Source organism: Yersinia kristensenii (assembly GCF_900460525.1).
In the GTDB taxonomy this organism is placed as follows: domain Bacteria; phylum Pseudomonadota; class Gammaproteobacteria; order Enterobacterales; family Enterobacteriaceae; genus Yersinia; species Yersinia kristensenii.
The window spans coordinates 3,573,840-3,689,182 of record NZ_UHIY01000001.1 but is presented as its reverse complement, the minus strand read 5'-3'; the positions used below and the strand labels follow the sequence as shown (position 1 = coordinate 3,689,182).

Here is a 115,343-nt window from a genome sequence, read left to right as displayed (position 1 = left end):
CAATTAAATATTCCCCAGGCCGTTCTATTTTCATGGGCCTGGGTTGGATGGTGTAACACTATTATTGTAGGTCATTATCATTCGTTAATATTGTATGTTTTTTTAGCATGCCGCGCAATTGATGGTAAGTTAATCCTAACAGGCTGGCGGCCTTCCGCTGATTAAACCTCGCTTGTTCCAAGGCCTGTTTGAGCAGGTGATATTCGCTGTTATGTAGCCACTGTTTAAGATTAAGGGGCAGGGTAGGTAATTCGTCGGTGGGGGTGCCAGCATCATTGCTCTTAATATTTTCATCTTCTATGCTCTGCCGACGAGCAAAGGGGTCAATGATAATATGATCCAATGCCTCATTATTGTCGCCATGGCGATATACCGAGCGCTCGACCACATTTTTCAGTTCACGGACATTTCCCGGCCAACGATATCCCAGTAATTGCTGTTTAGCTTGAGGCGTAAAACCGGGGAACAGTGGCAAACCTAATTCCCGGCACATCTGAATGGCAAAATGCTCTGCCAATAGCATGATATCTTGTTGGCGCTCACGTAAGGGCGGCAGTTGCACCACATCAAATGCCAGGCGGTCGAGCAAGTCAGCGCGGAATTTCCCGGCGGCGGCGAGCGCGGGCAAGTTATCATTGGTTGCGCACACTAAACGCACATCCACCTGTAAAGGTTGGCTCCCACCCACACGCTCCAGATGACCATATTCAATTACCCTTAATAGTTTTTCCTGTACTAACATAGGCGCAGTGGCCAGTTCATCTAAAAATAGTGTCCCCCCGTCGGCGCGTTCAAAGCGGCCAAGATGACGTTTCTGCGCACCGGTAAACGCCCCCGCTTCATGCCCGAACAACTCTGAATCGAGTAAGTTTTCATTCAGAGCGGCGCAGTTAAGTGAAATGAACGGCCCTTGCCAACGGTCTGATAAATAATGCAAACGATGCGCTATCAGCTCCTTGCCGGTTCCCCGCTCACCAATCACCAATACCGGCTTATTCAGTTTTGCCAGCCCGGAAACTTGCTCCAGCACCTCAACAAAAGAGTTTGCTTCGCCTAACAGGTTTTCTATTTGCTCGCTCATGATGAAATTCGCCAATAGTTGGTTAAAATAATCACTCTACCTTTTATTCTAAAACAATCAAAAATATTTTTTTGTTATTTTTCAACTTATTAACTTTCGCCAAAAGTTGGCACGACTCTTGATATATCACTATCGAGATGATGTGAATCGGCGCAACCAAACGCCAATAAATTAAAAGAGCCAATAAGTTAAAAGAGGATGTAATTATGGGTATTTTTTCTCGTTTTGCCGATATTGTGAATGCCAACATCAATACATTACTGGATAAAGCCGAAGATCCGCAGAAGTTAGTGCGGCTGATGATTCAGGAAATGGAAGATACATTGGTGGAAATTCGCTCAACATCTGCCCGTGCACTGGCGGAGAAAAAACAACTGCTGCGTCGTATTGATCACAGTGAAAGTCAACAACAAGAGTGGCAGGATAAAGCCGAACTGGCTTTGCGCAAAGATAAAGAAGATTTGGCCCGCGCCGCCCTGATTGAAAAGCAAAAAGTGGCGGCGTTGATTGATACGCTGACACGTGAAGTGGCGACCGTTGACGAAACGCTCAACCGGATGAAGCACGAAATCACCGAGCTGGAAAGTAAACTGACTGAAACTCGGGCCAGACAGCAAGCTCTGACATTGCGCCACCAAGCCGCGGCATCTTCTCGCGATGTTCGCCGTCAGTTAGACAGTGGCAAGCTGGATGAGGCGATGGCACGTTTTGAACAGTTTGAGCGCCGTATTGACCATATGGAAGCGGAGGCTGAAACTGTAGGTGTGGGCAAACAAAAATCACTGGAAAGCCAATTTGCTGAACTGAAAGCGGATGACGAAATCAGCAACCAGCTGGCGGCGCTGAAAGCAAAAATGAATTCAGCGGAATAAGTTGGCACTCAAATGCAGCAAAATACTATACCAGGCCGTCGGGAGAAAGGCGGCCTGTCATAACGACAATGCGGATATCCGCGAGCATAAATTTAAGGGGAATGAATGAGTATCCTGTTTCTTGCTATACCGCTGACAATTTTTGTGCTGTTTGTTGCGCCGATTTGGCTATGGCTGCATTACAGCAATCGCCAGCAAAGTGGGGCTCAACTCAGCCATCAGGATATGCAACGGTTATCGCAGTTAACTGACGATGCCCGTCGGATGCGTGAACGCATTCAAGCTTTGGAAGAAATTCTTGATGCACAGCATCCGAACTGGAGGCAATAATGGGCGATATTTTTAAAAACAATGTGTTAAGTAAAAGAAAACTCTATCGCGTGCCAGAAGAGGGCATGGTCAAAGGCGTTTGTGCTGGGTTGGCGCACTATTTTGATATTCCGGTACGATTAATTCGCGTGATGGTGGTGTTGTCGCTGTTCTTTGGCCTGTTTGTTTTCACTATTGCCGCTTATATCGTGCTGACTTTTATGCTGGAACCGGCACCTGCGTCTAGTTTCAGTGCGCATCATGAAACGACACCGCGCCAGCTTCTTGACCAGCTAGAATATGAACTGGGAGCCGGGGAGCAACGCCTGCGCCAGGTCGAACGCTATGTGACCTCCGAAACCTTCGGGGTTCAGAGCCGTTTTCGTCAGTTGTAATGTGACTCATTCAATTCACAGTAAAGCCTGCCGGAGGGCATAAATATGAACAATAACTCTGTCCGTACCCGCGCAGGTGGTGTATTAAGCACACTGCTTAAAATAATGTTTAGTCTCGCGTTGGTCTATGGTCCAGCGGGTGCGGCAGGCTTTATCGTCAAGAATGTTAGCCGTAAACCCTTGCGCTGGTTGTTGCTGATGATGCTGGAACCTATGCTTAAACGTGCTATGGGAGCAGTGGCGGGTCAATTTGCTAAGGAGAAGCATGAAACGACTACAAAATGAGATTACATCATTGGTCAACCGCGGGATGGATAGACATCTGCGGCTGGCTGTAACCGGCCTGAGCCGCAGTGGGAAAACCGCTTTTATCACTTCTTTAGTCAACCAATTACTTCATGTTCACAGCGGCGCACGTTTGCCGCTGTTTTCTGCTGTGCGCGAAGAGCGCCTACTCGGCGTGAAACGGGTGCCGCAGCGAGATCTGGGTATTCAGCGCTTTAGGTATGACGAAGGCCTGGCCTCTTTATATGGTACACCGCCAAATTGGCCGACTCCGACCCGTGGTGTCAGTGAGATTCGTTTGGCGCTGCGTTTTCGTTCCAGTGATTCTCTTTTGCGCCATTTTAAAGAGACCTCGACCTTGTATCTGGAAATTGTCGATTATCCGGGTGAATGGTTGCTGGATTTACCCATGCTGGAACAAGATTATTTAAGTTGGTCGCACCAGATGGCGGGCTTATTACAAGGTTCCCGTGCTGAGTGGGCTAAACCCTGGCTGACGTTGTGTCAGCAGTGTGATCCGCTGGCACCTGCCGATGAAAATCAACTGGCGGCGATTGCTCAGGCTTATACTGATTATCTAATTCGTTGCAAAAATGAAGGGCTACATTTCATTCAGCCAGGGCGCTTTGTGCTGCCGGGTGATATGGCGGGCGCACCTGCATTGCAGTTCTTCCCATGGCCGGATGTGAGTGACCTTGGCGAATCACGTTTGGCCCAGGCCGATAAACACTCCAACTTGGGGATGTTACGCACCCGTTTTAACTATTATTGCAACTCAGTCGTAAAAGGTTTCTACAAAGAGCACTTTGTGCGTTTTGATCGGCAAATTGTGCTGGTGGATTGCTTGCAACCTTTGAATAGCGGGCCGCAGGCGTTTAACGATATGCGCTTGGCTTTGACGCAATTGATGCAGAGTTTCCATTACGGAAAGCGCACATTATTCCGCCGCTTATTCTCTCCGTGTATTGATAAGTTGATGTTTGCCGCCACCAAAGCCGATCATGTGACGGCAGATCAACACGCTAATTTGGTTTCCTTGTTGCAACAATTGGTACAGGAAGCTTGGCAAAATGCGGCATTTGAAGGGATCAGCATGGATTGTGTCGGGCTGGCCTCGGTGCAGGCAACGGAAAGTGGAATTGTTGATCATCAGGGGCAAAAAATTCCCGCATTACGCGGTCATCGACTGGGCGATGGTCTGCCGCTGACGGTCTTCCCCGGTGATGTTCCCGCGCGTTTACCCGGCCCCGCTTTTTGGCAGCAGCAAGGGTTCCATTTTGATGAGTTTCGCCCACAAACCGTACATATTGACAGCCCATTACCTCATATTCGCCTCGACGCAGTAATGGAATTCTTATTGGGAGATAAATTGCGATGAGCGAACCTTTAAAACCACGGATTGATTTCGAGCAGCCGTTGCAACCCATAGATGAGCCCGTATTGAAAGCTGCACAGGCTTTTGACCAACATGCCGCTGAGAATTTCTATCCTGCGGCCCCTGAACTAGACGCAGAAAATGAAGAAGGTCGGGTCGAGGGGCTGGTGAATGCTGCATTGAAACCCAAGCGCAGCTTGTGGCGCAAAATGGTCACGGCGGGGCTGGCACTCTTTGGCGTCAGTGTGATTGCTCAATCAGTGCAATGGGTCAATCAGGCCTGGCAACAGCAGGATTGGATTGCGCTGGGAGCCACTACGGCTGGAGGGCTTATCGTACTGGCGGGGGTTGGCTCGGTGGTGACGGAGTGGCGGCGGTTATATCGCCTACGCCAACGGGCAGAAGAGCGTGATATTGCACGAGAACTTCTGGTGAGTCACGGAATCGGCCAGGGGCGGGTATTTTGTGAAAAGCTGGCGCGTCAGGCGGGGCTGGATCAAGGGCATCCGGCACTTCAGCGCTGGCATGCTTCGCTACATGAAACTCATAATGATCGAGAAGTTGTTGAATTGTATGCCAAACTGGTGCAGCCTTCACTTGATAATCTGGCGCGGGCTGAAATCAGCCGCTATGCTGCTGAGTCGGCATTAATGATTGCCGTCAGCCCGTTGGCATTGGTCGATATGGCATTTATCGCATGGCGAAATATTCGTCTAATTAATCGTATTGCTGCTTTGTATGGTATTGAGTTGGGATATTTCAGCCGCCTGCGTTTGTTCCGTTTGGTGTTGCTCAATATTGCCTTTGCTGGTGCCTCTGAATTAGTGCGAGAGGTCGGCATGGATTGGTTATCGCAAGATTTAGCCGCGCGTTTGTCGGCACGGGCCGCGCAAGGTATTGGGGCGGGGCTGTTAACGGCTCGACTGGGTATTAAAGCGATGGAGTTGTGTCGGCCATTGCCGTGGTTAGGGGATGATAAACCCAAATTGGGGGATTTTCGCCGACAGTTGATCAGCCAGCTGAAAAATACATTACCAAAGAAAGATAAACCGGCTCCGCAATAAATATTATTTCAGCCGTGGGTCAAAGGCAAAAGAGAGTGGTTTAATACTGTTTAAGCAAGCTTGAAAATCTTTATGCCGAGGGTTAAGCAGTAGATTGTTTTCTGACGGCACCAGAGTGGATGGAACCAGTAATGCGAGTGATAACTCCTGTTCCAACCATTCGGTGCCAATATCCATTGTGGTTGCCGGTGCAGGATCGTTGCGCCAGTCAGCAGGCCAATCCTGCGGCTGAAGTAACAGAATATGGTTATCTTCGATTTCAATCTGGAATAACTCGAATTCACCTAGTGTTGAGCTGTCTTGGATATGCACCAATGTTTCCAGCATCGCCAACGACACACTGCTGGCTAAGTAGATGGCGGCATGCCCCTTATGATTCCAGCGGCCACCATAGATTTCGGCGCCATAACCGGTCCAGGTTGACGCCAGATAACGGCGCATCACAATACGGTAGAACTTCATAAGTGTCGGCCTATTGGGTCTTTATTCATAATCTACAGATCCTTATAGTTCACTTTCCTTTTGACCTATTCCTTGCGCCACCCAATTATGAAAATACGCCGTGCTCCAAACGCCCAATTAAATCACAGACTTCCAGTGCACCAGTTTCCGTTTCCAGCAAGGAGTCTGGGCTGCGGTGACCGAGACCTTTAATCGGGGTCGACATCCAGGTGATAGCTTTGCCCTTATCACCGCCAAACAGATCAACTGCAGCATCCATTACCCGGACGAAACGCGCAATTCGCTCACTTTCTTCAGGGGTAAAACGGCCATCATGTGTGCGTCTGCGGGTCAGACTGCGGCTGGGAATGCCCGTGGCCCGCAATATTTCAGCTTTAGGGATAGAAGCCCATAAATGGATGCCGTCAATGACATCAACTGAAAAACCCATTTTGATACTATCGACCAATACAGTGCCGCGGCTGGCGGGCAAACCAATCTCGCGCCATAGCGCCCCAGTTTTGGTCGCAGGGGTGGGGTGATATGCTCTCATGTAACCTCCTCGGTCAATTGGCTACCTATACTATAGCCAGATGGCCGATATAAAGCAAAGTGTCACCTGTTCTTGACGAGGGTGTTGACGCTACTTATCATTATATTATTCTAACTTATTGGTATAAAAAATAATAACTCGCTACATATAGTGGTTATATGGGTTGATCCTCTCATCTTAGTGAGATTAATTGGATAAAAAAAGCAGAGAAAAGCCGACTCCTGTCAACTTTTGCTGACAGACTGCTTCATCAGCAAGGGGGGACAGGGTATTATCATGGGCAGATAATCCGCACCTGCCATATATAAGGGCGATACTGATGCGCTTGGAAGTTTTTTGCGAAGACCGAATCGGTCTCACGAGAGAGTTACTTGATCTCTTGGTTTTACGCGGTATTGATTTACGCGGGATCGAAATTGATCCGATTGGCCGTATTTATCTGAATTTCTCACAACTGGATTTCAGTGTATTTAGTGCATTAATGATGGATATCCGGCGTATTGATGGTGTAACAGATGTCCGCACCGTCTCCTTTATGCCATCAGAACGGGAGCACCGTTCACTGCGCGCACTGCTTGAATCTATGCCAGAGCCGGTATTTTCTATCGATTTAAAAGGCAATCTTGAGTTAGCGAATCCCGCTGCCCGTGATTTGTTTTCCCTCAATGAGGAGAAAATTCGTCATAAAACAGCAGGTAGCCTACTGGGGGGGTATAACTTTGCTCGTTGGTTTGAGGGGGGAGAAACCGCGCCTCATACCGAACGTGTGCTGATCAATAATCAGGATTACCTGTTGGAGATCACCCCGATTCAGCTAGAAGACGAAAATCAGCAGAATCAAACGGTGGGCGCGGTGGTCATGTTAAAATCCACTGCGCGCATGGGGCAACAACTGCAAACTTTATCGGTAAACGATGATACTGAATTTAAACAGATAGTTGCCACCAGCGTTAAAATGCGCCAAGTTCTTGACCAAGCACGTAAATTAGCCATGCTGGACGCGCCGTTACTGTTAGTCGGTGATACCGGTACTGGCAAAGATCTGTTGGCTCGTGCTTGCCATTTACGCAGCCCGCGCGGGAAGATGCCTTTCCTCGGCCTTAACTGCGCTTCTTTACCAGACGATGTGGTAGAAAGTGAACTATTTGGCTATGCCGCTGGGGCTTATCCCAATGCTGTAGAGGGTAAAAAAGGGTTCTTTGAACAGGCAAACGGCGGTTCAGTTCTCTTAGATGAAATTGGCGAAATGTCGCCTCGTATGCAAATCAAACTGTTACGCTTCCTCAATGATGGAACTTTCCGCCGCGTCGGGGAAGAGCATGAGGTGCATGTCGATGTGCGGGTTATCTGTGCCACCCAAAAGAATTTAGTGGAATTAGTGCAACGCGGTGAGTTTCGCGAGGATCTCTATTACCGCCTCAATGTGTTGACCATCACTCTGCCACCGTTGCGTGAGCGACAAGCGGATATCATGCCTCTGACGGCGCTGTTTGTTGCCCGTTTCTCTGATGAGCAAGGTGTACCGCGGCCAAAGTTGGCGCCTGAACTGAGCAGTTTCCTGACAAATTATGGTTGGCCAGGCAATGTACGCCAACTGAAAAATGCTATCTATCGTGCTTTGACGCAATTGGATGGAGCCGAGCTGCGGCCACAGGATATCGTCTTACCGGAGTTTGAAGTTGAAACGGTGCTAGGGGATGAAGTGCTTGATGGTTCGCTCGACGATATTAGCAAACGGTTCGAACGTTCTGTTTTAACTCGCCTTTATCGCAATTACCCGAGCACACGTAAACTTGCCAAACGGCTAGGGGTTTCTCACACCGCGATTGCCAATAAACTACGTGAATACGGTTTAAGTAGTAAACGACCTGCCAGTGATGAAAGCGACGAAGAATAAAGCGTGGCATAAGCAGCTATAAAGACACAGATTGTTATAAAAAACGGCTGTACCCAGATGGGCCAGCCGTTTGTATTATAATTAGATTTTTTTAAAACCAGACTTTATTAAAACTAAAGCAGAAAACGTTACTTCAGTGCTGCCAATGCGGCATCATAGTCTGGTTCAGTGGTGATTTCGTTAACTAACTCACTGTAGATGACCTTGTCTTGACCATCCAGAACCACGACAGCACGTGCGGTCAAACCTGCCAATGGGCCTTCAGTAATCGCTACACCGTAAGCTTGTTTGAAATCGGCACCACGCAAAGTTGACAATGTGGTGACGTTGCTTAGGCCTTCAGCACCGCAAAAACGGGATTGGGCAAATGGTAGGTCGGAGGAGATACAAAGAACAACAGTGTTCTCAAGTTCGCCAGCCAATTGATTGAATTTGCGTACGGATGCGGCACAAACACCGGTATCAATACTTGGAAAGATATTCAGGACTTTACGTTTACCCGCGAAGCTGCTCAGGGCAACATCGGATAAATCTTTCGCGACCAAAGTAAAATCTTTGGCTTTATCGCCGGGTTGCGGCAGTTGACCTGCAACGGTCACTGGATTGCCTTGGAAATGTACTGTCTGTGTCATTATTTGATCCCTTTTACAGATGTGTAACATGACGTTCAGTTTAAGGTAACAATGGCAGCTTGGATATGAGATTTTTGCTAAATAATTCAGATTTTACTGACGTTAGGTTCTAATACTGAATGTCCGTGCCCGAATTTTTCTGAGGAGTCATAATGAGAACCATGCGTTGCTATCCAGAATCCTGGCCTCTCCATTCTGCGTTTGTTATTTCCCGTGGAAGCCGCAATGAAGCAAAAGTTGTGGTTGTCGAGATTGAGGAAGCGGGCATTCGCGCTGTTGGTGAATGTACCCCATACCCACATTATGGAGAAAGTGAATTTTCGGTAATGGCGCAGTTGGCCTTGGTGCTAGGAGCAATCGAACAGGGTGTTTCGCGGGAGACCTTACAACAGCTATTGCCCGCGGGTGCTGCCAGGAATGCGGTAGATTGCGCATTATGGCAGTTAGAATGCTTACAAAGTCAGCAAAGTTTATGGCACATGACTGAAACGGCCCCCATCCTCCATCTCTCTATGGCCCAGACGGTCAGTATTGGTACCCCGGAAGCCATGGCATACAGTGCGAGTGCGTTGGCGAATTTGGGAGCCAACCTGTTGAAAATAAAACTGGATGATCATCTTATTGCTGAGCGTTTGGTGGCCATTCGTAGCGCTGCACCTGACGCGATATTGATTGTGGATGCCAATGAGTCCTGGCGTCCCGAGGGCTTGGCTGCACGTTGCCAATTATTGGCCGATTTAGGTGTGGCCATGCTGGAGCAACCTCTGCCCGCAGGACAGGATGATTCGTTGCAGAATTTTATTCACCCATTGCCTATTTGTGCTGATGAAAGTTGCCATACGCGTGCTGATTTGGCGGGGCTGGTGGGCCGTTATGAGATGGTCAACATTAAGCTGGATAAAAGCGGCGGGTTAACAGAAGCATTGCTGTTAGCCGAACAAGCAAAATCGCTCGGATTTGCCATTATGCTCGGCTGTATGCTGTGCACTTCTCGGGCTATTCGTGCTGCATTGCCCCTAGCCCCAGGTGCTCGTTTTGTTGATCTCGATGGCCCTACATGGCTGCAACGCGATGTCGATGATGGGTTACATTTCTCGACCGGCGCTATCGATCTATCGGCTTAGTCTGCCAGGGTCAGTAAGTCAATCAGCGCCGCCAGATAACACTCACTGGCGGCATCGGCAGAAATGGGTGGCAATTCTGCGGTAATACAGGGTAAGTGAATGTCTGCACACCAACTGCCGAATGACCCCGGCGTGGCGTACCCTACATTGGTGACAAGAGGCAATTCGAAATTCGCCGCTAGCCGCTCACCTAGCGTTGAGCTGTCGGGATCTTCAATGCAGGCCAATGGCTCGTGAAAGGAAACCACCCAGCGCGGGGCCAGTTGGTTTATCAATGCGCACAAAGCTTGGGTTTCGGGTTCAGAACCTGAACATTCGCCGGTTGATAGCACCACATCTCGCGCATCCGCTGCACTATTCCACCGGTATACCGTTTCGCCCGTCTGCCAGTTTTTCGCCGGAAAGTTACGATTAAGATCCACACCATTGGCATTAGCCCGCAACCCCAATTGGCACCCATCAGGATTCACTGCCAGGATGACATGGTGGCGCTGTTGTTCCGGTGAAATACTGCGTAGTGCACAGGAGAGCGCGACAATTGCTGCACTTTCATCGCCATGTGTTCCGGCAATAATCAGCCCAGTTTGTGCTGATGGAGTAGGGGTCGGGAAATAAAACAGCGGCGCGCCCAAACGGGATGTGCCGTAGCGTTGCCCTAAAGTCACCAGGTTTCCCCGTGCGGTACGGGGGCGATATTGGCTCATAATATTCTCTGTTATTCCGAATATGTGCGTATTGCATTTAACATAGCATTTAATATTATTACTTTGAATCAATAAGTTATTTTGCGATGAGTAAACTAAGACGCCTAATTAATGATGCCTACTGCGTTTGGCTTCTAATGGCAGAATGACATTCTATGGCTCGATTGGAGACAGTATTTTTATTTTACCGTCGTCATTATGGCCCCTAATCTGCTAGTTTATGTTGATTAGATATTGTTACTACTTTCGCTGAAATGGATCGACAACGAAAAGGTTATTAATTATGAGCTATTTCCGTTATGCATTGTGCGCCGCATTAGTTGGCGCAACGCTGGGCGCGGCAAATGCTGCTGATGTCCCGGCAGGCACCGTACTGGCTGAAAAACAAGAACTTGTTCGTCATATTAAAGACGAGCCTGCATCCCTGGACCCGATGAAAGCCGTGGGATTAATCGAGGCACAGGTTGCCCGTGATTTGTTTGAAGGATTGGTTAATCAAGATGCGCATGGTCAGATAATTCCCGGTGTTGCGACAAACTGGAAAACGGCAGATAACCAAACCTATATATTCACGTTACGCAAAGATGCTAAATGGTCGAATGGTCAACCTGTGACTGCGCAGGATTTTGTTTATAGCTGGCGCCGTTTGGTTGACCCTAAAAGTTTATCTCCTTTCGCCTGGTTTGCCGAACTGGCTGGAATGGAAAATGCACAACAGATTATTGCGGGGAAAATGCCGCCAGAAGCACTTGGGGTCAGTGCAGTTAATGATTACACTCTTAAAGTTAAACTCAGTAAACCAGTACCTTATTTCCCCAGCCTGACTGCAAACTTCAGTTTATTCCCAGTTCCTGCCACCGTGGTTGAAAAATATGGCAATGACTGGACTAAAGTGGGGAATTTGGTGGGGAATGGCGCATTTAAATTACAAGATAGAGTTGTGAATGAGAAATTAGTTTTGGTGCCCAACGACTATTATTGGGATCATGCTCATACTGTTCTAACGAAAGTGACGTTCATTCCTATCAATCAGGAAGCTAATGCCACTAAGCGCTATCAAGCTGGTGATATTGATATTACCGAGTCCTTCCCCAAAAATTTGTATCAGAAACTCTTAAAAGATATTCCTGACCAAGTTTATACGCCGGATCAGTTAGGCACTTATTATTACGCATTCAATACCCAACGCGCGCCAACCAATGATGTTCGGGTGCGCAAAGCATTATCTTATGCTATCGACCGCAAAATTATTGCTGAAAAAGTCTTGGGTACGGGGGAAAAACCTGCGTATCACTTTACTCCTGATGTCACTGCTGGCTACCATCCGGTAGTCAATTTATTACAGCAGCAAGACCAGGAAGAACTCAATGCACAAGCTAAAGCACTGCTGCACGCGGCGGGTTACGGGCCGGATAAACCACTGAAACTATCTCTGCTGTATAATACCTCGGATAATAATCAGAAGTTAGCCATTGCTATTGCTTCAATGTGGAAGAAGACATTGGGCGTGGATGTTCAAATGATTAACCAAGAGTGGAAGACTTATATTGATAGCCGCAATACCGGTAATTTTGATGTTGTCCGCGCATCATGGGTCGGGGATTATAATGAGCCTTCCACTTTCCTGTCATTACTGACCTCCACCCATAGTGGGAATATTGCTAAGTTCGCAAGTGCAGATTATGACCGTTTACTGAGCGAAGCTGGTAAGCAAACTAATCCTAAAGCACTTAGTGATGATTATAACAAAGCCGAGCAGATTATTGCCGAACAAGTCCCAATAGCCCCCATATATCAATTTACTAATGGGCGCTTAATTAAACCTTGGGTGAAAGGTTACCCGATAACTAATCCTGAAGATGTGGCATATAGCCACATGATTTATATCATCAAGCACTAATCGCTATTGTTTGATGGTTACTGTTTGATAGTTAATTTTGATGTGAAACATAATCCGCCAGCATTAGTGGCGGGTTATGTTTTTATGATGATAGTCTATAGAATAACAAGGCTATTTACGGCTGCGCCGCTTAGGAACAATGGCCGATATAGAGATCATAAATCCGGTTAGTGATGCGACTATTAGTGGGAATATAAATGCATCAGATGTTCTTAGTGGGTTATTTATATCTAAAATCATCACAAATAAGAATATACTCGTGGCAAATGTTGACGATGAATATAGTTCATTAAGTTTATATTGTAAGTTTTCCAAGGAAAATGGCGGTGTTTTTTTGGAAATACAATCCCATGCTATATGCACTAACATGTAAGAAACACAAATAATACAATAGAATTTCGTCAACTCATCAGTGGTTTGCGGTGAGTACCAGTGGGTAGATAGTGACTCCAATTTCGTTCACCAAACTTTGCTTAGATAAATACCTGCAATTAATACGCTCCCAATGGCCGAAAATGTAAATGCAAGGGACGTGGTCACTGTCAATGCGGGCACTAAAAAAGACAAGCCACCGGTAAATGCAAATCCCGCGCCTGCGCCACCAATGAGTGCTTTCATTAATGTAATGAAGTTGGTTTCCATAATCAATATCCCTTGAATATATCATGTTGATAATTAGCAAGAATTGTACATCAAAGCTGTGCACGGACCTTGTGCCTTTATCATTATGTCTCCTTAATTCCGCTGTTAAAGATATAAGTTCTGTTGTTCCAAAACTCACAGTGAATGTATCTGGCATTGTTGCTATTGATGATTCACAGATAACGGATTGATAATTAAAAGACCAACGGCCATGATTATTTTATGGAACAGTAAGTTATCCTGATACATCATCTTTAAAGATTGAGTGGCGGGCGCTACACTGAGCCTATTGCATGATAAATGCTGAAATAGAGGAAATTGTCGTGGATGTAGTCGAAGGAAAAGCACTTCAGGTTTCTGATGCCGTTTATGCCTATCAACTCGATGGTAAAGGGGGCGTGACATCCATTAATACTGATGCCATCGCCACGGCAGAGCAGCCTTGCTGGCTGCATCTGGATTACACACACCCAGAAAGTGCTGCCTGGCTGCAAAATACGCCGTTACTTCCGGAGGTTGTTCGGGATGGTCTTGCCGGTGAAAGTGTTCGCCCGAAAGTGACTCGCATGGGCGATGGCACGATGATAACACTGCGGGGCATCAATTTTAATAATGACGCTCGCCCAGACCAATTAGTCGCCATCCGGGTTTATATCACCGATAAATTGATTGTCTCGACCCGACATCGCAAAGTTTACTCTATAGATGATGTATTGAATGATTTACAAAGTGGCACCGGCCCGACTAACAGCGGGAACTGGCTGGTGGAGATTGCTGATGGTGTGACCGACCATACCAATGAGTTTATTGAAGATTTACACGATAAAATTATCGATCTTGAAGATGATTTGCTGGAACAAAAAATCCCACAACGTGGACAAATGGCTTTGCTTCGTAAGCAGTTGATTGTATTGCGCCGATATATGGCACCACAGCGCGATGTTTTCTCCCGGTTGGCCAGTGAGCGCTTGCCGTGGATGGATGATGACGATCGACGTCGTATGCAGGAAATCTCAGAACGTTTGGGGCGGGGTTTAGAGGATTTAGACTCTAGCATCGCGCGTACTGCGGTGTTATCCGATGAGATTAGCTCATTAATGGCCGATGCGATGAACCGGCGCACCTATACCATGTCACTGTTGGCTATGGTGTTTTTACCGACCACTTTTTTGACGGGGCTATTTGGCGTCAACCTCGGAGGCATTCCTGGGAATACCTATTCTTTTGGTTTTGCGACATTCTGTATGATGTTAGTGATGCTGGTGCTGGGTGTTGCCTGGTGGTTAAAGCGCAGTAAATGGCTCTGATGAGTTACCGACGGCCGAGTAAAAGAGTGTGCCAAATAGGGAGCTAATCACTGTAAAATTGAGCCATATCAACATTTGGCAGTGATGACTGAGGCATTATCATTTTGCAGGTGAATGCAACGTCAAGCGATGGGCGTTGCGCTCCATATTTGTAATACTTTTATTTTGAATTACTGCATAGCACATAATTGTTACGATGCCGATGTTATCTCAACATCGGCATTTTTTTTTGCATTTTTTAGTGAAAACAATGAAATAGGACAGAACGACAGGATTGCCTCTCAACTCTTATTGTCGAGAGGCGATATCAGTAAGGGCTTTATTTTATTTCTAGCACGTCGAGACGAACCAGTGGTTGTTTTTCACGGTCTTCATCATCTTCTGGTTGCCAACCAACAGGTTGCAGTGGCAACTCTTCACGGTCAAAAGCTAAATCTCCGCCGTCAACAATCTCACTGTTATGTGTAATACTTTTAAAATCAAATAGCTGGTGATCGTTTAAATGTGACGGCACGACATTTTGCATCGCGCTGAACATAGTTTCAATCCGCCCTGGATACTGTTTATCCCAGTCACGTAGCATATCTTTGATAACCTGACGTTGCAGGTTGGGCTGCGAGCCACATAAGTTACAAGGAATTATTGGATATTCTCTGGCAATAGCGAAACGCTCAATATCTTTTTCACGGCAGTAGGCCAGTGGGCGGATAACCACATGTTTGCCATCGTCGCTCATTAATTTTGGTGGCATACCTTTTAGCTTCCCACCATAAAACATATTCAGGAACAGCGTTTGCAGAATATCATCGCGATGATGACCTAATGCGATTTTGGTTGCCCCTAGCTCAGTCGCAGTGCGGTATAAAATCCCTCGGCGCAGGCGCGAGCAGAGTGAGCAGGTGGTTTTCCCTTCCGGAATAATGTCTTTCACAATCCCGTAAGTGTTCTCTTCGACAATCTTGTATTCAACACCTTGCTTGTCCAGATAGGCAGGCAGGATATCTTCGGGGAAGCCCGGCTGTTTCTGATCCAAATTAACGGCGATGAGGGTGAAGTTAATCGGCGCGCTTTTTTGCAGGTTTTGCAAAATATCCAACATGGTATAGCTGTCTTTGCCTCCTGACAGACAAACCATTACGCGGTCACCTTCTTCAATCATGTTGAAATCAGCAATCGCCTGGCCCACATTGCGGCGCAGGCGTTTGTGTAACTTGTTCAAATCGTAATGTTCTTTTTTATTAACTATTTGTTTATCTTGCATTTGTTCGTGACTCATATCCAGTTAGGGGCATGACAGGGCATTGGTGCTATGACGCAAGTTTATCATCCAATAAGCGTATATATTAGTGTTTTAATTTATCAATGAGTCATTTTTAAGGATGGTCAGAATGATGGCTTATACGAAAACATTTGAATTCACCACTGTTTTAATAATCGCCCCCCCCTGAATATCAACAAAATCGGCAACGATAATCCCCATTATTTGCTTTTCTCGATATTGTTTGCAGAACCAAACGTTCATTCCATCTATTAAATGATGACCTTGCGCACCGGAATAGGGTGTTAACAAACCAGATATACTGATGAAGTTAATATATATATCTTGGGCGCGTTTTTTTTGTGCATTTCTGAGTAAAATCTCAATAAATTTTCTTTTAAAGTGGAGGCTTAATGCGGTATAACCATCATAATTATCTTGGACGTGGATATTAAAGCCTTTATTTTTAATTTCAAATGTGGCGTCGTCTTGCCAGTGAGAGGCATCAATGCCCACTTTATCGCCAGAATAACGCCGTAATAATATTATCTTTCCTCTTATTTCCCTAACACTAGGTATTTTATTTTCCAGATAAAATAATTTATTATTCGGTTCGATATATCTCTCCCGCATAATTTTATTAAATCCTTTAGTGCTATTTTCGGTGGTATGTTCTTGTTTAACTGATAAAATAATGAACTCTGTCGGGTTGCGTTTTATAAAATCAATGCAGGCGGTGAGAAGGTCACCAAATTGTTGTTTTAAAAAAATAGCTCCGTGGTGTAGGGTGAATACATCATTAATCAGGCGACATCGGGCATCTAAAAATCGGATGCCGTGATCAAGTTGCTCTCTTATATTCCATGTTTGGGTTTGCGTAAATCCAGCACCTAATACATTGGAGAGAAATGAAGCGGAATCATGAGTTCCAGGAATGGAAATTTGGCTTAATAACTGTGAATCACTTATACGGGACATCCAATTGTTCATATTCATAATATCTTCCTTGTCATTGAGAGTTGAAAGTAACCCAGTGAGTGAATCTGTGGATATTCCAAATTTAGACGCAGGAGCAATAGAAATCATCACCCAATAAAAAGCCAGTCAGTAGAAAACTGACTGGCTTTGGGGCTTGGAAAATTAATGCCGAAAATTACTCTGTCGGTGCTTTTTCCGTTTTCCCGGCTAACAGGCTAAGGAAGTCATAGCGTTTTTTCAGATCTTTTTCAGCCGCAGCATACAATTGCGCCGCCACTTCAGGTTCTTGTGTATTGAGCCGCCGGAAGCGCTGCTCATTGAGTAACGTGGTGGTCAAATCGCTGCTCGGTGGGCGCGAATCTAACGCCAGGGCCACTTTGCCCTCATCGGTGCGGCGTGGATCAAAGCGATACAGTGGCCAGAAACCTGTGGCGGTTAATTGCTTCATTTGATCATGGCTGTAGGCCAAGTCATAACCATGTTCTTCACAAGGGCTGTAGGCGATAATCAATGATGGGCCGGGGTAGGTTTCGGCTTCCTGAATAGCTTTAACTGTTTGATTAAGCTGCGCTCCTAACGAAATTTGCGCGACATAGACATGGCCGTACATCATCATGCTGACACCCAAATCTTTGCGCGCCTTACGTTTGCCGTGTTCGCCAAACTTAGTCACGGCTCCCAGCGGGGTGGCTTTGGATTGTTGACCCCCAGTATTGGAGTAGCATTGAGTATCCAGTACCAGCACATTGACGTTTTCGGTCAAGCTGAGCACATGATCCAGACCGCCGAAGCCAATGTCATAGGCCCAGCCGTCACCGCCAATCAGCCAAATAGATTTATCAACCAGATAATCTGCATCCGTCGCTAATTGTTGGGCATCATGACCCGGAATATCTTTTAATAGCTGGCGCAGTTGGGTGACTTGCTCACGGCGGACTTCAGGTGTCGCATCCTCATTAAGCAATTGCCCGACCAAATCTTGCGGCAACTGTGGAGCCAACTGATTTATTAAGCGAGTGACGCGTTGGCGATGTTGGTCAACAGTCAGACGGAAGCCCAGACCAAACTCGGCGTTATCCTCGAACAATGAGTTAGCCCAAGCCGGGCCTCGGCCATCGGCATTCGTGGTATATGGCGTTGTCGGCAGGTTGCCACCATAGATTGAGGAGCAACCGGTCGCGTTAGCAATCAACAGACGATCACCATACAACTGAGTCAGCAATTTAATATACGGCGTTTCTCCACACCCGGAGCAAGCACCGGAATACTCAAACAGCGGCGAAATCAGCTGTGAAGTCCGAATATCAATACGCTCCATTTGCGTCTTATCGATTTCCGGCAATTTGAGGAAGAAGTCATAGTGCGCTTTTTCTTCCACCAGATGTGCCAGCCGCGGCTGCATATTGATGGCTTTAATTTCTGGGTTCTGCCGATCTTTCGCCGGGCAGACTTCATAGCAAAGATTACATCCGGTGCAATCTTCAGGGGCAACTTGCAATACATATTTCTGCCCCCGCATATCGCGGGCTTTGACATCCAGCGATTGTAAGCTCTCTGGTGCACCCAACATGGCATTCGGTTGTACCACTTTAGCGCGAATTGCCGAGTGCGGGCAGGCCGCGACACAGTGGTTACACTGGGTACACAGGTCCGGCTGCCAGATAGGAATATCTTCAGCAATATTGCGTTTTTCCCATTGAGTGGTCCCTACCGGCCAAGTGCCATCGGGGGGGAAAGCGGAAACGGGCAGGGCATCACCCAAACCGGCCAGCATGGTGGCGGTGACCGTTTTAACGAAATCGGGTGCCTGATCAGAGACGATCGGTGGGCGCATTGGGCTATTTTCATCAATCGGTTGCAGTGGGATCTCGATTAATGCATCAAGAGTGGCATCCAGCGCCTGCCAGTTGCGGGTGACAATTTCCGGCCCTTTGTTACTGTAGCTGCGGTCAATTGCCGCTCGCAATTGTTCCTGTGCCATGGCGGTGGGCAAAATTTGTGTCAGATGGAAGAACGCCATCTGCATCACGGTATTAATACGGGCACCCAGCTTGCATTCACGGGCAATCTTTGCCGCATTAATCACAAACAAGCGGGCATTGCGCTGGTGCAGCACCGCCTGAACTTCTTGGGGTAGGCGCTGCCACATTTCATCCGCGCTGAACGGAGTATTAATCAGGAAAATACCCCCTGGTTTTAAGCGCTCAGCCATTTGATAAGTATCAATAAACTGTAACTGGTGGCAGCCGACAAAATCGGCCTGGCTGACCAGATAGGCTGAATTGATGGGTGTTTTACTGACTCGCAAGTGAGAGACGGTCAAGCCACCGGCCTTTTTCGAGTCATAAACAAAATAGCCTTGCGCGTACAGCGAGGTGCTGTTGCCGATAATCTTAATATTGTTTTTGGTCGCAGAGACCGAGCCGTCACTGCCAAGGCCGTAGAACAGCGCCTCCAATGTGGCGCGCTGCGCGATTTTCTCATCGGTGAGAAGCAAAGATAGGCCCGTCACATCATCAAAAATACCTACGGTAAAACGCGGTCGCGGCAGTTCAAGAGATAATTCTTTGAACACCGCCAGCGCACAATCGGGGCCAAATTCTTTGGAAGACAACCCATAGCGGCCGCCAATCACTTTTGGCAATGTTGCCCGCTCACCTCGGCTATAGGCTTCCGCCAGCGCTGTCATGACATCGAGGTAAAGTGGCTCAGCCAGTGCACCGGGTTCTTTGGTGCGGTCCAGCACGGCAATTTTAGTCACGGATTGCGGCAAAATACTGAGCAGATGTTCAGCAGAGAAAGGGCGGAATAGCCGCACTTTTAGTACGCCGACTTTCTCGCCACGCGTGAGCAAACTATCAATCACTTCTTCACAGGTACCTATCGCTGAACCCATCAGAATAATCACGCGTTCTGCTTGCGGGTGGCCGTAATATTCAAATGGCTTATATTCGCGCCCGGTGGCCTCGGCAAAAGCTTGCATGGCATCAGCAACATGTTGATAAGTATTGTTATACCAAGGATTGGTGGCTTCACGAGATTGAAAATAGGTATCCGGGTTAGCGGAGGTACCGCGCACCACCGGATGATCCGGCGAAAGTGCCCGGCTGCGGTGGCCATCTATGCCTTTCTGCGGCAACAATTGGCGTAAAGTGTCATCGCTAAGCGGCACAATTTTATTGATTTCGTGTGAGGTGCGGAATCCATCAAAGAAATGAATAAATGGAATGCGGCTATTGAGTGTTGCCACTTGAGAAATTAGCGCGAAATCCTGCGCTTCCTGCACACTGCTGGCACATAGCATCGCACAGCCGGTTTGGCGCACCGCCATCACATCGGAATGGTCACCAAAGATAGACAGCGCATGGGTTGCGATGGTGCGGGCCGCGACATGAAGGACAAAAGGTGTCAGCTCGCCCGCCAGTTTGTAGAGTGTGGGGATCATCAACAGCAATCCCTGCGAGGAGGTAAACGAGGTCGACAATGCGCCGGTTTGCAGTGCGCCATGTACCGTGGCAATGGCCCCACCTTCAGATTGCATCTCAATTACGCGGGGAACATCCCCCCAGATATTGACTTTGCCATCACCAGACCAGGCGTCAGCTTGTTCGGCCATGGTGGAGCTTGGCGTAATAGGGTAGATAGCAATAACTTCACTGGCGCGATAGGCCACAGAAGCTACTGCGCTGTTACCGTCAGTAGTAATCATTAATTTATACCTTCACATTGCTTATCATGCAGAGAACAAAAGTGTTAATGGGGGGGTCTCTGACGCCTATTTGGCTATTTGAACTAATAACCAAATTCTAGCAGAGAGTATTTTTGTCAGTTATCGCATTTGTGTGGCGGCGAGGCTGCCAGGTTATGTCGAGAATAAGGTGAATAGTGGGGTTAGCGGTATATTGAGGCTTTTAGATAATAATTATTACAATTAGAAAACTATTTATAATAACCATCAGATTTCATTTATTACGGGCAGCGCAATAATTGCGCTGCAATTTGGCTTATTTGTGAAATATTTGTGAAGTACAAATCGATTTAATGAACATTTAATCGCAGACGGGCATAATGTCGGCCAAATACTGCAAAGAGAGATCGATAATGAGTGGTTTCATGTATTTAATGATGGCGATTATTGCTGAAGTTGTGGCAACCACGATGTTAAAAGCCTCGGATGGTTTTACCCGTCTGGTTCCCTCTATCGTGGTTGTGATAGGTTATGGCATTGCCTTCTGGGGGTTATCACAGGTGGTAAAAACCATGCCACTGGGCATCGCTTATGCCATTTGGTCAGGATTGGGTATTGTCTTAGTATCAGTTGCAGCGGTATTTATGTACCAACAGAAGTTGGATTGGGCTGCTATGACGGGCATGAGTTTGATTATTGCCGGTGTATTAGTGATTAATCTATTGTCTAAGACTTCGATGCATTAATCATATCCCCATCATACTTCAAGCTGCATGCACGGGGATAACTGTGATTTTTATCGCCGTGCATGCAGTCAAACTACTTAATATCCAACTGATGTACTCCCTCGACGGCTAACAATGTTTCATACACCTGATCCAGAGTTTTTTTCGGTGACAATGTCACTTCCAAGGTGAGTTCACAGTCGGGCTCATTTTTCTCTGGTTTGTGGGTGACAGACAGGTTCATCGGGCGAAGCTGCAATTTTTGCATAGCAACCAAAATACGTGGCACGCTGTCTGGCAGTAGTTTTATCGCGACAAAATGATGCTCTCCAATCAAGCGATTACTTAACTGGCGGAAGATTTCCAGCACAATTAACGTCACCATCGTGCCATAAATACCAATTTCATACAGGCCACTCCCAATCACCAGACCAATAGCTGCCGTGACCCACATTCCTGCCGCAGTGGTAAGCCCTTTAACCATCTGCTTTTGGATCATGATAGTCCCAGCACCGAGGAAGCCCATGCCACTCACCACCTGTGCCGCAACTCGGCTGGGGTCAAAACTGACGTGTTCTAATGTCAGTAAATCCTCAAAACCGTATTTTGAAACGATCATAAACATGGCGCTGCCGATACCGACCAAAATATGTGTGCGTAATCCCGCGTCTTTTGCCCGCAATTGGCGCTCTAGCCCAATTAACCCCCCTAATGCCCCCGCTAAAGTAATTCTTAGTAGTAAATCAGTGATCATAATGGCTCCCATTTTATTTTTTACCCACTGTAGGTGTTTGATTTTTTCTCTGATTATTATATCAGTATTGCTCGACACGAAATTAAATTAGCGAATTCTGTTTATTTATGTTGTGTTTTAATTATAACAGTTATTATATGAACCTATTATAGCGCTATATATTATTCATGCCGGAGCAAAAGAATGAATGCATTACCTTGGTTTGTGGGCGGAGCTGTGTTCTTTTTAGCCGCTTGCAGCAGCAATGACCCAACAGATACAGTTTCAACCTCTCGATTTTTAAACAGTAGCGAGACCAATGAGCCGGTGCAACAAGCCACCAGTGCCAATGTTCATCATAATCTGAATATGTCTAATCCTGCGGCGGTTAACTGTGCTAATGCGGGCGGTATATTGACGGTGGCTAAGCAACTCAATGGCGGCAGTGTAGGTATGTGTCAGTTACCGGATGGTAAACGTTGTGAAGAATCCGCATTAATGCGCGGTGCTTGCCCGGCTCGCTAACTGACGGCAGTATGAAAAGTGTTGAATACTGCCGCATGAGAATAAACCGCTGGGGTCAGTTAACCCAATCTTTCAGTTGGTAAAGCAAAGTGTGATCGTTATTACTGAGCGTCAGTTGACCTTTATTTAAAGTCACTTTAGCGCCGCTATTGAGTACCTGACTGATTAAAGCATCCCATTGATTTAGCTGCTTCTCACTGCACAACATCCGAGTGCTGGCTAACCCTTTTACTGTTAATACTCCATTTTTCAGCTCACCCTGGCCCATAAAGCGATTACACATAGCACCGGAAATATGCATATTCTCGCCAAACTCAATACTTGGCCCCGGTGTTTTTACCGGCGATTGACCATCGACACTGATCAGAACAAAGTTATGATGTAGCAGGTCGTTTTCTGACACCATGCTGGTGGCCTTGTTATAGGATTGATTCGCACCACATCCGGCTAAAAAAGCCGCGGCAATGACCAATGGAATTATTTTCTTCATGTTATTTCCTGCTAAACGGAGAGGGTGTATGAATGACCACCCTCTCTTTGATGCGCTAAAGGATAATTAGGCAGTAATAATATTCGGGCAAGGCTCGCCGTTTTTCAATTGGGCAATATTCTGCATAGTAGTGGCAGAAATACTGGTCAGCGCTTCTTCTGTCAGGAAAGCTTGATGCCCAGTAAATAATACATTATGGCAAGAAGACAGACGGCGGAAAACATCATCCTGAATCACGTCGTTGGATTTGTCTTCAAAGAATAAGTCGCGTTCATTTTCATAGACATCCATGCCGAGTGAGCCGATTTTCTGTTGCTTCAGTGCATCAATCGCCGCTGTCGAGTCAATCAGGCCACCGCGGCTGGTATTGATGATCATCACGCCATTTTTCATTTGTTCAAAGGATTGTTTATTGAGCAAATGATGGTTTTCTGGGGTCATCGGGCAATGGAGCGAAATAACATCAGATTCGGCATACAAGGTTTTGAGGTCAACATATTCCGCCCCCAAATCCAGAGCAGCCTGGCTTGGGTAAGGGTCATAGGCTAACAACCGCATACCAAAGCCTTTTAAGATGCGCATGGTGGCAACACCAATTTTACCGGTACCAATAATCCCCGCCGTGCGGCCATGCATATTGAAGCCTATCAGACCTTCCAACGAGAAGTTGGCATCACGGGTGCGCTGATAAGCACGGTGAATACGGCGGTTTAGGCTCATCATCATTCCGACTGCATGTTCAGCCACGGCTTCAGGAGAATAGGCGGGCACGCGAACCACCTGGATACCCAGTTCTTTTGCCGCGACCAAATCCACATTGTTGAAGCCCGCACAGCGCAAAGCCAGAATCTTAACACCGGCGTCTTTTAATTCTTCTAATGTTGTGCGACAAGCATCATCGTTGACGAAAAGACAAACCGCGTCACAGCCCGCCGCCATCTTCGCTGTTTTGGGGGATAACAGAAAATCGAAAAACTCTAATTCAAAGCCAAAATCTTTGTTGACCAATTCGAGGTATTTGCGGTCATACTGTTTAGTACTGTAAACGGCTAATTTCATCGTGATTTCTCCGCCAAAATATTGTGATCAATTTAACAGATTTGAATAAATCATACAATTTGCCACAATAATAAGTTAAATAGAGAGTATGTAACTTTCTCATATCCATTAAGTCAGGTTTTTATTCCAACTTTCAATGGCGACAGTTCTGTTGGAGCTACACGGGCACAATTATCTATTATCTTATCTTGCAGTAAAGTGATTGCAGTAGATTGATTAAAGCACACTGGACGTCTGGTGAGTGATAAAACAAGGTAAGTCATGACTAAATGCGCAAAAATAGTGGGTTGGTTGTTGTTAATCAGCGCAATTTCTTTAGGGATATTATGGAAAACTTTGCCGCAGTGGCTGCCGAAAGTTGCACAATACTGGTTGCCTGCCGGTAGCCAACTGGCCTTGGCTAGCCCGCCGGTCTGGCATGATGGCGCATTGCGTCTTTCACAACTGAGCTACCGGATACAGGCTTGTACTCTGGCTAATATTGGGCAATTGCGTGTGGGATATCACCAAGGTCGTTGGCAGCTAGGGGCCAACACCGTCGCCGTGGATACCGCTTGCTTGAGCCAATTACCGGGCAGTGGCGACAGCGCGCCACAAGATTTGGCTTATTGGCAGCAGCAGCTCTCTGTACTTGACTTGAATATCAACAAGTTACAGATTACGCCGTGGCAGCAGTATGCCGGTAAACTGACATTTTCCGGTAAACAGTCTCTTACATCGCCCGCCAATAAAAAACTCACTCAAGAGTTGCGTTATCAGGGCCAACAATTGAGTTTCGTCGCTACATTGGATGAAAAACAGCAACTGAGTCTGCATCAATTCTCTATTGCCGTTCCCGGCACCCCGCAACCTTTCGAACTGAGTGGTAAAATTAAAATTCCACTGTCGCTGGATGATTGGCCAGATCAAGGTGCGCTCGACGGAGTATTGACGACGGGCTATCTGTCTAAACCATTATTACTGAATCTGAGTTGGCAACAGCAACAGGGTGTTTTAACCCTGACTGAACGCGGTGACGATACCCCACTGGCGCGGTTGCCATGGCGCTTATCCCCGAACAAAATTCAGATAACTAACGGCCAATGGCAATGGCCCTATGCGCAGCAACCCCTCAGCGGGGGGATGAATCTGACATTGTATGACTGGGATCAGGGGTTGGACCAAACCGCTATTGAGGCGCGTATTAATGTCATCACGGCGGGGGAAAGTGGCAAAGGCAATGCCGTTCTGACCCTTGGCCCTGGCAACTTGAGTCTCGTCAACAGTGACTTGAAATTCCAACTCAGTGGGCAAGCTAATCTGGAAAAAATGGTCTTGAATGCCACTATTCCCGGCCTACTCAGTGGCTCCATATTGAACCCGACTTGGGTACTGCACCCCGGGGCTTTACTGCGTGCTCACGGTAACCTCACGCCGGAATTGCGTATAAAAGATGCGCGTTGGCCACTGGCGGGCGTTAAGGTGACTGCCGCCGGTGTGACGGGCCGGTTACAGGCAATTGTGAATGCGCAGGACAGTTTTTGGGGCAACTTTAATCTGCATCTGGATGGTCAGGCGCAAGAATTTTGGCCCGACAAGGGCAATTGGCAGTGGCGCTACTGGGGCAACGGCCGCCTGCCACCGCTGGCTGCGCGTTGGGATATGAGTGGCAAGGGGCGTTGGCAGGGAACACTAATAACTGTCGATAAACTCTCAACCGGTTTTGATCGGCTGCAATATGGATTAGTTAAAGTCGAGGCTCCACGGCTGACCTTAGCCAAACCTCTGACCTGGCAGCGGGATAATCATCATCCTGCTTTTATTGCCGGGTTCGAGTTGGGCGCTAAAAAAGTGGCATTTAGTGATGGCGGTGGTTACTTGCCTCCTGCGGTGTTATCGCTACAACTTAATGGCCGCGCCCCCGATGATTTTCTGTGGCAAGGGAATTTACAAGCGCAAGCCATTGGGCCGATTGCGCTAGGTGGTCGTTGGGATGGCGAGCGGTTACGCGGCGAGGGCTGGTGGCCAAAGCAATCGCTGAAGGTATTCCAACCGCTGCTATCCGAAGAGTTAGGGATTAAATTGCGGGATGGCGAACTTTATGCGCAGGCGGCTTTTTCCGCAGCCCGGGAGCAAGGTTTTACCGCCGGTGGACATTGGGTGGTGAAGAATGGCGGGATGTGGCTGGCAGACGGTGAGCTGAGCGGGTTAGATTTTGTTATGTCTTATCGTTTAGAAAATCACCACTGGCAGTTAGGGCCGAAGGAGCCCGTCATGCTGCGCATCGCCTCGATAACTAACTTATTTGAAATGCAGAATATCACCGCTGACTTGCAAGGAACTTATCCCTATTCAGAAAAAGCCCCATTGACCTTGAGTCATGTTGGCATGGATATTCTGAAAGGGCATCTGAGTTTGTCTGCTTTGCGTTTACCCCAACATGACGCGGCAGTGCTAAAATTAAAAGGCATTGATTTAAGTGAACTATTTACCGTGCTGAAACCGAAGCAGCTGGCTATGTCGGGTAAAGTCAATGGCGAATTGCCGCTTTATCTTAATAATCCACAGTGGTTGGTGCGCAATGGTTGGATAGCGAATGACGGCGCGGTGACTCTGCGCCTTGACCCAGAGCTGACAAACTCAATCAGTGAGAGTAATTTTGTGGCGGGGGTGGCGGTTGATTGGTTGCGTTACATGGAGATTTACCAATCTTATGCCACTGTCAGTCTCGACAACTTGGGCCAATTGACGTTGCGTTCAAAGATTCATGGTGTTAATACACAGAAAAACTCCAAACGAGAGATAGTGCTGAACTATCAGCATGAGGAAAATATATTCCAACTCTGGCGCAGCCTACGTTTTGGTGACAATTTACAAGAGTGGTTGCAGCAAAATATTTCGTTGCGACCAGCAGCATCCATACCGGCGAGGGCGAAGGAATGAAGATTTTGACATGGGAACGTATGACAATAGCGCTGGGTATTTTTATGCTTAGCGGCTGTTTGCGCCTGGAAGTGGCAACCCCAGAAAAACCTATCACTATCAATATGAATGTCAAAATTGAGCATGAAATCCAGATTAGAGTGGATAAAGACGTGGAAAATCTGCTTAAAAATCAATCCAATCTATTCTAAGAGGCCATTATGAACAAGCAAACGTCCGGCTGGATTGGTGATATGCAAAAGTTACTTCGCGTGATATTGGGCTGCCTGGTGTTAAGCGGCAGTTTACTGTTTAGCACCGGGGCTTTTGCACTGACGTTGGAGCAGGCAAAGCAGCAAGGTCGGGTGGGTGAAACTCTCAGTGGATATTTGGCACCGGTGAAGAAAGATGCTGAAACACTGGCGCTGGTGGAGCAAATTAATATCGCCAGAACCCAGAAATATCAGGAAGTAGCGCAGAAGAATCATATTTCAACCGAGGATGTTGCCAAACTGGCGGGGCAAAAATTGGTCAACCGTGCGGCGGCGGGGGAATATGTGCGCGGTATTAATGGCCAGTGGATGCAGCGCTAGGTTATAACCCAGGGTATAAAAAAACGCCCGTTACGATCAGGGCGTTTTTTGATGAGTGTTATTTTGTATTAGATTTAGAAAACAGTTAGTTAGCGCTCAGCCTGCAAACTGGCGGCAGCAGGAAGGCCGCTGATACTATTGAGCGACTCTTTGCGGTAATAAGTATCTACATGTCCCGGCTGTTCTACTTTGACAATGAACGTTAGCACCGCGGCAATCAGGTACAACGCGGTATAAACCCAGACCACGCCAACAATGTCAAAGAACGGCAATACCAGCGAGGCGATGGCTGGCGCCACAAAATTACTCAAACCCGCGGACAAGTTATAAATCGAAATAGCCGCGCCTTTATGTTCAGGTTCCAATACCGGGAAGACGGCGGTCATCGGCACAAAAGCTGCCACGGTTATTCCCAACATCACCGCCGGGATAAGCGCCGCCCAGAAATTATGGCCGAAGTGAATCGGAATATAGTAAAACGCCAGGCTGGAAAGCGCGCAGCCGATGCAACCAAACCAGCGTACCTGCCGCATCCAACCGATTTTCTCGCCTAAAATCCCCCACATAATATTGGTGAAAATGGTCACGAAGAAGAATACCGCCCAGATTTGTAGCCACTCGGACATGCTAAAGCCCAACCGGCCAACAAACAGCAATGGCATGATGACGGCAAAACCAAATAGGGACAGCGTGTTAATGATGCGAATCAGGCAGCACAGGAAAATATTTTTATTGGTAAATAAAATGGTGACCGCGCGCGATAACTCTTTGATTTTCTCTTTATTGGAGAGGGAGGCTTTGGGGCTGGCGGTGCCAACATTACGCAGCAGTACCAGCGCCATCATGCCACCGACGGCGACCCAAACAATGGCAAACCACAAGGTTCCGGTTTCACCTATCATCGGAATGGTAAAGCTCGGTAAATAGCTGCCTATTACGCCGATACCAACGGAGTACATTGCCCAGAACCAGCCCATCGCCGAAGAGAGTTGCTGTTTAGGCACGTTTTGGACAATAAGCATAACAAACGAATAGATAAATAAAGGATAAGCCAGGCCACGGATCCCGTAGAACACCAGCATCAGTGAGTAACTTTTAAGGCCTAAGCCGAATACCATAAACAGGCAATGCATCACCACCCACAGGATAAAACCGATACGCATGGCGCGTTGCGGGGTGATGATTTCCGCCACCACGCCTGAGCTCCAGGCAGCAATAGCAGCTGCCAATCCATAAAGTGTAAATACAAAGGCCGATTGTGCCGGTGAAAAACCCATATCCGTGATGTGCTTGGATAAGAAGGCCATTTCAAACCCGTCGCCGCTCATAAAAATGGCAATGGCAATATAGCCCCAGAGTAAATTCATCGGCAAGCCAAACCAATGAGTCGATTTTTTTTGCATGCTTTGTTCCTTTGGCGTCTGAGCGCCAGTTGCCTGTTTGTAGGGACAGAAAGTTTGTCGGATAGCAAGTTTGTAGCATTCGAGAATAAAAGGGCGATCTGCTCGCCCGGGCGTATAAGTGTCTTGGTTTTATCGCGCTAACTGTTGGCGTAGCTGCCGCTGTTGTTGATAGAGCAAGCGGTAGCGTTCAAGGCGGGCAAATAAAGCATCTTGCCGGTTAACATCAGGGATAAAACGCTGGTCGATGGGCGGTTTCGCACACACCAACTGCTCATCACCCCCCGTTGCCAGCCAACCCAAACGCGCTGCACCTAAAGCACCGCCAGCCTCACCACCACAGTGGGTCACTATCGGCAAATTCAGTGCATCCGCCATCAGTTGCCCCCACCATGCACTACGTGCGCCGCCGCCAATTAGAGATGACTGGCTCAGTTGAGTACCCGCCTGTTCCAATACCGTCAGGCCATCAGCGATACCAAAAGTGACACCTTCCAGCACCGCATAACCCAATGCCGCACGGTCAGTCGCATGGGTCATCCCATGGAAAGCGCCGGTGGCCAGCGGATCGTTATGGGGGGTGCGCTCACCGGAAAGATACGGCAAGAAAATAGGGGCTAGCCGTTGTTCAGCGCGGCTGAGCTGAGCTACTTCGGATAACAATGTTGTTTCATTGGTACCTAATAGTTGGCAGAGCCAGCGCAGCGCACTGGCGGCGGTAAGCATCACACTCATTTGGTGCCAACGATGTGGCAAGGCATGGCAAAAGGCGTGCACTGCCGATTGTGGGTTCGGTCTATAGCAATCATTGACGGCGAACAATACACCAGATGTACCAAGCGAGATAAAACCATCACCAGGGTTGATGGCTCCAATTCCAACCGCGCTAGCGGCATTGTCCCCGCCACCTCCGGCAATCACCACTTTATCGGACAGCCCCCATTCACGGGCAATATCTGCTTTGAGATAGCCGCTCGCCTCATTGCCTTCAATCAGCCGTGGCATCATATCGCGCGATAATCCACAGGCTGCCAGCAGAGCGTCTGACCAATCCCGCTTCGCCACATCCAACCACAGGGTGCCGGCGGAGTCAGACATATCACTGACCTTATCGCCACTCATCATCCAACGCAGATAGTCTTTGGGCAGCAGCACGGTCGCTAGCTGTGAGAATATTTCCGGCTCATGACGCGCCACCCACAGCAATTTGGGTGCGGTGAATCCGGGCATTGCCAGATTACCGGCAATCTGATGTAACTGCGGTGCATTGCGCGTCAGCTCTTCACACTCCTCGGCACAGCGCGCGTCATTCCATAAAATAGCCGGGCGCAAGATGCGGTCTTCGCGGTTTAGCAACACCGCACCGTGCATTTGCCCCGACAGGCCGATGGCGCGGATTTCACCCCAACGTTGCGGTATTTTATGGCGCAGACGGCCGATAACACGTTGCGTCGCCTGCCACCAGTCAGTCGGGTTTTGCTCTGACCACAGTGGATGTGGGCGTTGCACGGTGAGCGGTTCGCCTTCACTGGCCAGGATCTGCCCGTGGTCATCAATCACCATGGCTTTAATTTCTGAAGTGCCTAAATCGAGTCCAAGATACATAGCCATTCCTTGTCGATGATTAACGGTTAGCCATCACCCAGGCATTTACCCGGTCAATGGATTGACGTAATAACTGTTCAAACTGATTGTCACTGGCCAGTGCGCCAAACAGTTTATTGTCGCGGGCAAACAGACCCACGGGGTCAGCCGACTGGAACATGGCATGGACGGCAGCCGCATCTAAAATGCCATCCTGGTATTCATATGGCAGGGTGCCTTGGTGCCAGCTTTCCATAAAGACAAAGAATAGGGCGGGCAACATGGCGGTTGCAGTAGGCGTTGCGCCGCGCTGATAACACTCCATCAGGGTCGGTGTAATAAAACCGGGGATTTTGGAGAAACCATCAGCGGCGACGCGCTGATTGGTGTCGCGGATAAACGGGTTACTGAAGCGGTCTAAAACCACATCACGATAATTGGCCAAATCTAATGGGCTGGGGGACAGTGACGGAATGACATCCTGAGTCACATAGTCATAAGCCATTTGGCGAATAGAATCTGTTTGAGTACTTTCGTGAATGTAACTCTGTCCAATCAAGGTGCCCGCCCAGGCAATACAACTGTGACTGGCATTGAGGATACGAATCTTTGCTTCCTCATACGGCAGCACTGATTCGACCATTTCTACCCCGACATTCTCCAGCGCTGGCCGCCCGGCAATAAAGTCATCTTCAATCACCCACTGAATAAATGACTCGCCCATCACGGGGGCCTGGTCGGCAAAACCGGTTTGTTCCAGCACGCGTGGCGCAATGTCGTCTGATGGGCGGGGCGTAATGCGGTCAACCATGGTATTGGGGCTGCGAGTTTGATTTGTCGCCCAATTCAGCAAGCTTTGTTGGTCGCGCAGAGCAAGAAACTGCAACAGACCGTGGCGGAAACGCTCACCGTTGTGACGCAAATTATCACAGTTCAGCAGCGTCACCGGGCCACTGCGCAACTGTTGGCGTTGCAGCAAAATACGGCTAATTGCGCCGTAAATAGTTCGCCAATCCCCGCTGATATCCGCCTGAATATCGGCGTTATCCTGTTGAAGATTAAACTGATTGTCCAGATAGTAACCGCCCTCCGTGACGGTAAAGGAGATCACGCGCGTTTCCGGCTGGCTACCTTGCTCAACCAACTGGCTCAGCTCTTTATCCCACGGAATGATTTTGCGCAGTGAAGTGATTTTTTCATACTGGCGCTCACCGGCAGGAGTGACGGTTTCCAGCACATACTCCCCATTCTGGGCGGCTAAAGTGGCCAGCAGCGGGGCGGCATCATCACGGATATTCGCCAGCGCAATTGACCAGCGATTATCACCTGCTGCCCGCAGACGGTGCAGGTACCAGGCCTGATGGGCGCGGTGGAAGGAGCCAGCACCAATATGTAGCCACACAGCAGGGGTAGAGTTCAGCTCAGTGTTCATTATGTTCTCCACAATCACAGTCAAGGTTAAGATAATTCTTTGGGCATAAGCCCACTGTTGGGGCATTTGCTCTAATGGCGTTAGATTAGTGTAACTTTTGCTCTTTAGTTGGGCTTTAGCTCACATAAATGAGTGCGGAGATAAAAATCTGCCAAACAGCGGCGTAAAATGTTTAACATGGCTTCTTCACCACTAGCGCGTAGAAAACTCATGCAGAAGAGTGACAAAAAGTTAGATCAGGCGGCCAGAGCGGCCTGGATGTATTACGTGGCTGGACAGACGCAGCATGAAATTGCTGATGCGCTGGGAGTTTCCCGCCAGGTTGCCCAGCGGCTGGTGGCCTGTGCCATCGATAACGGGTTAGTGAGTGTCAGCATCACCCACCCGGTGGGGCGCTGCATGGAACTGGCTTCCCAGCTACAAAAACACTACGGATTGCATCAATGCCAAGTGGTACCCAGCTTGGGGATGGACAACGCAGGTGTGCAACGGGCTATCGCCGTGGTTGGCGCGGAGGTGATGGCGCAGTTTTTACGTCAGGAGCAACCGCTGATTATTGGGGTGGGTTCAGGGCGCAGCTTAAAAGCGGCTATCGACGAATTACCTGACTTGGAGCGCCCTCAACACAGCTGTGTTTCTCTTATCGGGGCAATAGCCGCGGATGGTTCTTGTACGCGCTATGACGTGCCGTTATGGATGGCCGAGAAAACTCAGGGGCGCTATTTTATTTTACCCGCACCACTGTTTGCGGATAGCGCAGCAGATCGTGACCTGTGGTGTAATCACCGTATTTACCGCACGGTGACAGATAAAGCGGCGCAAGCTGATGTGACTTTTATTGGTATTGGTTCAATGGGCTATCACTGTCCGCTGCACAAAGATGGTTTTATTTCCGAGCAAGATGTTGCGGCACTGATGGCCTCTAATGTGGTGGCAGAAATGCTGGGTAATTTCATTGATATCAATGGCCAGCGGGTGAGCTATGCGCTGGATCAGCGCTTAACCAGTGCCAGCCTGCACATCCAGCCGCAAAAACCGGTGATTGCTATTGCTGGGGGGGCAGAGAAACATCAAGCTATCAAAGCCGCTCTCAGAGGTCATTGGGTGAATGGATTGGTCACGGATGAAGAGAGCGCCATCGCGCTGTTGGCGCAAGAATGACGTGTCAGTGAATAAATAGCGTGTCAGAGCATAAAAAAGCGCGCCTAAAGGCGCGCAATGATGAAATTCACTACTGGGCAAAACGAGGGTAATACAAGATCATTTCTGTCGTGCATTAACCTAGACACCTGTCTCTGCACGAAAGTTCTTCATTAAGCGCTAGCAACCTGAGTCAGTAACTCTTTGGCATCAGCTTGTGCTTTGGTTGCTACTTCAGGGCCATAAGCAATACCCTCTGCAAACACGAATTCGACATCGGTAATCCCGATAAAGCCGAGGAACAGGCGCAGGTAAGGAACAACCAGGTCAGTCGGGGTGTCTTTATGGATACCACCGCGGCTGGTCAGGATAATAGCGCGTTTGCCGGTAATCAGGCCTTCAGGGCCTTTTTCGGTGTAGCGGAAAGTCACACCAGCACGGGCAATCAGGTCAAAATAGTTCTTCAACTGAGTCGGGATGTTGAAGTTGTACATTGGCGCAGCCATCACGATGACGTCATGCGCTTGCAATTCGGCAATCAGCTCATCCGACAGCGCCAGAGCTTCTTGTTGACGTGGTGTCAGCGCTGCATCAGAAGGGCGCAAAGCCCCCACCAACTCGCCATCTAATACCGGAATCGGCTGAGCAGCCAGATCACGCACGGTGATTTCATCGCCCGCATGAGCGGTTTTCCATTGTTCAACAAAGAAGTCAGCCAGTTGGTTAGACTGTGAATAGGTTGCCAGAATGCTTGATTTCAGAACCAGTACTTTGCTCATCATAATTCCTTAACAGGTAACAGTGACTTATATCCGTCCTATTTCGAGCCGCATGTGCCTTGGCTGATTTCGTTTACCCGAATCACTTACCTGAGTAAGCTCATCGAGATTTGCTCAATTGCCGTCTTCCTGCAACTCGAATTATTTTGGGTATAGGCGATACGCCTTTTCAATGAGATACACTTTATTCAAGTTTTTCTTATAGTGATAGCGCAATATTTTGCGTTCTTTGTTCGATTTTATTGAATGATGATAATCTGAGAAATAGACAGTCAGATCTTCGCGCGGTTACAGCGCCAACTCGGGCTGTGTTACAATATACGACAAGGGTTTATATCATTAAAAGCTCGGGGTGACTCACACCAAGTTAGCGGATTAAAAATTGACATTAATGAATAAAAACATCAGCTAACCACATTCAGAGCATAAAATAATTGGGCTGATACTGTGAGTTTCAGCTGCATCGTAACAAGGAATATTGAACGTGAAATCTTCGCTCGCAGCATTATCCTCCCAACTCGGGGAGTTGATGCTCCGTGACCAACAGCGCATGCGGCGTCGGCTACAAGGCGCACGAAAAGTCCATAATCCCGAGGCCGTAGAGGCGATTACCCGTGAAATAGAGGCCGAATTTGCCACAGCGCTGCAGCGGGTTACCCGCCGTCGGGCGGCTTGCCCGGCCATCACTTATCCTGAAAATTTGCCGGTCAGTCAGAAGAAACAGGATATTTATAATGCGATCCGCGACCATCAGGTGGTTATTGTCGCCGGTGAAACCGGTTCCGGTAAAACCACGCAGTTGCCGAAAATCTGCCTGGAATTGGGGCGCGGTGTCAAAGGGGTTATCGGCCATACTCAGCCGCGTCGCCTTGCTGCCCGTACTGTGGCGAACCGTATTGCCGATGAACTAGACACCTCCCTTGGCGGTTGTGTCGGTTATAAAGTGCGGTTTAATGATCAAGTGGGTGAAAATACGCTGGTTAAGTTAATGACCGACGGTATTTTATTAGCTGAGATTCAGCAAGACCGCCTGCTGATGCAATATGACACCTTGATTATTGATGAGGCCCATGAACGTAGCCTGAACATTGATTTCATCTTGGGCTATTTGCGTGAGTTATTACCAAAACGCCCTGATCTGAAAGTGATTATCACCTCGGCGACTATTGATCCGCAGCGCTTTTCCCATCATTTCAATAATGCGCCGATTATTGAGGTCTCTGGCCGCACCTATCCGGTGGAAGTGCGCTATCGGCCTATAGTGGATGACGCCGATGATGTTGATCGCGATCAGCTACAGGCTATTTTTGATGCCGTGGATGAACTGGGGCGCGAAAGCCCTGGCGATATTCTGATCTTTATGAGTGGCGAACGAGAAATCCGTGATACTGCTGATGCGCTGATGAAACAGAATTTGCCCCATACGGAGGTGCTGCCGCTGTATGCGCGTTTATCAAATAGCGAGCAGAATAGGGTGTTTCAGTCTCATCATGGGCGGCGTATTGTGCTGGCGACCAACGTGGCCGAAACCTCACTGACCGTGCCCGGTATTAAGTATGTTATTGACCCCGGCACCGCGCGTATCAGCCGTTACAGCTTCCGTACCAAAGTACAGCGATTGCCGATTGAGCCGGTTTCTCAAGCCTCTGCTAATCAGCGTAAAGGCCGCTGTGGCCGCGTGTCAGACGGTATCTGTATTCGTCTTTATTCCGAGCAGGATTTCCTCTCGCGCCCTGAATTCACCGATCCGGAAATTCTACGCACCAATTTGGCGTCCGTTATCCTGCAAATGACCTCATTGGGGCTAGGGGATATCGCGGCTTTCCCCTTTGTGGAAGCGCCGGATAAACGTAATATTCAAGATGGCGTGCGGCTGCTGGAAGAACTGGGGGCGATCCAAACTGCCAGTAACGGGCATCAGCAATTAACTCCATTAGGCCGCCAATTGGCTCAATTACCGGTCGATCCGCGCCTGGCTCGCATGGTACTGGAGGCGCAGAAAAGCGGCAGTGTGCGCGAATTGATGATTATCACCTCGGCGTTATCTATCCAAGATCCGCGTGAGCGCCCGATGGATAAACAACAGGCCTCCGATGAAAAACACCGGCGTTTTGCTGATAAAGACTCTGATTTCCTTGCATTTGTTAATCTGTGGGATTATCTAAAAGAGCAGCAAAAAGAGCTGTCATCGGCGCAATTCCGTAAATTATGCCGCAGCGATTTCCTGAATTATCTGCGGGTGCGTGAATGGCAGGATATCTATACTCAACTGCGTCAGGTCGTGAAAGAGCTGGGGATCCCGGTCAACAGTGTTGCCGCGGATTATCGCAGTGTCCATACGGCTATTCTGACGGGATTATTATCACATATCGGCCAGAAAGACGTTGAAAAGCAAGAGTATACCGGCGCACGTAATGCGCGTTTTGCCATCTTCCCCGGTTCCGGTTTATTCAAAAAACCGCCCAAATGGAGCATGGTTGCAGAGTTAGTCGAGACCAGCCGGTTATGGGGCCGTATTGCTGCTCGCATTGAGCCCGAGTGGATTGAACCTTTAGCGCAACATTTGGTTAAACACCATTATAGCGACCCGCATTGGGAGAAAGCGCAAGGGGCGGTGATGGCTAGCGAGAAAGTGACCTTATTCGGGTTGCCTATCGTGACTGAGCGCAAAATAAACTATGGCCCCATTGACCCGCCACTGTGCCGCGAGCTGTTCATCCGTCACGGTTTGGTTGAAGGGGATTGGCAAACGCGCCATGCCTTCTTCCGGGCTAATTTAAAGTTACTGGCTGAAGTTGAAGAACTGGAGCACAAATCTCGCCGCCGCGACATTTTGGTTGATGATGAGACACTGTTTAACTTCTATGATCAACGCATTGGTCGCGATGTTATTTCTGCGCGCCATTTTGATAGCTGGTGGAAGAAAACCAGCCAGACACAGCCCGAGCTGCTCAACTTTGAAAAAACCATGCTTATCAAGGATGGGGCGAACAAAGTTAACCCGCTGGATTACCCTAATTTTTGGTATCAAGGGTCGCTCAAATTGCGGCTTTCTTATCAATTTGAGCCGGGCACTGACGCCGATGGGGTCACTGTCCACATTCCGCTCCCGATCCTGAATCAAGTTAAGGAGGAAGGGTTTGATTGGCAGATTCCGGGGATTCGTCGCGAGCTGGTAGTGGCGCTTATCAAGTCATTACCTAAGCCGGTTCGCCGTAACTTTGTCCCGGCACCTAATTATGCTGAGGCTTTTTTGGCCCGAGCCACTCCGCTGGAAACCAGTTTGTTGGAAGCATTAGAGCGCGAGTTACGTCGCATGACGGGTGTGACAGTGTCACGTGAAAGTTGGCAGTGGGAACAAGTTCCCGACCATCTGAAAATGACGTTTCGCGTGCTGGATGATAAAAATCGGACTCTACGTGAGGGCAAAGATCTTGCGGCTTTGAAGCTACAACTTCAAGAGAAAGTGCAAGAGACCCTTTCTGCTGTAGCGGATGATGGTATTGAACAAAATGGCTTACATATCTGGAGTTTTGGCTCACTTCCTGTGTGCTATGAACAGCGCCGTGGGGGATACGAAGTCAAAGCTTATCCCGCACTGGTGGATGAAAAAGACAGTGTTGCAATCCGCTTATTTGATACGGAATCTCAACAACAGCAAGCAATGTGGCAAGGTACACGGCGGTTATTGTTGCTAAATATTCCTTCTCCCATTAAGTATTTACATGAAAAACTGCCGAACAAATCCAAACTCGGCCTTTATTTCAATACTTATGGCAAAGTGATGGATCTGATTGATGATTGCATTGCTTGTGGGGTGGATAAACTGGTGGCGCAATATGGCGGCCCGGTTTGGCAAGAGGCTGATTTTGCTCGCTTACAAGAAAAAGTGCGTGCCGAGTTAAATGAAACAGTCGTGGATATTGCCAAGCAAGTTGAGCAGATCCTAACTACGGCGTTTAGTATTAATAAGCGCCTAAAAGGCCGAGTCGATATTTCGCAAGCATTGGCGCTTTCAGACATTAAAGCACAGCTTGGCGGCCTGATTTACCGGGGTTTTGTCACTAATAATGGTTGGAAACGTTTACCCGATACTTTGCGCTATTTACACGCGATTGAGCGCCGTTTGGAGAAGTTAGCTGTCGATCCTCATCGTGATCGTGCCCAAATGTTGCGCATAGAACATGTACAGCAAATGTGGCAGCAATGGCTCAATAAGTTACCGCCTAAACGCCAACAAGATGAAGAGGTTAAAGAAGTCCGTTGGATGATTGAAGAACTGCGGGTGAGCTTATTCGCCCAGCAATTAGGCACATCATATCCCATTTCGGACAAACGTATTTTGCAAACTATCGAACAACTCTCTGCTTAATCGTTAATTAATATCACTCCGCGCCTGGCCAAATGGTTTTTGGCGTGGAGTTTTTCTCCCACTGCCAACCTCAGTGTCTATATAATTCAAGCATTCTCATTTTCATCTTAAATATGTAATTGATGAAAGCTGTTAATTTTCCTGCGAAGCCCCTCGAAAACTCTTAATTAAGTCCCTGATTGGACATCTACGTTATTGCCTCTGACCTTTAACTACGGCTATATCTGCTTTGGCAATGAGGCAGCTTGTTCAAAGTTTGTCTGATTGTGGGTCACCATGTTTGATTACATCCGGTGAGTTTGATAGAGTTTTTCGGGAGCAAGGATTGCTTATGTATATGATTAATTTATTGGGGTTGGCACAGAGGGAGTTGTTTAAATTACCGCCAGGAATACAGGCGGCTCTGATCAAAGCTTTGGATGAGTTAGAGGCTTATGGTCACGAGTTACGGGAGCCTGTGGTGAGGGATTTAGGAAAGGGGTTGAAAGAACTGAGGGTCAGCGCGAAAGAGGGTGCAGGGCGTGGTTTTTTCTTTTACCAAGCTGATCAGCAGGTTTATATCATTCATATTTTGCAGAAGAAAACGCAAAAGACTCCCAGACGGACACTGATGTTGGCTTATCAGCGTATGAAGGAACTCAAACGGAGATTACAGCCATGAAAAAACAAGATGATTTTGACATTATTCCTTTTTCTGAGGTGAAAGCCGCGGCTTTACATCATCCTCAGGTAAATGAAGCTTATTCAGACTTACAAATTAGACAAACAATGATGACGGAGCTTAAGGCTGCCCGTCAGCAATGTAAACTGACTCAACAAGAGGTTGCTCAAAGAGCGGGCTTGAGGAAACAGAACATTAGCCGGATGGAGAAAGGTATTATCTCGCCTAACCTGACAACGTTAAGTCGATATGCCGCAGCATTAGGGGGGACTTTTGTATTCAAATTTAATCAAAAGCCCCATCGTGCAGATAAGAAATAATGGGCCATAAAGTCCCTCTATTACCCCATTAATCTATTTTGCAGAAATAACCTGTATTATTTGGCTGCTTTATTTGCGAGTGTTTTTAACCGATCTTTTATGGCAGTGACTGCCAAAGCTCGGTTATCCGCGAGATAACGGTCTTTAGCGGCGGGAGCGGAACTTTGAATCGCAATCAAAGACCACTTTTCGCCATTTTTCAGCAGTAGAGGCGAGCCACTGTCACCGGGTAATGTATCACATTGATGAGAAAGCACGCCTTGCTGTGCCCAACCTGTAATAAGGCAATCTTCATGACGATAAAGTGTATCCAGATGATCGAGGGGATAACCGGCTTGAGTTATTTTACGATCAACTTGTTTAAGTGATTGGGTTAATTCGCTCGCTGTTCCATCCCACAGAGGCAATGGTTTGATTGGGATGGTTTTTTTACTCGTTAATCGAATAAGTGCATAGTCATAAGCTGCAGCGGCGGGTGGAACTATCCAACCATCACCATCAGGCTTGAGTTTTTTGCCCAATTTAGCATCAACCAGTGTTTCCAAATTGGTAGTCTGGTACTTCCAATGACCATCTTGGGAAACAAATCGTAAAGCCACGGCACGGTCAATTTTACCCGGAGGAGCCAATACACAATGCCCCGCTGTTAGTGCCAGGCGAGGGGAAATTAATGTTGCAGTACAAAGGTTACCGCTTGCCGTTTCAACTTGCCCAATGGCTTGCCACGGCCATTCGAGGCTATCGGTTACCGCTGTACGGTCATCTTTACCGAAGAACAGAGTTGTTTGATCTGCAATACTGGCGTCATCATTTTGCGTGTCTGTCGGTGGGTGGGCTAGAGCCGCAGAAAGAGGCAACAGACTGAATAGTAATAATGAAGATAAACGCATAAATAGTTAGCCTGCCTTATTATTCCCAAGAGGGTTATCTATTCACAAACCTGAGTTAGACTGATTTAAACTGCTCATCACGAGTTTCCCTACCGCTAACTATAGACATAATTAGTGATATGTTATGTTGTCAGCATTTGATTTTTCAATAATTTTAGGACGCCATAGGCTATTGTTGTTATAAATAAAAAAACAATGTAATCAGTCCACAAATAATTAATGTAGCCAGAGTGATTTCAAATAAATAACGGCGCAGCATTATCAGCACTCCCGATAAAAAAACACCCGGAAAACCGGGTGTTGAGTGAATTCAGCTGTTGCAGACTAATTATGGATAGCTGACTTCAGCTTTTTCGGATGCTATTTTACGGCCGGGACTGCGACTGGGGCAGCCTTAGTCTGTGCCGCTTTTTTGTGGTGTTTTTTAGCTGCTTGCGCTTTTTGCACTGGGGCGGTTTTATCCGCTTTCTTCACCGATTTTTTAGCTTTTTTGTGATGCATAGTTTTAGCTGGAGCACTATGGGCAACAGGCGGTGCAACGGTGTCAGCGGCGAATGCTATAGAAGACATACCCAAAGTTGCAGCAACAATCAGAGCTAATACTGTTTTCATGATTTATTCCTCAGTGTTCTGTTTGTATATCGGCCCCGTTGGGTCGTTGTAATGAGAATAGAGGAAATGGTTAACGGCTTCCGTGAGTCATTGGTTTCGGCTTGTAACCGATTGTACAGGGCTGATTGTTATGACGAATAAACAACGCAGTATGCCATTTATCATGCGCGTCTGAGCACAGTCCATTGTGTATAGAGTAGATAAATCAAAAGGAATGAAACCTACAAAGAAAACATCCAATCTTCCTGTTTTAGTTACAACATACATATGATGAATAGAAAAAACAGCGCTCTATGAATCTATCTGCAAATTTGAAACTAACCTGAACTTTATGTCTGGCAGGGAGAACAGCCTCTCAGGGGAGAGGCTGTTAAAAAGGTGCAATCTGGCTCTGAAGGGGATTATAAATAGCGGCGCTCTAAATGCTCGCGGAAAAAGCGAGGATTAAGGGGTTCACCTGTCGCTTTGGTGATCAGCTCTGCAGTTGAATAACGGCTACCCTGTTGCCAGATATTTTGTTGCAGCCAATTAAACAGGGCGCTAAGGTCGCCATTGGCAATGTTCTTATCTAACCCAGGAATAGCACTTCGCGCCGTTTGGAAAAGCTGGGCAGCATACATAGCACCCAGTGTATATGTCGGGAAGTAACCAAAGGCACCATCAGTCCAGTGTATGTCTTGCATACAGCCATTACGGTAATTACCTTCAGTGTTAATTCCCAGATATTGCTGCATTTTTTCATTCCACAAGGCCGGAATATCATCTACCTCGATTTCACCGCTAATCAAGGCTTTCTCGATCTCGTAGCGCAAAATGACATGGGCAGGGTAGCTGACTTCATCAGCATCAACCCGGATGAAACCGGTTTTAACACGTTGATTCAATGCAATAAAATTTTGTTCCGCCAATGCAGGTTGTTCACCAAATTGCTGTATGACCAATGGGCGAATGACTTGCAAGAATTCTTTGCTGCGGGCTAATTGCATTTCAAACAGTAGGCTTTGAGATTCATGAATTGCTGTCGAGCGTGCATGTGATATTGGTTGGCCCAGCCATTCGCGTGGCAGATTTTGCTCATAACGTGCATGACCTGTTTCATGAATAATACCCATTAATGCACTGAGAAATTCTTTTTCATTATAACGTGTAGTAATGCGAACATCTTGCGGTACACCACCGCAGAATGGATGGACACTGACATCGACTCGGCCACCATCAAAGTCGAAACCGAGCACTTTCATCACATTGAGTCCAAGTTGGCGCTGGTTTCCCAGGTCAAATGGCCCCTGCGGTATCAAGCAGGACTCATCCGCTTGCTTAGCTGTCACTTTTTGTAAGAGATTGGGTAACCATTGTTTAAGGTCGCCAAATATACGGTCCAAATCGGCACTATTGGTTCCCGGCTCATATAAATTCAGCAATGCGTCATAGCGCGATGTTCCGGCGGCTTGAGCACGAATTGACGCCTCTTCGCGGCTGAGGCTGACCACTTCACGTAGATTTTCTGCAAAACCATTCCAGTCATTCGCGATGCGCTGCTGTCGCCATGCATGCTCGCAGCGAGCGCCCGCCAGTGATTTCGCTTCAACCAATGCTTCCGGCAACAACACGGCATTATTGTAGTGTCGGCGCATCTCACGCAAATTTGCTTGCTCGACATCATCCAGAGTTTCTTGTTCCGCTTGCTTCAACCATTCCCCAACATCTTTGGCCGTTAGTATTTGATGTTGCAATACATTCAGCTCCGCCATCGCCTCTGAGCGGGCAAGATTACCTTTTAGCGGCATCATAGTTTGCATATCCCATCCGGCAATGGCTGATAAGTGCTCAAAGCGGGAAAGGCGTGTGAACGTAGTGCGCAGGTGTTGATAAGCAGTGGTCATAAAATACTCCATAAAAGCTATTATTTAGGGCTGTCTGGGGTGGCAGTGAGTGAGTAAAGCTCTTTCACTGGCCAGCAAAATCGGAAGCTGGCACCGCCTAACGAACTGGCATCAACGGAAATGCTGCCCTGATAAGCCAATGCAATGGAGTGAACAATTGCCAGGCCCAATCCACAACCCCCGGTTGCGCGATCCCGGCTTGGGTCCAGCCGGACAAAGGGTTCAAATACTCGGGCGCGTTCTTCTAATGGAATCCCCGGCCCGTCATCTTCAACTTGTAAGCAGGCATTATCGCCATCAAACCACAGCCCAATTCGCAGCCGCTGAGTAGAGTAGCGCAGGGCATTATTGACCAAATTATCTAATACTCGCTCCATCAGGCGTAAATCAACTGCGCCGAAATCGCCACGATGAGGAATATCGAGTTCTATTTCGCGCTCACTATGAATCAAGCGCATATCCATTACTTTTGCCGTGAGCCAGGCCGGTAAATCGATAGGTTCCAGATTGAGTGAAACTTGCGGGCGGTCCAGCCGAGCATAAGTCAGCAGCTCGTCAATCAATGCTTCCAACTGGCCAATATCATGATTTAAAGCCAGTTGCTCACTTTCAGTCAGGTTATCACTCATGGCTAATCGATAACGCAAACGAACCAGTGGAGTACGTAACTCGTGAGCAATTCCATCAATAAGCAGTTTCTTGCTGACAATCAAAGTGCTGATGTTGTCAGCCATTTGGTTAAATGCGACACCTAAGCGGCTTAAACTTGACGTAGGGTCAAAATGCGTTCGCTCATCCAAATGGCCCGATCCCAACCGCTGGGCGGCATTCTCTAATTTAAGCAAATCTTTCCAGTGGGGGCGCATCCAAAGAAATACCGGTAGAGCCAACGATAGGCCAATCAGGATAAGTAAGGCTAAATCAAGTAGCCGCATTTGATGCAAATAAAATAAATACGGAACCGGGCCAACAGCAAGGACATAGTGGCTGCGGGGGATCCGTTGCAGGAAAGTATATTCATCATCCAAAGCAATGATTTCACCTGCACGCAGGCGCTTATTCAAGCGCTCACCAAGATCCCGTTTGTCGAGAGGTTCGATATGTAATTGAAATGAGAGGTTTAAATCTAAAGTGGCAATGGTTTTATTCCAATCTTTCAGTGGGATTTCCCGCAACTCACTGCGCATCAATGAAAGCGAGCTTTTCATCAAATCATCTAATGATTGGCGGCCAGCGCGTTCAGCCGTTACTTTATAAACCAGCCCAACCAACATCGCCATCACCATAAAGCAGACGAACAGCAATAAGAAAAACTGAATAAATAGCTTCCTCATTGCTGCACCGACTCCCAGGCATTAGGGGCGAATAGATAACCTTTATTGCGGACGGTTTTGATTCTAAAAGGTTCGAGAGCATTGTCGTAGAGTTTGCGCCGTAAGCGCGATATCGCAACATCGATGCTGCGATCCATCCCGTCATAACTGACGCCACGCAAATTTTTCAATAATGCTTCCCGGTCCATGATAATCCCGGCATGGGTTGCCAGCTCCCACAGCAAGTCAAAATCTGAAGTTGATAAAGTAATTTCTTCATCACTGAGATTAACTTGTCGATTAACAGGATCAATACAGAGCAAACCGAAGTGAATAGCATTATACCCGGTGAGCGGTGGGCTGATGGTTTCTTTGGTTTGTTGTTGATTATGTTGACGTAAATGCAAACGCAACCGCGCCAACAACACCGCAGGGGGGGTTGTTTTCAGGATATAGTCATTCGCCCCCATTTCCAGGGAGAGGATATGGTTCATATCACTGTCAAGCGAAGTCAGCAGCACAATAGGGCCTTCATAGCTTGGTCGCAGATCACGGCACAGCGTCATCCCATCTTTCCCCGGCAGCATGATATCGAGCAACACCAGGTCAGGTTGTTGTTGTTCAATAACGGCTTGTGCAGTATCGCCCCGCGGTTCAACAAACACATCAATGTCATGTTTGCCAAGGTAGGCTGCAATCAGTTTTCCGACCTCCGGGTCGTCTTCTACAAAAACAATTTTGGTCATGTTTTTCAGTTTATAAAAGTGCCGGAATTCAGCATAGCGCGCTGTTGGCAGCAATACTATGCACGTTACTTGATTATTAATACCAATGCCGATGACTGATGGGTAGACAACGGGTAAAGCATTTCATTATATTAATGAAAGTGATTATATCGTCATCTCTATTTAGTTGCGCCTATCGTTTATATATCAATACTTATGATTAATGAATAGCTGTATCAATCAGCTAAGGACTGAGGGATGAGTGGCGAACACATTGGTGTGCCAGCGCACAGTGAAAAAGTCTGCTTCGATTACACGGAATTTCTAGCGGTTTCTTGCAAAAAACGGTGGAGTTTTATTGATGCTATTTATGGCGTCATGCCGATTTTTGGTATGGTGGTAAAATCGCAAACGGAATTAGAGAAAACGCCTCAGGAGCGGCTGACGGCTTTAGCGCTACAGGTATTATCGACCCAACTTAGTGATGAAACTAATATTATCAGATTGATTCATCTCGCTGAGCAACAGGGGATAACCGTATTGGATATCCAATTACCTTATCCTCTAGAAACCTCGCAACTCGGTGAGATCATACAAAAATTCCCGCTTTCGATGCGACTAAGTCAGAAGGGCGAGTGTTTATCGGTGGATATATCGGGAATCGAGAATAAATCGTCTTTGTAAATGGTGAGTTTATCCACAACAAATACTCAAATGGACAGCCAGTTTAACTGGCGTGCCCATTGATTTTATGGATGTTATTCGACTTAATGCATCATCACCCAGGTTGCTGGAATGGTCGCAATCAACACAAGGCAAATTGCTATACGCTCCACGGTATTGAGTAACCGAAGACCTTCATGCCCTTTACGTGCATAAATAAACACCAATAAACCGGGGGCATATAACAGGGCGGATAACAGCAGATACAGCAAGCCCGCTGCATAAATAAGCCACAAACCATACAAACAGGCGCCACTGGCGGCAATAATCAATCGCCAATCCTGCCGTTTCAAGGCCACTTTAAATAAGAATGCCCCCACCAGGAAGTAGGGCACCAAAATCATCTCTGATGCAATGGTCAGTAAGGTGTTGTAGTTACTGCCCGTCAACCAGATAAGAATCAACGCCACTTGCACGGCACAGTTAGTTAGCCATAGTGATTTAGCCGGTGCATTGTGTTTATTCTGATGTCGGAACATTTTAGGAAATGCCCCATGTTTAGCGGCCACCATAGGGACTTCTGCGGCCATAATGGTCCAACTAAGATAAGCACCACACACCGAAATAATCAGTCCGGCGGCAATAATCACTTCCCCCCAAGGTCCGATCATCTCCACCATAATGCCCGCCATGGATGGGTTCCGCATACCGGCTAATTCGGCGCGCGGCACCACCCCAAGAGACAATAACGTTATTAGCAGATAGACACATAAAGCGGAGATAACCGCCAGCATCGTCGCCCGGCCAACATCTTTTTTATTGCGCGCTCTGGCGGAAACAACAACGGCACCTTCTACCCCAATAAAGACCCATAACGTGATTAGCATGGTGTCTTTCACTTGTTGCCAAACCGGGGTGTGTAGGGCGATGCCAGTAAAATCAACGCTAAATGTATCGAGGCTGAAGGCGAGGCCGGCTAAAATGATGAAGCCGCCGATAGGCAACAGTTTTGCCAGTGTCGCGGCCAAATTGATACTGGCCGCAGTTTGGACACCACGCAATACCAATGCATGGACTAGCCACAACAGGAAAGATGCGCCCACTAGCGCCTGCCAGGTATTCCCCTCACCAAAGACAATGCTGCCAGACTTATCGGTAAAAAAACTCAATGCAGCAAAAACAATCACCAGATAAGAGACATTGGCAATGACGGCGCACAACCAGTAACCCCAAGCGGAGAAAAAGCCGATAAGGTCACCAAAACCTTCTTTGGCATAGGTGAATATTCCGCCATCCAGATCAGGGCGCAGGCGTGTCAACAGCAGCATGGCAAAGGCCAAAAAAATGATTCCTACGCCGGTAATACCCCAGCCAATAAGCAAGGCCGCCGGGCTGGCAACTTCAGCCATATTTTGTGGCAAGCTGAAGACACCTGCACCCAGCATTGAACTGAGAACCAGCGCAGTGAGCGCCGTCAGGCCGAGTTTTCTTTCCAATTATAAATCCTGGTTTTTAGAGTATTAATGAGTAGTTAATGGCTTGTAAGTAGCATTATATGAGGCAAACTTATCGATAGTTGACAGATAATGGCCCTATAATTTTCGGGCGATTTTACGGAGTGGGAGGCGATCATGCAATGATTGGTTATGCGATTTGGGTAAAAAGTTATTCAGCCGGAACTCATCAGGTTAATCGCTACCGCGGCAGATAAAAAAAGGACAGCCAATGGCTGCCCTTTGATTGCGATCGAAGCAAACTTATTTAAACAAGTCAGCGCTGATACTCAGGTTACCACCACTTTGGTTCTGCCACTGGCGAGTAACATGATAATACTTCGCCCCTTTAGCCGCCGCACGCTTAGCCACTTCATGGGAAACGTCGGTCATGCTGTTGTAGTGACCACTAAAGGTAATAGAGTCAAACGGCACCATCTGCGCGGCAGTAGTGTTGTTTAGTTCCTGAATTTGGGTGCCATCATTCAGCGTGACAGTGTAACGCTTACCTGTGGAGGATTGCGTTTCAAAGAAACGGCCCACATCAGCACTTGGTGTACCTGAAGAGGCGACGCCTGGAATTTCTACATTCGCAGCCGCAGCACCACCAGCAGCCAGTGCTGCGCGGCCAGCATCTGAATCCGCAGGAATCACATCAGGGCTTTGCACTGTACGTTTGGCCGCATCTTCTTTATAAACATACGCCGTCACGAACTGGTTGCCACCTTGGTTAGCATCAACCTGGCGCACGATGAAGAAGGAGTAAGCGCCTTTCTCTTTTGCTGCTTTGGAAATAGCATCGTTAATATCAGGCTGGCTACGGAAGAAACCACTGACAGAGACGGTGTCATAAGGTTGCAAAATGTAGGCTTCTGTTTTTGGTAATTCTTTGATGCCATTAAAAATACGATACTGAGTCTCTTTGCTCACTTCCTCAGCATCTTTATGATAAACATCGGCCGTTACACGCCAGTTGCCACCATTGCCGTTGCTGTTGAGATCTTGAATATAGAACGAATCAGCGCCCAATTTATCAGCACGACGGGATACTGCATCGGCGGCTTCATTGATTGCATTAAATCTGCCGGTAATAGTAATACGATCAAATGGCTTAATGGCGGCTGCTTGCTCTGGTGTGAGCTCTTTTGCCGCATGTGCAGCAGAAAGCGCCGAGAGTGATAGCAATGCCGATGCGATGATCGTGTATTTCAGCTTCATAAAAAATCCTTTCGCCTTGCGCATTAACGGTGATACATGCGGAACAATTGATGTGTAACAGAATAGCAGATGATTATTACATGTAATAATGGCGGGTGTCTCCGCAATTTATATGACTAAATAAATGAATTCCGAAGTTAGGCCTGTTAGCACTTTACATGAAGAATTGAGATAAGCTTTACGAATAATGGTTTTAACGTCATAAGCACGGATTATTTACATTTTTCCAACCTAATGCCGCGCCATCACTGGGCTGCCTTATTATACTAATGCTTATTATTTTGGCTCAAACTTGCAGGACAAGCCGCTAGTAAATATTATTTTTATAGTGAATTATACAGAGTTCTTTCCGCCTGCCAGTTTTAGTGCAAAAACTGCTTCAGAACTGCATACAGATATGGATCATCAGTCACATTTTCAGTAGGTTATAGGGAGCCGTAACTAAGCAGGTTTGTCAGTAACCAAAAGAACTGAGCATATCCGGATTAATTGGCGTTACAGGTAGGCAGCTCCCGATGTGCTGACATGAGTCAGTGATTTGAGTCAATGAGCGCCGCTAACCCCATAACTTCAATTAAGAAGGGTATGGCAATCTTCATCATTAAAGATAGGTAAAGGGAACATTATGCGTATTGGTGTACCAAGAGAGCGGTTGGCCAATGAAGCCCGTGTTGCAGCAACGCCGAAAACGGTAGAACAATTGCTGAAATTAGGTTTCACCGTGGCGATTGAAAGCGGAGCTGGCCATTTAGCCAGTTTTGACGATGCGGCGTACCAGGATGCGGGTGCCACCATTACGGATACCACCGATGTGTGGCAATCCGACCTTATTCTCAAAGTGAATGCCCCATTTGAGGAAGAAATTGCCCTGATGCGTGCGGGGAGCACTTTGGTCAGCTTTATCTGGCCAGCTCAGAACCCGGAATTACTGCAAAAATTAGCAGAGCGTCAGGTCACGGTATTGGCGATGGATTCTGTGCCGCGTATCTCGCGCGCGCAATCCATGGATGCCCTAAGCTCAATGGCTAACATTGCGGGCTATCGCGCAATCGTCGAAGCTGCGCATGAATTTGGCCGTTTCTTCACCGGACAAATCACCGCGGCGGGTAAAGTCCCCCCAGCGAAAGTGATGATTATCGGGGCCGGTGTTGCAGGGTTAGCTGCCATTGGCGCGGCAGGGAGCTTAGGCGCTATCGTCCGGGCTTTTGACACCCGTCCGGAAGTCAAAGAACAAGTCCAAAGTATGGGCGCTGAATTCCTCGAACTCGATTTTGAAGAAGAGGCCGGCAGTGGTGATGGTTACGCGAAAGTTATGTCTGAAGCGTTTATCAAAGCCGAGATGGCGCTATTTGCTGCCCAAGCGGCTGAAGTGGATATCATTGTGACCACGGCATTGATTCCAGGGAAACCTGCGCCACTCTTGATAACCAAAGAAATGGTTGCGTCGATGAAGTCCGGCAGCGTGATTGTCGATTTGGCCGCACAGACCGGCGGTAACTGTGAATTAACTGTGGCTGATAAAGTGACGGTGACGGAAAATGGCGTGAAAATCATCGGTTATACCGATTTGCCAAGCCGTTTACCGACGCAGTCATCCCAGCTCTATGGCACTAACCTGGTTAACTTGCTGAAATTACTCTGTAAAGAGAAAAATGGTGAAATCGATATTGATTTCGAAGATACCGTTATTCGCGGTGTTACCGTGGTGAAAACCGGTGAAGTTACCTGGCCGGCTCCACCAATTCAAGTTTCAGCTCAGCCTCAGGCCGCTAAAGCGGCTCCGATTGTTAAAGAAGACGCTAAACCTTCATCGCCTTGGCCTAAGTACATCATGATGGCGCTGGCTATCGTGTTGTTTGGTTGGTTGGCAAACGTGGCACCGAAAGAGTTTTTATCTCACTTTACGGTCTTTGCTCTGGCGTGTGTGGTTGGCTATTACGTGGTGTGGAACGTCAGCCATGCGCTACATACCCCACTGATGTCAGTCACTAACGCCATTTCCGGCATTATTGTGGTAGGCGCATTGTTGCAGATTGGTCATGGCGGCTGGGTAAGTTTCTTATCCTTTATTGCCGTATTGATTGCCAGCATCAATATTTTTGGTGGCTTTACCGTCACCCAGCGCATGCTGAAAATGTTCCGTAAAAACTAGTTTTTCCTGTGAAAACTCAGTTGGTATAACACCATGACTTATAAGAATGAAGGGGTAACTGATGTCTAGTGGTCTCGTTACAGCTGCGTACATAGTTGCTGCGATTTTATTTATTTTCAGTTTGGCTGGGCTGTCGCGCCACGAAACATCCAAACAAGGGAACACTTTCGGTGTGACCGGTATGGCCATCGCGCTTATCGCCACCATTCTGGGGCCAGATTCAGGGAATGTTGCCTGGATTATCATTGCCATGGTAATTGGTGGAGCGATTGGTATTTATCTGGCGAAGAAAGTCGAAATGACCGAAATGCCGGAGTTGGTTGCTATCCTGCACAGTTTCGTGGGGTTGGCGGCAGTTCTGGTTGGCTTTAACAGCTATCTGGATCATGGCCCAGTGGTCATGGATGCGGTGATGGTGAATATCCATCTGACCGAAGTATTCCTCGGTATCTTTATCGGTGCGGTGACATTTACTGGTTCTATTGTTGCCTTCGGTAAATTACGTGGGATTATCTCATCCAAACCGTTGATGCTGCCACAACGTCATAAGTTAAATTTAGTGGCGCTGGTTGTTTCATTCCTGCTGATGATTATGTTCGTCAAAACAGATAGCGTAGCCCTGCAAGTGGTCGCACTGTTATTGATGACCGTGATTGCTTTGGCCTTCGGCTGGCATCTGGTGGCATCCATTGGTGGTGCTGATATGCCGGTTGTGGTGTCGATGCTGAACTCCTACTCCGGTTGGGCCGCGGCGGCCGCAGGTTTCATGCTCAGCAACGACTTACTGATCGTGACCGGTGCGTTAGTGGGTTCTTCCGGCGCCATCCTGTCGTACATCATGTGTAAAGCGATGAACCGTTCGTTCATCAGCGTGATTGCCGGTGGCTTTGGTACCGATGGTTCTTCTACTGGTGATGCTGAAGAGATGGGTGAGTACCGTGAAACTAACGCGGAAGAAGTGGCCGAACTGCTGAAAAATGCCAGCTCTGTCATCATCACTCCTGGGTATGGTATGGCGGTGGCACAGGCACAATATCCGGTGGCTGACATTACAGCAAAACTGCAGGCTCGCGGGATCAAAGTGCGTTTTGGTATTCACCCAGTAGCAGGGCGCTTACCAGGCCATATGAACGTGTTATTGGCTGAAGCCAAAGTGCCTTATGATGTGGTGCTGGAAATGGATGAAATCAATGATGATTTCCCAAGCACTGACGTCGTACTGGTTATTGGTGCTAACGACACGGTAAACCCAGCTGCACTTGAAGATCCTCGCAGCCCGATTGCAGGTATGCCAGTGCTGGAAGTGTGGAAAGCGCAAAATGTTATTGCCTTTAAACGCTCAATGAACACCGGCTATGCTGGCGTCCAAAACCCATTGTTCTTCAAAGACAATACTCAGATGTTATTTGGCGATGCCAAAGACAGCGTAGAAGCTATTTTACGCGCGTTGTAATGGCGTTGTAGTCTTTGATTAAGGGCCACCTCGGTGGCCCTTTTCTTTGGATTTAATCAGAATAGCGCGCGAGAAAAAGGTTATTCGATATCTTCTTGATCTTCATTATTTTCCACAGGGCAAGTAAAGCCTTCTGGTTTAATCGCTAACAAATCACATTTAAGATGATCGATTACATGCTCTGTTGTATTCCCAATAAAGGCGGCAGAGAGCCCTGTACGGCCCAAAGTCCCCAAAACCACCACCCCAGCCCGTAAATGTTCAGCAAGATCAGGAATAACCTCTTCGGGCAAACCTTTTTCTACATGAGTGAATTTTTCATCAATACTAAACTGCTGGCGCAGTGCTTTCATCGCGACCAAATGCTGACCGCGAATCGCATCGTTATAGACACTTGGATCAAAATCAGGTAATTCGATGGCGATATTAATCGGAGTGACCGGGTAGGCACTAATCAAGTGCACCTGAGTTTGATTGAGATTTTCAGCAAGTTCTCGGGTTTCTTTCACTAAACGTAGATTGAGCGGGTCATGAAGTGGGTCTTCGCTTGAGAGGTTGACAGCTACCAATGCCGTACCACCTTCTGGCCAAGGTTGATCTTTTACCATCCACACTGGACATGGGCATTTGCGCAATAAATGCCAGTCAGTTGGGGTGAAGATAATCGACTCCAGGCGATCATGCTGATGTGCCATTTTTAGCAATAAATCGTGTTTAAATTTCAGGACTTCCTGAATAATGGCTTCGTAGGGACGATTGTGCCATACCACTTTGATTTCAATTGGTATCCCTTCATCGAGATAAAACCGGCACTGCTCGTTTATCCAAGCTGAGCGTTGGCTGATAACCCCTTTGCGCATAGCAGTGCGCTCATCGGGTGATAGCAGGGTGGTCATATCATAAGACAAGTCATAAATGGCTAAAAACGCTTTTATTGTGCCGCCGTTACGTCGCACAAGATAGACTGCACGTCTTAATGCAGGTTGATCATCCTGATTGGGGTCAATAGCCACCAGAATATTCTGATACTTTGCCATAGAGTCTCCTTACAACCGTGAATTAACAGTATGTTAGTTAAAGAGTAAACCATGAAAGTGAAAGAGGATAGGCGAGAGAACGAGCCAGAGCAATAATATATCCGTCACCGTTAAAGTTGCAGGTGTATTGGTTGCCCTTAATCCTCCGAATCACTTACGGGAATCAGCTCACCGAGATTTATGAGCCTCATCCATGAGACTCACTTTGCAGATTGATATCTAGTGGGTATGCTTGAAATTAAAGACTCGGTCTTGGGTTCCCCGCCAATTTAGCCAATGCTTCGGTATTCTCGATAGTGATATATTTACCTTTCACACTCAGAATATCGCTTTTCTGGAAACGGCCCAACAAGCGGCTGATAGTTTCTACCGTCAAACCTAAATAATTGCCGATATCGCCACGAGTCATGGTGAGACGGAATTCACGTGGTGAGAAACCACGCTGAGCAAAACGTCGGGAGAGATTATAAATAAAGGCCGCCAGACGCTCTTCTGCATTCTTTTTAGAAAGCAGTAAAATCATGTCTTGATCACCTTTAATCTCACCACTCATTAGGCGCATCATCTGTTGGCGCAGATTTGGCATTTTGCCGGATAGATCATCCAGAGTGTCAAACGGGATTTCGCAAACCATTGATGTTTCGAGGGCTTGCGCAAAGCTTGGATGCTGCAGGTTACTGATTGCATCAAAACCGACTAAATCGCCCGCTAAATGGAAACCGGTAATTTGCTCATCACCTTCTTCGGTAATGGTGTAACTTTTGATGGTCCCGGAACGGATGGCATACAATGATTTAAGCTCATCACCTGCTTTAAACAGCGCCTGTCCTTTCTGAATAGGTTTTTTCCTTTCAATGATATTGTCGAGCTGATCCAGCTCGTTCTCATTCAAAGTAAAAGGAATACAGAGCTGGCTGATACTGCAATCCTGACAATGGATTGCACAACCACCAGACTGAATACGTCGGATTACGCGTTTTTCCGGGATCATAGGGTATTCCCAATAATATTGATATGCGTCAATTTTAACATCTTTTCTTGCGTCTGATAAGAGCAAGAATAGTTAGCGTGCTAAAAGATAGCCCTCATGCATTAATAGCCAGCGTTTTCGCTCCACACCACCGGCATAGCCAGTCAATGCACCTTGCTGCCCAATGACCCTATGACAAGGGACAACAATTGAAATAGGATTCAAGCCATTAGCCATCCCTACAGCCCGGGAAGCGGTGGGGCGATTAATGCGTTTTGCTAATTCACCATAAGTAATGGTTTCACCACAGGGGATTTTACGCAGTTGTTCCCACACCTGGCGCTGGAAGTCAGTGCCAGCTGTTTTCACAGGTAAATTATCGATAATACTTAGCTCACCGGCAAAATAGCGCTGCATACTGTCACTTAACCCTCCGGGATTGCGTTTTTCTACGAGGGTAAAGGTATTGGTGCCGTAATGATTGCGTAGCAACTTCATCAGGCGTTCATAATGATCCGTCCAATCAATGGCGCGTAGCCGGTTTTCTTCGTCTGCAATTAACAACAGTTCACCCTGTGGGGTTGCCATCCGATCAATTAAAAACGTTTCCATAGTTCTCCGCGACTTTGCTGCGACTGGTTAAGCACAAATGATGGGATTAAAGATTTGCCAGAGATTATTACATGAAAAATAACATCAATAGATGACTATCGGGAATGAAAAGTAAAAACCTGCGGTTATTGCGGCACTTATCGCATAAACCATACAGTTTAGGTATAAGGACGGGGTGGGCGAAGTGAGCATAAGTCGCTAGGATAAAAGCCTGTTATTGACGAAATCCATTCATATCAGGTATTCAATTCATGTCCAATGTCACTTTAGTTCCTTTATTACGTGATGGCGAACCTCCGGCAGCTGCCATTGAACGCCCAGAGAGCCGTTCACCTTTTATCTTGCTGGCAGATCATGCAGGGCAGCGTATCCCCGCCCAACTTGGCGATTTGGGATTACCCTCTGGGGAAATTGACCGCCATATTGGCTGGGATATCGGTTCATTGGCTACCGCGCAATTACTCAGTCAATATTTGGATGCAACATTGATTCATCAGCGTTACTCGCGCTTAGTGATTGATTGTAACCGCACGCCTGGTATCGCCAGTTCTATTCCTGAAATTTCGGAAAATACGCGAATCCCACGCAATATTGGCGTTACGGAGAAAGAGGCACAAGCCCGCCGAACTGAGATATTCCAGCCTTATCATGACTTAATTACACAGACACTTAATCTGCGCCAGGATAACGGCCAAACCAGCGTCATCATTTCCATGCACAGCTTTACCCCGTCGTTTAAAAACATTTCACGCCCGTGGCAAGTTGGGACTTTATTTAACCGTAATCCCGAGTTTTCTCTGCAGTTGATAGCATTTTTACAGCAAGAAGGCGCATTAAATGTCGGAGTTAACCAACCTTACGCCATGACAGATGCAACCGATTTCACTTTGCCATTTCATGCAGAACAGCGCCATTTACCTTATGTAGGCATAGAAATTCGCCAGGATCTTATTACCCAACCCGATGGACAGGAACAGTGGGCAAAGCGATTGGCGAGATTGTTACCGCAAGTCTTATCTGCCTATAAGCATTCAAAATAAGTCACAATCTATTTATTAACCCAAGAAATATCTGTTTTGCGTTAATTATTTTTCTGAGTTTATGACTGGCCACTATTAATTAGTTATTATCGGTGGCTATAGTTATTTTTAATTCATCACTAATTCATTTATCACACAATATTAAGGTTGAAAATCTCGTGGAATCTAAACCTGCGCGTATCCTGATCAGTGCCTGCTTGATGGGGAAACCTGTTCGTTATAACGGCAGCGCTCTGTCTGTCCATGATGAAATTATTCAGCGCTGGCAGGATGAAGGGCGGCTGGTACTGGTTTGTCCAGAACTGGCCGCAGGAATGCCGGTGCCACGCCCACCAGCAGAAATTCAGCAAGGTAATGGCGAGGCGGTATTACAGGGGCAAGCGCGGGTGATTGAACAATGGGGTAATGATGTCAGCCGAGAATTTCTGCAAGGGGCTTATCAGGCCTTGGAATTGGCTCAAAAACATCAGTGCACATTGGCCATCCTGACTGAAGGTAGCCCATCTTGTGGCAGTAGCCGTATCTATGATGGCCATTTTAATGGCACTCAACGCGCAGGACAGGGAGTGACAACCGCTTTACTGCGCCGCCACGGGATCACGGTATTCAGTCATCTTCAACTGGAACAAGCTGATGATTTTTTGCGAAGCAGTTCGCAAATCGAGGTTGAAAATTAATCAAATGTCATAAAACCTCGCTATACTGTACGAATGTACAGTAGTGGTGTGGGATCGTATCTTTAGCCACTTAATTTTTATTAAAACCATTGAGTCGAGGTCGCGATATGACATTCAAGATAGTCGAAAAAGAATCAAAAAAGATTGTGGGAATCCGAGTTGTCGGGCCTTATCACGAGACCATTCCGAAAGGATTTGACCAACTATTATCACTTTATACCCAGCACCAAATTCCAGGAAAAGAGTGGTTAGCACTTTACTGGGATAACCCAGAAACCAATCCACCGGCTGAATTACGGGCTGATGTGTCTTTATCCGTCGCTGATGATTATGTCTTGCCAGTAGAACTTAGCGGTCAGCTAGAGTTACAGGTGATCCCTTCGGGTTTATATGCGATATATCACACCCGAGTCACGGATGATGATTACGCCAAAGCGTGGGGGGAATTATATCACCAACATCTGCCACAAAGTGGCTATCGCCCAGCCGAGGGCGCTTGTTATGAGGTTTACCTCAATGACGGCCGGAGCGACGGCTATTTTGATATCGATATCTATCAATCCGTTGAAAAAGACCAATAAACTGAGGTTTTTCAGCCGGGCTAGCTCGCTCGGCTGTTGATGGTGTCAGCGACATCGTATTTCAAGGCTCTATTATTGTCAGGAATATATTGTCAGGAACCTGCTGTCAGGAATACTTGGCTTAGCCAGTCACTGAAAATACGCACCCGTGGTGACAATTGTCGATTGCGTGGATACAGAAAAGAAACCGGCATTGGGGGCGGGGCATATTCAGGGAGAATCTCAATCAGTGTTCCGGCACGTAAATCTGACTCAATATGATAACGTGGCACCTGAATGATTCCTAATGCTAGCCGTGCGGCAGCCACAAAACTTTCCGCGCCACTAACGGATAGAATAGCCGGTAATTTCACGTTTTGCACTTCCACATCTTGAATTTCAGCTGATGAATAGGGTGGTGAACGTTGATAGGAGTGCTCTTTTTGGGCGGAGGGCTGACATTGTGTTCCGATACAAAATTCTAATGGCATCAGTCCGCCGGTCGCACTAGAACGAAATCCTATCATCTGATGCCCGGCTAACTCATTGAGAGTGAGTGGTGCTCCATGTTGTTGCAAATAGCGCGGTGCAGCACAAGTTACCTGTGGTAGCAGTGCCACGCGGCGGGCGACCATGTCACTGTCTTGCAAATTGCCGACACGCAATACACCGTCAAAGCCTTCACGGATCAAATCAACTAGCCTATCTCCTTCGCTGATAAATAATTCAATATCGGGATATTGTGCTATAAAATCAGGTAGTTGAGGTAATACAAAATGGCGAGCCAAGGTACCTTGTACATCTATCCTCAGTAAACCTCGTGGTTTAGCATTGGCAAACGCCATTTCAGCATCTTCTATATCAGCAATAATTTTCAGGCAGCGCTGGTAGTAAGCTTCCCCATCCAGTGTCGGGCTGACATGCCGAGTGGTGCGTTGCAATAAGCGGATATTCAATCGTTTTTCAAGCTGTTTAACTGCATCCGTCACACTAGAGCGCGGTAAATTTAAGTCTTGTGCGGTTTGGGTAAAACTGCGCTGTTCCACTACTCTGATAAACACGCGCATTGCATCAATTCTGTCCATGCTATTGTTCGACTTTTTCGGATAGTGTTAACGAATAATAGGTGATTATCCGAATGAGTAAAAGTGGCATGCTCTCTGTATCGGTTTCAGTGGGGCAGCTTTTGAAAACATGGCTTGAGAACGGCCCATAAACTCGTACAAATAATGAAACACACATTCAGGAGAATATTATGACGAATACCACTCAGCAGGTCGCTATTGTCACAGGCGCATCACGGGGTATTGGTGCAGCAATAGCCGAGCGTTTAGCCCAAGACGGTTATACCGTTCTGATCAATTATTCTCGGGCTGATGAGGAGGCCGAAGCCTTAGTGCGTAAAATTCAACAAGCGGGTGGAAATGCATTGAGTGCCCAAGGGGATATCAGTGATCCCGCCGCTGTAGCCCAATTATTTGCCAAAGCAGAAACCGCTTTTGGTGGCGTAGATGTCTTGGTCAATAATGCTGGAATCATGTCACTCAGCGCGATTGCCGATAGTGATGATGAACACTTTGACCGTCAGATTGCAATTAACCTGAAAGGGAGCTTTAACGGGATGCGGGAAGCCGCAAAACGCCTTAGAACGGGGGGGCGAATTGTTAATTTCTCAACCAGTGTCGTGGGGTTAAAGTTGGAAAAATATGCTGTTTATGCGGCTACCAAAGCCGCGGTTGAAACAATGACGGCAATCTTGGCAAAAGAATTGCGGGGCCGCAATATTACCGTCAATGCAGTGGCGCCAGGGCCCACCGCAACTGACCTTTTTCTTAATGGAAAATCAGCGGAGCTCATTGAAAAAATGGCAAAAATGGCACCATTGGAAAGATTGGGTACACCAGAAGATATTGCCGCAGCAGTGGCATTTTTGGTGAGCAAAGACGGTGGCTGGATCAATGGACAAGTGCTGCGTGCTAACGGTGGCTTGATTTAGCCCCATTCTGTGAAATGACGGCGAGAGGTCAGGGGGATAGCTCTGAAAGATAAGGGATAACAATTAATCGCGCTTGGCATAAAAGCGTTGATTGTCATAAAAGCGTCATTTGTCTGTTCTAGTATCCGTTGTAACCAATCAATACAAATTGTATTACTGTTTTACAACAAGGAACTCTACTGATGCAGAATCGCGTATCCACTTTGTCCGGCATAGCGCTATCTACCCTGATGCTGAGCAGCTCTCTGTTCGCACCCAATGCTGTTGCGGCAGCCACCGGTTTATATGACCGCAGCGCCCATGGTGATATCACCCAATTTGGTGGCGCTCGCCGTTTGACAGAAGATCAAACTCAGGCTCTTCGTGATTCGCTGTCCAACAAAACGGTAAAAAATGTCATTTTACTGATTGGCGATGGGATGGGGGACTCTGAGATTACTTCAGCGCGTAACTATGCCATGGGCGCGGGCGGTTTCTTTAAAGGAATAGATGCATTGCCACTGACCGGGCAGTACACCCACTACTCATTAGATAAAAAAACACAGAAACCTGATTATGTGACTGACTCAGCAGCTTCAGCTACCGCGTGGTCTTCAGGTGTGAAAACCTATAATGGCGCACTGGGTGTAGATGTGTTTGGGAAAGATCATGTCACCTTATTGGAATTGGCTAAAAAAGCAGGTAAAGCCACCGGTAACGTTTCAACGGCTGAATTGCAAGATGCGACTCCTGCGGCACAATTTGCTCATGTCACCGGTCGTAAATGTTATGGCCCGGAAGAAACTAGCGAAAAATGCAGCACCAATGCGCTGGAGAATGGCGGGCGCGGCTCCATCACCGAGCAAATGATTGAAGGACGCGCTGATGTTACATTGGGCGGTGGTTCTAAATCATTCAGTCAGCTCGCTAAAGCGGGTGAATGGAAAGACAAATCTTTGCGTGATCAAGCCCTGGCTCGCGGCTATGTGATTGTTGAAAATCTTGATGATCTGAATGCAATTAAACAGGCTGACCAACAGAAACCTCTATTGGGGCTATTCAGCCCTGGTAATATGCCCGTCCGCTGGCAGGGGCCAAAAGCCTCTTATCACGGCAATATAGATAAACCGCCGGTGGTGTGTGAAAACAATGCTGAGCGAACTAAAGATACGCCAACGTTGGCCGTGATGACGGAAAAGGCCATCGACTTGCTGAAAACCAATAAAAATGGCTTCTTCTTACAAGTTGAAGGGGCATCTATTGATAAACAAGATCATGCGGCTAATCCTTGTGGCCAGTTTGGCGAAACCGTTGATCTAGATGAAGCAGTTCAAAAAGCCTTGGAGTTTGCCCGTGCTGATGGCAATACACTGGTCATCGTGACCGCAGACCATGCCCATTCCAGCCAAATTATTGAGGCTGATGCCAAAGCTCCGGGTCTGACACAGGCATTAACCACCAAAGACGGTGCGGTAATGGCAATCAGCTATGGCAATTCTGAAGATGATTCTCAAGGCCATACCGGCACGCAATTACGCATAGCCGCTTACGGCCCACATGCGGCAAATGTTGTTGGTCTAACAGATCAAACAGATTTGTTCTTTACCATGCGCGATGCGATGGCTATTAAATAAATACCGGCCTACTTGTTGTAGATCCCAGCGCAGTAATGGCTGGGATTTTTCGTTTCTGTTATCTGCTCATCGTGTTTTCAACTCGTTTTTCAACCGCTATTGTAGTCTGGCGTTTATCAACAGAGATTGATGTGGGTTGATTAAAAAAGAAACAATGAGAATTTAATTCCATTATCTGAACACAAATTATCCACCACCCAATCTTATTATTTAATTTATTCTAATCAGACACGAAACCAGCCGAAAACATGGAGTTTATCCTGTGGTTGCAGAGTCTTTACTAGCTGATTGCATAATGAACTGGCATAATTGATTTAGTGAAGGTTTTGTCATTCTGTTCCGCCAGGTAAGCTGTTATTAACATAAAATACTGATTTATTATTTAATCTATAAATTCGACTTAAGTTAAATTTATAGATTTTATCTATGGTTTTTGGGTGTAAAAAGAATTTTTTATTAAAAATTGCCATTAAAGGCAGAATAAAAATTATTATTTTAGGATAGGGGCATATAAATCATCGTGGCGAAGAGAAAGTCTACCGGTACCGGCTGGGTTATCCTACTGATAGTTGTTTTGGGGCTGATCACCGGTATCCCGAGGGAGGTGTGGATTGCACTGAGTGCAGCTATCTTATGTCTGTATTTTGTCTGGCAAAATATCCGCAAGACTAAGATGCATACAGGCCACCCCGTTAAACCTAATAGGCAAGAGACTGCGGTGATACCGGACCTGGGTAATTATCAAATGGCCCCATCACAGTTGGAACCTGAACAAACTACTGCACCAGAAGAGGTGAATAAGAATCCTTCTGCTGGACCTAAAGGAAAACAACCCGATATCTCACGAGGTTCTCTAGCCCGTGCATCGTGGCTGCGCCCTGGTGAACTGGCCGTGGTTGCGGGAATAAACTTACCTGATGGGATGGTTTACATTGGTAATAAATACAAAAGCAACCGTACTGGCGCAGAGCCCGCCTTTATTAATCCATCAATGGATGTTGCGCCAGAAGAAATAGATATCTCATTGCCACTGATTGATAATACACCTGATTATTCGACCTGCTCACCAGAGGCGCGGAAAGGGTATTTACAATGGTTATCTGATGGACGTAAATCACCTAACGCAGATATTAGTTATGTTTTCTTATTTTTCTATGGCTTAGAACATAGAATACTCATTGATGCAGCCATAGATCCGATAGCAAAAAAAGAACTGCCTATTCTTGAATCTGAAATTAATCGCCTGCTAAATATTTACGGGAAAAATAACGCATTTAATCATTATGCGCAAAACTTATTAGTTTATATCACTAGGGTAAATATAGATGAGAAACTCTATCTTTCTTCCCCCCCGGCAACCCGCGAAGCTTCAACTGAACTCCCACTGGCATTATTAGTTGGATTAGGACAATTAGCTCTTGACCAGAAACCCTTGCCGGTTGAGTGGGCGCTCGCGTGGGGGGAAGCCGACCCTGCGATTAACCAAAATATCTCAATGGCACATTGTGCAGATGTTTTTGCCACATTATTTCGCCAGCGTTACCAAGAACAGTATGGGGATGGATTTTTATTACCCGTTAATAAAACAAAATTACAAATATTCTATCGTCCAGCATCTGCGGGCTTAATGGGACAAGAATTCTTACAGCAAATTACTGATCTACCCAATGTTGCTGTGTGCAAAACTCATCGCGATAAACTGCGAGCAATATTTGAAGTATGTCAGCAGGAACTTGATATTTACAATCGTTTTGCCAGTATCAACCCGAAGAAAAAAATGTCACTGGAAGGGCAGTTATTAATGCCGGTAGCATTGTGGTCTGTGGCATTAAAAACCGAATTAGAAACGATCAAAACCCGAGTGGGTTATGGTTTGCTAATGGTCACGTTAGGTGAATTGTTTCTTCAGCTCAGCACGGCCTGTGGTACCAAACCCTTAGAGCGTTTATCGCGCAGCCATGTAATGGCATTAACCTATGCACTAGCTTCTTTGCAAGTGGGTATCGAACCTGATGTCAGAGCGGATAATCGCACACCGGTATTGCAAGACACAGTTGCACTGTTTCCTATTGAATCGCTGGTTGCAGAGTCGGCTACCTTTGATGCTTACCGTGTCACTATGCTTACCGTCGAACTGGCTTGTGCTGCGGTGATGTTTGATGGGCGTATTGGTGAGCCTGAATCTATAATATTGACCCGGCACATTGATGCATGGGGCTTTCTTAGCCCCGGTCAACGTATGCGCTTAAAAGCTTACCTGCAACCAGGTATACGAAAAAATAATACATTGTTGGCACTGAAGAATAATCTGGAGCCACTCTCGCTAGAGAATCGTCGTGTTATTGCGCGTTTCCTCGCACACTTGCTGCAAGTTGAAGGGACCATTACACCTCAAGAAGTGAAGTTTCTTGAGCGGGTGTATAAACGTTTTGCTCTGGACAGTAAATGGGTTTATGCCGATTTGGATAGCCGTGCAACACCAATGACACTGAGTTTACCGTCGGCGACGGTTGAAGTAGTGACAGATACCGACCGTGTGAGCTTGCTGAAAAAAGAAAGCCAAGAATTAGCTAAATTACTGGAAAATTTGTTTATTGCGGCAACTGTCGCGACAACAACTACACCAGATATTAATCCTCAATCTCTGGTAGCCATCACAGCTCATTTGCCTGATAGCATTGTGACATTTTTGAAATTACTGATTTCCCGTGATTCTTGGGATCGTGAGAAATTAGTGGATATCACTGCAGATATGGAAGTTAAACTTGATGACGCTTTGATTGAAATTAACCGGAAAATATTAGCCGCGTTTGATGCCCCGTTAATCACCGGTGATGCCACTATCACCATCAACCGTGAAATATCAGCGGCACTCCTTATTTGAAAAAAGGATGCGCGGGGATGGAGGGCGTAACTTGAGCTGGGCCACAATACTCGCTACCATAGCGCGCCTAATAATGTCAGAGAGATAATCGTGATGAAATACCAATGGATACTGTTCGATGCGGATGAAACTCTATTTCACTTTGATGCATATCAAGGATTAAAGCTCATGTTCTCCCGCTTTAATGTAGATTTTTCCGCACAAGATTTCGACCATTATCAGTTGGTTAATAAACCTCTTTGGGTTGATTATCAAGACGGAAAAATATCAGCGGCCGAATTACAAAGCACCCGTTTTGAAATGTGGGCCGAGAAACTGGGCGTGACAGCTAATCGCCTGAACAGTGAGTTTTTAATTGCTATGGCAGATATCTGTTCATTGTTACCTGGCGCCCGCGAGTTAGTCGATGCTTTAAGTGGTAAAGTGAATATGGGCATCATTACGAATGGTTTCACTGAATTGCAGACTATCCGATTGGAACGCACCGGGTTAAAAAATGTCTTTTCTCCGCTGATTATCTCGGAGCAAGTGGGGGCAGCTAAGCCCGATGTGGCGATATTTGAGCATGCTTTCACTTTAATGAATAACCCGGCGAAAGAAGATATTTTGATGGTGGGAGATAACCTCCATTCGGATATTCAAGGTGGTATCAATGCAGGTATTGATACTTGCTGGCTTAATATTCATGGTGCTGTGGCGGATGAAAATATTGCGCCGCGTTATCAAGTCAGTTCACTGGGCGAGTTACAGAAGTTATTACTGGCGTAATTGAGTTATATCCATGAAATAAGGGCTGTTAACGATATAGTATTCGATAACAGCCCTAAAATACATTATTCATCCCATCGGATAATGAGTATCAATCTACTACCCCTGATGCGGCATTAATGAGGGGGTGCCGGTCACTGCGGGCTTATTGCTTTGTAGGGCTTGTTCATCCTGGCTGATACTTCCACTATTGGCCGCCCAGACACCTTCTCGTGTTTTCGTCACGGCTTGGTGTTGAGTATTCAAGTCTTGCCCAACGGCGGCAATATGAGTGGTTTCTGTTCCACCGCTGTTGTCAGCCCAGGGGATTTGCGGATCAGCTGCGCGTGCAATATTACTGCTGGCTAAAGTCATGATGGCAATAGCGAATACATATTTGATTTGAGTGTTCATAATATACCTGCTTATTGATTAGCAAATACGTTGGCTGCCTTGTGGCAGAACCCTCTCACTCAGGCGAATAATTGTCGGGGGAGATACCAGTCAAGCTTATGCTTATGTACTGCGCCGGATTTAGCAATGGATGCGATATGTTGCGTTTTCGTATATTAAAATGTAACTGATATTGACGTTGCGTAATATTATGTGTGAAGCAGCGGCTTAATTAAGCCGCCAGCTAGATTTATTTTCCCCCTGACACGTATTGCTCTTTACCGACACTGCCACTTAATCGCGGCAGCGCCGATATAAAAGAGCATGGCCCGGTTACCGCTGATTGGCGACTAAGTCTTCAACCTGATCAAAAATCGGCATTTCAGAATCAAAGCGGCAAACCTGAAGCACATCTTCGAGTTTTTCTAGCTGGCTTATCATTTGTTGCAAGCGCTGATCGTCTAAGACCTGCAACCAAATACGGCTCTCTTCTCCACCGGCCAGCGGCATACATAATATTCCATCGACGTTAAATGCGCGGCGGGCGAATAACCCACAAATATGAGACATGACTCCAGGATGGTTGCGCACGGTGAGTAGTAGCGTGACGCGCGCAGAAATGACTTGCTGCGGGGCTATTGGTTGAGTTGTCATATTATTCACCTCCAATCATATCGATATTTGCCGCGCCAGGGGGCACCATTGGGTACACTTTTTCATCCACATCAATCAGTGCGTGAATCAGTACCGGGCCAGGGCGGTTTAAAGCCTCATGTAAAGCAGCATATGGATCGCTGGCGGTATTGAGGTCACACGTCGAGAAGCCAAACCCCTCCGCAATATGAATAAAATTAGTACGATAAGGGTAATCAGCGGCAAAAATTCGTTTACCGAAGAATAGATCTTGCTGTTGATGGACTAAACCTAATGACTGGTTGTTCATCAAAATAACCTTAACGTTCAGCTGTTGCTCTGCTGCTGTCGCCATTTCTTGAATATTCATCATCAGGCTTCCATCACCCGAAAAACACACTACTTTTGCTTGCGGTTTGGCCAGCGCGGCACCAATTGCGGCAGGCAGCCCAAACCCCATGGTGCCCAGCCCTCCGGAGGTTAACCACTGGCGAGGGCGATGAAGAGGGTATACCTGCGCTACCCACATCTGATGCTGGCCAACATCAGTGGTAATAATAGTGTCGTCATCAAGCGCTTCGGCGGCCGCCCGAATCAAACCATAGTGACACAATGGATTACAACTATTGGGCTGATTGAATGGGAATTCACGCTGTATATCGCTGACCAGACGGCGCCATTCATGGCGTATTTGCCTTTCAACCAAGGGTAACAAGTGGGTTAATACCTGTTTGATATCCGCATTCATTGCCAGATGTGGACGGCGAATCTTGCCCAGTTCCGCAGGGTCAATATCAATATGAATGATACTGGCATCAGGGCAGAACTGTTCAGCTTTACCGATAGCACGATCATCAAATCGTGCCCCTAGCACAATCAATAAATCGGCTTGTTGCATGATGAGATTGGTTGAGCGCGCGGCGTGCATACCTAACATACCCAAAGATAATGGGTGATCAACCGGCATCGTGCCCAATGCCATTAATGTCATTGTGGTAGGTAAACCTGCTTGTTCGGCCAACTGTATTGCCTGCTCATGAGCTTCAGAACTGACTATTCCTCCCCCCAGATAGAGTACCGGCCGCACAGCGCGGTTGATCATTTGGGCGACTTGTTCAATTGCCGCCAGATCTATCTGGCAATGTTCATCAGCAATGCCAGGTTCTGGCAGGCTATCAAGCTCGATTTCCGCCGTTTGAACATCTTTAGGAATATCAATCCAGACGGGGCCAGGACGACCCGACTGCGCAATGCGAAATGCGGCGGGGATCACCCGTGTCAGTTCATTGATATCGCGAACCAAATAATTATGTTTGGTGATAGGAATCGACATCCCATAGGTATCGACTTCTTGAAAAGCATCGGTGCCAATCATTGACGATGAAACTTGTCCAGTAATACACACCAATGGAATGGAATCGAGTTTGGCATCGGCGATTGCCGTGACCAGATTAGTTGCGCCTGGCCCACTAGATGCTAAACAGACCGCTGTTTGTCCTGTAGCCCGGGCCATACCTTGTGCCATAAAGCCCGCGCCTTGTTCATGTCGTGCCAGCACATGGCGAATAATACGACTTTGCCCCAGAGCATCATACAGCGGTAGCGCGGCTCCGCCTGGAATGCCCGCAACAGTGGTAATGCCTTGCTGTTCCAGCAAACGAACTATCAATTGGGCGCCTGTATAACGCATGGTTATATCCTTCATCAGGGCCGGTAGCTAACAGAGGGGGGCTAAAAAGAAACCCCGCTCGGCTGGCGCCGGCGGGGTTTGGGAATCTTTCTGGATTCGGTACCCGTTACGGCGCGCTGCCGACCACCACCACGCGCACGACCACGACTGCGTCAACATGCGCAGCATTGAGTAGGTCGATGTTTAGTCGGGCTAAATTGGCAGTGGAATAGTTCACGGGGTATCTCATCAATAAATGTAATAAGCCTTAAAAGATAAACACGATTGATAAAAAGGCACAAGAGCGCGAGATGAAAAGAATGCAAAAATCCAAGATTGATCACAAAGTGACTCGAACCGAGGCTAAAAGTAGAATTATTTAATCAATTGAAAAATAATAATTTATTTGCATTTTTATGGTGATTGTTGTGGCAGGGGAATTCTCAAAAAAAACGCCGACGACGAGAGGGCCACGATGAACCTATTCCATTGAATGAAGTTTTGTTGATTCCTTGTTTAAATTTCAAACAGTAAGGTGACAGTTCTTAGCTTGTATGGAATGACTGGATAATATGTAAAAGGGACTTATGTATAAATCACTATCTTTAGCATTAATTGTAGCTTTAGCGGGCTGTGGCGCGAAAAATAGCCCCCATGATCAAGTTGATATTGATAATTACACGGCTAATCGCATTACTTCCATTATAGAAACACAAGTCAAAACAACCGATAACCACCAACCCGCCGGGGAAGTGATTAATAAAGTCTCTGCTGATTTTCTGGGAACTCCCTATAAGGCGGATATGCTTATTGGCTCACCCACAAAACCTGAAGAATTAGTTATTGATTTCAGAGGACTGGATTGTTTTACTTATCTTGATTATGTTAACTCACTGCGTAAATCTAAAGATACAGCGGATTTTGTTCAGCAGCTTATTGCTACTCGCTATATTGATAGTGATGTCAGCTATAAAAATCGAAAGCATTTCTTCACTGATTGGTCTCATCAGCAACCATTAAATGCACAAGATGTTACTGCAAGAATAAGTTCTCATGCGGTTACCGTCACTAAGTTTTTGAATCAAAAAAAGGACGGTGGGGAGTTTATTCCGACATTGGGCACGGTTAAGCGCGATGTTATTTATATTCCTGCTGAGTTTATTAATGATGCCGTTGTTAGCCAGTTAAAGACCGGCGATTATATTGGTATTTATACAAAAATCAATGGATTAGACGTAACGCATACGGGGATTTTCATCATGACACCTGATGGGCCGATGCTACGTAATGCGTCTTCACTTAAAAGTAATATGAAAGTTGTTGATTCACCTTTTATTCAATATGTTAAAGATAAACCTGGGATCATCGTCCTCAGGGCATTATAACGTTGGTATTAACTGTATATGGATGAAAAGAGTAAATAGGATTAATTGATATATATTGACTGAAATTAAAATTACAAGGAGTTTAATATGTATATGATTGACTATAATAATTTCCGTGCTATCAAATCATTTAATTCCCGTGTGCGATTCTTAGTTTTGCACTACACCGCGGAGGATTTTGAAAACTCCATGAAATCCCTAACGGGTAATAACGTGAGTGTCCATTATTTAGTGCCCGACCTTGATGATGAGAGTTATAAAAAAGCCGGGTTTAATGACATGCGGATATTTAACCTGGTAGATGAAAATGCGCGGGCATGGCATGCGGGGGTCAGTAGTTGGGCAGGGCGAACTAATCTCAATGACACCTCTATTGGGATTGAAATTGTCAATTTAGCCACTGAACATGGCGGTATTTTTAACTTCCCTCCTTATCCGGAAAATCAAATTGCAGCAGTAAAACAATTGGCGGCGAATATTTTACAACGTTACCCTGATATTTCTCCGGTAAATGTTGTTGCTCACTCTGACATTGCCCCTACTCGCAAGAGTGACCCAGGGCCAAAATTTCCTTGGCAAGAGTTATATCACGACGGTATTGGTGCCTGGTATGACCCGGATACGAAAGAAAAATTCACTCAACAATTTACCCAGCACGGGCTACCAGCTAAAACTGACATACTGAGTCACTTTAGTACTTATGGTTACGATATTTCTATTGCCAACAATGATGATGGCTATCAGCATCTGATACGCGCATTTCAATTGCACTTTAGGCCTGATAATTATCAAGGCAATATTGATATTGAAACAGCCGCGATTTTATATGCTTTAGTCGAGAAGTATTTTCCAACGTCTCAATAGTCGGTATTTAACGAGTTAATTACTGTGTCCGCCCTCCGCTGACTATCTGGAGGGCGGCTATTCTAGTGATGGTGATAAGCTTCTATCACCATGGGGCTAATTAATGCTGGTTTTGTTTGACCAATATAAAGATAGCCGCCAACTGTTCACGATGCAGATCACTGATTTCACTGCTGGCAGAGTAACCCTCATTGCGAATAATCATTTCACCTAAGCCAACCAACCAATCATAAATATAAAATGCGGTATTATTGGTCGGTGTAAGAGCTAATTTAGTCAGCCTTTGTGATGCACCCAACGGTGATGCTGATGGAGGGGATTGAGCAAAAATCTTATAGCCTCGATTAATGCGGCTATCTGGTCGCAGGGCTTCGTTGATTTGTAAAAAACCCAGCCAGGCGACGAAATCACCTAATACCGTAAGGGCACGTGATACCTGGCGATCTGCCTTAGTGTCACGATGTAAGCCAACTTGTTCATTATCAGCCAGTATCTTGACCAATTGTCCGGTGATATCCAATCGAATACTGGTCGTTATTAGCTCTGCAACCAGCAGCTCCACAGTCGGTTTGGCGATACCTAATAACTCAATGAGTGGGGCATTATCTGGCAACTTCCTCAGGTGATTTATCCAGTAACGTTGTACATTTTTGGCATATTCTGTCTCATAACCTCCGCTTGATTGCGTTGTCACTGACGTCGGCAGTTCAGGTGATAAAGATGGGTCGCTGAATAAATCGAGGTCAATGCCAATACTGAATGGCTCGTGATTACTGGCGGCTGGGGTGATTAGCTCAACAGCACGATTCTGTTGTTGCAGATATAGGGCGCGCAACTCATCACGCGAAGGCAATAACCGCTCCAGTAACTCACCATGTAAACCCGTACGGGTTTGTAGTGCTTTAAGTAATGTTTCGGCAATTCGCTGTTTTTGTTGTGATTCGCTGGTTGCAGATTGGAACCAACCGACCAATAAATTCTCTGTCAGCTCTCGCTGGAGTTCATGGAGTTGTTCAGTAATGCGTTCGGCTTTAATGTCACTACGAATTTCTTGTGCCAGATAAGTCACCATTCGTTCAATACCGCGGGTATCCAATGCAAGCATAGTTCCCCAACTATCACCGGGATTACCGACATAGCGTTGTACTGCTTCGTCATGGTTTTTCGCGCTAGCCGAGGCAATGCGTTGATCAAAAGGCGTCAGTGCCCAGATAAGCCCCGGATTTCTACGCGAACGAACGTGTTTATTTTCGCCCTGTGACTGTTTAACCCAATAATCCAGCGCCTTACCTACAACTTGTACTTCAGTACGGTTGCTCGCGGTATTACAGGCCAATAACAGGTTTATTTGTTGTTTGTCTGTATAGCGCTCAAGCAGATAGGTGTTTTTAGCCAGTGATAGCGAAGCGGCCAGCGGATAGAGTGTATGTTCAACATACGTTGGAACATCGAATACGTCGCTATAATCAGGGAACTCCAATAAGTCGACGGATTCGAACACCTTATCTGAATTAAATACATGACCAGTCTCGGAACTGCGGAGCGGGATCTGTAACTCAACTGACAGTAGAGTTAGCTCCGCAAGTGACACTGTCACGGGAACTTTAGCCATATTATCTTTCAGTGGCAGAACATGAATATCAGTGTCAGCGGGGGTGTTCAGGTAGTTGAGTGCAGCGACATTCATGATGCCGTTGGCGGGTAACAATGTTTCGTCCACTAACACACTGAGCGGGGCCAGTAATTGTGGTGCGCCCCCCAAGTGCTGCAAAGTATAGGCAAAATGGCGATAAGCATCAGTTAGTGGCGGTGATTCGGCCCACAGCAATGAGAATAAAATAGCCCGATCATCAATACTTAAATAAGGTGCCAATTCCATCGCGACGGGCCAGAAATGGCTGTCTAATGCCTTCTGGCGTACTGCATCATGGCGAATCAAATAATCCCAAAGACTAATGACTTCATCACTGGTGATACCCGCGATGGTTAATGGTTGCCTACGCATCATCAATTGTTGTAGATGATCGCTAATATGTTGTTCATCCAGTGAATACATGCGCATTTCTTGCTGTTTATCCCGCAGAAATGCACTTGCTACTATTTTGGCAATATCCATTTCATTGAGTAATGAAAGGTGCACCGGATAGTTTTCATGATTTTTTATTGATTGATTATTAACTGAATCATGGACAGATGAATGACTAAAGCGCGTCACCAATCCACTAGATTGATATCCGGGTTTAATTTGTTGCCAAAAGTTGAGAGTTTTCCCCGCGAGTGTCGTCTCCAACTGGCCATTTTTACCCGCAATCAATGCAGAAATGAGGTGCTGTTTCCCGGCAGTAGATTGTCCGAAAAAGCCAATGCTCATAGGGGTTAGCGCTACTTCAGACAGATAGTGTGCTTTGTTACGGTGGCGGCGTAATTTAACCACCAGTTGATCAGCTTCTATGTCCAGACGGATGGCATGTTGGCGCGTATTGTTAACCCAATCAATCGTCTGATCAATGCCTTGAGTCACCTGCTTAAGCTGGCTATTGAGCTGTCGGTTATTTAATGATTTCATTTTTTAAATACGCTCCCACTATCAATCCAATAATGGGTTGATGCTGAACCCTTACTGGCGAGTGTGTTTAGTTTGAGACGTAGATGATGCAATGGGACACGGCTACCATCTTGCAGTACGGCGTCAGCTATCTCAAAACGTTCTGGGCCGCCATTTCTGTCAGTGCTTGCTTTATTAATGACTGTTTTATCAATAAATGGTTTATCACCTTTAGTGAGTTTCAATCTGACATGCAGTACGCTGTCACCGGCGACTTTGCGGGCCAGTTCTTGATCCACAATTGACAAAGTATAGAGGGGGGATGGCGGCCAACGGTCATTATCAAGCTGACGGAATCCAAGGCACAATGTGCCTCTGACCTGAAAACGAGTGTCGGCTGGCAGGGTAAAATCAGCGCTATCCAGATCGATATCACGATAGTAAACATTTTCATCCGTCAGGGTATCGCTACTGCCCAGCATGCCAAGGTAGCGAATGGTCGAATAAGGTTGGAAATCGCCTGCTTTAAAGTAAAAACCGGCAAGACGCAAGTCGAGTGCCAGCAAACACAGCATCGCACCCACTGCAGCAGTGGATTTCGGGTTATCGATTCGGCCCCGTTTGTTAAACGGATACCAATCGCTGGTATGGTATCCATCCAGCGAAAGAATACGATTATTGGGGAGCGGCTGTAGATGGCGGAATAAAGCCTGAATACCAGGGAAGCGCGAAGGGCGGCCAGTTAATAGCAGCACGTCACAACTGTAGAGCGACACCACTTCGGACAGCGAACGCAGGTTTTGTGTCATGCTCATCCGGTTAGATAAAAACTCACCGTGCAATTTACTTAATTTCAATACCAGCGGTACGTGCAAAATATCAAATTCCCCAGCATCGGCGGGAAATTCGCGCTGAACTTCACTGTTAATGTATTCCAATACTTTCGATGTCGGGTACTGGGATAATAACTCACCAAAACTGGCGTCAATTTCTGCATTAGTATCCAGTGGGTCAAAGCTTTCATAAACTTCGAGAATTGCTCGTCCTACTGGCATAAATATTTGTAACGTGGCTTGCTGGCGCAGTGCCGATTGCCCATCCATCCGACCATCATTACCGAACAATTTATCCATCAGGACATCAGTATTAATAACAGCTGCTTTCTTAAGCCGAGCTTGAAGTGCCGGTAAAATATACAGCTGAATAACATCCAGCAAAATATCGTCGCCAGCGACTTTAAAACCTTCACGGAACAGCAGACGTGGGCTGATTTTAACATTCTGACCTATGCCATCGTCCAGCCAGTATTGTGTGATGGCCAAATCTGTGGTGCCGCCACCAATATCAATTGAGGCGATGCGTAAGGTTTTCCCCGCAGTTTCTCCGGCTTCAAGTTGCTTGTCTGGCCGTGCCATACTGGCAAAAAAGGCGGCAGTCCGGCCACCGAAGTTAACTTGGGTTTCGTTATACAGATAAACCATCTGGCCACAGGTGGCTTCATCCCACTCCATCTGCACAGTCGGTACCGGGACTTGGCTTTTAGCGCGGTCTTGCTCGGAGACAAAATTCTCATCTGCCGGATGCCAACCCATAGATTTCCAGACCAAAGCAATAGCTTCATTCATCCGACGGCGGAAAATTTCTCGTTCAGGCTTAGGCATGGCTGACGGTAACGTCAGAATAATAGCGCGTAACTGCCGTGGGGCGTTGGCATGAGTCATTTTCAAACGTTGGGCTGCACTATTAATTTGCATCAACGCCTGTGCTAGCAATTCCGATAACATAAAGGCCATCAATGAACTGCGACTATAATGTGGCGAGAATACTGGCAGCCGGTCATCCATCGGCATGTTATACAGGGGTTGGCCATCATCATTAACCAGATTCATCAGCGGCAGTGCAGTCGCCAGTGGTTCATGTATTTGTGCAGCCTGATTTTGTGCTGCGGATGTTTCATTAAATCGCCAGCCTGGGGTATAGGTCTCTTCATCCCACAGATAGCGGCGCGGGCTGGAAATACCGGTAGAACCCTCGGAGCCCAAGCGCTGTAGTGCCATGCGACTGGCTTCGCTGCCAACACGGATAATCGACGGCCAGATAAAGGCATCATCACGGCCACTTTCCACTGAAAAGTTTTGCTTGCCGAATTTCGCTGGTGCAAATTCCACACGACTTTCAAACAATTCGTTATATAGATGGTGAGGCTCGCTCAAATCACGGATTTGCAATTCATAGGTTTGTTTCAAACCATGGCTTTCGTCGCTATTCTCTTCCACTAAAATACCGCAGGTATGCGAATTGCCGACATCAAGAATAAGGTCAACGTTCACGGCGGGTTCTTGCAGGGTACTGGAATTGATTTTAATTTCTGGTACACCGACCTGGCTGCCCAGTAACTCCAATAAATTAAGGTAGTGAGCTTGATATTCAAACTCGCGCAATGATGCACTAATATGGCGAGCGCTGCGTTCTTCCTGCTCAGAGGCTTGCTGAATAAAGACTTCTCGCAACCAACCATCAACCCAGGTCAAATCAAGGAATTCGGCTAATTCCTCATTATGGTAAGCCAGCGCAAAACTCAATCCTGTTTTGATGTCGTTTTCGTTGGGTGCCAGATATTCGTTGGCATGGCCTTCAGGATAAACTTTGGTATCAAAGGCCATCGTGATCCGTAGTGTATTACCATCCTGATCCGGGCTATCCAACACTAAAATTTGCACTCTGGCCCAATTATCCGGCCCACTGACAAAAGCGCGCGGAGGATTAAAGCGCATGAAAGGCAGGGGGAGCCAAATTTTATTCAGCAGCTTCAAGGATTGTTCTAGCGGGAAACTAAACTCGGGTTTAACAATTTCAGGGGCCGAGCCCGGCACCATCAGCGAATATTTGCCATTATGCTCATGATAATTCAGGCGTAACAGCGGGCCATTGGCACTTTTACGCACAAATTTATTCGGCAGTTCGCTATTACATTCAGGTTTTAAGGCGAAGTCCAAAAACTGGATACCACTATTCTGAATCAGCGAGATTTTCTGTTTATAGTCAGTGATCGTTGCCAGCATAATATTATTTAGTCTCGCGCTTCATCGTCATTGGAAGTGTGGTATTGGCATCATAGCGGCCTTTGCAATCGGCAATGCCGGTAACGCCTTGCTTACAGACAATCTCCGGGATTTGATATTTTGAACCATCACTACACTGCGCCCTATAGCGGCTGTTGATCACTAAATTGCCCGATTTCATTAACCCGGCGGTAATATTAGCCTGGCAGGTGACATTATCACCGTGGGTAATTCTTACCGTGCCTTTGCCATTTTTAATCTGATATCTCAGGCTGGGCGCTTTACCGGTCTGGGCTGCTTTAATATCAGGGCTGACGCGCCAATTACCATTAAGGAATGCCGTTGAGCCGACTTTGACCGCCTCGAAGGGGAGTATCAACGCACTTTTGCTTTGTGCTGCGGTTAATTCCGGCAGCACGACAGGCTCTGCTACCACAGGTTGTGGGGGAACAATGGTGGCATTATCCAGCGGGAGTTGCGGCTCAAGAGTTGGCTGGATAATCTTGATGACCGGGGCGTTGACCTCGAGTGCGCTCTTATCCGCCGCCGTTTTATCTGCAACAATATTATCCTCGACCACTACAGGCGCTGGCGAAGTACCCTCTGGCATACCGCCGCTAAATTGCACAATTAATGCAATGATTAAGGCCAGCACGGGCAATATCCAACTGAACCGCAGCCAATGAGTGAACTTTTTCTCTGGTGTGGATAGCGGTGTGGGCTCTACTACCGGGGCCGGTTGTATCACGGGAGCAATATCGGTTTGCGGAAGTAATTCGGTCGCGGCGACCGGTGGCATTATAGGAGCAGGGGGCGCAGCGCTTAGGGGGATGATAACTGGCTCAATGGTTTCAGCTGTTTGCCGTAAGCAATCAAGTGGGTCAGTCCGCATTTTCTGCTCCCGGCTGACAAAGCCCCAGAAGGTCAGCACCGGCTTGCCTGCAACCAGGTAAACATGATTCTGATCAGGGAATTGCATGGTTTTCGCCAGCAACACTCCGAACAATCGGTGAGCAGCTTTATCTGATTGTTGTGCGCGCTGGCATAAATCATTAGCGCCAGACAGACAGGCTGACAATTGCTTTATGGCGGATTTTCGCTCAGTGGTACTGGCGGCAATCCATGAAGTGACTTTACCTTCAATAGGGGCATACCAATCAATGCGGTCCCCTTGTTCATTAAGCTGAGGAATTGCCAGGCAATCAGTAATATATTGCTGTTTTTTAAGGCGTAATGCCTCTCTAATCTGAAACGCAGAAGCATAAACTGGTTGTCCATTTTCGCCCAAGGGCAGAATATCGTCCAAACTACCACTGCGTAAAAATGATTTCGCCACGCAAAAGAGACCTTTTCAAAGCAGAAAATAAAGTGTTATCTGCGACAGTAACTATTTTAAGGTAAAAGAGGGGGAATCAAACGCAGGAATAAGTGGCAAAATGGGTCGTTGTTTATAAGAAAAGCGGTTCCCGGCAATCAGCCCGCCGTAGGCACCGCTTATGATTTCAATTAACCAGAATGATTCAATCTCTCGACCCGCCAGGCTGACAACATCCTATAAATCATTACCTTTATGCTGTACATCTCACTCTCAACTATATCAGCCGAAAGTTAAGTTTATGTTGCAATAGCCTGCTGTAAAACGGCAAAACCAGCGCACTTAAAGCACAGAGAATCAATAAGCGGCGCAAACTTTGTAATGTCATTCCGTCCGCCGGTAATAGAATGGAGGACAAAAAGAAGGCGAGGGTCGTCGTCAAATACATTAGAGCTGTTTGTAATGAGCCATATCCTGCGCGATGTTTATCTTCCGGAAATTGAATTGTCAGGGCCGAACTGGCGACCAGACGACTATATGACGAGCCCAAAAAAAGAATCATAAATAGCCAGGATAAGGGGGGCTCACCCACAAATGGGATTAACAGGCTGAGCACAAAAACAAGGGTAGAAATTGAAATAATAAAGGTGGCGGAATAGCGCGACATTAATGTGCCAGTTATTTTCGTGACCCAATAGCCGCTGATGCCACCAATAAAAAATAGCCACGGCAACATTTTGTTCGATACCTGCAATTGCTGCGTCAGGACGGGGACTAAAATGGGGATAATTAACATTGGACTAAACTGTATCAGCGCATTTCCTGAAGCAAACAGTAAAACATCACGATTAAGTGGAAGATGCGGCTGACCAGCGCGGGCAGGGCGTGAGTCATTGGGAATACCCCACTTAATAGTTAATACCGCCAGCAGACACAGTATAAAAATAAGCCATAAAGCAGAGTGCCAGCCATAATGTTCACAAAGAAACAATATGCCCGGCATCCCGACAATACTGACGATGGAAAATGACGCAATAACTATTGCCAGCATTTTACTGCGCAATGCCGTCGGGGTCGCGTTGATCAGTAAACTGATCCCCACCCCCATGGTGGTACCCCCCATAAGGCCAGCTAAAAAACGTAATAATAACAGTAAGTAGAATTGATTAACTTGCGTAATTAGGAGGGTTAATACCCCCAACATGGCCATATTAATGAGTAGAATAAACTTTTTATTGAACCTGTCGATATAGAAGAAAGCGACCCCGCCAGAGATCACCGCGGCTAAGGTGTAAATGCCCGTGACATAACCTGCAAAAGTGACAGAAACGCCGAAATCTTTGGCCATAAATATGAATATTGGATTGAACATCATATATTCGAGTGCATTAGTGAACTGAATAAAGGAGGTGATAAGCGCGATTCGGATAAGGTTTTTATCATTAACTTGATCAACAACTGACATAGCATATTCCCGCTAAATAATAATGAGGAAGAGAGCTTAGCGCCTATACTTTTTGGTGATTAGAGGGTAAAAATGATATGGATTATTATCAATAGTAGGATAATTGATGCGCGCTAATATGGATCTCAACACCCTGAGAGTTTTCACGGCGGTGGCAGAAAAGGGCAGTTTTGTCGGGGGCGCCAAAGCACTTGAAATGCCCACTTCTAATGTGAGTCGCTGTATTTCACAGTTAGAAGAACGGCTTAACCTTCAGCTCATCGAGCGCAGCACCCGACACATGAAACTCACGCCCGCCGGCCAATTGCTCTACACCCGGGTAAAACCTTTATTGGAATCCCTGGAGCAAACTGAGGCCGAATTAACTTCGCAGCAGATTCAAATCAAAGGCCCACTGCGTATTTGCATCCCCAATGAAATCGGCCCAGCCTTATTCGGCACACTCATTGCCGAGTTCGCATTGCAACACCCGGAGATTGAAATCAGTTGCGTGACGAATTTATCCGGCCTCGAATCGTTACGGGATGACCTTGATTTAGCGATTATTATTACCCGTGGGCAACTGGATGACAGTGATTATATTGCTCGCCATTTGGCAACGTTCCCGTGCAGCGTCGTTGCCGCCCCCGCAGTGCTGGCGCGCTTTGGCAAACCGACTCGCATCGAACAATTTGCCACATTACCCTGCATTACCACCGTTAGCGCGTTGAAAGGGCTACCCTGGCAATTTATTAAGAAAAAGGGCGGCTTTAAAACGGTGGCGGTGAATGGGCATTACCGCGTCAATAGTGGTGAAATGGCCTTACGTGCGGCTGTAGCGGGGATCGGTTTTGCTATTTTATCGACTCAAGCTTGTCAGCCGTGGATTGCTGATGGGCGCTTATGCGAAGTGGCATTGGAACAACCCGCCGCACCGCTACAATTATTCGCGATCTATTCCAACCGCCGCTATTTACCGGCTAAAACGCGGGTTCTTATTGACCTTATGCAACAAAGGCTGGGTAACATGACAGAAATTACTGGGTAGAATTGATACAGTCACTCTATCAATCTTCATATTTCTATTTCTGCCCGTATTTATTGAGTAAGCTAAACACCGCCTTTACGCGTATTGAAAGGAGATACCTTGAATCAATCACAAGCTACAACTCATCTCTCGGCCGTTGCGGCAATAGAGAGACTGGAGACGTTATACGAGGCGGCGCTGAGCGCATTACGTGATGCTATCAGTGCATATATTCGTGATGGGGCATTGCCGGATGTTGGTGACCGGGCGAAGGGCCTATTTTCGTATCCGCAGCTCAGTGTCAGTTGGGATGGCCGGTTCCGTGACCATCAGCGCACCCGGGCTTACGGGCGTTTCTCGCGCACTGGGCAATACAGCACCACAATAACTCGGCCAGCTTTATTCAGAGAATATCTGACTGAGCAACTGACATTGCTGGAAACTGAGTATGGCGCGGTATTCGAAGTGACACCGTCACAACAAGAAATGCCCTATCCCTTTGTTATTGATGGTTCTGACCTTATTCTCGACCGCTCGATGACGGCCGGGCTGGCTCAGCACTTCCCAACCACGGATCTGGCTAAAATCGGCGATGCCATCACTGATGGTATTGATATTGCTGGCGCTGATTTCCCGCTATCGCATTTTGATGCGCTGCGCACCGATTTTTCACTGGCGCGGCTCAAACACTATACCGGCACACCGGCAGAACATATTCAGCCCTATATTCTGTTTACCAATTACAGCCGCTATGTTGATGAATTTGTCAGTTGGGCTTGTGAGCAAATTCTTGATCCCGCCAGCCCCTATAAAGCCTTATCCTGCGCCGGAGGGAGCTATATAACCGCCGAAAATGCGGATCCGGAGAAGACAACCTCCGATCTGGCGTGGAAAAAATATCAAATGCCTGCCTATCATTTAATCGCTGAAAGCGGGCATGGCATCACGTTGGTGAATATTGGCGTTGGCCCATCCAACGCCAAAACCATTTGCGACCATCTGGCAGTGATGCGGCCACACGCGTGGCTGATGATTGGGCATTGTGGTGGTTTGCGTGAAAGTCAGGCGATTGGCGATTATGTCTTGGCCCATGCTTATTTGCGCGACGACCATGTGTTAGATGCGGTATTGCCTCCGGATATTCCGATCCCCAGCATTGCTGAAGTTCAACGGGCATTATATGACGCCACCAAAGCGGTGAGTGGCATGCCGGGCGTTGAAGTTAAACAACGGCTGCGCACCGGAACTGTGGTCACTTCCGACGATCGCAACTGGGAACTGCGTTTTTCTGCCTCTGCTTTGCGTTTTAACCTCAGTCGCGCAGTGGCGGTGGATATGGAAAGTGCCACTATCGCCGCACAAGGTTATCGCTTCAGGGTACCTTACGGCACCTTACTGTGTGTTTCAGACAAACCTTTGCATGGTGAAATCAAGCTACCGGGGCAGGCTAATCATTTTTATGAAGGCGCTATTTCCGAACACTTGCAGATTGGTATTCGCGCGATAGATTTACTGCGGGCGGAGGGTGACCAACTGCATTCGCGCAAGTTGCGCACCTTTAACGAGCCGCCGTTCCGTTAATATCCCGTGTGATCGCGGGCAAGATATGGATTGTCAGCTGTTGGATGGGGAGATGCGGCGTTAGGGGGGGCAGCCCTTGGACTGGCCGTTCTTGATATGAAACTGAATCAGCGATAAATGACCGGGTAAACCCATAGATTTACCACCGCAGGGGGCGGGAACTCCGTCTACCGGCTAACCCCGGTACCAATACTGATACTGGATATGCCGCCCGAACCGCCACTCACTCCCACATGCCCGGTATTGGCGCAGGCCACTAATAAAAGAGTCAGCATCACGAGGGTTAATTTTTTCATTTGACGCACCTGGTTTATCAATTAGTTCGCAATCATAACATTCAGTATATAACTAAAGCTTCTGGCGACCGACGCTTCTGTCATCAGTGACAGCGGAATAGGTCGCCTTGCCAATAATATACAGCGCAAATGGTGAGTTGCACCAAGCTTATTCAACCCGATTGGTGACGGTATCTGTTTAATAATCAGATCATTGTTTTGCACCTAATCGAGAGAATCGCTTATGCACTTTACTCAAGCTATTGCCAGACTCCCTGCTGATACCTGTGGTCACGGCCAGACAACCTCCAAATTGGGCGCGCCGGATGTTGCCGTCACCGGTCAACAATTTCTGGCTTATGTCGATACTTTGCTGCGACTGGGCCTGAAAGTGACCATCTTACCGGCGGCACCGGCCTTCCCAGATGCCCACTTTGTCGAAGATACCGCGGTGGTGATGCCGGAGCTGGCGGTGATAACTCACCCCGGTGCACCCAGTCGCCAGGGCGAAGTGGATACCATTGAGCCACTGTTTACTGACCGCTCCGTTTTTCGCATGAGTCACCATGGGCACCTTGATGGCGGTGATGTGTTATTGGTGGATAAACAGTTTTTCATCGGGCTGACATCACGCACTGATGAAGCGGGCATTAGCGAATTTACTGCGGCGGTGGGGCGTTATGGTTATCGGGTGACCGCCATTGCCGTGAGTGCCGGGTTGCACCTGAAATCCATTGTTAACTACGTGGGCCGCAATACCTTATTGCTGACCGAAGATTATCAGCACCATCCTGCTTTTGCCGACTTCAATACGATTGTTATCCCCGAAGCGGAGTCTTACGCCGGTAATACCTTATGGATCAATGATACGCTGATTACACCGCGAGGGTATCCTTATACCTTGGCGCAAATTGAAAAACTGGGGATGCCCATTGTGCAACTCGATACCAGTGAATTTAAAAAAATGGATGGCGGCTTAACCTGTCTTTCGCTTCGTTTCTAACCATTTGTCAATATTGGGGTTCATTACCATGAAAAAAACCATCGTGGCATTACTGACTGGCTTGATACTTTCCGCGCCGGTGGCGGCTCAGACGATAGAAACGATCAGTTTTGGGGTGGATGGCGGTTATCCTCCCTTTGACGTTTTGGCCCCCAGCGGTGAGATCACCGGTTTTGATATTGATATCGCCAATGCATTGTGTGACAACTTGCATGCCAAATGTGTTTTCGTCAAACAGCCCTTTGAAAGCATGATTGCGGCCCTTAATGCGCGCAAATTTGATGCCATTATTGCCTCGCTAAGTATTACCGATGAACGCAAAAAAGAAGTCGATTTCACTGATCGCTATTACCGTAGTGCAGCACAATTAGTCGCGCGCAAAGGCAGCCCATTGTTACCTGATGTTGCCAGCTTAAAAGGGAAAACTGTCGGGGTTCAGACCGGCTCTATCCATGAAACTTACGCGAAAAAACATTGGGGCGGGCAAGGGGTGAAGATTGTCTCTTACGCCAATCAGGACAATGTCTATCTCGATCTGCTGTCAGGGCGGATCAACGCCTCGTTACAAGATAATATTCAGGCTGCCAGCAGCTTTATCGACACTCCACGCGGGCAGAAATTTGCTTTTGCTGGGCCAGTTATTCAAGACGAAACCATCTCCTCTGATGTCGGCATCGCGGTAGGTAAAGATAATCCGGCCTTGCGTGATGCGCTGAATGGGGCCATAAAGGCGATTCGTGCTGATGGCACCTATGATGCCATTCAGAAAAAGTATTTTAGTTTCGATATTTACGGCGAGTAATTTTTTGCCGTGACTGTTGTGAGCTCCGGGCAATAACACACATGCCCGGTTGCTGTTGGCTAGCCTCGGGAGGTCGATAATGGTCGCAGACTATTTGCCGTTACTGGCGCAAGGGGCGGGGTTATCACTGTGTGTGATGCTGTTATCACTGGCTGTCGCACTGGTACTCGGCTTGATCAATGCGGTTATCAAACTTTTTGGCCCGCGTTGGTTACGTTGGATTTCCACCGGCTACACCACCTTAGTACGCGGTATTCCTGAACTGGTGATTATGCTGCTGCTATTTTTTGGTGGCGAAATGCTGGTGAATGGTTTTCTTGGTCTGTTGGGCTTGGGGCCGGTTCGCTTCAATACTTTTATTTCCGGTGTGCTGGCGATTGGCATTGTATTTGGTGCGTATTATACAGAAACCTTCCGTGGCGCTTTTCAAACCGTCGATCGTGGTCAGTTGGAAGCCGCCATGGCTTACGGCATGCGCCCCAGTCAGGTGTTCCGGCGCATTATGCTGCCGCAAATGCTCAGTTTTGCTATTCCCGGCATCAATAATAACTGGCTCGGTTTGATGAAAGCCTCGGCCTTGATATCCATTCTGGGATTGGAAGATATGGTGTGGCTGGCCGAGCAGGCAGGGCGCGCGACACAAAAACCTTTCCTGTTCTACTTCCTGGTGGCGATGATTTATATGGTCATTACTGCGTTGTCCAGTTGGGGCTTTAGTCTGTTGGCGCGGCGTTATGCGCTGTCGACATCAACTGCGGCGAGGGCGCGTTCATGAACCTGCAAACGATACTGGAAGCCGTGCCAACATTTCTCTACAGCGATGGCTCTGATATGACTGGCCTGGCGGTGACCGCCAAACTGTTTTTACTCTCGGTGGTACCCGGTTTATTGCTGGCGCTAGTGATGGCTATCGGGCAAGCATTCGGCCCACGCCCACTGGCGTGGCTGATCCGCAGTGTGACTTATTTCTTTCGTAGCACGCCGCTCTACCTGCAACTCATGCTTATCTACTATGGCCTGTCGCAATTTGACATTGTGCAGTTGGGCTGGCAGGACGACCAACCCTTTTGGCTGCTATTTCGGGACGCCACTTTCTGCGCCACACTGGCCTTGGTGCTCAATACCAGTGCTTATGTCGCCGAGTTATTAGCGGGCATGATGGTGACTTTTCCACGCCAAGAGTGGGTGGCTGGCGAAGCGTTCGGCATGAGTCAGTGGCAAATTATTCGCCGTTTGGTGTTACCGGCGACATTACGGCGTGGTATTCCGGCGTTGAATAATGAAATGGTGTTTTTGCTGCATGCCACCTCGCTGGCCAGCACCGTCACTTTACTCGATATTACCGGTGTGGCACGGGCTTTCTATGCCGCCACTTACTCGCCCTTTATCCCATTTCTGATGGCGGCCGCGCTTTATTTGCTGTGTACCTTTATCTTGATTTTCTTGTTTTCGCGGGCGGAGCGGCGCTGGTTAGCCTTTGCCCGCCACGATTGAATCAGGCGGGTCATGTGGCTTTAAGCGCGCTTAATAGCTTGTAACTCAGTAATGGTGACGATTTTATCGACACGGAATTTTTTACTGGTGAGCCAGGTGTCGGCCAGTAGTCGGTAGTGCTCCATATTGCGGCAGCCTATGCGCAGCAGGAAATCAAAGCTACCGCCGACTAACCAGCAATCCAGCACTTCGGGCGTTTTACGCACTTCTTGTTCGAAGGCCGCCTGTGAATGTCCATGGTCGGCCAAAGCAATTTGTGCTTGGATAACAAAGGCATGCTCGGGTTCTGGCAGCTCAATAATAGCGCTGTAGCCGCGGATAATACCAGCGCGCTCCAACAGTCGAACCCGCTCCAGACAGGGGCGGGCGGTTAAATTAACCTGCTCGGATAGTTTCTGATAAGAGATACGGCCATCCTGGCTCAGGATTTCAAGGATTTTTTTGTCAATTCGGTCAAGCCGGGGTTTCTTTTCCACAGATAGGACGTCCAATGAAAATCAATAACCATAAGTTACCTGAACATGCCCTGAGTGGGCAGCGTCAATTAACCAGTTTTCATTTCGGCCAGCCGGGTGTGGGCGAGAAAATCTACTTACAGGCGGGCCTACATGCCGATGAACTGCCCGGAATGCTGGTATTGCATTATCTTAAAAGATTGCTGAGTCAGGCGGAACGGCGCGGAGAAATTCAGAGTGAAATAGTGATTGTGCCAATAGCTAACCCTGTCGGTATGGCACAAGTGCTGCTAAACAGTGGAATAGGCCGTTTTGATTTAGTGAGCGGGCGTAACTTTAATCGTGATTTTCCCAATCTGGCCCAATTGGCGCAGCAGCGTCTGGCGGCGAACGGATTAAGCGAAAAAGAGCGTCTACAGCAACAAATACGCCGAGCTATGGTGGCGGCATTGCACGATTTACCCGCGATTAGCGAAGTAGATGCTTTGCGCCAACACTTGCTGATGCTGGCCTGTGATGCCGATTTGGTGTTGGATTTGCATTGTGACGATAGCGCTATTCTGCATCTGTATGCTGACCCGGCTTGGCGCGAATCGGTGGATATTCTCGCACGTTTTCTGCATATCGATACCGTACTGCTGTCACAAGATAGCGGCGGCGGTTCCTTTGATGAGGCCTGTGGCTTGCCGTGGCACCGTCTCGCAGCACATTATCCTGAGCTTGCTCCAGCCTGTATGGCCGTGACAGTGGAGTTGCGCGGGCAACAAGATGTCAGTCATCCGCTGGCCAGTGCTGATGCCGAACGTATTTATCAATATTTACAACATCGTGGTGCGATTGTCGGCGAACAGCCAGAGATCCCACAGCGTGAAGTGGTCATGTTGCCGTTCTCTGCGGGAGAGATAGTCAATGCCCCAGCCAGTGGCTTGCTGTTGCTATTGCGCCAGCCGGGTGAGTGGGTCACTAAAGATGAAGTGGTCGCTGAAATCATCGACCCGATTACGGATACGGTTAAAGCAGTACGGGCAAAAGCGGGCGGAATAATCTATGCCAGCAGACGCGCGCCGTTTGTGACTTTGGGGGCTGAGGTGATGAAAATTGCTGGGAAAACCCCTTACGCAGGGGGTGGGGGATTGGCGTCCTGAATGTATCCTCGAAGAACTAAAGAGAAGAAGAGTGTTCCTCCTCCTGCCAGCCAGTATTTATCAGGAACTCTTCCCACGTCCGGCTCTACTGCAATTCCCTGTTTTCATTGAAGTAACCGTATCTGGCTGCATATTCCGCCATCCCCGTAATCTCATCAATCAGCCCATCTAATCACCCTCAAACCCAGTGAAATTAGGGCTTGAGGGTGATTCTATCGATTAAGCCAAGTCAATTATAAGTGGTCGAAGTCAGATGCATCATGGCGTTCAGCCAACTGTTCTTCTGGTGCGCCCCAGGTTTTATTGACAATGCGGCCGCGCTGCACCGCAGGGCGTTTAGCAATAGTTTCAGTCCAACGTATCAAATGGGTATAGGATTTTACATCCAGGAATTCACCCGCTTCATATTGCAGGCCCAACACCAGGTTGCCATACCATGGCCAGATCGCAATATCGGCAATAGAGTACTCATCACCGGCGATATATTCATGAGTTGCGAGCTGTGTATTGAGCAAATCAAGCTGACGTTTGGCTTCCATGGTGAAACGGTCGATGGCGTATTCGATTTTTACCGGTGCATAGTGATAAAAATGACCAAACCCGCCGCCCAAATAGGGGGCTGCGCCCTGTAACCAGAACAGCCAATTGAGTGCTTCTGTTCTTGCCCCAAGGGATTTTGGTAAGAAATGAGCAAACTTATCCGCTAAATAAAGCAAAATGGCACCAGATTCAAATACCCTGATCGGCGGGGTGGTTGAATGGTCCATCAAGGCCGGGATCTTTGAATTTGGATTGACGGCAACAAAACCACTCGAGAACTGATCACCTTCACCGATACGAATCAAATGGGCATCATATTCCGCCCCTTTTTCACCCAAAGCCAACAACTCCTCCAGCAGAATCGTGACCTTCTGACCATTCGGTGTCCCCATGGAATATAGCTGCAATGGGTGTTTACCTATGGGCAGGGTAGCTTCATGTCTGGCACCCGCCGTCGGGCGATTGATCTTCGACCATACTCCGCCGCTGGCGTTATTTTCTGTCCAGACTTTCGGTGGTTGATATTCGTTATCTTTCATCATGAATGACCTTTTTGCGAATGAATACGAAATTAATAATACTCATAGTGATTATGCCTCAATCATAAAGAATAACAGGGATAATATTTCTGTCACTCCAGCACCCTATAGTGAAATTGCTTTTTACCTTTGGGCAATAAAAATAATTAGGGAACTTAACATGCACATAAAAAAATTCAGGTTAGCACTGCTGGTCAGTAGTATCGCGTTCAGTAGCTCTTTATGGGCGCAGGCTGTCGAGGTGTCAGCGGCCCTTGCCGGTCATGCCATTCTGCCAGCGAAAACGACGGTTGCAGCCCCAGCGGATGCGCCGACTGATTTACAACAAAGTGGTAAATACACCAGTGGTCAACGCGTTACTACATTGGGCGCAGTAGCCGGTAAATCGGCTGATCGTCCAACAGGTATTGGGTTGCCGATCACCGGACAGCCACTGCAAGGGCATTCGGGTATCAAACACATGCCGGATGGCACCTATTGGGTGCTGACCGACAATGGATTTGGTAGCAAAGCCAACTCGCCGGATGCCGTGTTGTATCTCAATCACTATAATATTGATTTTAAAAATGGCAGCGTAACACCGCTACAGACTGTGTTTCTGCACGATCCAGATCAAAAAGTCCCCTTTCACATTACCAATGAAAGCACTGAAAAACGCTATTTGACCGGTAGCGACTTTGACCCCGAAAGCTTCCAGTTTGCCGATGATGCACTATGGGTGGGCGATGAATTTGGTCCCTATCTGATTAAAGCCGACTTGAACGGTAAAGTGCTGGCCGTGTTTGAAACTCAGGTTGACGGCAAGGTGGTAAAATCGCCTGATAATCCAACATTGACGTTACCTGGTGCGCCTGATGGTAAACAGAATTTTCAGGTAGCGCGCTCAAAAGGATTTGAAGGAATGGCGGTGTCACCCGATGGCAGCAAACTGTATCCCATGCTCGAAGGGGCGCTGTGGGATGGTGAGCAATTTGAAAATATAGAGGGTAAACGTTACCTGCGGGTGCTGGAATTTGATGTTAAAAATCAAGCATGGACAGGGCGTAGCTGGCAATATGTTCTCGAAGATAACCAGAATGCTATTGGTGATTTCAATATGATTGATGCGAAGCATGGATTGGTTATTGAACGCGACAACGGCGAAGGGACAGCGGATAAAGCCTGTGCCGCAGGGGCGGCAACAGATAAGTGCTTCAGTGACATAGCCAAGTTCAAACGTGTCTACAAAATCGCATTCTCTGATAATAATGTCGGCAAACCGGTAGAAAAAATATCTTATATTGATTTGCTAAATATTAAAGATCCGCAGAATTTAGCGCGTAAACCGCTAAATAATGGTGTGCTGACATTCCCGTTCTTTACCATTGAGAACGTTGATGTGGTGGATGCCAACCATATCATTGTCGGTAATGATAATAACTTCCCATTCTCCTCCAGTCGCCAGCCTAATGAGGCGGACGATAACGAGTTTATCTTACTGGATGTGAAACAGTTATTGAGTCAATAGCTGGCCCCATTATTACCGAGAAGCCCGTGTAGCGCGGGCTTTTACTCTTTAATACTCGGCTTCATACCGCACTTTTGATGCTTCTTTTACCTGCCGTTCAAGAAGGTTAAGCGTCGTGGATAATACATTCTCTTGTTCTCTGAACCACTTATCTTTATCGGGTAAAGAGGTCGCCAGCCGCCATGACTCTTCGTCCTCCAATGTGTTCAATTCATGCAATATCGCGTCAATTTGTTTTCTAACATCATTAATTTTTCTGCGAAGCTGTTGGAGGTCATCAATAAGGTCACTGGCCATCAGTGGCTCCAGTCCTTGCTTTAAACTCACCAGCAAAGCATGAATTGTCGGGAAATCCCCTTTTTGACGAGCTTGATTGAGCTGAACCATCAGTTGATGGGCTTTCTCTTTAAACTCATCCGCCACTAAATCTGGATGGCACAGCCGGCTAGCTTGTCGCCACAACCGTTTGAGTTCCTGACGTTGTTCAGAAGAGAGTTTCTTATCGTTATTGAGCCGATTCTCGGCATCGGTTTGTTTTTCTTGATAACTTTCGTATTTCTCTTTGGCTTCTTCACGGGCTTTGCGCGTTGACTCGGTATTGCGGGTGCAGAAACTATTTTCCAATTCTTTGATCTCCGCCAGCAAGGCGGTAATCAACTCGGCTTGCTGCTGAATCCGGTTGCGAATCTCAATGGTTTCGTTCGAAATGGTGGCGAGGGACAGCCAGCGCTGTTTTAGCGCAGCAAGTTCATCTATAGCTTGAGAAATATACTGTTGGCAGTTGCGATAATCGCGTTCTCTGCGACGGGCTTCCGCCTCGGCTTTACGCAAGGTACTTTCCGCCAATTGTTTGCGCAAATTGAGGATTTGCCTCATCAATGGGCCAAGGCGCACCAGGTAAAGGTCATTAAAATCATCTAGTAACTGAATACGTTCATTACGTTTATCAATTAAATCGCTTAACTGCTTCTCCAGCGCTTTCAGCTCTAGCTTGCAAGCTGACAATTCGATATCTTGCCACTGTGTGACTCCTTGCTTACTTCCCAGCCACGCTGAAATAGCTTCCAGCGCATGGGTGAATTTTCCCTGTTCGATCGCCATGACGATAAAAACCAGCACCGCGTCCTGAGTCTCACTCTTAATATAAGGGAGTTGATTGCGAATAATGTCGTCATCTTCAAGCTCAATACCGCTTTTAATGATCTCCAGCCGTTTAATGAGTTTTTTCATAAATATAGAATTTGCTGATAGCGTTGACAAGATACCTACATACTAAACAACGGCTTCGCATTGTTCCAGATGAATGAGGAGTGATCCGCTCAGGATGGTCATATAGTTAAGCTGGCATGTGCGATGAATCACATTCACCGCGTCGCTGGAAAAATCAATGTGAATGCAAAGGGCAGGGAGAGACAATTTCCAAGACTGCTACGTGAATTCTGCATCATTATGGTACTGCAACAAATACAGAATTCGCGTAGCGCGATCGATTGATTATTATTGTTTAATTTCAAAAAGTTAATAGGGAGTCAATCAAATCAACCTGATTAAACGCTGAATAGGGTGGCAGTATCGCAACATATTGAAATAGCGTTTTAAAAAACGTAAGATCCATCGATACCTTAACTACCCTGCATCGCCACAACAAGTTGCCAAAATGAATAAACCACCGGAATCTGCTAGCGCGGCGACTAAAAATACCTTTCCAAATCGAGAAAGTATCGATATCAGCGCGGAGAGAAAGGAGTGAATGCTGATACCGTAGTCTCATCTTCCCGACATGTGTTTCACTATGCGCCGTTTAGAAACTTATTTTTTGCCCGACTTCTCACGGTATTAGGCAATGGCATTGCACCTATCGCCTTGGCTTTTGCTGTGCTGGATATTGGCGGTTCCGCTACTGACTTAGGTTTGGTGGTTGCCGCGCGATCTATTTTCAATGTGGCTTTCTTATTAATTGGTGGGGTACTTGCCGATCGTTATTCCCGCAGCATGGTATTGCTCTCTTCATCCACCCTTGCCGCCGTATCTCAAGGCGTTGTTGCCTGGTTGGTGCTGGATGGAACAGCAACCATCATGGGGCTGGCTGTACTTGGAACTATTAATGGCGCAGCTGCGGGTATCGCGCTGCCTGCTTCTTCGGCTATGGTTCCACAAACCGTACCCGCATATAACCTCAGGGCGGCAAATGCTTTTATTCAAGTGGGTGTCTATGCAGGAACAGTGATTGGAGCTTCATTGGGCGGCATTCTGACCAGCGCTATTGGGCCAGGGTGGGGCTTAGCTGTCGATGCTTTAGGATTTGCGGCCTCCGCACCACTCTATTTCTTTATTCGTACTAATCCAGCATTGGCTCTGTCATCCAACACCAATATTTTGCAGGATCTGCGGGATGGGTGGAAAGAATTCATTGCTCGCACGTGGGTTTGGGCTATTGTTGCTCAGTTCACGATTATTAATGCCGCTTTCAGCGGTGTCGTGATGATCCTTGGCCCTATTATCGCTGATGATTCATTTGGGCGGGCAAGTTGGGGCATGATAGTGGCAGCAGAAAGTGTTGGCCTGATTATTGGCTCATTCATAGCTCTGCGCTGGCGTCTACGACGCGACCTGTTTATTGGTGTGATTCTGGTTTCGTTTTGCGCTATCCCGATTATTCTCCTCAGTATGGTCTCTTCAACATTAATTCTGATGACGGGATTTTTTATTGCCGGGATCGGTTTTGGTCAATTCGGTGTGGTTTGGGCGAATGCGCTACAAACACATATTCCCCCCAATAAACTCGCTCGTGTTTATGCCTATGATGCAATGGGCTCATTTGTGGCGATCCCCGTGGGGGAACTTGCGGCAGGCCCACTGAGCATGCACTATGGTAGTTCCGCAATTTTATTGGCCGCCGCAGTAGCTGTGGTGATTGCCACCATCGCAACCAGTTTTACCCCGGCGATTAGACAACTTGATAACGGGCGAAAGTAGCACCCAAAAAGCATCATATTTAACGAGTTGGCGGCAATATCTGGCGGAGTTAAAGGGCAGGGAGCGAATATTTTCCAACACTGCTACATAATTTGTTGATATTATTTATTTTTAATATCAGATTAACTCTGAACGCAAGGTTTTATAAACTTAGGCGGAATATATAAATCTAACCCTATGTGACCACAATATTCTCTAAACATATTGATAGAACCGACACCGGCTTTTTCATAAATTAGCCTTAATTTATTTTCGATGGTTCTATGTGATAAAGAAAGTCTTCTGGCAACCATTTTAGATGTCATGGGTTGTAATATGAAAAAAATTATCTCAAGTTCTTTCTCATTGAACAGATCTGTGGGTGGGGTCAGGGTTAATACTGAGGGTGTGCAGTGGTCTACATATTGGGAAAGAGAAATAAAATTTAATTTGCTGGCATTGGTTAATGTTCCTATACATTCACCGATTTTATTGTAAATCGGAAATCTAGGTAAATAATAGGGTTCCAATATTTTGTCTCGCCCATAAAAATTGGTTGAAATAATGGCCACACGTTTGCCACTTTTCTCTGCTTTCCTGTCATTTTCTTGATATTGCTCAGCAAACTCTGCCCAATCTGCAGGGCATTCATTATCTAATCTGCCCTCAATATCAAAATCAGCGGGTAAACTTAAAAAGTCCAGACCAGCTTGATTTACATACACATAACGGGATTCGCAATCTCTTACAACCCAAGGCTCATTGCTGTATTCCATAATAGAAATCAGCGGCAGTGAATTCAGAGATTCTACAATTAATTTATTTGCATTCAGTGACTTCTTTTTTTCATCCATGACTAACTCAGCCTCTCAAGTTTTGCTTTACCAAAATAAATGTGAATTCTACGATTGAGTGTAACTAATTAAAGCCTACGCCACGGAACTCAGCACTTCAAGATGGTTTTATTTATTAATCCTTTTTGGGGTTTATTTTTCTGCCTCAGTATTCTTTGTAATAATAATATTATATTCAATGTTTTAATTATTATATGAAACTTAATTTTGCTTCGTCAGAGCATTCTTGACGGTGAGATAGATATCGCCAAGAGAATGTTGAAAACACTGACTAAGGCCACATGGGTTAATCCGACCATTTATGATGACGCAGCTGCAACTCAAAAGTTATTATAAGAACGTTGACCAGATATTAATCTCAGCATTAAGCGTTTATCAGTTTCATCAATGCAGCAGAGCGATATTTATAGCAATCCGCATAATCCGATGTAAACAGCAGGCCCACATAGTGCGAGCGGTTTAGTAAAATCTGACGGACAATCATGCTGCCAGTTCGACAGATTTCACGTAGCGTCACCGGACAAGAATGAGGGAAGGGGCTTTACGTTGTAGTTTTGGTTATTTACAGTTGAAATATAGATCTCATGAAATGGTAATCTGTTCAACGGGTTACAGTACAGATGGGGCTGACTTCAATCCTTAATCCTTGGCGCATATGGTTTTCTATGCCCAATAGACAATTTAACATAATATACATTATGCGCACCAAGATAGACATAGGCAGGATCTAAGGTTTAACTAGCAATCTTCCTCATAGATGGCCAGTTACTCATGTTCAATAGGTTTATCTAACGACACTTTTCTCCAGATTTGCGCATGCGCCAAGCTCGGCATGATGCATCATGTTCGTCATCTGGTTGCTTCATGCTAGATCTTCTTTAAACTGTAAATATCAGGCCTGACAATCTGCCAGACATAATTCTCTCGATTTAACGGCGCGTAGCCTAATTTTTCATAAAGCCACGGCGCTGTTGATGTGACTAACATAATGCGCCTGAGTCGTTGTAATGACGGATGAGACTGGCAGCACTCCATCAACCAGTTACCCAGTTTCATGTTTTGATATTCTTCAAGAACATAGACATCACAGACATAACCAAATGTTGCATTATCAGTTACCACGCGAGCAAAACCAATCTGGTCACTCTCGTGGAATAAACCAAAGTTGAGGCTGTGCTCAATCGATTCTCTCACTGTATCTCTATCAATACCTTGTGCCCATGATGAGCGCGTGAGATAAGCATGGATAGCATTAATGTCCATCTCTGTTTTATTGGTTGTGACTCTATAAACGCCCTTTTCCCAGCGGGAATCCACACTCATTTTTTGATCCTGAAAGTTTCTGGCCAAGAAACAACTCTACCGAACAATCCAGTCTGATTAAACGAGATTCTTGGATGAACTCTGGATTTATTTAGCTTTTTCGCCCCAACTTTGCTATATCGTCTTTCTCTAATATCGTCTTGGGATAACCAAAACGGACGGCATTCAACATTGCTTTTCCGATATCTTCGGTGGTCACTATGGCATGAGGGAATAACAATCGTGCCACTGGAAGAAATGGTTTCGTTAATAGATAATTTTGTGGGGCGTACACTATGAGCCAATCTGCATTACGCAGCTCCGCTCTGCCTTGCTGGTCAATGGGTTATTAAATGCAGTCGCTATCTTTGCCTGTGCGCTGATCACGCCAGAAACGCCGCACATTTTGATTATATTACTGCTTTTTATCAGCGGGTTAACGCGGTCAATGCAATTTACGGCACTCAATACATTAGCATACTCGGAAATTCCGGGGCCTCAAATGGGGGGCGCGAATACTTTTCCAATATGATTCAACAGCTAGCTATGGGGCTGGGAATTGCTATCGGGGCGCTAGCACTGCGGGTTGCGGAGTGGTTCCATCCTTATCGTGCTGGTGTAATCCCGTTGGAAAATTTCCAGATAGCATTTGTGGTTATTGGTGTGGTCGCATTACTATCGATAGTGGATATATTAACACTCAGCCGTAATGCGGGTGATGAAGTGCGTAAGAGGCCGTCCAGGTTGAAATGAATGATAATACGGCAATGGCGTCCTGCTGTACTTAAGAGTATGTTAATCATATCAATTATATTATTAGCACCGAAAATAAGGAATGCACATGATCGTTTTCGTCACAGGCGCGACCTCCGGATTTGGTGAGGCTATCACTCGCAAATTCATCAGTCACGGTCATCAGGTTATTGCCACCGGCCGACGTCAGGAACGGTTGGAAGAATTAAAGGCTGAGTTAGGTGAACCACTGCATATTGTGCAGTTAGATGTGCGCAATCGCGCGGCTATTCAACATGTTATCGATGAACTCCCGGCTAATCTGAAGGATATTGATGTGCTGGTGAATAATGCCGGTTTGGCATTGGGACTGGAGCCCGCTCACAAAGCCAATGTTGAAGATTGGGACACGATGATTGACACCAATACCAAAGGTTTGGTGAATATGACTCGAGCTTTGCTTCCTGCAATGGTGACGCGCGATGTCGGTCACATTATTAACATTGGTTCAACCGCGGCTAACTGGCCTTATGCCGGGGGTAACGTGTATGGCGCGACCAAAGCTTTTGTTAAGCAGTTTAGTCTGGGGCTGCGCGCTGATTTGCATGGTACCCATATTCGTGTAACGGATATTGAGCCAGGAATGGTCGGTGGCACTGAATTCTCGGCAGTTCGTTTTAAAGGCGACGGAGATAAGGTTAATAAAACCTACGATGGCGCTAACCCATTGATACCTGAAGATATTGCTGAAGCGGTGTATTGGGTGGCGACATTGCCTGCTCGCGTGAATATCAACACACTGGAAATGATGCCGGTTAGCCAATCTTTTGCCGGATTAAGTATTCACCGCGAAAGTTAATAGATAAATAAAGTGTTTGGGGCGTTGATCGCCCCACTCTTAATTAACCCGCCAGCCGGCAACAATAATCAACATACCTGCCAGCGCTACTGCCGCTCCAACCCAATCGAATAGTGATAGTTTCACACCATCAACAACACGTAACCAAATTAATGCAGTTGCAACATAAACGCCGCCGTATGCGGCATAGACTCGCCCACTGGCAGCAGGATGCAGAGTTAATAACCAAACGAACAAGGCCAAACTGGCGACTGCCGGCAGCAATAACCAAATGGTTCCACCTTTGCGCAGCCACAAATAAGGTAAGAAACAACCAATAATCTCGGCCAATGCGGTCACAAAAAACAGTAGGGATGTTTTTAACACGTCCAGATCTCTTTTATTGTCAGCAGTGGGGTATCCCCCAAATAATCATAGAAATTAACATTAGGTTACTCTACAGATTATCAACAAACCTGTCGCTAACTAGTCTATCTGCTGTGAGCAATGGTATAATTTTCTATCTGCTGATAATGGCCTGATGAATTAATATCACCGACTCATAAAGGACTTAAGACGATGAAAATAAGTAGCCTGCCACGCCTGATGCGCGCTTTCCTCCCCTTAGCCGTGCTGGCTTTGCCGCTGACGTGGCAAACTCCTGCGTTGGCGCAATCGGCCACTTGTACTCAAGGTAGCACCTGTGTTTCTGTTGGCGGGAATAATGACCCAATGTCAAAAGAACAAGCACGCCAGAGCCAACAACAGTGGGATGAAACCCATCGCCTGCGTAATAAAGTGAATAACCGGGTAGAAAAGAATTTCGATAAAGATGACCGTGCTGAAGATGCGAAAGATAATTGCGAAAGCAGCGAAAATCTCAATGCTTATTGGGAACCTAACACCCAACGCTGTCTGGATCGTTTGTCCGGTCGTAAGATTAATCCATAATAGATGATATTGGCTCAGATTAACTTGAGGTTATGTGAACCAGAGCTATCCTTACGTTAGGCAAGTGATTCATCCACATAAGGATTTCATGATGAAAAAAACTTTTATTATCAGCACATTGCTATTGTCTCTAGCCCCTTTGGCTGCTTTGGCATCGTGTGAAAGTGTCAAAGCAGATATCACGCAAAAGATTATCAGTAATGGTGTGCCTGAATCTGGTTTTAAACTGGATATCGTTCCTAACGATCAGGTACAACAAGCGGGTGGCCAAGTAGTTGGGCATTGTGAAAATGATACCCAGAAGATTGTTTACACCCGTATCAGTGACGGCGAGTAACGTTTTGATTTTAGGGTGCACTTCGGTGCGCCCTTTTCTTCTATTTAAAGGTAGAGAAGATTATATCGTCGAGTTCTGTCTGCTGAATCAATTGTAGATTCTCGGTATGCAATGATAATTTGTATAAAATTAATTTGTTTAATTACCTGATTTACAAATCCCTCACTCTCTAGTCGGTTTAATTAGTTCAGTTCATTTATCTACATAGATGATAGAAAAGATATTTTATTACTGCTCGGTAAAGAAGATGATGTGGACGAAAGGCTATCCTCTTACGGAATTTAATATTTCCAAGAGGATATTAAACTACTATGTATATTGGCTCTACCCCAAAATTTACTGGTCATTAGCGTGATGACCAGTAACAATCTATCTGTATACCTACCTCTTTATGATAAAAATATGGGGCCAACCACGATATGTTAGTCAGTTTTTTGCTATGAAACGGCCGGCTTATTGGTATTACTACCGCGCAATGCTGCGCCGACTGATGATTGCAATCATGCTGGGCATCATGTCTGCGGTGATTGTTTGGTTATTTCACCAGGCAATGTTGGGTCTTGAGTGGGTATTATTTGCTCGGACGGATGGTAGTCTGGTCGCAGCGGCTTCTTCTATTAATGGCTGGCGGCGTGCAGTAACCCCCGCTTTAGGTGGGTTGGCCGCAGGCTTATTATTATGGGTGTATCAGCGTTATCGGCATCAAAAGCCCGGCGCCCCTACCGACTATATGGAAGCCATTGAAATTGGTGATGGTCGATTAGATGTTTCTGCCAGTTTGGTCAAATCTTTGGCCTCATTATTAGTGGTTTCCAGTGGCAGTGCTATTGGTCGTGAAGGTGCCATGGTGCTTCTGGCGGCATTGTTTGCTTCTGTTTTCGCGCAGCGTTATGCCAAACCAAAAGAATGGAAATTATGGGTTGCTTGTGGTGCCGCTGCTGGTATGGCCAGCGCCTATCATGCACCACTGGCTGGTAGCCTATTTATTGCAGAGATTCTGTTCGGTACCTTAATACTGGCTTCTCTTGGGCCGGTGGTTATTGCTGCTGTCAGTGCATTGCTCACCACCAATTTGCTACACGGCGGTCAAGAAACTCTGTATCAAGTACAAGCACTGCCATCTCCCTGGCCGATACAATATCTCCTAATGGCATTATTAGGATTATTAGCCGGTTTTTGTGGGCCACTATTCCTCAAAGGGATGACGGCCAGCGGACATGCTTTTCGGTCGTTGAACTTATCACCGCCACTACAATTGGCATTGGGCGGGATGATTGTCGGGTTATTATCGCTAATTTTTCCGGAAGTCTGGGGCAATGGTTATAGCGTGGTGCAATCATTATTAACCACTCCACCGGGGATTTTGTTAATTGGAGGAATACTGATTTGTAAATTGTTGGCGGTATTGGCCAGTAGTGGTTCGGGGGCTCCTGGCGGAGTATTTACACCTACTCTATTTGTTGGTGCGGCGCTAGGGATGTTATGTGGGCAGATGTTTGCCTGGTGGCCATGGTTTGGTGGCAATATGTTTGGTGACAATATTGCGTTATTAATGGCATTGACAGGTATGGCAACACTGCTGGCTGCCACCACGCACGCGCCCATTATGGCCGCGCTGATGGTGTGTGAAATGACCGGTGAATACACCCTATTGCCAGGGCTACTACTATCCTGTGTTATTTCGACAACAATAGCCCGTTGGTTACGCCCTATTTCTGTCTATCATTCACGCTAAAATATGTCGATAATGATGTCAATTAGAGACGATTATTAATTTGACCAATAACACTATCTCACTAATAACAAGTAACCCAAATATATTCTAAATAATCCGCATTGCAGAGACGGCTGCAACTGAGTGAGTTCCGATGAGCTGACTCAGATAAGTGATTCGGTTGAACGAAAGCAACCAATACACAATTTAAAGTATAACGGGTATAAATCTATTATTTAACCATTGCCGTTAGATCTAAATACTTTGCCAGTGGCTTTTGCTCCGGGTGTGGCAGATAAGGTAATTGCCCTAATTGTGGTGCAGGTAAACGTTCGCGTAACATTGCAATTGTTTCAGCATAATGGGCAAGTCCTGGATTAATACGATTAGCAACCCACCCTAATAAGGGTAAGCCATCATTAATAATAGCCTGAGCCGTTAATAAGGCATGATTAATACAGCCTAATTTAATTCCGACGACTAAAATAACCGGTAACTGCTCTTGTACTACCCAATCAGAATAAAAACGCTGATCGTTCATCATCACTTTCCAGCCGCCGCAACCTTCGACGACTACAGTATCGGCTTTAGCAGATAATTGCTGCAATCCTTCCGTCATTTTACTGTAGTTAATGAGGATACCCGAGCAGGCATGGATAACATCTCCAGCCAGTGGGTATGGATTAACTTCCTGATAATTCACTTCAATCGAGGATGAAGCTTGTAAAATCAGTGCATCTTGGTTACGCAATCCATCCGGAGTTTCTTGACTCTCTGTCGCTACTGGCTTATAGCCCACAGCTGTTCTGCCATTTTGGCTTAAGGCCTGAAGTAAGGCCCGTGACACGACGGTTTTACCAACAGCTGTGTCGGTACCCGTCACAAAAACACGCGTTAACATAACAATACTCCGCAATCGGCCACGTCGACTTAAGTCTTTCCGCCTAATATTAGCGAAATTGATAACATAGATAAAAGTCTAGGCGATGCCGACAACAGACAGCTTGCGTTAGCGCAATGTTTTGCTGAACTGGGAGATATTTTTAACGGATAACCCCCAATAATATGGGGAATACGCCCTGTATACCCACTAATAATTAACTCTTAATTATTAGTGGCACCCTATCCTTGGAGTAATTTCACCAATAATGAACCATTATATAATGCTTCTTTTACCAGTGCGGCTCCGGGCATTGTTCCCTGATTAAAAAATGCGGTCGGTTCAACCAGAATATTCTCACTGTAAGCCGGTAGCGCTTGCTGGCGGATGCAAGATGCAATGGCGGGATGAAGAATAGAGGCCGCTTTATTTAATGGCGAACCGACCAGAATTTTTTCCGGATTAAATAAATTGACCATAATGGCAATAATTCGTCCGACGCTGTGGCCAACACCTAAGATAATATCTTTAGCTAATTGATCGCCAGCTAAAGCCGCATCACATAAAGATTCCACTGTCAGTGGTGAGCCATGTAATAAAGAACTCATTGAGCCATTTAATCGTTGTTGGGCAATTTCCAGCATATTCTCAATACTGGCAACGGTTTCAAGGCAACCGTGATTACCGCAATAACAACGTTTACCGTAAGGATCAACTTGAGTATGACCAATTTCAATGACACTACGACTACCCGCATGTAATACCCGGCCAGCAGTAATTACCCCAGCACCAACATTATGATCAATCACGACTTGAATAATATTCTGACAGCCGCGCGAAGCCCCATACAGAGCTTCAGCCATCGTCCAGGCGCAAATATCATGTTGCAGATAAACCGGTAACCCCGTTAACTCTTCTAACGCCGAGCCCAGCAGCATCTCATTAACATCATAAAACGGCATTTTATGCACAATACCCGCTGGTGCATCAATAATGCCTGGCATGGTAATGGCGATGGCAGTCAGCCTTTCAAGTTTTTCCTGATGCCGGATAAAAAACTGTTCGACTTCGCTGAGAATGCGATTGAGTAGAGGTTCTGGGTGGCTATCCGGTAATGGAATTTGGTCTTCAACGACCAGTTTACTGCTGAGGTCGCGCAGTGCGAGAGTAATAAAACCTCGGCTGATTCGCCCGGAGACATAGTGCCAAGCTTCTGTATCAAGCACCAAACCAATTGCTGGCCGCCCACGGCTGCCCACATCTTGATATTCGGTCTCTTTCACCAGATGGGCTTCAACCAATTCCCGCACAATTTTAGTGATACTGGCGGGGGCCAGTTGTGCCCTTTTAGACAGTTCAATACGGGATATAGGGCCGAACAAATCAATCAGCCGATAAACGGCCCCTGCATTGGTTTGTTTGATTTGATCAATATGCCCAGGCTGTCCATCCGTTATCACTAAACCGGCTCCTTCTCTGTCACCGAGTATTTTTCGCGCTTCTAAATAAAGATTATGGGCTATGTTGGGGCTTTTAGTATATGGCGTCAACTATTTGATTAGTTATGTGATTTACTGCACATAATCACCCATACCCTTTGACTCTGTGCTGGTTATTTACACGAAACAAGATTAAAAAGTAGCCATTACCATTTATTGACTTTCGGCAACCTAAACGTTTTTATGCTTTGCTAAGGGGATATCCGCGACCATCAAATTAATCAATGCTTGCGCTGGTGCGGTCACTGGGCGATGTTTATGATTAACCAGCCACACCTCAGTGGTGGCACTGGCTTCGGCTAATGGCAGATATTTTACCCCATCCACTTTTACCCGTGTAAATGACGCGGGTAAAATAGAAACACCTAAACCTGAAGAAACCAGACCGACAATCGTCATCGCTTCCCCAACTTCTTGCGTAATATAAGGAGTGATACCGGCACGGGCTAACAATGCAAGAATCTCGTCGTAAAGTGCGGTGCCAACCTCCCGCGAAAAGAACACAAAAGGTTGTTCAGCCAAGGCGCTAAATTTAACGCTGCCCTGGGGTAAGGCGGCTAATGGGCTTTCTTCGTGCACCACTGCAACTAAAGGTTCACGTAACAGCAGACGGTATTGCAGTGCATCTGGCAAGCGAGTGTTGCGCATCACACCAAGATCAAGTCGCCCGTCCAATAACGGTTCAATTTGCTGTTTGCTATTGATTTCACGCATTTTAAGATGGACTTGCGGATGTAATTGGCGAAAAGCCCGTAAATTTTTGGACACGGTGCTAATAAAAGGGGCGGATGAGGTAAAACCGATGGTCAGTTCCCCGGACTCTCCACGATGCAGCCGCGCTGCTTTCTCAGATGCCGAATTGACCTGCGCCAGAATTTGATAAGCTTCTTTTAAAAATAGTTCGCCAGCTTGAGTCAGACTAACATTGCGGTTATTGCGGGCAAATAATCGCGCCCCGATTTGTTCTTCCAGAATGTGAATTTGTTGACTTAATGGCGGTTGAGAAATACGCAAACGCTCTGCAGCTCGTCCGAAATGCAACTCTTCTGCCACCGCAATGAAATAACGTAAGTGCCTGAGTTCAATGCTCATTCAACCTCATTGATACTTTTAAAGTATTATTGCCAATGATTAATATATTAGACAAAAAACTCCGCTATTCCTATGATTTTGTTATTAGCTGGCCCCTTGCTCCCGCAGCACATGTATTATTAATAAGGAAATACCGTGACTCCCTCTTTGCGTACTCCGACGACGGATACCGCAGTGCCGCCCCCCTCAGTAAATGATGCTACCACACGCTTAAGTGCGGCGCGAAAACGCCCTTATATTCAACGCGGTACGCCAGAATTTATGCGAGTTACACTGGCCTTCTTTTCTGCTGGTTTAGCCACCTTTGCCCTGCTTTATTGCATGCAACCCATACTACCGCTGTTATCGCAGGATTTTTCTATCTCCCCGGCAAGCAGCAGTTTATCGCTTTCATCTGCGACTGGAATGCTGGCTTTGGGGCTGATGTTTACCGGCCCATTATCGGATGCGATTGGTCGTAAGTCAGTCATGGTAGTCGCGCTGATGTTGGCGGCTACCTGCACGTTAATCTGTTCCTTTATGACCAGCTGGCATGGGATTTTGCTCATGCGGGCATTGATTGGCTTATCCCTTAGCGGGGTTGCTTCTGTGGCCATGACCTACCTCAGTGAAGAAATCCACCCCAGTTTTGTCGCTCTCTCTATGGGGTTGTATATCAGCGGGAACTCGATTGGCGGGATGAGTGGCCGCTTGGTCACCGGGGTGTTGAGTGATTTCTTTTCCTGGCGTATTGCATTGGCGGTGATTGGTTTATTTGCTTTGGCTGCTGCTTGTATGTTCTGGCGTATTCTTCCAGCCTCTAAACATTTCCGCCCAACCCGGCTACGGCCACGAACGCTCGTGATCAATTTCAAACTACACTGGCGTGATTCGGGCTTACCTCTGCTGTTCGCCGAGGGGTTCTTAATTATGGGCAGCTTTGTCACTTTATTTAATTACATCGGCTATCGTTTATTGGCGCAGCCTTATTATCTCAGTCAGGCTATCGTGGGTTTATTATCGATAGTTTATCTTACAGGCTCTTATAGCTCACCCAAAGCCGGTGCTTTGACCAGCCGTTATGGCCGGGGGCCGGTGTTAATGGCGTCAATAAGCATGATGTTGATGGGGGTTATTATCACCGCTTGCTCTCCTGTGATGATAATATTTATCGGCATGATGATATTTACTGCCGGTTTCTTTGCCGCACATTCTGTCGCCAGCAGTTGGATTGGCCGCCGAGCTCGCCGAGCTAAAGCACAGGCTTCTTCACTTTATCTATTTTGTTATTATGCTGGGTCAAGTGTTGCGGGAACATTAGGCGGTATTTTCTGGCTTAATTTAGGTTGGACCGGAGTTGTTTCATTTATCGCTACCCTTTTGTTGCTTGCTCTGTATGTCGGTCAGAGATTACGAAAATTACCTGAAGTCGCCAGAATTTAATCTAAAATCAGATAAAATCTATGTGACGTCAAATAACAATTTGACGTCCTCTCTGCTATGTACCTATGATTAAGACGAACCTAACGACTTTAGGTGACTGTTGCTTGAAATATAAATTAAGTCTCTAATGTATTAAGGGATTTTATGACGAGATGCTTCCTTAATTTATTTAATGTCAGGAGAAAACATGACAACTCACTTTCTTACGCTTTGGGACATACTGGCGACAACATTTTCAATTTTCTTTTTCATCGCATACTTGCTGATTCTGTTCCAGGTCATTTCTGATCTCTTCAGGGACCATGAGCTTGGTGGATTTTATAAAGCAATTTGGATCTTGTTCTTGCTATTTATCCCGTTACTAACCTCTCTCGTGTATCTTATCACCCGCGGTAAAGGTATGGCGCAACGCTATCGGGCCTCGGTGCAAAAATCAGTTTCTGAGACTAATGAGTATATCCGGCACGTTGCGGGTAAATCACCAGCAGAACAGATTGCTGATGCTAAAAAATTATTAGATGAAGGGACTATCAATGAAAGCGAATACCAGCAGCTAAAAGCTAAAGCGCTATCCTGATATCCTGCTTTTTACTAAAGGCTAACGGGCACTCATCTGCCATTTAGCCTTTTTTTATTCCTAGGATTAAATGGATAAAAACAATCGACAGTGTTTCTGAGTGGCCTCTGGCTTGCTGAGGGCCAGGTAAGTTCTGGCGAATGATGTGTGATTGTGAGTATCTTGACGTCTTTTGAAAATCGAAAGGATATTTGGCGTAATCAGCCCACTCCCTTGGTGATGCTGATAATGTTGTTCTATTCTGCATATATCAATTTATTAATAGCGAACACCGGGCTTTCAGAGGTGTCTTTTAACTGATATAACATAATGTATGTTGTAACTAAAATGACCTTGTCAGAAATAAAGATGAATAAATATGATTTGATAGATCGACTAAATAACCGCTTTACCTCATTGGAAATCGGACTACAGGACCTCCACCAGCAGCTTGAGGATTTACCTTTACTTGCCGCTCGGGTGTTTTCCTTGCCCGAAATAGAGAAAGGGACTGAGCATCAACCAATAAATCATATTCCCGTGAGCGTAACAGTTGGTACTCAAGCACGAGAACTGGCTTTACAACATTATCAGCGGTTGTTTATTCACCATCAAGGCCAGAATATCAGCAGCAAAGCCGCCTTCCGCCTACCTGGAGTACTCTGTTTTTCAGTGAGAGAAAGTCAATTGGCGGCTTGCCAACAGAGCATCCAATACATTAATCAGTTAAAAATAGAGCTGGAACATATCATTACCGTTGAATCCGGCTTGCCGAGTGAACAGCGCTTCGAGTTTGTTCACACCCACTTGCATGGGTTGATAACATTAAATACTTACCGCACCATTACTCCGCTAATAAATCCCAGTTCAGTGCGTTTTGGCTGGGCCAACAAACACATTATTAAGAATGTAACACGCGAAGAAATTCTGACTCAACTAAACAAAAGCTTGAATGCAGGCCGTGCTGTTCCACCATTTACCCGTGAGCAATGGGCTGAATGGGTTAACAAAGAAATGAATGATGTTAGGCAACTGCCAGAAAAAGCTCGCTTAAAGATTAAACGGCCGGTAAAAGTGCAACCTATTGCCCGCATCTGGTATCAGGAACAACAAAAACAAGTCCAGCACCCCTGCCCTATGCCACTGATTGCATTTTGCCATGTTCAATCAGAGATTGAATTGCCTAAATTAGGGGAGTTAACCGACTACGATGTCACTCAAATTAAACATAAATATAAACCTGATGCCAAGCCTTTGCGTTTGTTGCTGCCAAGGTTGCATTTATATGTCGAAATAGAGGAGTAAAGTATAAGTTAATCATTATACCTTCCATAAAAATTAAACTTCATGCTTTTCTTCTGGTGATTATTGCAGCTTAATTACCAGAAGAAATTAACCCCTTCACGTAGCACTTTCTTAGGAACATAGTGACTCAAACCTGACGCATGGCAATATTCAATTAAATCTTTTAAAGAGTGACATCCCGCTTTCTCATAAATAAATCTAAGCCTATTTTCAATAGTTCTATTTGATAGGAATAATTTCTTTGCTATTTCTTTGGCTGTCATTTTTTGAATGGCATAAAAGATGATATCAAGTTCTTTTTCTGAAAAGTCATCTACCGGAGGAGTCAGTGTAATAACGGCGGGTTTTAAACTTTTAAAAAAATCACAGACAGAAATGAAGTTAAACTTTTTACCAAAAAAAACAGTTCCTAGCACATCCCCATTGGCGTTATAGATAGGAAATTTAGGGAAGTACCACGGTGAAAGAACTTTTTCCCGCCCAAAAGGTGAAGTCACAATGATCTCCGCCCCCTCTCTGCTTTGCTCTGCCTTTCTATCGTGAGCCTTGAAGTCGTCACTATACTCAGACCATTGGCATGGCATCTCTTCATCTAAACGCCCTTCAAAATCAAATCCCGGCTGAAGATCAAACAAATCAAGACAAGATTCATTTAAATAAACGAATTTAGATTTATTATCTTTTATCGCCCAAGGAATGCTGGCTTTCTCCATGATAGCAATAAGCGATATTTTGCTGAGTGAATCAACGGTTAAACTAGATATATCGGGCTGACTACTTTTTCTTTTTTTATCTTCCATAAAATAAACTCCTGCTGAGTTAAAATATCACTTTAACAAATGCAAACCACCCTAACTATTGCCACCTGATGGCTCACGTAAAAAACTAATCAATGACATTATTCACGAAAACAAATAATCGATCATTTTAAAATACATTGTGGAAATATATCACGCAAAGAGAAGCAAATAACATTCTAAGTTAAAAACGGAAAAAAACACTACCTAAATAAGATGATTTTTTATTTTTAACCTATTACCTGACATTGTTTTAATTATCACACTTATTACACATCCTAATAATATAATGTCGTTGGGCTCTCCCTAACAACGCCGGAAAGAGATCCCGGCGTGACAGGAAAAACAACAATGGTGACTATTTCATACTTCCAACCATATTTTCTGGTTTGACCCATTCATCAAACTGCTCATCAGTAACATAGCCAAGTTTCAACGCAGCAGCTTTGAGTGTCAGCCCCTCTTTATGAGCTTTCTTGGCAATCTCAGCCGCTTTGTCATAGCCAATATGAGTATTCAGCGCGGTAACCAACATCAGCGATTCATTGAGCAACTGAGTAATTCGGTCGCGATTAGGTTCAATACCCACCGCACAATGCTCATTAAAACCGCGTATACCATCAGCCAACAGGCGAATAGATTGCAGGAAGTTATGAATCACTAACGGGCGGAAGACGTTTAATTCAAAGTTACCGGACGCCCCGCCAATATTGATGGCAACATCGTTACCCATCACTTGCGCGCATAACATAGTCATGGCTTCACATTGGGTCGGATTTACTTTACCCGGCATGATAGAACTGCCCGGCTCATTCTCAGGAATAGAAATCTCACCAATACCACAGCGAGGGCCGGAGGACAGCCAACGCACATCATTGGCAATTTTCATCAGCGAGGCCGCTAAACCTTTCAATGCCCCGTGGCCATGAACTAATGCGTCGCACGCTGCCAATGCTTCGAATTTATTCGGCGCAGTGATAAAGGGTTGATGAGCCAAGGCGGCAATTTCATTGGCGACACGCACCGCATATTCGGGATGGGTATTCAAGCCGGTTCCGACGGCGGTGCCACCTAGCGCCAACTCGCAAAGGTGAGGAATAGTGGCTTCAATATGGTGTACGCTGTGATCCAGCATTGCCACCCAGCCCGAAATCTCCTGCCCCAACGTTAATGGCGTAGCGTCTTGCAAATGCGTCCGGCCAATTTTCACAATATCGCGATAAGCTTCAGCTTTCTTAGCCAAAGTCCCCTGCAATACTTTTAACTCTGGCAATAAATGTTCTCTTAACCCAATAACGGCAGCGACATGCATTGCGGTTGGGAATACATCATTTGAACTTTGGCTTTTATTAACATCATCATTAGGATGAACCAAACGATGATTACCCCGCTCCCCCCCTAACAATTCACTCGCACGATTAGCCAGTACCTCATTCATGTTCATATTAGTTTGGGTGCCGGATCCTGTTTGCCAAATAGAAAGCGGAAACTCGCCAGCATGGTCGCCATTCAACACTTCGTCAGCCGCCGCCATGATAGCTTTAGCTCGATTAGCGGGTAACAAGCCCAACGCCATATTGACCTGTGCTGCCGCCCGTTTGGTCAGCGCCAGCGCATGAATCAGTTCGGTCGGCATTTTCTCTTGCGAAATATGGAAATGTTCCAGTGAACGCTGGGTTTGTGCGCCCCATAATTGACTAGCTGGCACATCGATAGAGCCCATTGAGTCATTTTCACTGCGAGTGGTCACCATCACTGTCTCCTTAGCATATAGAACAAAAAGTTGAGGTCGGACGGGTATATCATGGCATATTTATCACCATCATTATGCGACTGATTCGCATTTCCATCATTTTAGTCGTCTCAAGCGCCATGGTGAATTGCATTACCACTTGCAACCCCTCCATGCCCATTGTTTACTAAGGGACAATTTTTATCAGGGCGATAAGTTTCGCCAGATTCGGTGGCAGATAACCAACATGCAAAAAATGAAGAATGCAGTACAAAACTACGCCTGGGGCAGTACTGATGCACTGACTAAACTTTACGGCATGGCGAATCCACAAAATCAACCCATGGCTGAATTATGGATGGGCGCTCACCCCAAAAGCAGCTCTGAAGTGGTGGATGCCAAGGGGCAATGGCACTCATTACGTGAGGTTATTGAGCAAGCACCCGATGCCAATTTAGGCCACGATGTTTTCCAGCGTTTCGGTGAATTACCTTTCCTGTTCAAGGTGCTATGTGCCGCCCAACCCTTATCCATTCAGGTGCATCCCAGTAAGGCCGCAGCTGAAATTGGCTTTGCTAAAGAGAATCAGGCCGGTATTCCACTGGATGCGGCTGAACGCAATTATAAAGATGCCAACCATAAGCCAGAGTTGGTTTATGCCCTGACCCCTTTCCAGGCCATGAATGGTTTTCGCACGTTGGATGACATCGAAGCATTGCTCCAGCCGTTAGCCGCCGCTCATCCAGATATCGCCGCGTTTCTCCGCGAACCTGACACTGATCATTTAGCAACATTATTTGCCAGTTTGTTGAGTATGGCTGGCGAAGAGAAAACTCGCGCGCTGGGTATCTTGAAAGCGGCATTGAATAATCAATTGGGTGAACCCTGGGATACAATCCGCAGTATTTCGCGTTTCTACCCTGATGACAGCGGTTTGTTCTCCCCCTTGTTGTTAAATGTGGTGACATTGCAACCGGGTGAAGCCATGTTCCTGTATGCCGAAACGCCTCATGCTTACCTTGACGGGGTGGCGCTGGAGGTGATGGCAAACTCAGATAACGTATTGCGTGCCGGGCTGACACCTAAGTTTATTGATATCCCCGAATTAATGGCTAATCTGCAATTTATCCCGAAACCCACGTCTACCCTGCTGACAACACCGCAACAGCACGGTCATGAATTGGTGTTCCCAATCCCGGTGGAGGATTTTGCCTTTTCGCTGCATACATTAACGCCAGAGCCGCAAGTGTTGGCGCAGAACAGTGCTGCCATCATATTCTGCATTCAAGGCCAAGCGGTGTTGACGAAGCAGCAGCAAGTCATCACGCTGCAACCAGGAGAATCCTGTTTTATTCCGGCGAATGAGTCACCAGTTAATGTTCACGGGGTGGGTTCAATTGCCCGGGTTTACAACAGAGGATGAACGAAGTCTCTTATTTTGTTGTCTATTGCTGGTCTTTTGATGCTGCGGTGGTTAGATTTCACCATCGCAATAAGCCGTTATCGTCGCAATAATATTTGTGAATGGTTAATCTAGGCCTATATTAGTTTGAAGAATATTGTTTTCTTACGGTGTTATTGAATTAGTGACTCATTACCGCGTTCAACATAGTGAATTTGGTGTATTAGAAAAGGATGAACAGAACAATGAAAAAATCGTTAGTGGCTGTCAGCGTCATTGTAGTACTTGGCGCTGCATGGACTGGGGCCTCATGGTATACCGGCAAATTGATTGAACAACGAATGGGCGAATTGGTTAACAATGCAAACGGCCAGATCAGAACGTTGCTCCCTAAAGCTGGCGTAAAATTCGCCTATAAAGATTACCAGCGCGGTCTGTTCAGTAGCCAGGTTCGCTATGTGTTACAAGCCGATAGCAGTGTTGCTGGCGAAAAAGCCTTAAAAGATGGTGATGAAGTGGCATTTATCGAAACTATCGATCACGGCCCATTCCCATTAGCGCAGTTAAAAAAATTCAATCTGATCCCAAGCATGGCTTCGGTACACACCGAGCTTGCGAATACGCCAGCATTGAAAAAATTGTTTGAAGTCACCAAAGGCCAATCACCGTTTACTGCAGACTCCCGCATTTCATATAGCGGCGATACCTCTTCTGCAATTACATTTATTCCCATTGATTATCAGCAAAATGCCACCAGCATGAAATTCGCTGGAGCTAAAATTGATGCTGATGTATCGCGAGATCTGCGCAATGTGAAAATGAGTGGTTCCAGCGACAGCCTTGTTTTTGCGAGCAAAAACCAGTGGGATCAACTCGAACAATTTAGCCTGCAAGGTTTAGTCATTAAAAGTGACACTAATGTCGGCAAGTTTGATCTCAGCATTGGTGATCAACAACTGAGCATCAAGCAGATCGGTTTAAATGTCGATGGTAAAGATACCGCGACCCTGGTTGGTTTTAACCTGAATACTCAATTAGGTGAAACCGATAAAGATTTGAACGGTAAATTGACCTATACATTAGACGCTTTAAAAATTCAGGATAATGATTTTGGTGCCGGTAAATTGGCCTTCACTTTCGACCATCTGGACGGTCAAAGCTTGAAACAATTCTCCAGCGCCTATAACCAGCAAGCCTTGAAAGCGGTTCAGGCAGGCGAAAATCTGGATCCGGAAGTTTATCAGCAGCAAATGGCCGAGATGTTACTGGCTAACCTCCCTGCCTTGTTGAAAGGTAATCCGACAATTAGCATTGCGCCATTGAGCTGGAAAAATAGCAAAGGGGAAAGTACCTTTACGCTGAATGTTGCTCTGACTGATCCCACACAAGCGAAAGCAAGTAATGAGCCGCTACTTGCGCAGTCAGTGAAAAAAGTCGACGCGACGCTGACCATTCCGATGGCAATGGCAACAGAGCTGACAACCCAAACTGCGCGTCTGCAGGGCTACAGCCCAGAAGAAGCACAAAAAATGGCACAACAACAGGTTCAAGGCATTGCTGCTATGGGCCAGATGTTTAAACTGACCACCACCAAAGATGATGTTATCAGCAGCAGTTTCCATTTTGCAGATAACCAAGTTGATTTGAATGGTCAGAAAATGTCACTGCAAGAATTCGTTGGCCTGTTTGGTATGTTCGGTGGCGCACCTGCTGAAGAAGATACCGGCCCCGAGTCTGAAGATGTGCCAGTAGAACCCGCTCCCGCGGTTCCAGCACAATAAGTTGCTGAACTATTATCAGTAATAGAATTCAGTCATAAAATTGCAACAGAGAACGGGGCCTGATGGGCTCCGTTTTTTTATCTAAAGAGGTCTGGATGATGGAAGAAAATACAAGCTTAGGGCCAGATCCCCATTGTAAGCACCCGCTGGCAGGATTTCCTCAAGTGTGTTTTATCAAAAACACGACTCAGAATCCGAATATTATTATTGGTGATTACACCTACTACGACGATCCGCAAGACTCTGAAAACTTTGAACGCAATGTGCTCTATCACTACCCCTTTATCGGCGATAGGTTGATTATCGGTAAATTCTGCGCATTAGCGCATGGGGTTAAATTTATCATGAATGGTGCCAACCATAAGATTTCAGGGATCTCGACTTATCCATTTAATATCTTTGGTAACGGCTGGGAAAGAGTGACACCGTCAATGGAGGAATTACCTTATAAGGGCGATACCCATGTCGGAAATGATGTCTGGATCGGCTATGAGGTACTGGTTATGCCAGGTGTGACTATCGGTAACGGGGCTATTATTTCCTCACGTTCAGTGGTCACTCGCGATGTTCCTGCTTATAGTGTGGTGGGCGGGAACCCTGCGACACTGATTAAAAACCGCTTCTCACCCGAAGTGACCCGCAAGCTGGAAGCCATCGCCTGGTGGAATTGGCCAATAGCAAAAATTAGCCGCCACCTGCACCTGATCACTGCAGGTGATGTTGAGGCGCTGGCATTAGTCAATACCGCAACTGATCAACCTTGATCAGGCTGAACCGCGGCGGATCAACACCGGCGGTAATATGACGTTTTGCAGTTGTAAATCGACACCTGCGATGCGCTGGAGTAGCCGCTGCCCAGCGCTGTAGCCAATCTCTCGGGCAGAACTGGTGATAAGAGTTAATGGCGGTTCCGTGAGTTCTGCTTCTGGGACATCACCAAAACCAATTAATGCCACTTGCTGATCGAGATAAGTATCTACTCCCGCACTGCCAATCGTCCGGCCGGTGCGCAAAATACCAAAGTATGCCCCTAGAGCGACTGATGCTTGATGGCAAACTATGGCACTGACATTGGGGTGATGACGTAATAACCCCTCGGCGGCATCTGCCGCAGCCTGCTGCTGACTATCACATTCAACCACCCATTCCGACCGAAAAGGTAATCCGTATTGTACTAATGTGGCACAAAAACCCCCTAGCCGCTCGGCCCGCGTCAATGAGTGCGAATGCCCGCCAAGATAGGCAATTTGCCGATGACCACGGCCAATAAGGAATTCAGTTGCCATTTTAGCCGCTTGCATATTATCGGGCCGAACCACATCCACCCCGTCCAACACATTTGATCGAGCAGCACAAATCAGTGGAATATCATGCTCTGCGGCCTTCTCTTGCAGCCCCATCTCGCGTTTAGCACCACCGCCCAGCACCAAACCATCGACGCCTTGATCAATCAGCGTATCAAAACACCGCAGTAAACCCTTGCCTTCACGGCCACTTTGCGTCAGGAACAACAACTTGCCTTCCGCCTCAATTGCCTCACTGAGCCCAGCGGTCATTTCTGCATAAAAGGGATCACTGATATCGCGCACAATCAAACCAATCACGCCAGACGCTCCGCCGCGTAATTGTGCCGCCTGACGGTTACGCACATAGCCTAATTGTTCAATGGCCTGATTGACCCGATCAGCGGTTGCTGGCGAGATACGTCCTTTACCACTGATAGCTAATGAGACGGTCGCCACGGACACACCCGCAAATTTAGCTACATCGATGATGGTTATTTTTTTTGTTGTCATAACTGCTGATAAACAAGCCAAGTTAAACGTTTAATCTGATGATCCTTCCTGACATGCCCAAAGAATTTGGAGTTGCAGGTAGGCGCCAGCAAATGACAAATCGGTCGAAGACCAATTTGAACAGCATTTATGCTAGCCCGCAGGGTGAGTCTCAAAGAGGCTCATTAATCCCGAATCACTTACACCTTGTAAGTGATTCGGGTGAATATGCGCAGCTAACAACCCTGCGGCTTTAAATGTGAGGGTATACAAAAATAGGATCAGTAATTGTGACATATCACTCATATTATCTGGGTTAAACGTTTTATCTTATTTTACCTCCAGACAGGGAGACGAAATAGTCGCCGTTATCCATCAATCAATCATTATCTATCAATATTGTGTAAACGGCGTATTTGAACATCAGGTGTATCAGTACAGGAGTCACTATGTCAGCGGCAAAAAAACAAAAAATTACGCTGTGGGAATTTTTCCAGAGTTTAGGGAAAACTTTCATGCTACCGGTCGCCTTGCTCTCCTTCTGCGGGATCATGCTGGGTATCGGTAGTTCGCTTAGCAGTAAAGATGTCATCACACTCTTACCATTTATTGGTCACCCTGCTTTCCAGCTATTGTTTACTTGGATGAGTAAGGTCGGTTCATTTGCCTTTAGCTTCTTGCCAGTGATGTTCGCCATCGCGATCCCATTGGGGATGGCGCGCGAAAACAAAGGTGTGGCGGCTTTCTCTGGTTTCGTCGGCTTTGCTGTACTGAATCTGGCCACCAACTTTTACCTCACCACCAGCGGTGTGTTACCCACCACTGACCCATTAGTTCTGAAAACCCATAACATTCAGAATATCTTAGGTATTCAGTCCATCGATACCGGTATTTTGGGTGCGGTGATCGTGGGGATAATTGTTTACTTACTGCATGAGCGCTTCAATACCATTCGCTTGCCTGATGCATTAGCTTTCTTTGGTGGCACTCGTTTTGTGCCAATAGTCACCACCGTGGTGCTTGGGTTAGTCGGCTTGTTGATCCCATTGATCTGGCCTTGGTTTGCAGCCGGTATTAATGGGTTGGGCCAATTGATTAACGGCGCGGGCATGTTCGGGCCAATGATCTTCGGCAGCGGTGAGCGTTTATTACTGCCCTTTGGCTTACACCATATCTTAGTTGCACTGATTCGCTTCACCGAAGCGGGCGGTACCATGGACGTATGTGGTCACAGTGTCAGTGGGGCTTTAACCATCTTCCAGGCGCAATTATCTTGTCCAACCACCACCGGTTTCTCTGAAAGTGCCACGCGCTTCTTGTCACAAGGCAAAATGCCCGCTTTCCTCGGCGGCCTGCCGGGCGCTGCACTGGCAATGTATCACTGCGCCAAGCCTGAAAACCGGCATAAAATTAAAGGGTTGTTGATTTCAGGTGTAGTTGCTTGTGTTATCGGCGGCGCTACTGAACCGATCGAGTTCCTGTTCCTGTTTGTCGCCCCGTTCTTGTATCTGATCCACGCCATCCTGACCGGGCTGGGCTTTACCGTTATGGCGCTATTGGGTGTGACCATCGGTAATACTGACGGTAATATTATTGATTTCGTGGTATTTGGCATCCTACATGGCACGGCAACCAAATGGTATTGGGTACCCGTGGTCGCTGGGATTTGGTTTGTTGCTTACTACTGCATTTTCCGCTTTGCTATTCAGCACTTTAATATCAAAACACCGGGCCGTGAGAATGAAACCCCCGCCAGCAGCAATGCAGAAAAAGCCGCCAGTGGTGCAATTACCGGGAAATCTGGCTATAACTCCCCTGCTATTTTGGCCGCTTTGGGTGGCGCTGATAATATCGTCTCACTGGATAACTGCATCACCCGCTTGCGGATGTCGGTTAAGGATATGAATTTGGTAGATAAAGAGGCGCTGAAAGCCAATCGCGCCATTGGCGTGATTCAGCTCAATGACCATAACCTGCAAGTGGTCATTGGCCCACAAGTGCAATCCGTGAAAGATGAATTAGACTCACTGATAGGTAGCAGTCAGTTTGCAACACCATAAAAAGTCAGATCAGTGAATGAAGGGTTGACCGCACCTAGGGCCGCTCCGGTGGCTTACGCACGGGTATTTGAAACTAAGAGAGGCCCCAAAAGCATGTTTCCCCTTCATTTGACTGAGTTATAAATCAGTTTGTCATTAACCTCCGCGGGGTACTCTGATACCCCGTTTTTCATAAGAGAGATGCTGATGTTTGATTTCTCCACCCCTGTTGATCGCCACGGCACCTGGTGTACCCAGTGGGACTATATTGCTGACCGTTTTGGTGCGACGGACTTGCTGCCATTCACTATCTCGGATATGGACTTCCCCACTGCACCCGTTATTTTACAAGCACTTAATCAGCGCATCGGGCACGGTGTGCTGGGGTACAGCCGCTGGCAGCATGAAGATTTTCTCGGCGCGGTTCGCCATTGGTATCAGCAGCGCTTTAATTGCTCGATTGATACCTCAATGGCGGTCTATGGCCCGTCGGTTATCTATATGGTGGCCCAATTGATTCGCTGCTGGTCAGCACCCGGTGATTTCATCGTCACCCACACGCCTGCTTATGATGCTTTTTATAAAGTGATCCTCGGTAATCAACGCCAATTACTCAGTTGCCCGCTGCAAAAAATTGATCATCAGTGGCAATGCGATATGGCGCATTTGGAAGCCTTACTGGCTCGTCCGCAAACCAAAATATTGTTACTGTGCAGCCCGCATAACCCCACCGGTAAAGTGTGGACAGCAGCAGAACTTGCGCTAATGGCCGAGTTATGTGAGCGCCATCAGGTCAAAGTTATCAGTGATGAAATCCATATGGACATGACTTGGGGTAATCAAGTACATACCCCCTGGAGTCAGGTGGGGCAAACCCCTTGGGCTTTACTGACCTCCGGCTCTAAGACATTTAATATCCCCGCGTTAACCGGCGCTTATGGTTTTATCAGTGACACTGAAACCCGCGATAGCTATACCCAAATGCTAAAAGGCCGAGATGGTCTCTCTTCTCCAGCAGTACTGGCAATTGTGGCGCATATTGCGGCTTACCGACAGGCAGAACCTTGGCTGGATGAATTGCGCAGTTATCTGCAAGCCAATTTAGCTTATGTTGCACAGCGCTTGAATGAAGCATTTCCTGCATTAAACTGGCAGCCACCCCAAGCAACTTACTTAGCATGGATAGATTTACGCCCATTAAATCTTGACGATCATCAATTACAGAACGTGCTGATTGAACAAGAGAAAGTCGCCATCATGCCCGGATTCACCTACGGCGAAGAGGGCCGTGGCTTCCTGCGCCTCAATGTCGGTTGTTCGCGTAGCAAAGTTGAAGCTGGGATGGATAAATTGATTAACGGCATCCGCTTTTTACAGGGGAAATAGCATTTCACCTCGGTTTTTATAGGCACCTTTTAAGCGGCAAAAGGTGCCATAGTGAGACGTTAATCACTTTTTTATGCAACAAGTTGGCTATTTTCACTGATTTGTTTTTATAATAGTCTGCACTTTACCCACAAAAATCCATTTTAAAAAAGTGAGTGCACCTATGATTGATCTCCGCCTTCCCTTGACTGACATTCATCGCCACCTTGACGGCAATATTCGTGCGCAAACTATTTTGGATTTGGGCCGCCAGTTTAATTTGTCGTTACCGGCTGATGAGTTAGAAGCCCTGCGCCCACACGTTCAAATCACTCAGACTGAACCCGATTTGGTCAGTTTCCTGCAAAAACTGGATTGGGGTGTCGCGGTATTAGGCTCTCTCGATGCTTGCCGCCGTGTGGCGTATGAAAACGTTGAAGATGCCGCTAATGCAGGATTGCATTATGCTGAACTGCGTTTCTCCCCATTTTATATGGCGATGAAACACCAATTACCTGTCGCCGGCGTCGTAGAAGCCGTCATTGATGGCATCCAATCGGGTTGCCGTGATTTTGATATT

102 protein-coding genes and 2 pseudogenes (2 of these 104 cut by a window edge) are annotated in these 115,343 nt (G+C 46.7%); 55 read left to right on the top strand and 49 right to left on the bottom strand.

Features of this window, described 5'->3' with window-relative positions:
- A protein-coding gene (locus DX162_RS16870; protein ID WP_098080836.1) for a hypothetical protein crosses the window boundary here: on the top strand, nt 1-7 show its final stretch. 335 nt of this gene lie to the left of the window's left edge; 7 of the gene's 342 nt are visible here — the last part of the coding sequence; the start codon falls outside the window, past its left edge; the stop codon is at nt 5-7.
- Nucleotides 8-61: 54 nt separating this feature from the next.
- Here the strand turns inward: DX162_RS16870 and pspF are convergent, their stop codons facing one another.
- Nucleotides 62-1,081: a phage shock protein operon transcriptional activator gene (gene pspF / locus DX162_RS16865; protein ID WP_004390222.1), complete on the bottom strand. Its 1,020-nt coding sequence runs from the start codon at nt 1,079-1,081 to the stop codon at nt 62-64.
- A gap of 206 nt (nt 1,082-1,287) precedes the next feature.
- Here pspF and pspA point away from each other — a divergent pair, with 206 nt between their 5' ends.
- The 6 genes from pspA to DX162_RS16835 all read left to right on the top strand — a co-directional run bounded on the left by pspA (nt 1,288) and on the right by DX162_RS16835 (nt 5,381).
- A complete protein-coding gene (gene pspA, locus DX162_RS16860; RefSeq protein ID WP_049557643.1) occupies nt 1,288-1,953 on the top strand; it encodes a phage shock protein PspA in 666 nt (221 codons plus the stop codon).
- A gap of 105 nt (nt 1,954-2,058) precedes the next feature.
- Nucleotides 2,059-2,283, top strand: a complete 225-nt coding sequence (gene pspB, locus DX162_RS16855; RefSeq protein ID WP_032819702.1) for an envelope stress response membrane protein PspB — start codon at nt 2,059-2,061, stop codon at nt 2,281-2,283.
- Nucleotides 2,283-2,657, top strand: a complete 375-nt coding sequence (gene pspC / locus DX162_RS16850) for an envelope stress response membrane protein PspC (protein ID WP_004390225.1) — start codon at nt 2,283-2,285, stop codon at nt 2,655-2,657. Before pspB ends, pspC begins: the two co-directional genes overlap by 1 nt.
- 45 nt (nt 2,658-2,702) lie before the next feature.
- Nucleotides 2,703-2,942, top strand: coding sequence for a phage shock protein PspD (gene pspD, locus DX162_RS16845; RefSeq protein ID WP_032819703.1), 240 nt, complete (start codon nt 2,703-2,705; stop codon nt 2,940-2,942).
- A complete protein-coding gene (locus DX162_RS16840) occupies nt 2,923-4,320 on the top strand; it encodes a YcjX family GTP-binding protein (protein WP_032819705.1) in 1,398 nt (465 codons plus the stop codon). The genes pspD and DX162_RS16840 overlap by 20 nt, the downstream gene beginning before the upstream one ends.
- Nucleotides 4,317-5,381, top strand: coding sequence for a YcjF family protein (locus DX162_RS16835; RefSeq protein ID WP_032819707.1), 1,065 nt, complete (start codon nt 4,317-4,319; stop codon nt 5,379-5,381). Before DX162_RS16840 ends, DX162_RS16835 begins: the two co-directional genes overlap by 4 nt.
- Nucleotides 5,382-5,384: 3 nt before the next feature.
- On the opposite strand, the gene DX162_RS16830 is transcribed toward DX162_RS16835, so the two are convergent.
- Both DX162_RS16830 and xre read right to left on the bottom strand, forming a co-directional pair.
- Nucleotides 5,385-5,843 (bottom strand): RES family NAD+ phosphorylase, encoded by a 459-nt coding sequence (locus DX162_RS16830; protein WP_004390230.1) that lies wholly within the window; start codon nt 5,841-5,843, stop codon nt 5,385-5,387.
- Between the two features lie 85 nt (nt 5,844-5,928).
- Nucleotides 5,929-6,375 carry a type II toxin-antitoxin system antitoxin Xre gene (gene xre, locus DX162_RS16825; RefSeq protein ID WP_004390231.1) on the bottom strand — a complete coding sequence of 149 codons (447 nt, stop codon included), beginning with the start codon at nt 6,373-6,375 and terminating at the stop codon, nt 5,929-5,931.
- Nucleotides 6,376-6,694: 319 nt separating this feature from the next.
- Between xre and tyrR the strand changes: the two genes are divergently transcribed.
- A complete protein-coding gene (tyrR, locus tag DX162_RS16820) occupies nt 6,695-8,272 on the top strand; it encodes a transcriptional regulator TyrR (protein ID WP_032819708.1) in 1,578 nt (525 codons plus the stop codon).
- 128 nt (nt 8,273-8,400) lie between these two features.
- Here the strand turns inward: tyrR and tpx are convergent, their stop codons facing one another.
- On the bottom strand, nt 8,401-8,904 hold the full coding sequence (tpx, locus tag DX162_RS16815) for a thiol peroxidase (RefSeq protein ID WP_004390233.1): 504 nt from the start codon (nt 8,902-8,904) through the stop codon (nt 8,401-8,403).
- Between the two features lie 152 nt (nt 8,905-9,056).
- Here tpx and ycjG point away from each other — a divergent pair, with 152 nt between their 5' ends.
- Nucleotides 9,057-10,028, top strand: a complete 972-nt coding sequence (gene ycjG / locus DX162_RS16810; protein WP_032819709.1) for an L-Ala-D/L-Glu epimerase — start codon at nt 9,057-9,059, stop codon at nt 10,026-10,028.
- Here ycjG and mpaA read toward each other — a convergent pair.
- On the bottom strand, nt 10,025-10,732 hold the full coding sequence (gene mpaA / locus DX162_RS16805; RefSeq protein WP_032819710.1) for a murein tripeptide amidase MpaA: 708 nt from the start codon (nt 10,730-10,732) through the stop codon (nt 10,025-10,027). The two genes, ycjG and mpaA, sit on opposite strands and share 4 nt — an antisense overlap.
- Before the next feature lie 283 nt (nt 10,733-11,015).
- Here mpaA and DX162_RS16800 point away from each other — a divergent pair, with 283 nt between their 5' ends.
- Complete coding sequence (locus DX162_RS16800; RefSeq protein ID WP_004390235.1) at nt 11,016-12,632, top strand: peptide ABC transporter substrate-binding protein; 1,617 nt, start codon at nt 11,016-11,018, stop codon at nt 12,630-12,632.
- A 459-nt stretch (nt 12,633-13,091) separates the two neighbouring features.
- Here DX162_RS16800 and DX162_RS16790 read toward each other — a convergent pair whose 3' ends face one another.
- Nucleotides 13,092-13,274, bottom strand: a complete 183-nt coding sequence (locus DX162_RS16790) for a hypothetical protein (RefSeq protein ID WP_004390236.1) — start codon at nt 13,272-13,274, stop codon at nt 13,092-13,094.
- Nucleotides 13,275-13,597: 323 nt separating this feature from the next.
- Between DX162_RS16790 and zntB the strand changes: the two genes are divergently transcribed.
- Complete coding sequence (gene zntB, locus DX162_RS16785; RefSeq protein ID WP_032819713.1) at nt 13,598-14,581, top strand: zinc transporter ZntB; 984 nt, start codon at nt 13,598-13,600, stop codon at nt 14,579-14,581.
- Between the two features lie 319 nt (nt 14,582-14,900).
- On the opposite strand, the gene ttcA is transcribed toward zntB, so the two are convergent.
- The 3 genes from ttcA to nifJ form a co-directional block, all read right to left on the bottom strand.
- Nucleotides 14,901-15,842 (bottom strand): tRNA 2-thiocytidine(32) synthetase TtcA, encoded by a 942-nt coding sequence (gene ttcA, locus DX162_RS16780; protein WP_032819714.1) that lies wholly within the window; start codon nt 15,840-15,842, stop codon nt 14,901-14,903.
- A 135-nt stretch (nt 15,843-15,977) separates the two neighbouring features.
- Nucleotides 15,978-16,835: a phosphatidylinositol-specific phospholipase C gene (locus tag DX162_RS16775; protein ID WP_032819715.1), complete on the bottom strand. Its 858-nt coding sequence runs from the start codon at nt 16,833-16,835 to the stop codon at nt 15,978-15,980.
- A gap of 157 nt (nt 16,836-16,992) precedes the next feature.
- On the bottom strand, nt 16,993-20,526 hold the full coding sequence (gene nifJ / locus DX162_RS16770; protein ID WP_004390240.1) for a pyruvate:ferredoxin (flavodoxin) oxidoreductase: 3,534 nt from the start codon (nt 20,524-20,526) through the stop codon (nt 16,993-16,995).
- Between the two features lie 392 nt (nt 20,527-20,918).
- Between nifJ and DX162_RS16765 the strand changes: the two genes are divergently transcribed.
- Nucleotides 20,919-21,251, top strand: coding sequence for a DMT family transporter (locus DX162_RS16765; RefSeq protein WP_032819716.1), 333 nt, complete (start codon nt 20,919-20,921; stop codon nt 21,249-21,251).
- A 73-nt stretch (nt 21,252-21,324) separates the two neighbouring features.
- Here the strand turns inward: DX162_RS16765 and DX162_RS16760 are convergent, their stop codons facing one another.
- The gene (locus DX162_RS16760) at nt 21,325-21,984 is read right to left on the bottom strand and encodes an MgtC/SapB family protein (protein ID WP_032819763.1); all 660 of its coding nucleotides are present in this window, start codon (nt 21,982-21,984) and stop codon (nt 21,325-21,327) included.
- A 183-nt stretch (nt 21,985-22,167) separates the two neighbouring features.
- Between DX162_RS16760 and DX162_RS16755 the strand changes: the two genes are divergently transcribed.
- The gene (locus tag DX162_RS16755; RefSeq protein WP_004390243.1) at nt 22,168-22,488 is read left to right on the top strand and encodes a putative hemolysin; all 321 of its coding nucleotides are present in this window, start codon (nt 22,168-22,170) and stop codon (nt 22,486-22,488) included.
- A 55-nt stretch (nt 22,489-22,543) separates the two neighbouring features.
- Here DX162_RS16755 and hslJ read toward each other — a convergent pair whose 3' ends face one another.
- Together hslJ and DX162_RS16745 are read right to left on the bottom strand one after the other, a co-directional pair.
- Nucleotides 22,544-22,978, bottom strand: coding sequence for a heat shock protein HslJ (gene hslJ, locus DX162_RS16750; RefSeq protein WP_004390244.1), 435 nt, complete (start codon nt 22,976-22,978; stop codon nt 22,544-22,546).
- Nucleotides 22,979-23,044: 66 nt separating this feature from the next.
- Nucleotides 23,045-24,037 carry a 2-hydroxyacid dehydrogenase gene (locus DX162_RS16745; protein WP_004390245.1) on the bottom strand — a complete coding sequence of 331 codons (993 nt, stop codon included), beginning with the start codon at nt 24,035-24,037 and terminating at the stop codon, nt 23,045-23,047.
- A 261-nt stretch (nt 24,038-24,298) separates the two neighbouring features.
- Between DX162_RS16745 and DX162_RS16740 the strand changes: the two genes are divergently transcribed.
- Genes DX162_RS16740 through DX162_RS16730 form a run of 3 tightly spaced genes read left to right on the top strand, consistent with a single transcriptional unit; the run spans nt 24,299 to nt 27,531 of the window.
- A complete protein-coding gene (locus DX162_RS16740; RefSeq protein ID WP_032819717.1) occupies nt 24,299-26,959 on the top strand; it encodes a YdbH family protein in 2,661 nt (886 codons plus the stop codon).
- Complete coding sequence (locus DX162_RS16735; RefSeq protein ID WP_032819719.1) at nt 26,956-27,150, top strand: YnbE family lipoprotein; 195 nt, start codon at nt 26,956-26,958, stop codon at nt 27,148-27,150. Before DX162_RS16740 ends, DX162_RS16735 begins: the two co-directional genes overlap by 4 nt.
- 9 nt (nt 27,151-27,159) lie before the next feature.
- Entirely contained in the window at nt 27,160-27,531 is a 372-nt protein-coding gene (locus tag DX162_RS16730; protein WP_004390248.1) for a YdbL family probable chaperone protein, read from the top strand.
- Nucleotides 27,532-27,620: 89 nt separating this feature from the next.
- On the opposite strand, the gene DX162_RS16725 is transcribed toward DX162_RS16730, so the two are convergent.
- The 3 genes from DX162_RS16725 to dalD form a co-directional block, all read right to left on the bottom strand.
- On the bottom strand, nt 27,621-28,934 hold the full coding sequence (locus DX162_RS16725) for an MFS transporter (protein ID WP_098080835.1): 1,314 nt from the start codon (nt 28,932-28,934) through the stop codon (nt 27,621-27,623).
- A 129-nt stretch (nt 28,935-29,063) separates the two neighbouring features.
- Nucleotides 29,064-30,536 carry a xylulokinase gene (gene xylB / locus DX162_RS16720; RefSeq protein ID WP_004390250.1) on the bottom strand — a complete coding sequence of 491 codons (1,473 nt, stop codon included), beginning with the start codon at nt 30,534-30,536 and terminating at the stop codon, nt 29,064-29,066.
- Nucleotides 30,537-30,555: 19 nt separating this feature from the next.
- Nucleotides 30,556-31,947: a D-arabinitol 4-dehydrogenase gene (dalD, locus tag DX162_RS16715; RefSeq protein WP_032819720.1), complete on the bottom strand. Its 1,392-nt coding sequence runs from the start codon at nt 31,945-31,947 to the stop codon at nt 30,556-30,558.
- 210 nt (nt 31,948-32,157) lie between these two features.
- Here dalD and DX162_RS16710 point away from each other — a divergent pair, with 210 nt between their 5' ends.
- The gene (locus tag DX162_RS16710) at nt 32,158-33,108 is read left to right on the top strand and encodes a sugar-binding transcriptional regulator (RefSeq protein WP_004390252.1); all 951 of its coding nucleotides are present in this window, start codon (nt 32,158-32,160) and stop codon (nt 33,106-33,108) included.
- Between the two features lie 152 nt (nt 33,109-33,260).
- On the opposite strand, the gene azoR is transcribed toward DX162_RS16710, so the two are convergent.
- Nucleotides 33,261-33,866, bottom strand: a complete 606-nt coding sequence (gene azoR / locus DX162_RS16705) for an FMN-dependent NADH-azoreductase (RefSeq protein ID WP_032819722.1) — start codon at nt 33,864-33,866, stop codon at nt 33,261-33,263.
- Nucleotides 33,867-34,350: 484 nt separating this feature from the next.
- Between azoR and hrpA the strand changes: the two genes are divergently transcribed.
- From hrpA to DX162_RS16690, 3 genes are all read left to right on the top strand, one after another.
- A complete protein-coding gene (gene hrpA / locus DX162_RS16700; protein ID WP_071777597.1) occupies nt 34,351-38,238 on the top strand; it encodes an ATP-dependent RNA helicase HrpA in 3,888 nt (1,295 codons plus the stop codon).
- A gap of 331 nt (nt 38,239-38,569) precedes the next feature.
- Nucleotides 38,570-38,899, top strand: coding sequence for a type II toxin-antitoxin system RelE/ParE family toxin (locus DX162_RS16695; RefSeq protein ID WP_115155877.1), 330 nt, complete (start codon nt 38,570-38,572; stop codon nt 38,897-38,899).
- The gene (locus DX162_RS16690) at nt 38,896-39,219 is read left to right on the top strand and encodes a helix-turn-helix domain-containing protein (protein ID WP_032819725.1); all 324 of its coding nucleotides are present in this window, start codon (nt 38,896-38,898) and stop codon (nt 39,217-39,219) included. Before DX162_RS16695 ends, DX162_RS16690 begins: the two co-directional genes overlap by 4 nt.
- A gap of 56 nt (nt 39,220-39,275) precedes the next feature.
- Here DX162_RS16690 and DX162_RS16685 read toward each other — a convergent pair whose 3' ends face one another.
- The 6 genes from DX162_RS16685 to rstA all read right to left on the bottom strand — a co-directional run bounded on the left by DX162_RS16685 (nt 39,276) and on the right by rstA (nt 44,663).
- Nucleotides 39,276-40,109, bottom strand: coding sequence for a trypsin-like serine peptidase (locus DX162_RS16685; protein ID WP_004390257.1), 834 nt, complete (start codon nt 40,107-40,109; stop codon nt 39,276-39,278).
- A 178-nt stretch (nt 40,110-40,287) separates the two neighbouring features.
- Nucleotides 40,288-40,368 carry a small membrane protein YdgU gene (ydgU, locus tag DX162_RS23035; RefSeq protein ID WP_455433398.1) on the bottom strand — a complete coding sequence of 27 codons (81 nt, stop codon included), beginning with the start codon at nt 40,366-40,368 and terminating at the stop codon, nt 40,288-40,290.
- A gap of 101 nt (nt 40,369-40,469) precedes the next feature.
- Entirely contained in the window at nt 40,470-40,721 is a 252-nt protein-coding gene (asr, locus tag DX162_RS16680; protein ID WP_004390258.1) for an acid resistance repetitive basic protein Asr, read from the bottom strand.
- A 401-nt stretch (nt 40,722-41,122) separates the two neighbouring features.
- The gene (locus tag DX162_RS16675; RefSeq protein WP_004390260.1) at nt 41,123-42,604 is read right to left on the bottom strand and encodes a carboxypeptidase M32; all 1,482 of its coding nucleotides are present in this window, start codon (nt 42,602-42,604) and stop codon (nt 41,123-41,125) included.
- A gap of 20 nt (nt 42,605-42,624) precedes the next feature.
- Complete coding sequence (gene rstB / locus DX162_RS16670) at nt 42,625-43,938, bottom strand: two-component system sensor histidine kinase RstB (protein ID WP_032819726.1); 1,314 nt, start codon at nt 43,936-43,938, stop codon at nt 42,625-42,627.
- A complete protein-coding gene (gene rstA, locus DX162_RS16665; protein ID WP_032819764.1) occupies nt 43,935-44,663 on the bottom strand; it encodes a two-component system response regulator RstA in 729 nt (242 codons plus the stop codon). Before rstA ends, rstB begins: the two co-directional genes overlap by 4 nt.
- A gap of 237 nt (nt 44,664-44,900) precedes the next feature.
- Between rstA and DX162_RS16660 the strand changes: the two genes are divergently transcribed.
- Nucleotides 44,901-45,326 (top strand): hypothetical protein, encoded by a 426-nt coding sequence (locus tag DX162_RS16660; RefSeq protein ID WP_004390263.1) that lies wholly within the window; start codon nt 44,901-44,903, stop codon nt 45,324-45,326.
- Nucleotides 45,327-45,409: 83 nt separating this feature from the next.
- Here DX162_RS16660 and DX162_RS16655 read toward each other — a convergent pair whose 3' ends face one another.
- The gene (locus DX162_RS16655) at nt 45,410-46,801 is read right to left on the bottom strand and encodes an amino acid permease (RefSeq protein ID WP_004390264.1); all 1,392 of its coding nucleotides are present in this window, start codon (nt 46,799-46,801) and stop codon (nt 45,410-45,412) included.
- 261 nt (nt 46,802-47,062) lie between these two features.
- Nucleotides 47,063-48,016 carry a DUF1471 family protein YdgH gene (ydgH, locus tag DX162_RS16650; protein WP_032819727.1) on the bottom strand — a complete coding sequence of 318 codons (954 nt, stop codon included), beginning with the start codon at nt 48,014-48,016 and terminating at the stop codon, nt 47,063-47,065.
- Between the two features lie 625 nt (nt 48,017-48,641).
- Between ydgH and pntA the strand changes: the two genes are divergently transcribed.
- Nucleotides 48,642-50,168, top strand: coding sequence for a Re/Si-specific NAD(P)(+) transhydrogenase subunit alpha (gene pntA / locus DX162_RS16640; RefSeq protein ID WP_004390266.1), 1,527 nt, complete (start codon nt 48,642-48,644; stop codon nt 50,166-50,168).
- Nucleotides 50,169-50,229: 61 nt separating this feature from the next.
- Nucleotides 50,230-51,621 carry a Re/Si-specific NAD(P)(+) transhydrogenase subunit beta gene (pntB, locus tag DX162_RS16635; RefSeq protein ID WP_032819729.1) on the top strand — a complete coding sequence of 464 codons (1,392 nt, stop codon included), beginning with the start codon at nt 50,230-50,232 and terminating at the stop codon, nt 51,619-51,621.
- Nucleotides 51,622-51,701: 80 nt separating this feature from the next.
- Here pntB and uspE read toward each other — a convergent pair whose 3' ends face one another.
- The 3 genes from uspE to ogt form a co-directional block, all read right to left on the bottom strand.
- A complete protein-coding gene (uspE, locus tag DX162_RS16630; RefSeq protein WP_004390268.1) occupies nt 51,702-52,658 on the bottom strand; it encodes a universal stress protein UspE in 957 nt (318 codons plus the stop codon).
- Between the two features lie 238 nt (nt 52,659-52,896).
- Nucleotides 52,897-53,649, bottom strand: coding sequence for an FNR family transcription factor (locus DX162_RS16625; RefSeq protein WP_004390269.1), 753 nt, complete (start codon nt 53,647-53,649; stop codon nt 52,897-52,899).
- Nucleotides 53,650-53,721: 72 nt separating this feature from the next.
- Nucleotides 53,722-54,240, bottom strand: a complete 519-nt coding sequence (ogt, locus tag DX162_RS16620; RefSeq protein WP_004390270.1) for a methylated-DNA--[protein]-cysteine S-methyltransferase — start codon at nt 54,238-54,240, stop codon at nt 53,722-53,724.
- Nucleotides 54,241-54,491: 251 nt separating this feature from the next.
- On the opposite strand from ogt, the gene DX162_RS16615 reads away from it, so the two are divergent.
- The 3 genes from DX162_RS16615 to sbmC all read left to right on the top strand — a co-directional run bounded on the left by DX162_RS16615 (nt 54,492) and on the right by sbmC (nt 56,538).
- Nucleotides 54,492-55,280, top strand: a complete 789-nt coding sequence (locus DX162_RS16615; protein ID WP_004390271.1) for an N-formylglutamate amidohydrolase — start codon at nt 54,492-54,494, stop codon at nt 55,278-55,280.
- Nucleotides 55,281-55,438: 158 nt separating this feature from the next.
- Nucleotides 55,439-55,957, top strand: coding sequence for a 2-thiouracil desulfurase family protein (locus tag DX162_RS16610; protein WP_032819730.1), 519 nt, complete (start codon nt 55,439-55,441; stop codon nt 55,955-55,957).
- Between the two features lie 107 nt (nt 55,958-56,064).
- Nucleotides 56,065-56,538 (top strand): DNA gyrase inhibitor SbmC, encoded by a 474-nt coding sequence (sbmC, locus tag DX162_RS16605; protein WP_004390273.1) that lies wholly within the window; start codon nt 56,065-56,067, stop codon nt 56,536-56,538.
- Between the two features lie 92 nt (nt 56,539-56,630).
- On the opposite strand, the gene DX162_RS16600 is transcribed toward sbmC, so the two are convergent.
- Complete coding sequence (locus DX162_RS16600; protein WP_004390274.1) at nt 56,631-57,602, bottom strand: LysR family transcriptional regulator; 972 nt, start codon at nt 57,600-57,602, stop codon at nt 56,631-56,633.
- 170 nt (nt 57,603-57,772) lie between these two features.
- Here DX162_RS16600 and DX162_RS16595 point away from each other — a divergent pair, with 170 nt between their 5' ends.
- The 4 genes from DX162_RS16595 to yjjG all read left to right on the top strand — a co-directional run bounded on the left by DX162_RS16595 (nt 57,773) and on the right by yjjG (nt 63,778).
- Entirely contained in the window at nt 57,773-58,513 is a 741-nt protein-coding gene (locus DX162_RS16595) for an SDR family oxidoreductase (RefSeq protein WP_004390275.1), read from the top strand.
- Between the two features lie 182 nt (nt 58,514-58,695).
- On the top strand, nt 58,696-60,126 hold the full coding sequence (gene phoA, locus DX162_RS16590; RefSeq protein ID WP_004390276.1) for an alkaline phosphatase: 1,431 nt from the start codon (nt 58,696-58,698) through the stop codon (nt 60,124-60,126).
- A 520-nt stretch (nt 60,127-60,646) separates the two neighbouring features.
- Nucleotides 60,647-63,010: a tellurite resistance TerB family protein gene (locus tag DX162_RS16585; RefSeq protein ID WP_004390278.1), complete on the top strand. Its 2,364-nt coding sequence runs from the start codon at nt 60,647-60,649 to the stop codon at nt 63,008-63,010.
- A 93-nt stretch (nt 63,011-63,103) separates the two neighbouring features.
- Entirely contained in the window at nt 63,104-63,778 is a 675-nt protein-coding gene (gene yjjG, locus DX162_RS16580) for a pyrimidine 5'-nucleotidase (RefSeq protein ID WP_004390279.1), read from the top strand.
- A 99-nt stretch (nt 63,779-63,877) separates the two neighbouring features.
- Here the strand turns inward: yjjG and DX162_RS16575 are convergent, their stop codons facing one another.
- From DX162_RS16575 to DX162_RS16560, 4 genes are all read right to left on the bottom strand, one after another.
- A complete protein-coding gene (locus DX162_RS16575; protein WP_032819765.1) occupies nt 63,878-64,132 on the bottom strand; it encodes a hypothetical protein in 255 nt (84 codons plus the stop codon).
- A 351-nt stretch (nt 64,133-64,483) separates the two neighbouring features.
- Nucleotides 64,484-64,804, bottom strand: a complete 321-nt coding sequence (ilvN, locus tag DX162_RS16570; RefSeq protein WP_004390281.1) for an acetolactate synthase small subunit — start codon at nt 64,802-64,804, stop codon at nt 64,484-64,486.
- Between the two features lies 1 nt (nt 64,805).
- Nucleotides 64,806-66,473: an acetolactate synthase large subunit gene (gene ilvB, locus DX162_RS16565; protein ID WP_004390282.1), complete on the bottom strand. Its 1,668-nt coding sequence runs from the start codon at nt 66,471-66,473 to the stop codon at nt 64,806-64,808.
- Nucleotides 66,474-66,579: 106 nt separating this feature from the next.
- Entirely contained in the window at nt 66,580-66,702 is a 123-nt protein-coding gene (locus DX162_RS16560) for an ilvB operon leader peptide IvbL (protein ID WP_004390283.1), read from the bottom strand.
- Between the two features lie 337 nt (nt 66,703-67,039).
- Between DX162_RS16560 and DX162_RS16555 the strand changes: the two genes are divergently transcribed.
- Together DX162_RS16555 and DX162_RS16550 are read left to right on the top strand one after the other, a co-directional pair.
- Nucleotides 67,040-67,837 carry a DUF1460 domain-containing protein gene (locus tag DX162_RS16555; RefSeq protein WP_004390284.1) on the top strand — a complete coding sequence of 266 codons (798 nt, stop codon included), beginning with the start codon at nt 67,040-67,042 and terminating at the stop codon, nt 67,835-67,837.
- Between the two features lie 87 nt (nt 67,838-67,924).
- Nucleotides 67,925-68,701, top strand: a complete 777-nt coding sequence (locus DX162_RS16550) for an N-acetylmuramoyl-L-alanine amidase (RefSeq protein WP_032819731.1) — start codon at nt 67,925-67,927, stop codon at nt 68,699-68,701.
- Between the two features lie 100 nt (nt 68,702-68,801).
- On the opposite strand, the gene DX162_RS16545 is transcribed toward DX162_RS16550, so the two are convergent.
- From DX162_RS16545 to DX162_RS16530, 4 genes are all read right to left on the bottom strand, one after another.
- Nucleotides 68,802-71,267, bottom strand: a complete 2,466-nt coding sequence (locus tag DX162_RS16545; protein WP_032819732.1) for a putative virulence factor — start codon at nt 71,265-71,267, stop codon at nt 68,802-68,804.
- Complete coding sequence (locus DX162_RS16540) at nt 71,264-74,308, bottom strand: virulence factor SrfB (protein ID WP_004390288.1); 3,045 nt, start codon at nt 74,306-74,308, stop codon at nt 71,264-71,266. Before DX162_RS16540 ends, DX162_RS16545 begins: the two co-directional genes overlap by 4 nt.
- A gap of 4 nt (nt 74,309-74,312) precedes the next feature.
- Nucleotides 74,313-75,644 (bottom strand): SrfA family protein, encoded by a 1,332-nt coding sequence (locus DX162_RS16535; RefSeq protein ID WP_004390289.1) that lies wholly within the window; start codon nt 75,642-75,644, stop codon nt 74,313-74,315.
- A gap of 256 nt (nt 75,645-75,900) precedes the next feature.
- Nucleotides 75,901-77,088, bottom strand: coding sequence for an MFS transporter (locus DX162_RS16530; RefSeq protein ID WP_004390291.1), 1,188 nt, complete (start codon nt 77,086-77,088; stop codon nt 75,901-75,903).
- Nucleotides 77,089-77,194: 106 nt separating this feature from the next.
- Here DX162_RS16530 and DX162_RS16525 point away from each other — a divergent pair, with 106 nt between their 5' ends.
- Nucleotides 77,195-78,115: a LysR family transcriptional regulator gene (locus tag DX162_RS16525; RefSeq protein ID WP_004390292.1), complete on the top strand. Its 921-nt coding sequence runs from the start codon at nt 77,195-77,197 to the stop codon at nt 78,113-78,115.
- 99 nt (nt 78,116-78,214) lie between these two features.
- The gene (locus tag DX162_RS16520; RefSeq protein ID WP_032819733.1) at nt 78,215-79,675 is read left to right on the top strand and encodes an AMP nucleosidase; all 1,461 of its coding nucleotides are present in this window, start codon (nt 78,215-78,217) and stop codon (nt 79,673-79,675) included.
- Between the two features lie 167 nt (nt 79,676-79,842).
- Here DX162_RS16520 and DX162_RS22780 read toward each other — a convergent pair whose 3' ends face one another.
- The gene (locus DX162_RS22780; protein WP_258018976.1) at nt 79,843-79,971 is read right to left on the bottom strand and encodes a hypothetical protein; all 129 of its coding nucleotides are present in this window, start codon (nt 79,969-79,971) and stop codon (nt 79,843-79,845) included.
- 223 nt (nt 79,972-80,194) lie between these two features.
- On the opposite strand from DX162_RS22780, the gene DX162_RS16515 reads away from it, so the two are divergent.
- The 4 genes from DX162_RS16515 (at nt 80,195) to DX162_RS16500 (ending at nt 83,249) form a co-directional block, all read left to right on the top strand.
- Nucleotides 80,195-80,953, top strand: a complete 759-nt coding sequence (locus DX162_RS16515) for a dimethylarginine dimethylaminohydrolase family protein (RefSeq protein ID WP_004390295.1) — start codon at nt 80,195-80,197, stop codon at nt 80,951-80,953.
- 28 nt (nt 80,954-80,981) lie between these two features.
- Complete coding sequence (locus tag DX162_RS16510) at nt 80,982-81,755, top strand: ABC transporter substrate-binding protein (RefSeq protein WP_049557498.1); 774 nt, start codon at nt 80,982-80,984, stop codon at nt 81,753-81,755.
- Nucleotides 81,756-81,834: 79 nt separating this feature from the next.
- A complete protein-coding gene (locus tag DX162_RS16505; protein WP_004390297.1) occupies nt 81,835-82,530 on the top strand; it encodes an ABC transporter permease in 696 nt (231 codons plus the stop codon).
- Nucleotides 82,527-83,249 carry an ABC transporter permease gene (locus DX162_RS16500; RefSeq protein WP_032819735.1) on the top strand — a complete coding sequence of 241 codons (723 nt, stop codon included), beginning with the start codon at nt 82,527-82,529 and terminating at the stop codon, nt 83,247-83,249. The genes DX162_RS16505 and DX162_RS16500 overlap by 4 nt, the downstream gene beginning before the upstream one ends.
- A gap of 20 nt (nt 83,250-83,269) precedes the next feature.
- Here the strand turns inward: DX162_RS16500 and DX162_RS16495 are convergent, their stop codons facing one another.
- The gene (locus tag DX162_RS16495) at nt 83,270-83,725 is read right to left on the bottom strand and encodes an Lrp/AsnC family transcriptional regulator (RefSeq protein ID WP_004390299.1); all 456 of its coding nucleotides are present in this window, start codon (nt 83,723-83,725) and stop codon (nt 83,270-83,272) included.
- 14 nt (nt 83,726-83,739) lie between these two features.
- On the opposite strand from DX162_RS16495, the gene DX162_RS16490 reads away from it, so the two are divergent.
- Nucleotides 83,740-84,849, top strand: a complete 1,110-nt coding sequence (locus DX162_RS16490) for a succinylglutamate desuccinylase/aspartoacylase family protein (protein WP_004390300.1) — start codon at nt 83,740-83,742, stop codon at nt 84,847-84,849.
- A gap of 233 nt (nt 84,850-85,082) precedes the next feature.
- On the opposite strand, the gene yghU is transcribed toward DX162_RS16490, so the two are convergent.
- Complete coding sequence (yghU, locus tag DX162_RS16485; RefSeq protein WP_032819737.1) at nt 85,083-85,928, bottom strand: glutathione-dependent disulfide-bond oxidoreductase; 846 nt, start codon at nt 85,926-85,928, stop codon at nt 85,083-85,085.
- 160 nt (nt 85,929-86,088) lie between these two features.
- Here yghU and DX162_RS16480 point away from each other — a divergent pair, with 160 nt between their 5' ends.
- Nucleotides 86,089-87,435, top strand: a complete 1,347-nt coding sequence (locus tag DX162_RS16480; protein WP_032819738.1) for an esterase-like activity of phytase family protein — start codon at nt 86,089-86,091, stop codon at nt 87,433-87,435.
- A 48-nt stretch (nt 87,436-87,483) separates the two neighbouring features.
- Here the strand turns inward: DX162_RS16480 and DX162_RS16475 are convergent, their stop codons facing one another.
- Complete coding sequence (locus DX162_RS16475) at nt 87,484-88,665, bottom strand: coiled-coil domain-containing protein (RefSeq protein ID WP_004390303.1); 1,182 nt, start codon at nt 88,663-88,665, stop codon at nt 87,484-87,486.
- Between the two features lie 504 nt (nt 88,666-89,169).
- Here DX162_RS16475 and DX162_RS16470 point away from each other — a divergent pair.
- Nucleotides 89,170-90,411, top strand: a pseudogene (locus DX162_RS16470) (MFS transporter); the annotation flags it as partial.
- A 122-nt stretch (nt 90,412-90,533) separates the two neighbouring features.
- Here the strand turns inward: DX162_RS16470 and DX162_RS16465 are convergent.
- Both DX162_RS16465 and DX162_RS16460 read right to left on the bottom strand, forming a co-directional pair.
- Nucleotides 90,534-91,244: a helix-turn-helix transcriptional regulator gene (locus tag DX162_RS16465; protein ID WP_098080834.1), complete on the bottom strand. Its 711-nt coding sequence runs from the start codon at nt 91,242-91,244 to the stop codon at nt 90,534-90,536.
- Nucleotides 91,245-92,111: 867 nt separating this feature from the next.
- Nucleotides 92,112-92,567 carry a GNAT family N-acetyltransferase gene (locus DX162_RS16460; protein ID WP_004390308.1) on the bottom strand — a complete coding sequence of 152 codons (456 nt, stop codon included), beginning with the start codon at nt 92,565-92,567 and terminating at the stop codon, nt 92,112-92,114.
- Between the two features lie 295 nt (nt 92,568-92,862).
- On the opposite strand from DX162_RS16460, the pseudogene DX162_RS16455 reads away from it, so the two are divergent.
- Nucleotides 92,863-93,299: pseudogene (locus DX162_RS16455) on the top strand (MFS transporter); the annotation flags it as partial.
- Nucleotides 93,300-93,387: 88 nt separating this feature from the next.
- The gene (ydfG, locus tag DX162_RS16450) at nt 93,388-94,137 is read left to right on the top strand and encodes a bifunctional NADP-dependent 3-hydroxy acid dehydrogenase/3-hydroxypropionate dehydrogenase YdfG (protein ID WP_004390313.1); all 750 of its coding nucleotides are present in this window, start codon (nt 93,388-93,390) and stop codon (nt 94,135-94,137) included.
- A gap of 39 nt (nt 94,138-94,176) precedes the next feature.
- On the opposite strand, the gene DX162_RS16445 is transcribed toward ydfG, so the two are convergent.
- On the bottom strand, nt 94,177-94,503 hold the full coding sequence (locus DX162_RS16445; protein ID WP_032819741.1) for a YnfA family protein: 327 nt from the start codon (nt 94,501-94,503) through the stop codon (nt 94,177-94,179).
- 192 nt (nt 94,504-94,695) lie between these two features.
- Here DX162_RS16445 and DX162_RS16440 point away from each other — a divergent pair, with 192 nt between their 5' ends.
- The 3 genes from DX162_RS16440 (at nt 94,696) to clcB (ending at nt 97,139) form a co-directional block, all read left to right on the top strand.
- Nucleotides 94,696-95,067, top strand: a complete 372-nt coding sequence (locus DX162_RS16440) for a DUF1283 family protein (protein WP_004390315.1) — start codon at nt 94,696-94,698, stop codon at nt 95,065-95,067.
- 91 nt (nt 95,068-95,158) lie between these two features.
- Nucleotides 95,159-95,404 carry a DUF1161 domain-containing protein gene (locus DX162_RS16435; RefSeq protein WP_032819742.1) on the top strand — a complete coding sequence of 82 codons (246 nt, stop codon included), beginning with the start codon at nt 95,159-95,161 and terminating at the stop codon, nt 95,402-95,404.
- Between the two features lie 439 nt (nt 95,405-95,843).
- Nucleotides 95,844-97,139, top strand: coding sequence for a voltage-gated ClC-type chloride channel ClcB (clcB, locus tag DX162_RS16430; RefSeq protein WP_004390317.1), 1,296 nt, complete (start codon nt 95,844-95,846; stop codon nt 97,137-97,139).
- Nucleotides 97,140-97,350: 211 nt separating this feature from the next.
- Here the strand turns inward: clcB and bioD are convergent, their stop codons facing one another.
- The 3 genes from bioD to DX162_RS16415 form a co-directional block, all read right to left on the bottom strand.
- Nucleotides 97,351-98,019 carry a dethiobiotin synthase gene (gene bioD, locus DX162_RS16425; RefSeq protein WP_004390318.1) on the bottom strand — a complete coding sequence of 223 codons (669 nt, stop codon included), beginning with the start codon at nt 98,017-98,019 and terminating at the stop codon, nt 97,351-97,353.
- 221 nt (nt 98,020-98,240) lie between these two features.
- A complete protein-coding gene (gene mlc, locus DX162_RS16420) occupies nt 98,241-99,458 on the bottom strand; it encodes a sugar metabolism global transcriptional regulator Mlc (protein ID WP_032819743.1) in 1,218 nt (405 codons plus the stop codon).
- Nucleotides 99,459-99,668: 210 nt separating this feature from the next.
- Nucleotides 99,669-100,589: a LysR family transcriptional regulator gene (locus tag DX162_RS16415; protein ID WP_004390320.1), complete on the bottom strand. Its 921-nt coding sequence runs from the start codon at nt 100,587-100,589 to the stop codon at nt 99,669-99,671.
- Between the two features lie 135 nt (nt 100,590-100,724).
- Here DX162_RS16415 and DX162_RS16410 point away from each other — a divergent pair, with 135 nt between their 5' ends.
- The 3 genes from DX162_RS16410 to tus all read left to right on the top strand — a co-directional run bounded on the left by DX162_RS16410 (nt 100,725) and on the right by tus (nt 103,872).
- The gene (locus DX162_RS16410; RefSeq protein ID WP_004390321.1) at nt 100,725-102,011 is read left to right on the top strand and encodes an MFS transporter; all 1,287 of its coding nucleotides are present in this window, start codon (nt 100,725-100,727) and stop codon (nt 102,009-102,011) included.
- 187 nt (nt 102,012-102,198) lie between these two features.
- Nucleotides 102,199-102,588 (top strand): SHOCT domain-containing protein, encoded by a 390-nt coding sequence (locus DX162_RS16405; protein ID WP_032819744.1) that lies wholly within the window; start codon nt 102,199-102,201, stop codon nt 102,586-102,588.
- 348 nt (nt 102,589-102,936) lie between these two features.
- Nucleotides 102,937-103,872 carry a DNA replication terminus site-binding protein gene (tus, locus tag DX162_RS16400; RefSeq protein WP_032819745.1) on the top strand — a complete coding sequence of 312 codons (936 nt, stop codon included), beginning with the start codon at nt 102,937-102,939 and terminating at the stop codon, nt 103,870-103,872.
- Between the two features lie 74 nt (nt 103,873-103,946).
- Here tus and DX162_RS16395 read toward each other — a convergent pair whose 3' ends face one another.
- Together DX162_RS16395 and fumC are read right to left on the bottom strand one after the other, a co-directional pair.
- Nucleotides 103,947-104,672 carry a helix-turn-helix transcriptional regulator gene (locus DX162_RS16395; RefSeq protein ID WP_004390324.1) on the bottom strand — a complete coding sequence of 242 codons (726 nt, stop codon included), beginning with the start codon at nt 104,670-104,672 and terminating at the stop codon, nt 103,947-103,949.
- Nucleotides 104,673-105,027: 355 nt separating this feature from the next.
- Nucleotides 105,028-106,422: a class II fumarate hydratase gene (gene fumC, locus DX162_RS16390; RefSeq protein WP_032819746.1), complete on the bottom strand. Its 1,395-nt coding sequence runs from the start codon at nt 106,420-106,422 to the stop codon at nt 105,028-105,030.
- A 226-nt stretch (nt 106,423-106,648) separates the two neighbouring features.
- Between fumC and manA the strand changes: the two genes are divergently transcribed.
- The 3 genes from manA to vat(F) all read left to right on the top strand — a co-directional run bounded on the left by manA (nt 106,649) and on the right by vat(F) (nt 110,348).
- The gene (gene manA / locus DX162_RS16385) at nt 106,649-107,824 is read left to right on the top strand and encodes a mannose-6-phosphate isomerase (protein ID WP_004390327.1); all 1,176 of its coding nucleotides are present in this window, start codon (nt 106,649-106,651) and stop codon (nt 107,822-107,824) included.
- A 224-nt stretch (nt 107,825-108,048) separates the two neighbouring features.
- Nucleotides 108,049-109,584: a YdgA family protein gene (locus tag DX162_RS16380; RefSeq protein ID WP_032819747.1), complete on the top strand. Its 1,536-nt coding sequence runs from the start codon at nt 108,049-108,051 to the stop codon at nt 109,582-109,584.
- Nucleotides 109,585-109,682: 98 nt separating this feature from the next.
- Nucleotides 109,683-110,348, top strand: a complete 666-nt coding sequence (vat(F), locus tag DX162_RS16375) for a streptogramin A O-acetyltransferase Vat(F) (protein WP_032819767.1) — start codon at nt 109,683-109,685, stop codon at nt 110,346-110,348.
- On the opposite strand, the gene malI is transcribed toward vat(F), so the two are convergent.
- Nucleotides 110,349-111,380: a Mal regulon transcriptional regulator MalI gene (gene malI / locus DX162_RS16370; RefSeq protein WP_004390330.1), complete on the bottom strand. Its 1,032-nt coding sequence runs from the start codon at nt 111,378-111,380 to the stop codon at nt 110,349-110,351.
- A 428-nt stretch (nt 111,381-111,808) separates the two neighbouring features.
- Here malI and malX point away from each other — a divergent pair, with 428 nt between their 5' ends.
- The 3 genes from malX to add form a co-directional block, all read left to right on the top strand.
- The gene (gene malX, locus DX162_RS16365; protein ID WP_115155876.1) at nt 111,809-113,419 is read left to right on the top strand and encodes a maltose/glucose-specific PTS transporter subunit IIBC; all 1,611 of its coding nucleotides are present in this window, start codon (nt 111,809-111,811) and stop codon (nt 113,417-113,419) included.
- A 186-nt stretch (nt 113,420-113,605) separates the two neighbouring features.
- Nucleotides 113,606-114,784, top strand: coding sequence for a MalY/PatB family protein (locus DX162_RS16360; RefSeq protein WP_032819748.1), 1,179 nt, complete (start codon nt 113,606-113,608; stop codon nt 114,782-114,784).
- A 163-nt stretch (nt 114,785-114,947) separates the two neighbouring features.
- A protein-coding gene (add, locus tag DX162_RS16355; RefSeq protein ID WP_032819749.1) for an adenosine deaminase crosses the window boundary here: on the top strand, nt 114,948-115,343 show its beginning. It continues 603 nt past the right edge of the window; only the first 396 of its 999 coding nucleotides appear in the window; it begins with the start codon at nt 114,948-114,950; its stop codon lies beyond the right edge, outside the window.

Coding starts and splice junctions, on each gene's coding strand:
- mpaA (WP_032819710.1), bottom strand. CDS start 10,732: ATGAGCCAATATCGCCCCCGTACCGCACGGGGAAACCTGGTGACTTTA.
- DX162_RS16405 (WP_032819744.1), top strand. CDS start 102,199: ATGACAACTCACTTTCTTACGCTTTGGGACATACTGGCGACAACATTT.
- ttcA (WP_032819714.1), bottom strand. CDS start 15,842: ATGCAAGATAAACAAATAGTTAATAAAAAAGAACATTACGATTTGAAC.
- DX162_RS16685 (WP_004390257.1), bottom strand. CDS start 40,109: ATGCGTTTATCTTCATTATTACTATTCAGTCTGTTGCCTCTTTCTGCG.
- asr (WP_004390258.1), bottom strand. CDS start 40,721: ATGAAAACAGTATTAGCTCTGATTGTTGCTGCAACTTTGGGTATGTCT.
- clcB (WP_004390317.1), top strand. CDS start 95,844: ATGAAACGGCCGGCTTATTGGTATTACTACCGCGCAATGCTGCGCCGA.
- pspD (WP_032819703.1), top strand. CDS start 2,703: ATGAACAATAACTCTGTCCGTACCCGCGCAGGTGGTGTATTAAGCACA.
- DX162_RS16600 (WP_004390274.1), bottom strand. CDS start 57,602: ATGGACAGAATTGATGCAATGCGCGTGTTTATCAGAGTAGTGGAACAG.
- fumC (WP_032819746.1), bottom strand. CDS start 106,422: ATGGTGACCACTCGCAGTGAAAATGACTCAATGGGCTCTATCGATGTG.
- DX162_RS16500 (WP_032819735.1), top strand. CDS start 82,527: ATGAACCTGCAAACGATACTGGAAGCCGTGCCAACATTTCTCTACAGC.
- DX162_RS16475 (WP_004390303.1), bottom strand. CDS start 88,665: ATGAAAAAACTCATTAAACGGCTGGAGATCATTAAAAGCGGTATTGAG.
- ycjG (WP_032819709.1), top strand. CDS start 9,057: ATGAGAACCATGCGTTGCTATCCAGAATCCTGGCCTCTCCATTCTGCG.
- tus (WP_032819745.1), top strand. CDS start 102,937: ATGAATAAATATGATTTGATAGATCGACTAAATAACCGCTTTACCTCA.
- DX162_RS16625 (WP_004390269.1), bottom strand. CDS start 53,649: ATGATCCCGGAAAAACGCGTAATCCGACGTATTCAGTCTGGTGGTTGT.
- DX162_RS16440 (WP_004390315.1), top strand. CDS start 94,696: ATGAAAATAAGTAGCCTGCCACGCCTGATGCGCGCTTTCCTCCCCTTA.
- ilvN (WP_004390281.1), bottom strand. CDS start 64,804: ATGACAACTCAACCAATAGCCCCGCAGCAAGTCATTTCTGCGCGCGTC.
- rstB (WP_032819726.1), bottom strand. CDS start 43,938: ATGAGGAAGCTATTTATTCAGTTTTTCTTATTGCTGTTCGTCTGCTTT.
- DX162_RS16525 (WP_004390292.1), top strand. CDS start 77,195: ATGCGCGCTAATATGGATCTCAACACCCTGAGAGTTTTCACGGCGGTG.
- DX162_RS16560 (WP_004390283.1), bottom strand. CDS start 66,702: ATGAGATACCCCGTGAACTATTCCACTGCCAATTTAGCCCGACTAAAC.
- malI (WP_004390330.1), bottom strand. CDS start 111,380: ATGACAACAAAAAAAATAACCATCATCGATGTAGCTAAATTTGCGGGT.
- rstA (WP_032819764.1), bottom strand. CDS start 44,663: ATGACCAAAATTGTTTTTGTAGAAGACGACCCGGAGGTCGGAAAACTG.
- DX162_RS16830 (WP_004390230.1), bottom strand. CDS start 5,843: ATGAAGTTCTACCGTATTGTGATGCGCCGTTATCTGGCGTCAACCTGG.
- bioD (WP_004390318.1), bottom strand. CDS start 98,019: ATGTTAACGCGTGTTTTTGTGACGGGTACCGACACAGCTGTTGGTAAA.
- xylB (WP_004390250.1), bottom strand. CDS start 30,536: ATGTATCTTGGACTCGATTTAGGCACTTCAGAAATTAAAGCCATGGTG.
- DX162_RS16395 (WP_004390324.1), bottom strand. CDS start 104,672: ATGGAAGATAAAAAAAGAAAAAGTAGTCAGCCCGATATATCTAGTTTA.
- DX162_RS16735 (WP_032819719.1), top strand. CDS start 26,956: ATGAAGATTTTGACATGGGAACGTATGACAATAGCGCTGGGTATTTTT.
- DX162_RS22780 (WP_258018976.1), bottom strand. CDS start 79,971: ATGAAAAAATTAACCCTCGTGATGCTGACTCTTTTATTAGTGGCCTGC.
- pspC (WP_004390225.1), top strand. CDS start 2,283: ATGGGCGATATTTTTAAAAACAATGTGTTAAGTAAAAGAAAACTCTAT.
- dalD (WP_032819720.1), bottom strand. CDS start 31,947: ATGAACACTGAGCTGAACTCTACCCCTGCTGTGTGGCTACATATTGGT.
- malX (WP_115155876.1), top strand. CDS start 111,809: ATGTCAGCGGCAAAAAAACAAAAAATTACGCTGTGGGAATTTTTCCAG.
- DX162_RS16550 (WP_032819731.1), top strand. CDS start 67,925: ATGTATATGATTGACTATAATAATTTCCGTGCTATCAAATCATTTAAT.
- DX162_RS16675 (WP_004390260.1), bottom strand. CDS start 42,604: ATGACCACTGCTTATCAACACCTGCGCACTACGTTCACACGCCTTTCC.
- ydgH (WP_032819727.1), bottom strand. CDS start 48,016: ATGAAGCTGAAATACACGATCATCGCATCGGCATTGCTATCACTCTCG.
- pspB (WP_032819702.1), top strand. CDS start 2,059: ATGAGTATCCTGTTTCTTGCTATACCGCTGACAATTTTTGTGCTGTTT.
- DX162_RS16690 (WP_032819725.1), top strand. CDS start 38,896: ATGAAAAAACAAGATGATTTTGACATTATTCCTTTTTCTGAGGTGAAA.
- DX162_RS16760 (WP_032819763.1), bottom strand. CDS start 21,984: ATGATCACTGATTTACTACTAAGAATTACTTTAGCGGGGGCATTAGGG.
- DX162_RS16415 (WP_004390320.1), bottom strand. CDS start 100,589: ATGAGCATTGAACTCAGGCACTTACGTTATTTCATTGCGGTGGCAGAA.
- DX162_RS16555 (WP_004390284.1), top strand. CDS start 67,040: ATGTATAAATCACTATCTTTAGCATTAATTGTAGCTTTAGCGGGCTGT.
- DX162_RS16775 (WP_032819715.1), bottom strand. CDS start 16,835: ATGAATATGAACAATTGGATGTCCCGTATAAGTGATTCACAGTTATTA.
- DX162_RS16765 (WP_032819716.1), top strand. CDS start 20,919: ATGAGTGGTTTCATGTATTTAATGATGGCGATTATTGCTGAAGTTGTG.
- DX162_RS16435 (WP_032819742.1), top strand. CDS start 95,159: ATGAAAAAAACTTTTATTATCAGCACATTGCTATTGTCTCTAGCCCCT.
- uspE (WP_004390268.1), bottom strand. CDS start 52,658: ATGGCAAAGTATCAGAATATTCTGGTGGCTATTGACCCCAATCAGGAT.
- DX162_RS16745 (WP_004390245.1), bottom strand. CDS start 24,037: ATGAAATTAGCCGTTTACAGTACTAAACAGTATGACCGCAAATACCTC.
- yghU (WP_032819737.1), bottom strand. CDS start 85,928: ATGAAAGATAACGAATATCAACCACCGAAAGTCTGGACAGAAAATAAC.
- DX162_RS16360 (WP_032819748.1), top strand. CDS start 113,606: ATGTTTGATTTCTCCACCCCTGTTGATCGCCACGGCACCTGGTGTACC.
- nifJ (WP_004390240.1), bottom strand. CDS start 20,526: ATGATTACTACTGACGGTAACAGCGCAGTAGCTTCTGTGGCCTATCGC.
- DX162_RS16510 (WP_049557498.1), top strand. CDS start 80,982: ATGAAAAAAACCATCGTGGCATTACTGACTGGCTTGATACTTTCCGCG.
- DX162_RS16595 (WP_004390275.1), top strand. CDS start 57,773: ATGACGAATACCACTCAGCAGGTCGCTATTGTCACAGGCGCATCACGG.
- sbmC (WP_004390273.1), top strand. CDS start 56,065: ATGACATTCAAGATAGTCGAAAAAGAATCAAAAAAGATTGTGGGAATC.
- DX162_RS16755 (WP_004390243.1), top strand. CDS start 22,168: ATGAATGCATTACCTTGGTTTGTGGGCGGAGCTGTGTTCTTTTTAGCC.
- DX162_RS16465 (WP_098080834.1), bottom strand. CDS start 91,244: ATGGATGAAAAAAAGAAGTCACTGAATGCAAATAAATTAATTGTAGAA.
- DX162_RS16540 (WP_004390288.1), bottom strand. CDS start 74,308: ATGCTGGCAACGATCACTGACTATAAACAGAAAATCTCGCTGATTCAG.
- DX162_RS16480 (WP_032819738.1), top strand. CDS start 86,089: ATGCACATAAAAAAATTCAGGTTAGCACTGCTGGTCAGTAGTATCGCG.
- DX162_RS16840 (WP_032819705.1), top strand. CDS start 2,923: ATGAAACGACTACAAAATGAGATTACATCATTGGTCAACCGCGGGATG.
- pntA (WP_004390266.1), top strand. CDS start 48,642: ATGCGTATTGGTGTACCAAGAGAGCGGTTGGCCAATGAAGCCCGTGTT.
- DX162_RS16660 (WP_004390263.1), top strand. CDS start 44,901: ATGAGTGGCGAACACATTGGTGTGCCAGCGCACAGTGAAAAAGTCTGC.
- DX162_RS16730 (WP_004390248.1), top strand. CDS start 27,160: ATGAACAAGCAAACGTCCGGCTGGATTGGTGATATGCAAAAGTTACTT.
- manA (WP_004390327.1), top strand. CDS start 106,649: ATGCAAAAAATGAAGAATGCAGTACAAAACTACGCCTGGGGCAGTACT.
- DX162_RS16575 (WP_032819765.1), bottom strand. CDS start 64,132: ATGACTTTAGCCAGCAGTAATATTGCACGCGCAGCTGATCCGCAAATC.
- DX162_RS16790 (WP_004390236.1), bottom strand. CDS start 13,274: ATGGAAACCAACTTCATTACATTAATGAAAGCACTCATTGGTGGCGCA.
- DX162_RS16530 (WP_004390291.1), bottom strand. CDS start 77,088: ATGTCAGTTGTTGATCAAGTTAATGATAAAAACCTTATCCGAATCGCG.
- DX162_RS16835 (WP_032819707.1), top strand. CDS start 4,317: ATGAGCGAACCTTTAAAACCACGGATTGATTTCGAGCAGCCGTTGCAA.
- DX162_RS16545 (WP_032819732.1), bottom strand. CDS start 71,267: ATGAAATCATTAAATAACCGACAGCTCAATAGCCAGCTTAAGCAGGTG.
- DX162_RS16615 (WP_004390271.1), top strand. CDS start 54,492: ATGTCCAATGTCACTTTAGTTCCTTTATTACGTGATGGCGAACCTCCG.
- DX162_RS16460 (WP_004390308.1), bottom strand. CDS start 92,567: ATGAGTGTGGATTCCCGCTGGGAAAAGGGCGTTTATAGAGTCACAACC.
- DX162_RS16490 (WP_004390300.1), top strand. CDS start 83,740: ATGAAAATCAATAACCATAAGTTACCTGAACATGCCCTGAGTGGGCAG.
- azoR (WP_032819722.1), bottom strand. CDS start 33,866: ATGAGCAAAGTACTGGTTCTGAAATCAAGCATTCTGGCAACCTATTCA.
- xre (WP_004390231.1), bottom strand. CDS start 6,375: ATGAGAGCATATCACCCCACCCCTGCGACCAAAACTGGGGCGCTATGG.
- DX162_RS16515 (WP_004390295.1), top strand. CDS start 80,195: ATGCACTTTACTCAAGCTATTGCCAGACTCCCTGCTGATACCTGTGGT.
- ydfG (WP_004390313.1), top strand. CDS start 93,388: ATGATCGTTTTCGTCACAGGCGCGACCTCCGGATTTGGTGAGGCTATC.
- DX162_RS16710 (WP_004390252.1), top strand. CDS start 32,158: ATGCAGAAGAGTGACAAAAAGTTAGATCAGGCGGCCAGAGCGGCCTGG.
- DX162_RS16380 (WP_032819747.1), top strand. CDS start 108,049: ATGAAAAAATCGTTAGTGGCTGTCAGCGTCATTGTAGTACTTGGCGCT.
- DX162_RS16800 (WP_004390235.1), top strand. CDS start 11,016: ATGAGCTATTTCCGTTATGCATTGTGCGCCGCATTAGTTGGCGCAACG.
- DX162_RS16505 (WP_004390297.1), top strand. CDS start 81,835: ATGGTCGCAGACTATTTGCCGTTACTGGCGCAAGGGGCGGGGTTATCA.
- ilvB (WP_004390282.1), bottom strand. CDS start 66,473: ATGCGTTATACAGGCGCCCAATTGATAGTTCGTTTGCTGGAACAGCAA.
- DX162_RS16725 (WP_098080835.1), bottom strand. CDS start 28,934: ATGCAAAAAAAATCGACTCATTGGTTTGGCTTGCCGATGAATTTACTC.
- DX162_RS16740 (WP_032819717.1), top strand. CDS start 24,299: ATGACTAAATGCGCAAAAATAGTGGGTTGGTTGTTGTTAATCAGCGCA.
- hslJ (WP_004390244.1), bottom strand. CDS start 22,978: ATGAAGAAAATAATTCCATTGGTCATTGCCGCGGCTTTTTTAGCCGGA.
- yjjG (WP_004390279.1), top strand. CDS start 63,104: ATGAAATACCAATGGATACTGTTCGATGCGGATGAAACTCTATTTCAC.
- DX162_RS16695 (WP_115155877.1), top strand. CDS start 38,570: ATGTATATGATTAATTTATTGGGGTTGGCACAGAGGGAGTTGTTTAAA.
- pntB (WP_032819729.1), top strand. CDS start 50,230: ATGTCTAGTGGTCTCGTTACAGCTGCGTACATAGTTGCTGCGATTTTA.
- pspF (WP_004390222.1), bottom strand. CDS start 1,081: ATGAGCGAGCAAATAGAAAACCTGTTAGGCGAAGCAAACTCTTTTGTT.
- ogt (WP_004390270.1), bottom strand. CDS start 54,240: ATGGAAACGTTTTTAATTGATCGGATGGCAACCCCACAGGGTGAACTG.
- phoA (WP_004390276.1), top strand. CDS start 58,696: ATGCAGAATCGCGTATCCACTTTGTCCGGCATAGCGCTATCTACCCTG.
- tyrR (WP_032819708.1), top strand. CDS start 6,695: ATGCGCTTGGAAGTTTTTTGCGAAGACCGAATCGGTCTCACGAGAGAG.
- tpx (WP_004390233.1), bottom strand. CDS start 8,904: ATGACACAGACAGTACATTTCCAAGGCAATCCAGTGACCGTTGCAGGT.
- pspA (WP_049557643.1), top strand. CDS start 1,288: ATGGGTATTTTTTCTCGTTTTGCCGATATTGTGAATGCCAACATCAAT.
- ydgU (WP_455433398.1), bottom strand. CDS start 40,368: ATGCTGCGCCGTTATTTATTTGAAATCACTCTGGCTACATTAATTATT.